This is a genomic window from Paenibacillus sp. FSL R7-0210 (genome assembly GCF_038009085.1).
Lineage (GTDB): Bacteria > Bacillota > Bacilli > Paenibacillales > Paenibacillaceae > Paenibacillus_AQ > Paenibacillus_AQ silagei.
Genome location: NZ_JBBPAR010000001.1, coordinates 7,206,232 through 7,321,574 on the forward strand (window position 1 = coordinate 7,206,232; position 115,343 = coordinate 7,321,574).

93 protein-coding genes, 1 tRNA gene, 3 rRNA genes, 2 riboswitches and 1 other annotated feature (2 of these 100 only partly in view) are annotated in these 115,343 nt (G+C 49.9%); of the genes, 77 read left to right on the top strand and 20 right to left on the bottom strand.

Annotation, left to right across the window (positions count from 1 at the left end; all coding sequences use genetic code 11):
* The 5 genes from ftsE to MKY64_RS30825 all read left to right on the top strand — a co-directional run.
* On the top strand, window positions 1-155 hold the 3' end of the coding sequence (ftsE, locus tag MKY64_RS30805) for a cell division ATP-binding protein FtsE (protein ID WP_036721184.1). 532 nt of this gene lie to the left of the window's left edge; the window shows 155 of its 687 coding nt (coding positions 533-687); its start codon lies off the left edge, out of view; its stop codon occupies window positions 153-155.
* Window positions 145-1,059, top strand: coding sequence for a permease-like cell division protein FtsX (gene ftsX / locus MKY64_RS30810; protein ID WP_036721183.1), 915 nt, complete (start codon window positions 145-147; stop codon window positions 1,057-1,059). The genes ftsE and ftsX overlap by 11 nt, the downstream gene beginning before the upstream one ends.
* A 43-nt stretch (window positions 1,060-1,102) precedes the next feature.
* Window positions 1,103-2,419: a murein hydrolase activator EnvC family protein gene (locus MKY64_RS30815; RefSeq protein ID WP_340957752.1), complete on the top strand. Its 1,317-nt coding sequence runs from the start codon at window positions 1,103-1,105 to the stop codon at window positions 2,417-2,419.
* 143 nt (window positions 2,420-2,562) lie between these two features.
* Window positions 2,563-4,029, top strand: coding sequence for a S41 family peptidase (locus MKY64_RS30820; RefSeq protein ID WP_036721180.1), 1,467 nt, complete (start codon window positions 2,563-2,565; stop codon window positions 4,027-4,029).
* Between the two features lie 159 nt (window positions 4,030-4,188).
* On the top strand, window positions 4,189-5,535 hold the full coding sequence (locus tag MKY64_RS30825; protein WP_340957755.1) for a PDZ domain-containing protein: 1,347 nt from the start codon (window positions 4,189-4,191) through the stop codon (window positions 5,533-5,535).
* Between the two features lie 510 nt (window positions 5,536-6,045).
* Here the strand turns inward: MKY64_RS30825 and MKY64_RS30830 are convergent.
* Complete coding sequence (locus tag MKY64_RS30830; protein WP_036721177.1) at window positions 6,046-6,708, bottom strand: response regulator transcription factor; 663 nt, start codon at window positions 6,706-6,708, stop codon at window positions 6,046-6,048.
* A 476-nt stretch (window positions 6,709-7,184) separates the two neighbouring features.
* Complete coding sequence (locus MKY64_RS30835) at window positions 7,185-8,348, bottom strand: sensor histidine kinase (protein WP_340957758.1); 1,164 nt, start codon at window positions 8,346-8,348, stop codon at window positions 7,185-7,187.
* Window positions 8,349-8,542: 194 nt separating this feature from the next.
* On the opposite strand from MKY64_RS30835, the gene MKY64_RS30840 reads away from it, so the two are divergent.
* From MKY64_RS30840 to MKY64_RS30860, 5 genes are all read left to right on the top strand, one after another.
* Window positions 8,543-9,478 (top strand): ABC transporter ATP-binding protein, encoded by a 936-nt coding sequence (locus MKY64_RS30840; RefSeq protein ID WP_076080085.1) that lies wholly within the window; start codon window positions 8,543-8,545, stop codon window positions 9,476-9,478.
* A 14-nt stretch (window positions 9,479-9,492) separates the two neighbouring features.
* On the top strand, window positions 9,493-9,957 hold the full coding sequence (locus tag MKY64_RS30845) for an ABC transporter permease (RefSeq protein ID WP_340957760.1): 465 nt from the start codon (window positions 9,493-9,495) through the stop codon (window positions 9,955-9,957).
* 70 nt (window positions 9,958-10,027) lie between these two features.
* Window positions 10,028-10,660, top strand: a complete 633-nt coding sequence (locus MKY64_RS30850) for an ABC transporter permease (RefSeq protein WP_340957761.1) — start codon at window positions 10,028-10,030, stop codon at window positions 10,658-10,660.
* On the top strand, window positions 10,653-11,813 hold the full coding sequence (locus MKY64_RS30855; RefSeq protein WP_340957763.1) for an ABC transporter permease: 1,161 nt from the start codon (window positions 10,653-10,655) through the stop codon (window positions 11,811-11,813). Before MKY64_RS30850 ends, MKY64_RS30855 begins: the two co-directional genes overlap by 8 nt.
* 108 nt (window positions 11,814-11,921) lie before the next feature.
* Complete coding sequence (locus tag MKY64_RS30860; RefSeq protein WP_340957765.1) at window positions 11,922-12,245, top strand: L-rhamnose mutarotase; 324 nt, start codon at window positions 11,922-11,924, stop codon at window positions 12,243-12,245.
* 101 nt (window positions 12,246-12,346) lie between these two features.
* Here the strand turns inward: MKY64_RS30860 and MKY64_RS30865 are convergent, their stop codons facing one another.
* Complete coding sequence (locus tag MKY64_RS30865) at window positions 12,347-12,622, bottom strand: hypothetical protein (protein WP_036721162.1); 276 nt, start codon at window positions 12,620-12,622, stop codon at window positions 12,347-12,349.
* A 34-nt stretch (window positions 12,623-12,656) separates the two neighbouring features.
* Between MKY64_RS30865 and MKY64_RS30870 the strand changes: the two genes are divergently transcribed.
* Window positions 12,657-13,211 carry a hypothetical protein gene (locus MKY64_RS30870; protein ID WP_340957768.1) on the top strand — a complete coding sequence of 185 codons (555 nt, stop codon included), beginning with the start codon at window positions 12,657-12,659 and terminating at the stop codon, window positions 13,209-13,211.
* 19 nt (window positions 13,212-13,230) lie between these two features.
* Here MKY64_RS30870 and MKY64_RS30875 read toward each other — a convergent pair whose 3' ends face one another.
* From MKY64_RS30875 to MKY64_RS30890, 4 genes are all read right to left on the bottom strand, one after another.
* Entirely contained in the window at window positions 13,231-14,028 is a 798-nt protein-coding gene (locus MKY64_RS30875; protein ID WP_209868346.1) for an ABC transporter permease, read from the bottom strand.
* A 19-nt stretch (window positions 14,029-14,047) separates the two neighbouring features.
* Window positions 14,048-14,857 carry an ABC transporter permease gene (locus tag MKY64_RS30880; RefSeq protein ID WP_340957772.1) on the bottom strand — a complete coding sequence of 270 codons (810 nt, stop codon included), beginning with the start codon at window positions 14,855-14,857 and terminating at the stop codon, window positions 14,048-14,050.
* Window positions 14,835-15,884, bottom strand: coding sequence for an ABC transporter ATP-binding protein (locus MKY64_RS30885; protein WP_340958208.1), 1,050 nt, complete (start codon window positions 15,882-15,884; stop codon window positions 14,835-14,837). Before MKY64_RS30885 ends, MKY64_RS30880 begins: the two co-directional genes overlap by 23 nt.
* A 176-nt stretch (window positions 15,885-16,060) precedes the next feature.
* Entirely contained in the window at window positions 16,061-16,411 is a 351-nt protein-coding gene (locus MKY64_RS30890) for a hypothetical protein (protein WP_339251725.1), read from the bottom strand.
* 210 nt (window positions 16,412-16,621) lie between these two features.
* Between MKY64_RS30890 and MKY64_RS30895 the strand changes: the two genes are divergently transcribed.
* Window positions 16,622-17,395: a helix-turn-helix domain-containing protein gene (locus MKY64_RS30895; RefSeq protein WP_036721154.1), complete on the top strand. Its 774-nt coding sequence runs from the start codon at window positions 16,622-16,624 to the stop codon at window positions 17,393-17,395.
* Between the two features lie 142 nt (window positions 17,396-17,537).
* On the opposite strand, the gene gcvPB is transcribed toward MKY64_RS30895, so the two are convergent.
* From gcvPB to gcvT, 3 genes are read right to left on the bottom strand one after another with little or no spacing between them, the layout of a single operon-like run.
* Window positions 17,538-18,998 (bottom strand): aminomethyl-transferring glycine dehydrogenase subunit GcvPB, encoded by a 1,461-nt coding sequence (gene gcvPB, locus MKY64_RS30900; RefSeq protein ID WP_036721152.1) that lies wholly within the window; start codon window positions 18,996-18,998, stop codon window positions 17,538-17,540.
* A complete protein-coding gene (gcvPA, locus tag MKY64_RS30905; RefSeq protein WP_340957775.1) occupies window positions 18,995-20,347 on the bottom strand; it encodes an aminomethyl-transferring glycine dehydrogenase subunit GcvPA in 1,353 nt (450 codons plus the stop codon). Before gcvPA ends, gcvPB begins: the two co-directional genes overlap by 4 nt.
* Window positions 20,344-21,468, bottom strand: a complete 1,125-nt coding sequence (gene gcvT, locus MKY64_RS30910) for a glycine cleavage system aminomethyltransferase GcvT (RefSeq protein ID WP_036721150.1) — start codon at window positions 21,466-21,468, stop codon at window positions 20,344-20,346. Before gcvT ends, gcvPA begins: the two co-directional genes overlap by 4 nt.
* A gap of 81 nt (window positions 21,469-21,549) precedes the next feature.
* Window positions 21,550-21,650, bottom strand: a riboswitch (glycine riboswitch).
* A 3-nt stretch (window positions 21,651-21,653) separates the two neighbouring features.
* Window positions 21,654-21,751, bottom strand: a riboswitch (glycine riboswitch).
* A 184-nt stretch (window positions 21,752-21,935) separates the two neighbouring features.
* On the opposite strand from gcvT, the gene gcvH reads away from it, so the two are divergent.
* A complete protein-coding gene (gene gcvH, locus MKY64_RS30915; protein ID WP_036721148.1) occupies window positions 21,936-22,328 on the top strand; it encodes a glycine cleavage system protein GcvH in 393 nt (130 codons plus the stop codon).
* A gap of 100 nt (window positions 22,329-22,428) precedes the next feature.
* Here the strand turns inward: gcvH and MKY64_RS30920 are convergent, their stop codons facing one another.
* Window positions 22,429-23,325, bottom strand: a complete 897-nt coding sequence (locus MKY64_RS30920) for a flagellar motor protein MotB (protein ID WP_340957777.1) — start codon at window positions 23,323-23,325, stop codon at window positions 22,429-22,431.
* A complete protein-coding gene (locus MKY64_RS30925) occupies window positions 23,322-24,113 on the bottom strand; it encodes a flagellar motor protein (RefSeq protein ID WP_036721143.1) in 792 nt (263 codons plus the stop codon). Before MKY64_RS30925 ends, MKY64_RS30920 begins: the two co-directional genes overlap by 4 nt.
* A 181-nt stretch (window positions 24,114-24,294) precedes the next feature.
* On the opposite strand from MKY64_RS30925, the gene uvrB reads away from it, so the two are divergent.
* Together uvrB and uvrA are read left to right on the top strand one after the other, a co-directional pair.
* Window positions 24,295-26,286, top strand: coding sequence for an excinuclease ABC subunit UvrB (uvrB, locus tag MKY64_RS30930; protein WP_076080117.1), 1,992 nt, complete (start codon window positions 24,295-24,297; stop codon window positions 26,284-26,286).
* Between the two features lie 456 nt (window positions 26,287-26,742).
* Window positions 26,743-29,619, top strand: a complete 2,877-nt coding sequence (uvrA, locus tag MKY64_RS30935) for an excinuclease ABC subunit UvrA (protein ID WP_340957780.1) — start codon at window positions 26,743-26,745, stop codon at window positions 29,617-29,619.
* Between the two features lie 446 nt (window positions 29,620-30,065).
* On the opposite strand, the gene MKY64_RS30940 is transcribed toward uvrA, so the two are convergent.
* On the bottom strand, window positions 30,066-30,305 hold the full coding sequence (locus MKY64_RS30940; RefSeq protein WP_339251707.1) for a DUF3977 family protein: 240 nt from the start codon (window positions 30,303-30,305) through the stop codon (window positions 30,066-30,068).
* A gap of 152 nt (window positions 30,306-30,457) precedes the next feature.
* Between MKY64_RS30940 and gmd the strand changes: the two genes are divergently transcribed.
* The 4 genes from gmd (at window position 30,458) to MKY64_RS30960 (ending at window position 35,347) form a co-directional block, all read left to right on the top strand.
* A complete protein-coding gene (gene gmd / locus MKY64_RS30945) occupies window positions 30,458-31,447 on the top strand; it encodes a GDP-mannose 4,6-dehydratase (protein ID WP_340957784.1) in 990 nt (329 codons plus the stop codon).
* Between the two features lie 343 nt (window positions 31,448-31,790).
* Window positions 31,791-32,000 (top strand): hypothetical protein, encoded by a 210-nt coding sequence (locus MKY64_RS30950; protein WP_036721132.1) that lies wholly within the window; start codon window positions 31,791-31,793, stop codon window positions 31,998-32,000.
* A gap of 220 nt (window positions 32,001-32,220) precedes the next feature.
* A complete protein-coding gene (locus MKY64_RS30955) occupies window positions 32,221-33,402 on the top strand; it encodes a S1C family serine protease (RefSeq protein WP_340957786.1) in 1,182 nt (393 codons plus the stop codon).
* Window positions 33,383-35,347, top strand: a complete 1,965-nt coding sequence (locus MKY64_RS30960; protein WP_340957789.1) for a stalk domain-containing protein — start codon at window positions 33,383-33,385, stop codon at window positions 35,345-35,347. The genes MKY64_RS30955 and MKY64_RS30960 overlap by 20 nt, the downstream gene beginning before the upstream one ends.
* A 105-nt stretch (window positions 35,348-35,452) precedes the next feature.
* Here the strand turns inward: MKY64_RS30960 and rfbC are convergent, their stop codons facing one another.
* Window positions 35,453-36,007, bottom strand: coding sequence for a dTDP-4-dehydrorhamnose 3,5-epimerase (gene rfbC / locus MKY64_RS30965; RefSeq protein WP_340957791.1), 555 nt, complete (start codon window positions 36,005-36,007; stop codon window positions 35,453-35,455).
* A gap of 21 nt (window positions 36,008-36,028) precedes the next feature.
* A complete protein-coding gene (gene rfbA / locus MKY64_RS30970; RefSeq protein WP_339220632.1) occupies window positions 36,029-36,907 on the bottom strand; it encodes a glucose-1-phosphate thymidylyltransferase RfbA in 879 nt (292 codons plus the stop codon).
* 267 nt (window positions 36,908-37,174) lie between these two features.
* On the opposite strand from rfbA, the gene MKY64_RS30975 reads away from it, so the two are divergent.
* Window positions 37,175-39,727: a DUF3656 domain-containing U32 family peptidase gene (locus MKY64_RS30975; RefSeq protein WP_340957792.1), complete on the top strand. Its 2,553-nt coding sequence runs from the start codon at window positions 37,175-37,177 to the stop codon at window positions 39,725-39,727.
* 180 nt (window positions 39,728-39,907) lie between these two features.
* On the opposite strand, the gene MKY64_RS30980 is transcribed toward MKY64_RS30975, so the two are convergent.
* Window positions 39,908-40,741, bottom strand: coding sequence for a hypothetical protein (locus MKY64_RS30980; RefSeq protein WP_340957794.1), 834 nt, complete (start codon window positions 40,739-40,741; stop codon window positions 39,908-39,910).
* Between the two features lie 187 nt (window positions 40,742-40,928).
* Between MKY64_RS30980 and galU the strand changes: the two genes are divergently transcribed.
* Window positions 40,929-41,816, top strand: a complete 888-nt coding sequence (gene galU, locus MKY64_RS30985; protein ID WP_339311798.1) for a UTP--glucose-1-phosphate uridylyltransferase GalU — start codon at window positions 40,929-40,931, stop codon at window positions 41,814-41,816.
* 241 nt (window positions 41,817-42,057) lie between these two features.
* On the opposite strand, the gene MKY64_RS30990 is transcribed toward galU, so the two are convergent.
* Window positions 42,058-44,517 (bottom strand): O-antigen ligase family protein, encoded by a 2,460-nt coding sequence (locus tag MKY64_RS30990; RefSeq protein WP_340957797.1) that lies wholly within the window; start codon window positions 44,515-44,517, stop codon window positions 42,058-42,060.
* A gap of 197 nt (window positions 44,518-44,714) precedes the next feature.
* On the opposite strand from MKY64_RS30990, the gene MKY64_RS30995 reads away from it, so the two are divergent.
* The 25 genes from MKY64_RS30995 (at window position 44,715) to MKY64_RS31120 (ending at window position 79,838) form a co-directional block, all read left to right on the top strand.
* Window positions 44,715-46,103, top strand: a complete 1,389-nt coding sequence (locus MKY64_RS30995; RefSeq protein ID WP_340957799.1) for an ABC transporter permease — start codon at window positions 44,715-44,717, stop codon at window positions 46,101-46,103.
* Between the two features lie 16 nt (window positions 46,104-46,119).
* On the top strand, window positions 46,120-47,349 hold the full coding sequence (locus MKY64_RS31000) for an ABC transporter ATP-binding protein (protein WP_340957801.1): 1,230 nt from the start codon (window positions 46,120-46,122) through the stop codon (window positions 47,347-47,349).
* Window positions 47,350-47,381: 32 nt separating this feature from the next.
* Window positions 47,382-50,465: a glycosyltransferase gene (locus tag MKY64_RS31005; RefSeq protein ID WP_340957802.1), complete on the top strand. Its 3,084-nt coding sequence runs from the start codon at window positions 47,382-47,384 to the stop codon at window positions 50,463-50,465.
* Window positions 50,466-50,470: 5 nt separating this feature from the next.
* Window positions 50,471-51,724, top strand: coding sequence for a rhamnosyltransferase WsaF family glycosyltransferase (locus MKY64_RS31010; RefSeq protein ID WP_340957804.1), 1,254 nt, complete (start codon window positions 50,471-50,473; stop codon window positions 51,722-51,724).
* A gap of 30 nt (window positions 51,725-51,754) precedes the next feature.
* Entirely contained in the window at window positions 51,755-52,573 is an 819-nt protein-coding gene (locus MKY64_RS31015) for a glycosyltransferase family 2 protein (protein WP_340957806.1), read from the top strand.
* Between the two features lie 189 nt (window positions 52,574-52,762).
* Window positions 52,763-54,784 (top strand): hypothetical protein, encoded by a 2,022-nt coding sequence (locus MKY64_RS31020; protein ID WP_340957807.1) that lies wholly within the window; start codon window positions 52,763-52,765, stop codon window positions 54,782-54,784.
* Window positions 54,785-54,826: 42 nt separating this feature from the next.
* Window positions 54,827-55,570, top strand: a complete 744-nt coding sequence (locus tag MKY64_RS31025) for a hypothetical protein (RefSeq protein ID WP_340957809.1) — start codon at window positions 54,827-54,829, stop codon at window positions 55,568-55,570.
* Window positions 55,570-57,561: a lysylphosphatidylglycerol synthase transmembrane domain-containing protein gene (locus MKY64_RS31030; RefSeq protein ID WP_340957812.1), complete on the top strand. Its 1,992-nt coding sequence runs from the start codon at window positions 55,570-55,572 to the stop codon at window positions 57,559-57,561. Before MKY64_RS31025 ends, MKY64_RS31030 begins: the two co-directional genes overlap by 1 nt.
* A 41-nt stretch (window positions 57,562-57,602) precedes the next feature.
* Window positions 57,603-58,163, top strand: coding sequence for an HAD family hydrolase (locus MKY64_RS31035; protein WP_340957814.1), 561 nt, complete (start codon window positions 57,603-57,605; stop codon window positions 58,161-58,163).
* A gap of 405 nt (window positions 58,164-58,568) precedes the next feature.
* The gene (locus MKY64_RS31045) at window positions 58,569-58,868 is read left to right on the top strand and encodes an EamA family transporter (RefSeq protein ID WP_340958212.1); all 300 of its coding nucleotides are present in this window, start codon (window positions 58,569-58,571) and stop codon (window positions 58,866-58,868) included.
* 180 nt (window positions 58,869-59,048) lie between these two features.
* Window positions 59,049-60,071 (top strand): dTDP-glucose 4,6-dehydratase, encoded by a 1,023-nt coding sequence (gene rfbB / locus MKY64_RS31050; RefSeq protein ID WP_340957815.1) that lies wholly within the window; start codon window positions 59,049-59,051, stop codon window positions 60,069-60,071.
* A gap of 8 nt (window positions 60,072-60,079) precedes the next feature.
* Window positions 60,080-60,940, top strand: a complete 861-nt coding sequence (gene rfbD / locus MKY64_RS31055; RefSeq protein ID WP_340958214.1) for a dTDP-4-dehydrorhamnose reductase — start codon at window positions 60,080-60,082, stop codon at window positions 60,938-60,940.
* Window positions 60,941-61,593: 653 nt separating this feature from the next.
* Window positions 61,594-63,015 (top strand): MBOAT family O-acyltransferase, encoded by a 1,422-nt coding sequence (locus MKY64_RS31060; RefSeq protein ID WP_340957816.1) that lies wholly within the window; start codon window positions 61,594-61,596, stop codon window positions 63,013-63,015.
* Between the two features lie 17 nt (window positions 63,016-63,032).
* Window positions 63,033-64,661 carry an alginate O-acetyltransferase AlgX-related protein gene (locus MKY64_RS31065; RefSeq protein ID WP_340957817.1) on the top strand — a complete coding sequence of 543 codons (1,629 nt, stop codon included), beginning with the start codon at window positions 63,033-63,035 and terminating at the stop codon, window positions 64,659-64,661.
* Window positions 64,662-64,945: 284 nt separating this feature from the next.
* On the top strand, window positions 64,946-65,992 hold the full coding sequence (locus MKY64_RS31070; RefSeq protein ID WP_340957819.1) for a glycosyltransferase family 2 protein: 1,047 nt from the start codon (window positions 64,946-64,948) through the stop codon (window positions 65,990-65,992).
* A gap of 106 nt (window positions 65,993-66,098) precedes the next feature.
* Window positions 66,099-67,052 carry a glycosyltransferase family 2 protein gene (locus MKY64_RS31075; RefSeq protein ID WP_340957821.1) on the top strand — a complete coding sequence of 318 codons (954 nt, stop codon included), beginning with the start codon at window positions 66,099-66,101 and terminating at the stop codon, window positions 67,050-67,052.
* Complete coding sequence (locus MKY64_RS31080; protein ID WP_340957823.1) at window positions 67,049-68,449, top strand: undecaprenyl-phosphate glucose phosphotransferase; 1,401 nt, start codon at window positions 67,049-67,051, stop codon at window positions 68,447-68,449. The genes MKY64_RS31075 and MKY64_RS31080 overlap by 4 nt, the downstream gene beginning before the upstream one ends.
* Before the next feature lie 120 nt (window positions 68,450-68,569).
* Window positions 68,570-69,436, top strand: coding sequence for a phosphatidylinositol-specific phospholipase C/glycerophosphodiester phosphodiesterase family protein (locus MKY64_RS31085; protein WP_209868286.1), 867 nt, complete (start codon window positions 68,570-68,572; stop codon window positions 69,434-69,436).
* A 166-nt stretch (window positions 69,437-69,602) separates the two neighbouring features.
* Window positions 69,603-70,310 carry a heptaprenylglyceryl phosphate synthase gene (locus tag MKY64_RS31090; protein ID WP_340958216.1) on the top strand — a complete coding sequence of 236 codons (708 nt, stop codon included), beginning with the start codon at window positions 69,603-69,605 and terminating at the stop codon, window positions 70,308-70,310.
* A gap of 106 nt (window positions 70,311-70,416) precedes the next feature.
* Complete coding sequence (gene pcrA, locus MKY64_RS31095; RefSeq protein ID WP_340957825.1) at window positions 70,417-72,786, top strand: DNA helicase PcrA; 2,370 nt, start codon at window positions 70,417-70,419, stop codon at window positions 72,784-72,786.
* A 77-nt stretch (window positions 72,787-72,863) separates the two neighbouring features.
* Window positions 72,864-74,876 carry an NAD-dependent DNA ligase LigA gene (gene ligA, locus MKY64_RS31100; protein WP_076083548.1) on the top strand — a complete coding sequence of 671 codons (2,013 nt, stop codon included), beginning with the start codon at window positions 72,864-72,866 and terminating at the stop codon, window positions 74,874-74,876.
* A gap of 303 nt (window positions 74,877-75,179) precedes the next feature.
* On the top strand, window positions 75,180-76,901 hold the full coding sequence (locus tag MKY64_RS31105) for an alkaline phosphatase (RefSeq protein WP_445671738.1): 1,722 nt from the start codon (window positions 75,180-75,182) through the stop codon (window positions 76,899-76,901).
* A gap of 12 nt (window positions 76,902-76,913) precedes the next feature.
* Window positions 76,914-77,639: an ABC transporter ATP-binding protein gene (locus MKY64_RS31110; protein ID WP_340957827.1), complete on the top strand. Its 726-nt coding sequence runs from the start codon at window positions 76,914-76,916 to the stop codon at window positions 77,637-77,639.
* Entirely contained in the window at window positions 77,636-78,910 is a 1,275-nt protein-coding gene (locus MKY64_RS31115; RefSeq protein WP_340957829.1) for an ABC transporter permease, read from the top strand. Before MKY64_RS31110 ends, MKY64_RS31115 begins: the two co-directional genes overlap by 4 nt.
* 13 nt (window positions 78,911-78,923) lie before the next feature.
* On the top strand, window positions 78,924-79,838 hold the full coding sequence (locus tag MKY64_RS31120) for a hypothetical protein (protein WP_340957830.1): 915 nt from the start codon (window positions 78,924-78,926) through the stop codon (window positions 79,836-79,838).
* 80 nt (window positions 79,839-79,918) lie between these two features.
* Here MKY64_RS31120 and MKY64_RS31125 read toward each other — a convergent pair whose 3' ends face one another.
* A complete protein-coding gene (locus tag MKY64_RS31125) occupies window positions 79,919-81,193 on the bottom strand; it encodes a molybdopterin-dependent oxidoreductase (protein ID WP_340957831.1) in 1,275 nt (424 codons plus the stop codon).
* Window positions 81,194-81,307: 114 nt separating this feature from the next.
* Entirely contained in the window at window positions 81,308-82,558 is a 1,251-nt protein-coding gene (locus tag MKY64_RS31130; protein WP_036721068.1) for an MFS transporter, read from the bottom strand.
* Between the two features lie 426 nt (window positions 82,559-82,984).
* On the opposite strand from MKY64_RS31130, the gene MKY64_RS31135 reads away from it, so the two are divergent.
* The 12 genes from MKY64_RS31135 (at window position 82,985) to pssA (ending at window position 98,384) form a co-directional block, all read left to right on the top strand.
* A 16S ribosomal RNA gene (locus MKY64_RS31135) occupies window positions 82,985-84,545 on the top strand.
* Between the two features lie 127 nt (window positions 84,546-84,672).
* A tRNA-Ala gene (locus tag MKY64_RS31140) sits at window positions 84,673-84,748 on the top strand.
* Between the two features lie 261 nt (window positions 84,749-85,009).
* A 23S ribosomal RNA gene (locus tag MKY64_RS31145) occupies window positions 85,010-88,058 on the top strand.
* A 146-nt stretch (window positions 88,059-88,204) separates the two neighbouring features.
* Window positions 88,205-88,321: ribosomal RNA gene (rrf, locus tag MKY64_RS31150) — 5S ribosomal RNA — on the top strand.
* Together the 16S, 23S and 5S rRNA genes with 1 tRNA gene alongside form the textbook arrangement of a ribosomal RNA operon.
* 434 nt (window positions 88,322-88,755) lie before the next feature.
* Window positions 88,756-89,928 carry a GNAT family N-acetyltransferase gene (locus MKY64_RS31155; RefSeq protein WP_340957832.1) on the top strand — a complete coding sequence of 391 codons (1,173 nt, stop codon included), beginning with the start codon at window positions 88,756-88,758 and terminating at the stop codon, window positions 89,926-89,928.
* Between the two features lie 362 nt (window positions 89,929-90,290).
* Complete coding sequence (locus MKY64_RS31160) at window positions 90,291-90,752, top strand: CtsR family transcriptional regulator (protein ID WP_036721901.1); 462 nt, start codon at window positions 90,291-90,293, stop codon at window positions 90,750-90,752.
* Window positions 90,753-90,782: 30 nt separating this feature from the next.
* Window positions 90,783-91,307, top strand: coding sequence for a UvrB/UvrC motif-containing protein (locus MKY64_RS31165; protein WP_340957833.1), 525 nt, complete (start codon window positions 90,783-90,785; stop codon window positions 91,305-91,307).
* 29 nt (window positions 91,308-91,336) lie between these two features.
* Window positions 91,337-92,401, top strand: coding sequence for a protein arginine kinase (locus MKY64_RS31170; RefSeq protein ID WP_036721897.1), 1,065 nt, complete (start codon window positions 91,337-91,339; stop codon window positions 92,399-92,401).
* 37 nt (window positions 92,402-92,438) lie between these two features.
* Window positions 92,439-94,907 carry an ATP-dependent protease ATP-binding subunit ClpC gene (clpC, locus tag MKY64_RS31175; protein ID WP_076081724.1) on the top strand — a complete coding sequence of 823 codons (2,469 nt, stop codon included), beginning with the start codon at window positions 92,439-92,441 and terminating at the stop codon, window positions 94,905-94,907.
* 217 nt (window positions 94,908-95,124) lie between these two features.
* The gene (gene radA, locus MKY64_RS31180; RefSeq protein ID WP_036692317.1) at window positions 95,125-96,492 is read left to right on the top strand and encodes a DNA repair protein RadA; all 1,368 of its coding nucleotides are present in this window, start codon (window positions 95,125-95,127) and stop codon (window positions 96,490-96,492) included.
* A gap of 13 nt (window positions 96,493-96,505) precedes the next feature.
* Window positions 96,506-97,582: a DNA integrity scanning diadenylate cyclase DisA gene (gene disA / locus MKY64_RS31185; protein ID WP_036721893.1), complete on the top strand. Its 1,077-nt coding sequence runs from the start codon at window positions 96,506-96,508 to the stop codon at window positions 97,580-97,582.
* A 64-nt stretch (window positions 97,583-97,646) separates the two neighbouring features.
* Window positions 97,647-98,384, top strand: coding sequence for a CDP-diacylglycerol--serine O-phosphatidyltransferase (gene pssA / locus MKY64_RS31190; RefSeq protein ID WP_036721891.1), 738 nt, complete (start codon window positions 97,647-97,649; stop codon window positions 98,382-98,384).
* Window positions 98,385-98,561: 177 nt separating this feature from the next.
* Here pssA and MKY64_RS31195 read toward each other — a convergent pair whose 3' ends face one another.
* Window positions 98,562-98,957: a hypothetical protein gene (locus MKY64_RS31195; RefSeq protein ID WP_036692322.1), complete on the bottom strand. Its 396-nt coding sequence runs from the start codon at window positions 98,955-98,957 to the stop codon at window positions 98,562-98,564.
* Between the two features lie 209 nt (window positions 98,958-99,166).
* On the opposite strand from MKY64_RS31195, the gene MKY64_RS31200 reads away from it, so the two are divergent.
* The 19 genes from MKY64_RS31200 to rpoB form a co-directional block, all read left to right on the top strand.
* Window positions 99,167-100,255, top strand: coding sequence for a PIN/TRAM domain-containing protein (locus tag MKY64_RS31200; protein ID WP_339251625.1), 1,089 nt, complete (start codon window positions 99,167-99,169; stop codon window positions 100,253-100,255).
* Window positions 100,256-100,355: 100 nt separating this feature from the next.
* Complete coding sequence (gene ispD / locus MKY64_RS31205) at window positions 100,356-101,054, top strand: 2-C-methyl-D-erythritol 4-phosphate cytidylyltransferase (RefSeq protein WP_036721883.1); 699 nt, start codon at window positions 100,356-100,358, stop codon at window positions 101,052-101,054.
* Window positions 101,051-101,539, top strand: a complete 489-nt coding sequence (gene ispF, locus MKY64_RS31210; RefSeq protein WP_076081728.1) for a 2-C-methyl-D-erythritol 2,4-cyclodiphosphate synthase — start codon at window positions 101,051-101,053, stop codon at window positions 101,537-101,539. The genes ispD and ispF overlap by 4 nt, the downstream gene beginning before the upstream one ends.
* Window positions 101,540-101,597: 58 nt before the next feature.
* Entirely contained in the window at window positions 101,598-103,061 is a 1,464-nt protein-coding gene (gltX, locus tag MKY64_RS31215; RefSeq protein ID WP_036721880.1) for a glutamate--tRNA ligase, read from the top strand.
* A gap of 436 nt (window positions 103,062-103,497) precedes the next feature.
* Window positions 103,498-104,190, top strand: a complete 693-nt coding sequence (cysE, locus tag MKY64_RS31220; RefSeq protein ID WP_036721878.1) for a serine O-acetyltransferase — start codon at window positions 103,498-103,500, stop codon at window positions 104,188-104,190.
* Between the two features lie 51 nt (window positions 104,191-104,241).
* The gene (gene cysS / locus MKY64_RS31225; RefSeq protein WP_340957834.1) at window positions 104,242-105,648 is read left to right on the top strand and encodes a cysteine--tRNA ligase; all 1,407 of its coding nucleotides are present in this window, start codon (window positions 104,242-104,244) and stop codon (window positions 105,646-105,648) included.
* Window positions 105,645-106,082: a Mini-ribonuclease 3 gene (locus MKY64_RS31230; protein ID WP_036721873.1), complete on the top strand. Its 438-nt coding sequence runs from the start codon at window positions 105,645-105,647 to the stop codon at window positions 106,080-106,082. Before cysS ends, MKY64_RS31230 begins: the two co-directional genes overlap by 4 nt.
* Before the next feature lie 24 nt (window positions 106,083-106,106).
* Window positions 106,107-106,868, top strand: coding sequence for a 23S rRNA (guanosine(2251)-2'-O)-methyltransferase RlmB (gene rlmB / locus MKY64_RS31235; RefSeq protein ID WP_036721871.1), 762 nt, complete (start codon window positions 106,107-106,109; stop codon window positions 106,866-106,868).
* A gap of 2 nt (window positions 106,869-106,870) precedes the next feature.
* On the top strand, window positions 106,871-107,392 hold the full coding sequence (locus MKY64_RS31240; protein ID WP_036692346.1) for an NYN domain-containing protein: 522 nt from the start codon (window positions 106,871-106,873) through the stop codon (window positions 107,390-107,392).
* A gap of 161 nt (window positions 107,393-107,553) precedes the next feature.
* The gene (sigH, locus tag MKY64_RS31245) at window positions 107,554-108,198 is read left to right on the top strand and encodes an RNA polymerase sporulation sigma factor SigH (protein WP_036721868.1); all 645 of its coding nucleotides are present in this window, start codon (window positions 107,554-107,556) and stop codon (window positions 108,196-108,198) included.
* Between the two features lie 362 nt (window positions 108,199-108,560).
* The gene (gene rpmG, locus MKY64_RS31250) at window positions 108,561-108,710 is read left to right on the top strand and encodes a 50S ribosomal protein L33 (RefSeq protein WP_074086515.1); all 150 of its coding nucleotides are present in this window, start codon (window positions 108,561-108,563) and stop codon (window positions 108,708-108,710) included.
* Window positions 108,711-108,731: 21 nt separating this feature from the next.
* Complete coding sequence (gene secE, locus MKY64_RS31255) at window positions 108,732-108,923, top strand: preprotein translocase subunit SecE (RefSeq protein WP_036692354.1); 192 nt, start codon at window positions 108,732-108,734, stop codon at window positions 108,921-108,923.
* A gap of 21 nt (window positions 108,924-108,944) precedes the next feature.
* Window positions 108,945-109,478 (top strand): transcription termination/antitermination protein NusG, encoded by a 534-nt coding sequence (nusG, locus tag MKY64_RS31260; protein WP_020427084.1) that lies wholly within the window; start codon window positions 108,945-108,947, stop codon window positions 109,476-109,478.
* Between the two features lie 75 nt (window positions 109,479-109,553).
* On the top strand, window positions 109,554-109,979 hold the full coding sequence (gene rplK / locus MKY64_RS31265; RefSeq protein WP_019908208.1) for a 50S ribosomal protein L11: 426 nt from the start codon (window positions 109,554-109,556) through the stop codon (window positions 109,977-109,979).
* Between the two features lie 80 nt (window positions 109,980-110,059).
* Entirely contained in the window at window positions 110,060-110,752 is a 693-nt protein-coding gene (gene rplA / locus MKY64_RS31270) for a 50S ribosomal protein L1 (RefSeq protein WP_036692357.1), read from the top strand.
* 68 nt (window positions 110,753-110,820) lie between these two features.
* Window positions 110,821-110,974 (top strand) — a sequence feature (ribosomal protein L10 leader region).
* A 64-nt stretch (window positions 110,975-111,038) separates the two neighbouring features.
* On the top strand, window positions 111,039-111,542 hold the full coding sequence (gene rplJ / locus MKY64_RS31275) for a 50S ribosomal protein L10 (RefSeq protein WP_036721864.1): 504 nt from the start codon (window positions 111,039-111,041) through the stop codon (window positions 111,540-111,542).
* Between the two features lie 63 nt (window positions 111,543-111,605).
* Window positions 111,606-111,965, top strand: coding sequence for a 50S ribosomal protein L7/L12 (gene rplL, locus MKY64_RS31280; RefSeq protein ID WP_036721862.1), 360 nt, complete (start codon window positions 111,606-111,608; stop codon window positions 111,963-111,965).
* A 136-nt stretch (window positions 111,966-112,101) separates the two neighbouring features.
* Entirely contained in the window at window positions 112,102-112,698 is a 597-nt protein-coding gene (locus MKY64_RS31285) for a class I SAM-dependent methyltransferase (RefSeq protein WP_339311760.1), read from the top strand.
* Window positions 112,699-113,123: 425 nt separating this feature from the next.
* On the top strand, window positions 113,124-115,343 hold the 5' portion of the coding sequence (gene rpoB, locus MKY64_RS31290; protein WP_036721858.1) for a DNA-directed RNA polymerase subunit beta. The gene runs 1,326 nt beyond the window's last position; only the first 2,220 of its 3,546 coding nucleotides appear in the window; it begins with the start codon at window positions 113,124-113,126; its stop codon lies off the right edge, out of view.

The following is a 115,343-nucleotide window of genomic DNA, read 5'->3' on the forward strand; positions in this document are numbered from 1 at the left end:
AGCTGCTGGATGAGATTAATTTTCGCGGTACCACGATCGTTATGGCGACCCACAACCGGGATATTGTGAACAAAATGCGCAAACGGGTGCTAGCGATTGAGAATGGAACGATCGTCAGAGACCAATTGAGAGGGGAATACGGTTATGAGTTTTAAAACCTTCTTGCGGCATTTGCGGGAAGGCTTCAAAAACGTATTCCGCAACGGCTGGATGTCGGTGGCGTCCATCACTTCCATCGTTGTCTCTCTCTTCGTACTCGGAGTGTTCATCCTGCTGGTGCTCAACGTCAATCAAATTGCGGACAAAGCAGACAGCCAGGTGCAGATCAATGTGCATCTGACGCTGAATACGGACCAGAAGATGCGGGAGAAGCTGGAAAACGAAATCGGCAATATGCCGGAAGTCAGCAAGGTGGAGTTCGTCTCCAAAGAACAGGGCTTGAAGGAATTTCGTGAAGATATGGGGCCGGATGCCGCCGAGCTCCTGGAAGGCTTCGATGAAGACAATAATCCGCTGCCGGACAAGCTGCTCGTTGAAGTGATTGAGCCGACCACGGTTCCGTTTGTAGCGGAGAAGATAGAAGCACTGAACAAGACGCATGAAGAGCAGCCGATCTACAAGGTGAACTACGGTAAAGGCTCTGTGGAGACTTTATTCAAGGTGACCAAGGCGGTGCGGAATATCGGGTTTATTTTTGTAGCAGGACTGGCGCTGATGTCGATGTTCCTGATCTCGAATACTATCCGGGTAACGATCCTCGCCCGCCGCAAGGAAATCGGCATTATGAAGCTCGTGGGAGCAACGAATTATTTCATCCGCTGGCCCTTCTTTATCGAAGGTGCTCTGATCGGATTGATTGGTTCAGTGGTAACCTCGGGCGCGCTCTACGCCGGTTACAGCAGTCTGGTGGCTTCCGTGAAGGGAGATCCGATGCTGGGACTGCAGCTGATTCCATTCGAGGATATCTGGTTGCTGCTATGCGGGCTGCTGGTGGGCCTCGGGGTGCTGATTGGCGTATGGGGCAGCACGGTGTCGATCCGCAAGTTCTTGAAGGTATAGCCTGTATTATTCACATTATTGAACAAAGGACGGAGAGTGCAAGTTGAAAAGAATTGCTGCCGGAATGGCCGTAATATTGCTGGCTGTCACAATGTTCGGGCCCTCTGACGGGTATGCGAAGAAAACAAGCGTTGCCGAAATCGATAAGCAGCTGAAGCAGCTGCAGCAGGAGGTCCAGGCGGCCAAGGCGGCGCAGGAGAAGGCGGACTCCCGTAATCAGGAGGCTAAGCACTATAAGAATAAGACCACGCTGAATCTGGACTATGTGCTGGGGCAGATTGCCCAGGTGAAGGGTGAGATGACCACGATATCCGGCAAAATTGCCAGTACGGAGAAGTCGCTTACCGTGACAGCAACGGAGCTGGATGATGCTGAGGCGCGCGTGGCCTCCCGCGAAAAACTGCTGGAATCCCGTGTCCGTCTTATGTACACGGATGGCGCAGTCTCCTATCTGGATGTACTGCTGTCCTCGACCAGCTTCTCTGACTTCCTGGACCGGGCCGATTCCCTGAAGATGATCGTGGATCAGGATCAGGATCTGCTGGTGCAGCATAAGCTGGACAAGCAGACGGTGATTGCCAAGAAGCAGGAGCTGGAAGGGCAATATGCAACAGCGAAGCAGCTGTATACCGATCTGGAAGCCCAGCGCAGTATGCTGAAGGAGAAGGAAGCGGAGAAGCAGGAGCTCATCGCTTATTATGATGAGGAGATTGAGAATTCGGAGGTCATCTCTGCTGAGCAGGATGCCAAGCTGGTAGAGCTGGCCAGCAGCCGCTCTGCGCTGGAAGCGCAGAAGGACAAGATTAAGGCGGAGGAAGCAGCGCGCAGAGCGGCAGCCGCGAAGGCTGAGGCGCAGCGCCGGGCGGCAGTAGCCGCAGCCAAGGCGGCGGAGAAGGCGAAGGCCTCCAAGTCTTCCGGCGGCGACAGCTCCTCCGTTGCGAGCGCAGAAGATTATTCGGGCGGAGACGGTCCTTACCTGCGGCCGGTGGGCTACGCGCGGATCTCTTCTCCTTTTGGCTACCGGACCCATCCGGTGACGCATGAAGTCGGCAAGCTGCATACCGGTATAGACTTTGCCGTGCCGCAGGGTACGAGTATCCATGCGGCGGATTCCGGTACGGTTGTGTTAGCGGAGTGGTATAGCGGTTATGGTTATTGTGTCATTATTGATCATGGCGGCGGGGTATGGACGCTGTACGGACACATCCGCGAGGGCGGCATCAAGGTGAGCCAGGGACAACGGGTGGAGCGCGGACAGACGATCGCCGAATCCGGCTCAACCGGACGTTCCACCGGCCCGCATCTGCATTTTGAAGTGCGGATCAACGGGAAACCGGTGAATCCTATGCCTTATCTGTAAGTGGACTAAGCGGATAAATTATAAGTTTGGCTGAACTGATAAATATATTTTCATGCTGCGGCATATACTGGAAGAGATGCCGTTTCTCATGGAACGGGCCCATGCTGGTGTTAAGATGGACAAGAAGGGACGGTGGGAACATCATGTTAAAGAAAAGCACTGCGGCCTTTATGATTGTCGCGGCACTGCTGTGCGGCAGTCTGCTGACCCTTGGCGTGACCGGTTATGTACAGGTATTCGGACAAGCCGCAGGTGAAGGGCTGGCAACGGTCCTGCAGACTGCCGGACTACAGGAGAAGGAATCGAAGAAGCTGGGTACCGCTCTTAGCCTGATCGAGAGCAATTATTATGAGAAGGTCGACCGGGAGAAGCTGATTGACGGTGCGGTCAACGGAATGATGGAAGCGCTGGGCGACCCGTATTCGAACTACATGGGCAAGGAGACGGCACAGCGGTTCGAGGAGAGCATCGAAGGCTCCTTCTCGGGGATTGGCGCTGAAGTCTCCTCCGACAACGGTAAGGTCGTTGTAGTCTCCCCTATCAAGGGCTCACCGGCAGAGAAGGCTGGTATTCAAGCCAAGGATGTGATCCTCTCCGTTAATGGTGAATCGCTGGAAGGGCTGGAGCTGAATGCGGCTGTAGCCAAAATCCGCGGTCCCAAGGGCAGCAAGGCGACCCTGAAGGTCCAGCGGACCGGAACAGCAGAGCCGCTGCAATTCGTCATCACCCGTGATGATGTCAGACTGGAGACGGTCTATGCGAAGATGGAGAAGGAGCATGTCGGTGTGATCGAGGTTACGCAGTTCTCACAGAACACCTCGGAGCGGTTCAAGGAAGAGCTGACGAAGCTGGAGAAGCAGGGCATGAAGGGACTCGTTATTGATGTCCGCAATGACCCGGGCGGTGTGCTTCCGGTCGTCATTGAGATGGTTGAGCAGTTCGTTCCTTCCGGCAAAGCCATCGTACAGGTGGAGGATAAGAACAAGCGGCGCGAGATCAGTACCTCGAAGGGATCAAGCAAAAAGTATCCGGTAGTCGTGCTGATGAACAAGGGCAGCGCGAGCGCTTCGGAGATCATGGCCGGAGCCCTGCAGCAATCTGCCGGAGCCAAGCTGATCGGGGAGAATTCGTTCGGCAAAGGCACCGTGCAGACCAGCTTCGAGGAGCAGCTCGGTGACGGAAGCTTGCTAAAGATTACGATTGCCAAGTGGCTGACGCCAGACGGCACCTGGATTCACGGCAAGGGCATTAAGCCGGATATCGCCGTAGCCCAGCCGGATTACTTCTCGGTGGCGCCGATTAACAAGAGCGTTACGCTGCAATATAATATGAACAATGCAGATGTCAAAAGTGCGCAGACCATGCTGGATGGGCTAGGCTACAAACCGGGCCGCAAGGACGGCTATTTCGATGCCGGGACCAAAGAAGCGGTCAAGAAATTCCAGAGCGCAGCCAAGCTGAAATCGACAGGCTCGATTGATGCCAAGACCGCGGAAGCGCTGGAGCTGGCGCTGATTAAGGTCATCCAAGATCCGGTGAATGACAATCAGCGGAATAAGGGGATCGAAGAAATTCAGAAGGAAATCAAGGCTGCGGCGTCGAACAAGTAAGAGGGCTGATTTCAGCCTTCTTTTTTTCTTTGAATGGGATATTATCATTTAATTCTGTTTTTAATTGTGGCCCGAATGTATGTGAAAAACAGCATATATTGTGCTGGCGCGCAGATAATCCCTATTTGCTATAGGCTATGAAAAGGAGTGTGCGAACCGTTGAATGTACTCCCGGAGCTGCTGACCAGCTGGGGCACAGCAGTCCTTCATCTGCTGATTCAGCCCTATTACTATATCGCTATTCTATTTATTGCCCTATATTACCGCAGACAGGTGGCCCTGGAGCGGAAGCTTATTCATGTGAAGCTGCATAGCTGGGGACCAGAAACCTGGCGGACCGTGTGGACTGGCGGACTCATGGGACTGGTGGTCTCCCTTGCCGCTGTTGCACTGGGAGTATCAGTGACTTATATGGCTGTTGCCTGTATCTGGGTAGTCAGCCTTATCTTAATGCTGTTTCGGGTGCGTTATTTATGCTTTGCGTATGCCATAGGCGCGCTTGGAATCGTGCAGTTTGTGCTGTCGTTCTTCCCTGGGACGCTGCAGAGCGGAGCCGCCGGAACGGTTGCCGGTGCCGTGCGGGAGATGGACATCCCGGCGCTGCTGGCGCTCGCCGCGCTGCTCCACGTGGCCGAGGCGTTGCTGGCGCGCTGGCAGGGGCCCCGGCTGGCGACGCCGTTGTTCCTTGCCGGCAAGCGCGGCAAGGTGGTGGGAGGCTACCAGCTGCAGGCCTTCTGGCCGCTGCCGCTGTTCGTGCTGATTCCCGCAGGCACGGGAATCGGTGAGCTGCCGTGGCATCCGCTGCTGGGCGGGGGCCTCGGCCTGGTCTCGCTGCCGGTCATCATCGGCTTCAGCGAGATGACCCAGGGCATGCTGCCCGGACGCAAGGCGGCCCGGACGTTCGGACGGCTGCTGATTTACAGCGCCGTCCTGCTCGGCCTCAGCCTGCTTGCGGACCTATGGAGCCCGCTGACGGTTGTCGCGGCGCTCGCGGCCATTCTGATGCACGAAGGGTTAAGCTGGTACAGCGCTCTGGAGGAGCGCAGCCTTAGCCCCATCTTCGTGCATCCCCCGGCCGGCCGCAAGGTGCTGGCCGTGCTGCAGGGCAGCCCCGCGCAGGAGCTGGGCATCCTGCCCGGCGAGATCTTGCTGAAGGTCAACGGGGTCCTGTTGACCAGCGCGGCGCAGCTGCATGAAGCGCTGCGCATGAACCCCGCGTTCTGCAAGCTGGAGGTGCAGAACCGCGAAGGCGAGAGCAAGTATCTGCAGCGCGCGATCTATGCCGGGGACCATCATCAGCTCGGCATCATTCTGGTGCCGGACCCGGACGGGGGCATCACCGCAGAGACCAAGCCGTCCAGTATCTTCAGCATCATCGGGATGCGGACAGGCATCCGGCAGCGGGGAGTGCAGGGCGACCGGCTGGGCCGGGCGAAGAAGACGCCGCCTGCGGAGGTCAAACAGACGCCGCCGGCAGAGGCCAAGCAGGAATCTGCCGGCGTCTGACGGATGATTATCAACGTAATTGGTTCCCCCAGCGGCTGCTGGCGCGGAAGGTTAAAGAGGCCCGTTCTTTCTGAACTAAGTTCAGGGGAATGGGCCTTTTATATTTGATAAGGAAGTGATGTGAGGCACCTGGAATGTATGCGACAAACCGAATACAATGCGCAACCATGGGGGCTTGTGGACCTCATATATGCGAAAAACCGAACGCAATCGGTGCTGCTGCGAAGAGGGGGGCCTATGCTCCGCAACCCGCAACATTGTAGAGAAATCCTGCAAGAAGTGCAGGAATAATGACCAATAGAAGCGGCCGAGGCTGAAATCTTGCATGAAATGCAACAAATCCAACGCTAAGTCGCACTAAGCACCAGAATTCCTGCAAATGATGCAACAATGTACCCGTAGTCCGTAACATTTTTAGAAGAATCCTGCAAAATGTGCAACAATGCGATTCATACAAGCGATCCGTGAGAGGGAACTTTTAGAATTGGCGAGAGATAGCATTTCTGTGGCTCAATGGTTCCCCTGCGTACTCTTCAGATACAGAATCGCAATCTGTGTCCGGTCGCGTACGCCGAGCTTGCTGAGGATGTCGGTAATATAGTTTTTGACGGTGCCTTCGCTCAGGAACAGCTTGGCGGCGATTTCTTTGTTGGTGAGTCCCTCTGCAATGGAGGTGATGACTGCCTGCTCGGACTTGGTCAGGCCATAGGAAGCAAGCGGCTGAGCCTCGGGAGCTTCCTGACGCGCGGATGGCTGGAGGAAGCCCGCCAGCTTGCGGGCAATCTCGGGATGAATGAGCATATTGCCCTCATGTACGGTCTTGATGCCTTGAATGATCCGGTCCGGCGGGATGTTCTTGAGCAGATATCCGCTCGCCCCGGCGCGCAGAGCCTCAATAATATACTCGTCATCATCGAAGGTGGTCAGCATCAGGACGGCTACGGCCGGATAGGCTTCTTTGATCAGCCGTGTGCCTTCCACCCCGTCACATCCCTGCATCCGGATATCCATGAGTACAACATCCGCTCCGCCGGGCAGCTCCCCCAGCAAGGAGAAGGCCTCCCGGCCATTCCCTGCGGTTCCGGCCACCTCGATACCGGCATCCAGCCCGATCAATACCTTCAGGCTCTCGCGGATAAAAGAATCATCGTCAACAATCAATACTCTAATCATGAATCAGCACCTCTTATCTGTGAATATACTCCCGCTGCCCGTCCCCGGCTAAGTTGATGAGTGTGTGGTGTATGATCTCCCGGTTGGCTCCATCTCTTAGTTGGATTTTGAGCACTTGCTGATCAACGAGTGGCCTCTCTGGGGACAACAGTTGGACAAACAACACTTAATTGTTCCCAATCTGCCCCGCAGCAGTAAAATCATCGACAGTAGATGCTGTTTTTCCAACTAATACCCTGGAAACATCAGAAACAGTTAAATTAAGATACGTTTTTCCACTTGCTTCTGCCAGAGAGGGAGCAGTTCCCCCCAGATCCACAAGTTGTTAGCATATAACACCTGTATCTCGATCCGCCTTCCCATCAGTTCCCCGTCAGTTATATGTACGCTATGGCTATAGCCAGCTTCCCACAGCCTCACTCTCACCCTTGCCCCACACTCTCACCCCTGCCCCCACTCACCCCTGCCGCACCTATTCAGCGCAGCACTCCCTCCGGCTGCCGATACACGGGCAGCCGGGTGATGACCGTGAACTGCGGCTGCAGCCGCAGCTCCAGCGTTCCGCCAATCAGGGCGCTGCGTTCGTGCATGCCCTTCAGGCCCATTCCGCCAGTATGGTGCAGCTTGTACAGAGCCTCCTCCTCGGGCAGCTTCCCGTTATTGCCGGTCTCCATCCGCACCTCATGCTCCGTATAGGTGACCTCCACCCATACGGAGCTGGCCTGCCCGTGCCGCAGCGCATTGGTGATGGCCTCCCGGGCATTGGTGTACAGCACAACCTGAAGGCTCGGATAGAGCGGATAAGGAATCCCTTGCACCGTATAGGAGGTGGAAACACCTGTATCGCGGCCCACTTCTTCCAGCAGCCGGTCCAGCGCATAGGCTCCTTCAAGCTGCGGAGCAGGGTTAATCCGCTTCAGCGCCGCACGCATATCGTCCATACTGCCCGAGAGCTGATCCCGGATCTGGTTCATCATCTGGAGTCCCGTTTCCGGTGCGGCAGGGAGGGTGTGGATGGCCGCTTCGGTCATCATCTTGACCCGGATCAGCCGGTGGCCGATGTCATCATGCAGCTGGCGGGCGATCCGCACACGTTCTTCTGCCTGCGCAGCCACCTCTATTTGCGAGGTGAACTGGAGGAGCCTTGCGCGGGCCTCTTCCAGCTCGAAATGCTTTTTGCGCAGCTCATCATAGAGGAATAAGGTATCGGCACGCCCGCGTCCTGTGCGGAGCAGCAGCAGATTCAAGCCGGCACACAGCAGGAAGGTAAGGTTCGTGAACACAAGCACTGCCGGAGCACCATGAAGCAGGGCGGCATTCAGCAGGGCCAGATGAATACAGAAGAAGGGAAGGGCCGTATTCTTGGGCTGCCGCCGGGTATAGGAGATCACCGCAGACAAGGCCGGAAAAACCATCAGAGGCCCGTATTCGTAACAAAGCCAGGCGGTGAGGATCAGCTCCATGCCTCCGGTCAGTGTGGAGAGAGGCCCGGATTGCCTTGCACCCAGTGTGACCAGCAGCATCAGCAGCATGAAATGCAAAGTGAACCAGTCATAGTCCGCGAATTCATAGACTTGAATCGAGAGGATCGCCGGGATTATAAGCAGGCTGTAGCGCAGCAGAATAAGTTCTCTGGTCAAGTAAGCTCATCCTTTTAGATAAAATATCCCTAATCGGTCAACATTCTTCTCAGGTATAACCATCTTAGCATAAGAGTGCTGCCCTTCAGGAGATGACTTTCGTCACCTCTGGATCATGACCTTTAGTACCTTCGGCTGTGTCCGCCCTACTGTACAATAAGAATACGAGAATGAAGGAACAGGGGGCATCGGCAATGGCACTAGCAGTACTGAGCGATGTTGTGAAGAGATATGACGGTAAGCTAATTGTGGATCACGTGAATTTCAATATACAGGAGGGTGAAATCTTCGGCCTGCTGGGCCCGAACGGTGCCGGGAAAAGCACGACCATCAGCATGATCTGCGGGCTGCTTCAAGCCGACAGCGGCGATATTATTATCGACGGGCTGTCTGTACGGGAGCGGCCGCTTGAGGTGAAGAAGCGCATCGGGCTTGTGCCCCAGGAGCTGGCATTATACGAGAATATGACGGCAAGCGATAATGTAAGCTTTTTCGGCAGACTCTATGGGCTGCGCGGACAACTGCTGAAGGAGCGGACCCAAGAAGCGCTGGAGTTCACCGGCCTAAGCGACCGGGCGAGGGATAAACCGTCAACCTTCTCGGGAGGGATGAAAAGACGGCTGAATATCGCCTGTGCCATCATGCACCGGCCGCGCCTGATTATTATGGATGAACCCACGGTCGGCATTGATCCGCAGTCACGCAATCATATTCTGGAATCCGTGAAGGCTTTGAATAAGATGGGGTCGTCGGTGATCTACACCAGCCATTATATGGAGGAGGTCGCTGCGATCTGTGACCGGGTGGCCATTATGGACCAGGGGCATATTATTGCCTGCGGTACGGAGAACGAGCTGCGCGAACGGGTGGCCCACGAGGAGAAAATTGTTGTGAAGGCAGCGGGCATCACCCCTGCCTTAGTGAACGAGCTGGGGCAGCATCCCCGGATCAACCGGGTAGAAGCGGTGCAGGATGCGATAGAGCTGTATCTTCCCTCCTCGCAAAGTGCGCTCCAGGATATTCTGTTTATTTTCTCCAAGCACGAAGGGGTCATTGCCTCCCTGAATATTGAAGAGCCGGATCTGGAGACCTTGTTCCTTAGTCTGACCGGCCGCACCTTGCGGGATTAGAGAGGGGGAGAAACGTGAATACCTGGATTATTATGAAATTTGAGCTGCGCAGACAGCTCCGTTCACGCACGTTGCTGCTCAATATGTTTCTGCTGCCGCTGGTGCTGATCTTCCTCTTGGGCGCTTCGCTCTCCGGGGTGGTCGGGGTACAGGGGGCAGATGAAATCAAGCCTGTACGTGTAGCTATTGTGAATAGCGGAGGCGGAGGGGCAGAGGCATCTGCGATCCTTACGGCTTTTCTGGAGTCGGCTGAGGTGAAGGGGCTCATTATTCCTGTCAAGACAGAGAGCCGTGAAGCTGCGGAGAGCGGGCTGCGTACCAGTAAATATGCCTATGGGGTGATTGTTCCCCCGGGCTTCGACCAGGAGGTGCAGAGCGGTAAGAAAGCGAGCCTGGAGTTCATTCTGGGCAGGAGCCATGACGATAACCGGGTCGCCGGAACAGCCTTCGACAATCTGCTGATGGAGCTGAATTTATAAGCAGGCGGCAGCCGTAACCCTTGGACCACAGGCTCTTACAGCGACTGCGGCACCTGCCGGGAAGCCGGGGGTGGTGCTGGGGGATCTGAACAATGGCGGGAAGACCTATTCGGCGGCCCAGTTCTATGCAGCGTCCATGCTGCTGATGTTCCTGATGTATAGCGGACTTACTGTGACAGCCTCACTTTTTAACGATAAAGAGAACCATACGCTGTTCAGAATCCATTCCATGCCGGTAAAAGACAGTCATCTATTCATCGGCAAAATGCTCGGCGTAGGCCTGGTCAGCATCCTGCAGTGCCTTACGATTATTCTGCTGTCTGACTGGCTGTTCGGCGTCTACTGGGGGAACCGCCCGGGACTGCTGCTGCTGTTCTGTCTGCTGATGATTGCCGCCTCGATGACGCTGGGCGTACTGATCTGCCTCTTCAGCCGGACCTCGGCGACGGCTACGAACATCATTAGTGTCCTGACTATAGTGATGACCTTCGTCAGCGGCGGAATGGCGCCGCTTCCCGATTCCTGGGTGAACAGTGCAGGTGCATTCACGCTTAACCATTGGGTGCAGCAGGCAGTCATCCGGATGATGCTGCATTCCGGTCTGGAACAGCTTTTGCCGAATCTGTGGGTGATGTGCTTCATCAGCGCGGCCTTGTTCGCGGCAGTGATTGTCTCATACCGGAAGGTGGGTTACCGTGGATAAAATATTAATCATTGCCTGGAATATGATCAGACGAAGCATTGGCACCTTCAGGGGACTTATGGTATTCATTCTGCTTCCCGGTATAGTGGTGGCAGCGATTATCTCCCTTACCGGAGGGATGGCGGAGGGACCGGCAACCGTTCTATATGCCAACTCGGATACGGGAGCAGCCGGCAGACATTTGATTGCGGAGCTGGAGCAGGCCGGAGAATATAAGTTCGAGCCGCGCAGGGATGAGGCCGCTTTGAAGGAAGCGACAATTAAGCAGGAGGGAACGGTGGGGGTGTTCATTCCTGCCGGGTACACTGCCGCCTTGCTGGCGGGGGACCCGCTGCAGATCAGCATCTATGAGCTTCGGGCAAGCGAAAGCTCAATCATGATGAAGATGAAGATCACCGCCACTGCCGCTCAAATTGCCGAAGCAGCACATACCGTTGCTGCCGCCAGCGGAGGAACAGGCGATATGCAGGCGCAGCTCGCTGCTGTACTGAAGCAGTCGGAGCAGCACAACGTGGGCAGCACCCGTACCGATTATGATCTCTATCCGCGGCAGACCCTGGGCGTAGTTACAGGGATGACGCTTATGTTCCTGATGGCGCTGGTGACCAGCTCCGTCTCCCAGATCACGGATGACCGCAGAGGGCGTACCATGATGCGCATGTTCAGCGCTCCAGTCCGTTCCTATGAAATTGCGCTTGGCAACTTCCTGGGCAGCTTTCTTGTAGGAATGATTCAGATCCTTGTCGTGCTGGTGCTGGGCAAATGGGTGCTCCGCTACGATTATGAGATGCCGCTCTTTCTCTACTTCCTGGTTCTGGCGGCCTTCATGCTGGTCTCCATGGGGATTGCCAGCACCGTTGCTGGGCTGATCCGCAATCCGCGCAATGCCGGGATGCTGAATTCGCTGATTCTTACCCCTACCTGCATGCTGGGAGGCTGCTTCTGGCCCGTCTCCATCATGCCGGAATATATGCAGAAGCTGGCCAACTTTACACCGCAGAAATGGGCGATACAAGCGGTAGACATTGCCGCGACCGGTGGCGGCTGGAACGAGCTGTGGATGCCGTTTGCGATCCTGGGCCTGATGGCTGCCGTTCTGCTGGCGATTGGCTCTGCCATTCTTCGTCCGAATGAAGCCGGAATCAGTACCTGAGGTCGAAGCGTATCTTTGCTGCCCTCCATGTCTAAATCGGACATATTCAAATTATATAATTATGTGATATGATCGAATCAAAGGAAGATATGACAGGGGGATACGAGGATGGGCAGCAATAAGCTGGCTTGGACCTGGAAGGTGAAAGAGAAATACTTAGAGAAATACGTACAGATGCATCTGGAGCCGTGGCCGGAGATTCTGGAGGAGCACAGCAAGGCGGGCATCCGTAACTACTCTATTTTTCAGAACGGCAACCAGTTCTTCTATTGCTTTGAATGTGACAATACAGAAGCCGCATTCGCCTACATCGCCGGGAGTGAGGCCTGCAACCGCTGGAATGCGATCACCTCGAAGATGGTCGAGGGTTCCTTCGATTTCAACGATGCGGTTCCGATGGTGCCGCTGCGGGAGGTCTTTTATCTGAAGTAGTCCGGTATATAGGAATGTGACTATTTTTTAAAGAAAATAAGACAATCTCTAAATTTGTGGACCGTGATAATCTTATATAATGGGTTGTACTCAAAAAACGATTAGAGGGGAATGAGTCCAATCCGGTCTACAGCTACAACACTGGCAGCAGGCACGGTCCTGTCGCTTAGCCTGCTGCTGGGGTGCAGCAGCCAAAATACATCCGTCACCGGTACGCCGGGGGCAGAATCGGCTCCGTCTGCCTTGGCATCTGCTTCTGCGTCTCCATCGGCAACTCCTACTGCCCCTGCACAGACTGTTTCATCTGCACCAAGTGCTTCACCAGCAGATGCAGAAACTGCATCCTCAGCGACTCCGATAACTACAGCTGGCCTCACCAGCCAGTTCCCCTTGGAGGGTATCGCCGGCTCTGTGGTTGTCGATTCTATTAATGCCAGTGGAACCATCCGCGCGAGAAGCGCAGCAGGGCAAGGCGAGCTGCTGATGATCGCAAGCAGCTCCGAAGAGCGGGGACATCTGGAGGCATCCAGCAATGACGGTCTCGAAGGGGAGCAGACGTATCAGGCTGATTACTCCATCGTGTACCGGTCGGGGAAGCAGGACCAGGTATTGCTTAAGCTGCCTGCCTTCTTGTTCGTACGCCCATCAGACCAGGTCCTGGAGTTCGATAAATTCAGCTTCAAGAATGCAGAAGTGTATCTGCTTGCTCCCCAATACAAGTCCGGGCATGGACTGGTTGCTTACGCCTTTGCGGTCAATAAGATAAGCGGAGAAGTATTTCCCTTATCCTTCAAGCAGGGAGAAATCGTACACGATACGCTGGTCTACTCCGAGCTGCCGCCGTTCCCGGCCAACCAGAACGAACAGTTAGTGGTGCACTCGCCTGAGGGTGCTGGCGGTGACCCGGAGCTGAAGCCACGGGTATACGATTTAGATCTGGAGAAGCGGCTGTTTATCGCGCGTTAGAGGTGATTTACACTAACATTCAGTTCCCCGTACTCTCATACCGGGACAGCCCGTACCGGAAGACTCCGTAAGCCGCTGCCGCGCTTCCGATAGCCGCGACAGGGGCGAGGAGCCACCAGCCGGACCAGCCGCTTTTGCCGAAAATATAGGTTGCCGGGTAGAAGCTGATGAACGCATAGGGCAGCACCGTAGAAATGAAGATGCGGATCGCCTGCGGAAACAGGGTAATCGGATATTTGGCCAGATCAGACAGATTATGTACCATCAGCGGGAACGCATTCCCGGCATTGCGAATCCAGAAGGCCGCCGAGTTACCCATGAGGTTAATGGATACCCGGATAATGACCGCTGTGACGAATAACAGGATAAGAATAGCGGCCTTGCCCGCTGTCCAGTGGATAGGGCTGTGCACAAGCGACTGCCAGATGATCACCCCGCCGATGAGCAGATTGCCGAGTCCGTTAATCCCAATCCCCGTGCAGAACACCTGAAGAACCACCGGCACCGGCCGCAGTAGATAACGGTCCAGCTCCCCTGTGTTGACCAGCCTGCCCAGCCGCCAGCTGCCCTCGAAGAACAGCGAACCCGCCCCCTCCGTCAGGAAGATCATAGCGTACATGAAGGTAACCTCCCAGAACTGCCAGCCCTGAATATCCGGAATCCGGTCATAGATCACCCACAGGAAGACGAACCCGAGTACCTGCGTCAAGGCTGCCGAACACATCAGGATGTAAAAGTCTTTGTTATACTCCAGAATCGCCTTAAGCTGCTGCACATACAGCCTTCTATAGAGATAGAGCATTTGCGATATTTTCATTCTGCGTCCTCCTTCCGCCTTAGCCTCCATGAATGGTCACCTGGCGGACTGCCCAGTTCCACATGGCTTTGCCCGCCATCCAGAGCCCTGCCCCCCAAAAGAGCTGAATCCCGATCAGCCGCAGGCTTTCCCACGTATCTGCCTGCTGCAGGAAGATCATCGTCGGCGTATGAATGATGGCCTGGAAGGGCAGCAGCAGCGCCAGCTTTTCCAGCCAGTCCGGGAAGAAGGCCAATGGCACCAGCGCGCCCGACAGCAGGTTAGTGAGCGCAATCCGCGTCCAGACAATCCCCAGTGAACCCGTCGACCAGAAGCATAACAGAGCCGCCAGATAGACCACGCCGAATTTGACCACAACCGCGCAGAGCAGACTGACCGCAAACAGCAGATAGACGATCGGCGAGTGGGGGAAGGTCACTCCGGTAAGGAAGGTGGCGAACACGATCAGCAGAACCGTACTCATCGCCCCCTCCAGCAGACTGGCACCCAAGGTCTCGGCGAATCGGGTCGTCTGGAAATCAATCGGCTTCAGCAGGTCCATGGCGACGCTGCCGTCCAGGATTTTGCCGGAGATAGCGGTCTCGGAATACCAGGATAAGACGGAATTGGCCAGGAAGGTCACCAGCAGATAGGTCTTCATCTGATCCCAGGAGTAGCCGCCCACCGCCTCGCGCCCGCCATAGATTCCCTGCCAGAGGAAGAAGATCGCGACCAGATTAATTGAGTTTGCGAGTAAATTAATGATATAGGAGTTCCGGTAGGCCATCACATTTTGCAGAGAGCGATTGGCAATGCTTCTGTATTTGTTAAGCCGGGCTGCTGTCGTCATGGTGTGCCTGCCCCCTTGCTCCCCGGTGCTCGTTCAGGTCCAGATGTCCGTCATAGACCGCCTTAATGACCTGCTCAATATGGGTGTCCTCCATGCGGAAATCGAGTACCTCCCCATGCTTCATCACCCGGCTAACCACTTCACTGGCGGTATATTCATACCGGTCAAAAGTGACCGAGAACTCCTGGCTGCTCTGCTGTTCCAGCTTCAGCCCCGGGCTCTGCTCCAGCAGCTCGTACAATTCGGGCATGGGGGAGCGTACCTGGAAGAAGATGATACGGTTTTTGGCAAAGCGGGCCTTGACCTCGCTCAGCGTCCCGTCATAAATAATCGCGCCGTGATCAATAATGACCAGCCGCTTGCACAGGTCCTCAATGTCGCCCAGATCATGGGTTGTCAGCATCACAGTAGTCTGGTGGTCCTGGTTGATCTGCTTAATGAACCCGCGGATCTTCTCCTTCACGGATACGTCAAGGCCAATCGTCGGCTCATCGAGATACAGAATCGGCGGATTATGCAGCAGGGCTGCGGCCAGATCGGCACGCATGCGCTGACCCAGCGAGAGCTTCCGCGCGGACAGGTGGATGAATTCGCTCATCCCGAGCATTTCGGTGAACAAGTCCATGTTCTTCCTATAGAGGGCATCCGGAATCTGGTAGATATCCTTCAGCAGCGAGAAGGACTCGGCAATCGGAATATCCCACCATAGCTGGGTGCGCTGCCCGAAGACTGCGCCGATCTGGGCGGCGTTTTCCATTCTTTTGCGGTACGGATTGATCCCGTTCACCGAGATACTCCCGGAGGAAGGCATCAGAATGCCGGTCAGCATCTTGATGGTGGTCGATTTACCGGCACCATTCGGTCCCACGTAGGCCACCGTCTCCCCCGCTTCAATCCTCAGATCCACTGGCTTGACGGCCACCTTCTCGATATGCCGGGGCAGGAACAGATGCTTCACCGCTCCCTTAAGGCCCGGCTCCTTCACCGCCTGCATAAAGGACTTACTCAGCCCTTTGGCTTCAATCATACTCAAGCTTAACCCTCCTGTTCATTACGTTGAAAGCGTTACCGCAGATGGCTGCGGAGAAAAATACTGAATCCTCAGCGCTCTGAATGACGTAAGAGTAAATATATCACTGAGCCGATGTCGAAAACTATCAGATTAGGTCGATTTTGCAAAAAAAAGCGGCAGCCCCGTATAGCCTACACCAGTCGGGATTTGCCGCTACGCTTAAGGATAGTCTGGACGGCGAACCCTACCAGCAGGGGAAGCGCCAGCTGAACTTCAAGTCTCCAGTCTACAGCATACAGGTCTACGAGGTTAATCTGCTTCAACAATACATAGGTCACGTTGTATAAGAGGAATGAACAGCTGAAGGTAAGCAGAGGGATCAGATATAATGTTCTTTTGTTCTGCAGCAGCCGATATCCCGCAAGGGTTAAGAGTGAATAGCTGGCCATGATGAGCAGGGCATAATTACTTCCGAAGCGCAGGAATGACACCATGGCGGTAGCCAGATTAAGGGCAGCCGATAGATAGCCGATGCGAAGCATGTCGAACCTCCTGGAATGATGTAGAAATATAAGAGTGAACAGATTTCTACATTTTACAGCGCTAACGCGGGGATTTACAGATCCAATACTGAATGTTCATTATTCCGTAATTGTATGTTATAATGCTTTCTTTTAAAATTGATTATATAGTAATTGGTAAAAATGGAGGGATCGTTTGTGAGAGTCTTTAATCAATCAAGAGCATGGAGTATGCCTGGGGATTTAGAAGCAAGCGAACTTGAAGCCTTCCGGCCGCTGGATGCACCCCAAGTTGATGTCCAGAGCGGAATGTCCGTAGCGGGTACTTCCGAAGAATCCAGGGAGCATATCTACCATAGAGCTATGATTTCTTCGATCCGCAGTGAAATGAACAAATTAAGCCAGCTGCTCTCGATTCCATATGTGGTGTTCCTGACGGACAAGGCGGGGACTATTCTGGAGCTGGTCTATTCTTCTTCGGAGACGCAGGCCGAGATGGAGCAGGCGGAGCTGCGTCCGGGGGTCAGCTTAAGCAGGCAGCAGGCGGGGATGAATGCCGTATCGCTGGCGATGGAGATGAACTGCATCGGGGTGGTGCGGGGAACGGAGCATACGGATCAGACCTTCCGCGACTGGAACTGTGTATGCGCTCCGCTGCAGGATGATGATAGCGTTTACGGGTATGTTGATATTTCTTTTAATAGAGGAGAGCCGATTGAATTCGCCATTCCATTCGTGCAGCAGATTGCTGAGAATATTATGGAGAAGTGGATGGAAAAGAACCCGGAGATGCAGCAGTACCGGCTTGAATCCACATTACTGGAGTATAAGCTGACCGCGCGGGAGCAGGAGGTAGCAAGGCTATGGCTGATGGAGAAGAGTGCGCTGCATATCGGAAGCGACCTGGGGATCAGTGAAGGCACCGTGCGCAATATGCTGAAGAGTATCTATAGTAAAATGCGGGTGAATGACCGCTTCCAGTTCGTGAAGCGCCTTACGCCGTAGCCGGAGGAATCTGCATCAGATACATACATCAAATAGCCGGTCAGCGATACTAATGTATCCCTGACCCGGCTATTTGAAAATATAGAATTTATATGTTTTACGCTATCCATTATCCTTCTATTTCTTACTGAAAGGCAGAAGGTTAACCGCAGGAGCAATTCAGTACCGGCTTACGCGCGGCCTGCGTCTCATCCAGGCGGCTGATTTCAGTCGTATGCGGTGCGTTAATGACAATCTCCGGGGTTTCCTCCGCTTCCTTAACGATTCGGATCATCGTCTCAATGAAACCGTCGAGCGTCTCCTTGCTCTCGGTCTCGGTCGGCTCAATCATCATACATTCCTCTACCGTCAGCGGGAAGTAGACGGTTGGCGGATGATAGCCGAAGTCGAGCAGCCGTTTGGCTACATCGAGGGTACGTACACCGTATTGCTTAAGGTTCTTACCGGACATGACGAATTCATGCTTGCAGACGCCCGGGAAGGGAATCTCGAAGTAAGGAGCCAGCCGGTGCATCATATAGTTGGCGTTCAGCACGGCGTTCTCGGACACCTCGCGGAGGCCGTCGGGACCGTAGGTACGGATATACGCATAAGCACGGACGAGAATCCCGAAGTTTCCGTAAAAGGCTTTGACGCGGCCGATCGATTCCGGCCCGCCACAGTCCAGCGAGAAGCTGCCGTCTTCGCTGCGGACCACAGTAGGCTGCGGCAGGAACGGGATCAGCTTCGCCTTCACGCCGACCGGTCCGGCTCCCGGTCCGCCGCCGCCATGCGGTGTGCTCATCGTTTTGTGCAGGTTGAGATGCACGACATCGAAGCCCATATCGCCCGGGCGGGTAATGCCCATAATCGCGTTGGAGTTCGCTCCATCATAATAGAGCAGGCCGCCCGCTTCATGGACAATTGCGGCGATCTCGACGATCTGCGTCTCGAAGAGTCCAAGAGTACTCGGGTTCGTGAGCATCAGCGCGGCGGTGTCGCTGCCGACAGCTGCCTTCAGCGCTTCGAGATCGACCATTCCCTTGTCGTTGGAGGGGATGGTCACGGTGTCGAGTCCCGCTGCGGCGGCACTTGCTGGATTGGTGCCGTGCGAGGAATCGGGCACGATGACCTTGGAGCGGACCTCTCCGCGGCTCTCATGGTAGGCGCGGATCATCATCAGGCCGGTCCACTCGCCATGGGCTCCGGCAGCAGGCTGCAGGGATACGGCATCCATGCCGGTCAGGGCGGCGAGATCCTTTTGCAGCGTGTACATCAGTTCAAGCGCACCCTGGATGCTCTCCTCCGGCTGGTACGGATGGATCCTGGAGAGTCCCGGGAAGCGGGCGACATCCTCGTTGATCTTCGGGTTGTATTTCATAGTGCAGGAGCCGAGCGGATAGAAGCCGTTATCGACTCCGAAGTTGCGGCGGGACAGGGCGGTATAGTGGCGGATGACATCCACCTCGGATACCTCCGGCAGTACGACCGGCTCACTGCGCAGCAGCCCTTCGGGAAGGAGGGAGTCAATGCCTTCGTCCTGCGGCACATCACATTGAGGCAGGGAGTAGGCCGAGCGGCCGGGACGGCTTAATTCAAAAATCAGACTTTGTTCCGGTTTCATACACAGCCCTCCAGTGCGCTTGCGAATTCGTCAATTTCGGTCTTGCTTCGTTTCTCCGTTACGGCAACCAGCATATGTCCGGACAGCTCGGGATAATCCCGGCCTAAGTCATAACCGCCCAGATAGCCTTCCTTCAGCAGCTTGGAGTTCACTGCACTCACACTGCTGCCCTCCGGGAGCTTCAAGACAAATTCATTGAAGAACGGGGCCGTGAAGACGCGCTCAGCGCTGGTGATTTCAGCCAGCCGCCCAGCGGCATAGTGACTCTTGCGGATGTTCAGCTCACCCACCTCGCGCATGCCCTCCTTGCCCATCACGGACAGGTAGACGGAAGCGCACAGCGCCAAGAGCGCCTGGTTGGAGCAGATATTTGAGGTCGCCTTCTCCCGGCGGATATGCTGTTCGCGGGCTTGGAGCGTCAGCACGAAGCCGCGCTTGCCATTCCGGTCAACGGTCTGGCCGACGATCCGGCCCGGCATCCGGCGCATGAGCGGTTCGGCCACTGCGAAGAATCCGCAGGTGGGTCCACCCAGTGATGCGGCGATACCCAGCGGCTGCGCGTCGCCGACTACGATGTCTGCGCCAAGCCGTCCGGGGGACTCCAATACGCCAAGTGCAATGGGGTTCGCGCTGACCACGAGCAGTCCCTTGACCGCATGGATCAGCGGCTCGATCTGGCGCAGATCTTCAATACCGCCGAAGAAGTTGGGCGACTGAACCAGAACGGCAGCCGTATCGCTGTCGATGGCTTCAGCCAGCTTGGCGAGATCAGTTACCCCGTCAGCATAATCAATCTCTACAATTTGCAGGCCCCAGGCGTTGGCGGAGGTACGCAGCACCTGACGCGCTTCCGGGTGAACCGTACGGGAGACAATCAGCTTCTTGCGTTTGGTGGCACCTGCGGCCAGCACAGCCGCTTCGGACAGGGCCGTTGCACCGTCATACATACTGGCATTGGCGACCTTCATCCCGGTCAGTTCACAGATATAGGACTGGAATTCGAAGATCGCCTGTAGCTCACCCTGACTGATCTCCGGCTGATAAGGGGTATAGGCGGTATAGAATTCCGAACGGGAAATCACATGGTTGATGACGACCGGAACGTGGTGATCGTATAATCCGGCACCGAGGAAGCTGGCGTGGGTGTCGAAATCGGCATTCTTGTCGGCGAGCCCCTTCATATGGCGAAGCAGTGCGTACTCATCCAGGGCGCCGGACATCGGCAGGGTTCCCTGGTAACGGACAGACTGCGGAATATCGGCGAACAGCTCATCGATGGACTGTATGCCTACGGTCTCCATCATTTCTGCGCGGTCTTGCCCGGTCATAGGCAGATAGCGGTGCTTCATTGCGGCTTCACTCCTTGGCTTCTTTTGTAGAATGGGGCTTTGATGACGGCAGCCTTGAGCTGCTTGCCGCGGATCTCTACGTACACCTCTGTACCGATCTCCGTATAGGCAGTATCCAGCAGGGCGAGTCCGAGATTCCGCTTCAGGGTCGGGGACTGGGTGCCTGTCGTTACTTCACCGATCTTCACTCCATCCGCGTATACGGGATAGTGGGAGCGGGGAATGCCACGGTCGATCATCTCCAGGCCCACAAGACGACGGGGCAGACCGGCTTCCTTCTGCTTCAGCAGGGCGTCACGGCCGATGAAGTCGCCTGCATCCAACTTCACGAAGAACTGGACACCGGCTTCGAGTGGAGTGATATCCGCCGACAGCTCCTGGCCGTACAGCGGCAGTTTGGCCTCGAAGCGCAGCGTGTCGCGTGCGCCGAGTCCGGCAGGAGTCAGGCCATGCGGAGCGCCTGCTTCCAGCAGGCCCTTCCAGAGGGTAGCCGCCGTATCAGCAGGAGCGTACAGCTCGAAGCCATCCTCACCGGTATATCCGGAGCGGGAGAGCAGGACGCTGACGCCGCAGACCTCGGCGTGTTCGATGAAGTGAAAAGGCTTGAGTTCCGTTAGAGGAGCGTCCGTCACTTTGGCAAGGATGGTCTCAGCCAGCGGTCCCTGCAAGGCAAGCAGCAGGGTCTCATCCGAGACATTGTTCAGAGTGACCCCGCTGAACTCAGCGGTGAGATGCTCCTGCAGCCACTGGAAGTCCTTGTCGATATTCGACGCATTGACGACAAGCATGTAACGCTCCTCGCCCAGACGGTATACGAGCAGATCGTCCACCACTCCGCCGCTTGGATAGAGCATCAGCGTATACTGCGCCGCGCCGTCTTCCAAGCGGCTGACATCATTCGTGGTCATTCTCTGGAGGAAGGCTTCTGCGCCCTCTCCGGTAACCATGAATTCTCCCATGTGGGAGACATCGAACAGTCCGGCCTGATTGCGGACGGCTTCATGCTCCTTCACGATCCCTGTGAACTGAACCGGCAGCTCCCAGCCGCCAAAATCAATACATCTGGACTCCGCATACGCGGCATAGAGATCATAAAAAGGCGTTCTTCTCAAAGACTCCATCTCGTCACTCCCTTGGCTTTGATTACATACGAAAAAGGACAGGCGAAAGCCATTATGCACGTATGCATAAATGGACTTTCGCTCTGTCCTTGGTACCTGAGAGTTACCCTGCATTGCAGCGCAGGTTTCCCCGTTGGTGATCCGTGAAGCCTGCGGCGCAGGCATCCGGATGCTCTCCAGAGATGCGTCCGGCAAAGGTCCTTTTGCCTGAGAGATTCACCCATCCCGGGCTTACTCCTTCGGCGCTGTCTTCCTGTGAGACAGTCTCTCCCTATGCCATCATTCGCAAACCATATGTTTTTCTACTGACTCCATTAAACCGGGTAACCCTCCGCCCTGTCAATCAAAAAACGTCAAAAAGTTGACAAATTTAATTTTACTGTCAGTTATATTGACATTAGGCAAGCCGATAACTTAGGCTATAACTAAATTTAGAACTCCAATTACGGAAAAGAGGCGGCTTGGACATGAGTGAAGTGCTTGACAACCTGCTATACAGCGAAGAGCATGAGTGGGCGCAGCAGGGCGAGGGACGCGTAGTACGTGTAGGGATTACGGATCATGCGCAGCATCTGCTCGGCGATATCGTGTTTGTAGAATTCCCGGAAGTCGGCGCGGCAATCTCCGCTGGTGACAGCGTGGGCAGTATTGAGTCCGTGAAGACGGTATCGGAGCTATATTCACCCGTATCCGGTAAGGTGACCAAGATCAACGATGCGCTGGAGGCCAGCCCGGAGCTGATCAACGATCAGCCCTACGGAGACGGTTGGATTTTTGAGCTGGAGCTTGATGCTGAGTTCGCAGAGGCAGTAACCGGCCTGCTGGATGCGGCTGCGTACAAGGAACTGGTTGGGGAATAAAAGTTAGCTTATTTGCGGAAGCGGATGTTAATACGGCAGACCTCTCTTTATTACATTAGATGTTACTAATGTGAGAGGTCTGTCTTTTTGCGTCTGTATATTATTCCGTCTCCTGCAGCTGGCGCAGAACAATGAGTTCGACCCGGCGGTTCTTCTGTCTGCCTTCGGTGGTCGCATTATCATATGCAGGCCGGGTATCGGCATAACCCGCGTACTGGAAGGTATCGGGGCTCAGCCCCTCTTTGTCCAGAAAAAAGCGCAGGACCGACAGCGCCCGGGCGCCCGATAGCTCCCAGTTGTCTTTGTACACTGAGCCTGGCGTCACGGGAACATTGTCGGTGTGGCCTTCGATGCTGATGGTGGCGCCGATGCCGCGGAACAGGCCGGAGAGCTGGCGCAGTGCAGGGAGTGCAGGCGATTTCAGCTCAGCCTTACCCGCATCGAACAGGAAGCGGTCACTGAGCGTGATCGCAATGCCCTGCGGCTTATCGGCAACAAAAATCTGCTCACCCAGGTTATTCTCCTCCACGTATTGGGTGATAACGCCCATAAGCGCAGCCAGCTTCGCCTCCTGTTCACGAAAAGCAAGCTCGCGCGCAGACGGCTGGTGTCCAGCCCCATCTCCTTCTTGTCCGGCTGCAGGTGTATCTGCCCCGTGTCCATTGAGTCCGTTCGCATCCCCAGAGTCTGTGGCCGAAGGCGTGTCAGCGGTGCTGCCGTCTTCATTATGACCCTTCGAAACGTCAGTCCCTGTAATGCCCTGATTGCCCTCCAGAACGCCGCTTCCGCCTTCCAGTACTGTACTTCCGCTCTTGAAGGTATCCGATAAGGAGCCGCTGACAATGGCATATTTCTGCGAATCGAGACTGCTCATGGCATACAGAATCACGAAGAAAATAAGCAGAAGCGTGATCAGATCCGCATAGGTAATCATCCAGCGGTCCCGGCTCTCTTTCCCTGCGGCGGCGCGGTGCTGCCGGCGGTTTCTTTGTCTCATAACGGGTCTCCCGGACTGGTGCTGGTGCTGGCGCTGCGTTTAGGGGCGTCTGCCAGGAAAGGGGCCAGCTTTTGACGGACCAGATGCGGGTGGTCCCCGTTCTGCAGGGACAGAATGCCGACGAGCAGCATCTCCATGGTGCCTAGCTCACTTTGGCTGCGGGATTTGATTTTGGAGGCAATGGGTAAAAAGATTAGATTGGCGCTGGCTACGCCATAGAGCGTTGCTGTAAAAGCTACGGCAATGGACGCGCCCAGATTCGAAGGGTCCGTTAAGTTGCTCAGAACCCGGATCAGGCCCATAACGGTACCGATAATGCCCATGGTCGGTGCATAGCCGCCGGCGGCTTCGAATATTTTGGCATAGCCTTCATATTTCAGTTCCTTGGCATCCATCCCAAGCTCCAGAATCTGCCGGACCTGATCCGGGTCATTGCCGTCGACAATCAGAAACAGGCCTTCACGGGTGAAGGGGTCGGGATGTTCCTCCGCTCGTTTCTCCAGGGCGAGAACACCGCCGCGCCGCGTTAGTGCAGCCATAGCAATCAATTCTTCGGCTTGTTCCCGGCTGGTATCCCGTTGTCTGCCAAAAGCCAGGCGGAGCGCCGCCGGAATGCTGCGGAGCTTGGACGCCGGGAAGCTGATGAGTACAGCCGCAAGGGTGCCGCCGAATACGATCAGGGCAGCATTGGGCTGCAGCAGGCCGGACAGGCTGCCGCCCTCCCACAGAAAACCGCCGATCATAGCGGCAATTCCGGCCAGCAGGCCGAGTATTGTAATGAAATCCATAAATTCAGGCTCCTTAAATTTCTATATATTATGGTTTGCAACAGTCTGGGCAACGCTGTATAATAAACGGGAACGTGCATTCCTATCTTCCATATTTTTCAGCTTGGTATGGATGAAGGATGATTAGGGTTAAAATTATAATATATTCATATATTCTAGACGATAGAGGGGAGACGGGCAAATGAGTGATATTGTCGTCAGTACGAAGACTTTTGAACTGGAGTCCGAGTATACACCCCAGGGCGATCAGCCTCATGCCATAGAAGAGTTATTGGACGGCATCCGGCAGGGCAAAAAGCACCAGACGCTGCTGGGAGCGACCGGTACAGGCAAGACCTTTACCATCGCACAAGTGATTTCCAAGTTGAACCGCCCCACGCTGGTTATTGCGCACAACAAGACGCTTGCTGCGCAGCTGGCGAGTGAGTTCAAAGAATTTTTTCCGAGCAATTCCGTGGATTACTTCGTCAGTTACTACGATTACTACCAGCCAGAGGCGTACATTCCTTCCTCCGATACCTACATTGAGAAAGACTCCAGCATAAATGAAGAAATCGACAAGCTCCGCCACTCGGCAACAAGCTCGCTGTTCGAACGCCGTGATGTCATTATTGTGGCGAGTGTGTCCTGTATTTATGGTCTCGGTTCGCCGCAGGAATACGGAAGCCTGCTGCTCTCGCTGCGTGTAGGAATGGAGAAGCCGCGTAATCAGATTCTGAGCCGGCTCGTAGATATCCAGTATCAGCGCAATGATATTAATTTCGTGCGCGGTACGTTCCGTGTGCGCGGGGATGTCGTTGAGATCTTCCCGGCATCCCAGGGCGAGCATGCGATCCGGGTAGAGCTGTTCGGAGACGAGATCGAACGGATTACGGAAATTGATGTTCTGACAGGCGAGCTGATCGGCGAACGCGATCATATCGCGATTTTCCCGGCGTCTCACTTCGTTACCCAGGAAGAGACCATGCGTGTAGCGCTGGTCAATATTGAGCGTGAGCTGGAGGAGCGGCTGGCTGTGCTCCGTGAAGCAGGCAAGCTGCTGGAGGCCCAGCGGCTGGAGCAGCGGACCCGTTATGATATCGAGATGATGAAGGAAGTCGGCTTCTGTTCAGGGATCGAGAACTATTCCGGTCCGCTTACCTTCCGGGAGCCGGGAGCGACTCCTTATACATTGATGGACTATTTCCCGGATGACATGCTGATTGTGATTGACGAGTCTCATGTGACGCTGCCGCAGATCCGGGCGATGTATAACGGTGACCGTGCGCGTAAGACAGTCCTTGTAGAACACGGGTTCCGCCTGCCGTCTGCACTGGATAACCGTCCGCTGCAATTCGAGGAATTCGAAGACAAGGTGAGCCAGATTGTATACGTGTCCGCAACACCTGGACCTTATGAGATGGAGCATTGCGATACGATGGTCCAGCAGATTATCCGTCCTACCGGTCTGCTTGATCCGATCATTGAAGTGCGCCCTACCGAAGGGCAGATCGATGATCTGATCAATGAAATCCGTGACCGGGTAGAACGCGATGAGCGTGTTCTCGTCACCACCCTTACGAAGAAGATGTCTGAGGACCTGACGGACTACTTCAAGGAGATTGGCATCAAGGTACGTTATATGCACTCCGATATCAAGACACTGGAGCGGATGGCGATTCTGCGTGATCTCCGTCTAGGCACCTTCCATGTGTTGGTCGGTATTAACCTGCTCAGAGAAGGTCTTGACCTGCCGGAGGTGTCGCTAGTCGCGATTCTGGATGCTGACAAGGAAGGCTTCCTCCGTTCCGAGCGTTCGCTGATCCAGACGATCGGCCGTGCCGCCCGTAACTCGGAGGGCCGGGTCATTATGTACGGGGACCGCATTACGGACTCCATGGAGAAGGCCATGAGCGAGACCCAGCGCCGCCGTGAGATTCAGATCGCCCATAATGAGAAGCACGGGATTACCCCGACGACCATCAACAAGAAGGTGCGCGATATCATCGAGGCGACCAAGGTGGCCGAGTCTAAGGCTGATTACCTCACTGGTGTTGGCGGCAAGCTCAACAAGAAAGACAAGCAGAGCCTGATGCAGCGTCTGGAGGCCGAGATGAAGGATGCCGCCAAGAACCTGCAATTTGAGCGCGCCGCCGAGCTGCGTGATGCCTTGCTTGAGCTACGGGCAGAGTAACCCGGCCGAGAAGTTAACGATCCAGGGAACGGCGCTATTCAGGCCGTTCCTTTTGAAGATAGTATGGTTAAAGTTCTTTGCGCATTCCGCAGGAACAGCCCGCAGTTAAGCCCTTAGCGCGAATCCCGAAGGGACAGCGTGCACTCAAGCCCTAAGCACGTATCCCGCAGGGAGAGTGTGCAGTTAAGCCATAGCGCGTATCCCGAAGGGACAGCGTCTGCGGCAAGCGGAAGCGAGCCGTACCCTGCTCTGTAAGTATAGCGGCCCCGTAGGGGTTAGCGGGCCTAATGCCACAGTAGTCGTCCATCCACCCGCCTAATTCCTTCCGCCAAGTTTGCGGGTGTCCAGAGGGTGCAACCCTTGGGGCCCTCCCTTGGAAGGGAGGGTTTGGGAGGGATCGAAAATATTTCCCAAAATGTTTTTCCATTTTAAATTCCCCTTAAAGGAGAGGTACCGTTGGCACATGAAAGTATAGTAATCAAGGGCGCGAGGGCCCATAACCTCAAGAACATCGACGTAACGATTCCGCGTGACCGCTTCGTCGTGCTGACGGGACTGAGCGGCTCGGGCAAATCCTCCCTGGCCTTCGATACCATCTACGCCGAGGGTCAACGCCGGTATGTCGAGTCGTTGTCTGCCTATGCGCGCCAGTTCCTGGGCCAGATGGAGAAGCCAGATGTAGATTCCATCGACGGACTCTCCCCGGCCATATCAATTGACCAGAAGACGACTAGCCGTAACCCGCGTTCCACGGTAGGGACGGTTACCGAAATCTATGACTATCTGCGGCTGCTCTTTGCCCGGATCGGCCATCCGCATTGTCCGGATCATGGCATAGAGATCACTTCGCAGACCGTTGAACAGATGGTGGACCGGATCATGCAATACCCGGAGAAGACCCGTCTGCAGATTCTGGCCCCGGTCATTTCCGGCCGTAAGGGTGAGCATAAGGGTCTGTTCACAGATATCTCGAAGCAAGGCTTCGTCCGTGTACGTGTGGATGGTGAGCTGCGCGAAGTGACGGAAGATATTGTACTGGAGAAGAATAAAAAGCATACGATTGAGGTTGTTGTTGACCGGATTGTAATTAAGGATGATATTGAGACCCGGCTTACCGATTCCCTGGAGACTGCGCTGAAGCTGTCCGGTGGTCAGATTCTCGTTGATGTGATGGGCCAGGAAGAGCTGCTGTTCAGTGCAAGCTTTGCTTGTCCGGTCTGCGGATTCAGCATAGAAGAGCTGGCGCCGCGTATGTTCTCCTTCAACAGTCCATTTGGAGCCTGTCCTGAATGTGATGGGCTGGGGATGAATATGGTTGTCGATCCCGATCTGCTGATCCCGGATACAGAGAAATCCATCGAAGAAGGAGCTTTCCTGGCCTGGACAGGCAGTACCTCGAACTACTATCCGCAGTTCCTGAAATCGGTGTGCGAGCATTTCAAGATTCCGCAGAATGTACCGGTAAGCAGCCTGTCGCCGGAGCATATGAACAAGCTGCTGCACGGAACAGGCAGCGAGAAGATCCGTTTCCGGTATGAGAATGACTTCGGCCAGCGCAAAGACGCCCTGGTTGCTTTTGAGGGCATTATTCCGAATCTGGAGCGCCGGTACCGCGATACAGCCTCCGAAGGAATCCGTGAGTTCATTGAAGGCTTCATGAGCGCTAAGCCTTGCCATTCCTGTAAGGGCAAGCGGCTCAAAAAAGAGATTCTGGCGGTGACCATCAATGAGCAGAATGTTGCGGATGTGACGGATCTTTCGATTGGAGATTGTCTGGACTTCTTCGCAGATCTCAAGCTTAGTGAGAAAGAAACAGCGATTGCCAATCTGATCCTCAAGGAAATCAGCAGCCGGCTCGGCTTCCTGGTGAATGTGGGGCTGAACTATCTGACCCTTAGCCGGGCAGCAGGCTCATTATCCGGCGGGGAAGCCCAGCGCATCAGGCTGGCTACCCAGATCGGCTCCAGTCTGATGGGTGTCCTCTATATTCTGGATGAGCCAAGTATCGGCCTGCATCAGCGGGACAATGACCGGCTGATTGCCACGCTTGCCCATATGCGCGACCTCGGTAATACGCTCATCGTCGTTGAGCATGATGAGGATACCATGATGGCGGCTGACTATATTATCGACATTGGACCGGGTGCCGGGAAACACGGCGGACAGGTCATTGCTCAGGGGACCCCGGAGGAGATTATGAAGGACCCGGGTTCCCTGACCGGTGAATACTTGAGCGGACGTAAGTTCATCCCGGTGACTTCCAAGCGGCGGCCAACCGATAATGAACGCTGGATCGAGATCCGTGGAGCGAAGGAGAATAACCTGAAGAATGTGAATGTAAAAATTCCGCTCGGTGTCTTCACAGCGGTAACCGGCGTATCCGGCTCCGGCAAGTCTTCGCTCATTAATGAGATTCTCTACAAAAGTCTGGCCCGCCAGTTGAACAAGGCGGTCAAGGTCCGTCCCGGCTTGCACAAAGAAATCCGCGGCCTGGAGAATCTGGACAAGGTCATCGAAATTGACCAGTCCCCGATCGGGCGTACACCGCGCTCTAATCCGGCTACGTATACAGGTGTGTTCGATGATATCCGTGATCTGTTCTCCAAGACGAACGAGGCCAAGGTGCGTGGCTTCCAGAAGGGGCGCTTCAGCTTCAATGTGAAGGGCGGCCGCTGTGAGGCGTGCCGTGGAGACGGCATTATCAAGATTGAGATGCACTTCCTGCCGGATGTATACGTTCCTTGTGAGGTCTGCAAAGGCAAACGGTATAACCGCGAGACGCTGGAAGTGAAATATAAAGGCAAGAATATCTCGGATGTGCTGGAGATGACGGTGGAGGATGCAACGGAGTTCTTCAAGAATATTCCGAAAATTCACCGCAAAATGCAGACCTTGCTGGATGTAGGCCTGGGCTATATCAACATCGGCCAACCGGGAACCACCCTGTCCGGCGGTGAGGCCCAGCGTGTGAAGCTGGCTTCCGAGCTGTACCGCCGCAGCACCGGTAAGACGCTGTATATCCTGGATGAGCCGACAACCGGTCTGCATGTGGACGACATCGGGCGTCTGCTTGAGGTACTGCACCGCCTGGTCGATTCCGGCGAATCGGTTCTGGTCATCGAGCATAATCTCGATGTCATCAAGACAGCCGACTACATCATTGATATGGGACCGGAAGGCGGCAGCGGCGGCGGCACGGTCCTTGCGACCGGGACGCCCGAGAAGCTGATCAGTGTGGAGGAATCCTATACGGGCCGCTACCTGAAGCCTGTCCTGATCCGTGATACGGAACGTACGCAGGCTATGGAGTTGCAGCCTTCGGAGACGGTGTAACTGTAGGAAGAGCGGTATAAAACCTAATAACCTCATTAACCCGAATACCCCATGCCCCCTTCTTACAAAGGGGGCACGGGGTATTTTAATATTGCGGCAGGTTTCACAAGTGCTGATAAGTTTTGGGGAGTCAGAATGCCCTCTATTGAGTCTCTAAGCTATAGAGCGGACGTAGTTGGAAATATGGCACTTAATACTGCCGAAGCGGAGTGTTGGACTAACGTAGTTGGAAAAAGTACACTTCTCTCCATAGAACTCTGTATATTCACCAAAAATCGGGTTCAACAAGTGTTGTTTTTCCAACTATTTGATATAAATGCAACGGTTGCGCCAAACTAGATGTACTAATTCCACTAAATATCCCTCGCCCTCACACTACGGCGGTAAGCAAAAACACACGCAACAGCAATGCTGCCCGATCAGTAATTTATAGTGTCTGCTCCCCGCTACAACTCACTGCGGATGCCCAAGATAATCTTAAAACGGCGGGTAGCTTTAGATCCCCGTTTGAACCCTTCCCGTGAGTCTACAATCCAGACGGTTCTTCCGATCCAGACGCGGATGTAGAAGGAACGGAAGATAACTGGCCGGACGATCCCCTGTACTTCGACCTCTGTCCCATCCGGCTGTTCAATCTCTGTTCGCACCAGCCATGTGTTTCCGATTCCAAATTCGATGTATTTCAAGAAGGGGTCACCGTTCTTTCCAGATATGATTAACAATTGGGCTGCTTTCACTTTTATAATTGTACTGGACAAGAAAGCGCTTAGACATATTCTGCAGGCTTTGTTAATAGGTATCAGTAAGCCTTACTACCTATGAAAATGAGGGGATTTAAATGACAAAGCGTGCATTAATTACAGGGATTACAGGACAAGATGGATCTTATTTGGCAGAGCTTCTGTTGTCAAAAGGATATAAAGTATTTGGTTTGCGCCGCAGAACAAGTATACCAATTATGGATAACATCGGACATCTAAAGAATGAAATCGAATTTATTGAAGGAGATTTGCTGGATCAGGGGTCACTGATGAGAGCGGTGAGCATCTCAGATCCGGATGAAGTCTATAACCTGGCCGCGCAGTCTTTCGTAGCAACCTCCTGGGTTCAACCTGTTGCAACTGCTCAAGCTACTGGAATGGGTGTTACCAATTTGCTCGAGGCGGTGCGTTTGACTAAACCGGCAGCGAGATTTTATCAAGCCTCAAGCAGTGAAATGTTCGGTAAAGTATTAGCAACACCGCAGAAAGAAACGACCCCATTTTATCCACGAAGTCCATATGGTGTGGCTAAAGTTTATGGTCACTGGATTACTGTTAATTATAGAGAAAGCTATAACATGTTTGCTTGCTCTGGGATCTTATTCAACCATGAATCGCCACGTCGTGGCATTGAATTTGTAACCCGCAAAGTATCTGATGCTGTGGCGAGAATAAAACTGGGTCTGCAAACGGAACTCCGGATGGGAAATCTGGATGCAAAAAGAGATTGGGGCTTTGCAGGGGATTATGTTAAAGCGATGTGGCTGATGCTTCAGCAGGATAAAGCGGATGATTTTGTAATCTCGACTGCGGAGACGCATACGATTGAAGAACTTGTAGATATCGCATTTACGCATGTAGGACTGGATTGGAAAGATTATGTTGTGGTTGATCAGAGGTTTGTTAGACCTGCTGAAGTGGATCTACTGCTTGGTGATTGCTCCAAGGCTAAAGAAAAGCTAGGCTGGGAACGGGAGGTTACATTTGAGCAATTGATCAAGATGATGGTGGATAGCGATTTAGCGCTCATCAATGAAGATTTAATTAAAGGTGATAAAGTATTGTAATCGTAGTATTGAGGTCCAGCCAGTCCACTCAGTCCACCAAGTCCAAACAGGCATATCTACAGCATGTCCGCCGTAAGATTCAATGAGAAGCTTTTACGTTGAATGATAGCAGCAGCTGTAGGCTGGATTGAGGTGGATTGGCTCCTTGAAAATTAAAAAAATAACAGCGGTCAATGATGAATATCGCCAATCCGAGGCGTGATTTAGCCATAAGGAATATTTTTTGTGACAAATACGCCGTTTTTAAAATATTTCTATTGCGTGACGGAAATGGTAACGATAACATAGAAGGTGATATGGATTAGAGAAACTTGCTTGACAACACTCTCAGGGAGGGATTGCCATGCTGCTTGCAGAAGCTGCCGCGCAAGAACCGTCTAAATTTCATACCTTCGATGCGTTTATGATTGTATTCACGATCCTGATACTTATCGGTGTGGTCCGGCTGCTTAGAGCTCCGCAGAAGAACAAATTTGCCATTGGTTTTGCAGTGGTAAGCCTGCTGGTTTTTGTGGTATCCGATTATGCAATGATTATGAACTGGTTCAGCTAGAGTAAGACACACATAACCTCAGATGCAAGCTCATCTTAAAGACACCTTTACCGCCAGCGGCGATCCTAAAGGCGTCTTTTTTTGAAGAAAAGAATCTATATGCTTCGCGCTATAATTATCATTATCTTTCTCGCTGAAACGGTAACGTCCTTTCAAAAGAAAGGCAATGCCGTTTCCATTTGGAACATATTGTGCAGGGAAGAAGGGGAGAGCCATGGGAATGGGGAGGAACTGGACTGCCCGGAGTAGGGTAGTACTGCTGGGCACTATACTGTTGGTGTTGTCGGGATTCGTAAGTCCAGCCGGTGTTGTTCATGGGGCGGTCTACAGCGGGATAGGAACATTAGAGGCTGAGAGAGGCGCGGCTGTCAACGTGATGAAGGCCGGACAAGCAGGTACGGTGCACAAGGAGAGCAAGGGGCAATGGAGCCAGCCCGCAACAGCAGACCCGGTTCCGCAAATCATAAGCAGAGTCTCGCCGTCTGTAGTCGGCATTATCGGCAAAGCGGGAGGAGAAACCGGCGGACCGGATGACCGTTACAATCTGACCCACGGCTCGGGGATTATCGTCAGAGCAGACGGATGGATCATTACCAATGCCCATGTGATGGCTGGGCTGGAGAAGGCGGTAGTGGTCACCTCAGACGGGACGAGCTATAACATCACAGATACATACTCGGATGAATTCAGTGATCTTGCACTGGTCAAAATCAAAGCCAAAGCCCTAAAGCCCGCAACCTTCGCAGGCAGTGCCGCCAATCTTCAGGTAGGCGAAAAGGTTATAGCGATCGGGACACCGATCTCTTTTTCCCTGAGAAATTCGGCTACTGTAGGCGTGATCAGCGGTCTTAACCGTTCGGTAGATGCGGCGTACCGGCTGATCCAGAGCGATACGGCCATCAATCCCGGCAACAGCGGAGGACCGCTGGTCAATATGAAGGGGGAGGTACTCGGGGTTAACAGTATGAAGTTTGCAGCTGTGGGTGTGGAAAATATGGGCTTCTCGATTCCCGCAGATACGGTGAAGTACATCATGAATCAGCTGCTCCAATATGGAGAGGTCCGGCGTCCGAGCCTCGGAATTGAGCTTGAGGAGAGCTGGCCCGTAATTGTCGGACTGCCGGGGCAGGAGCCCTTGACGGTGACGAAGGTGCTTACGGCAGAAGCGCGCAAGGCAGGAATCACTACGGGAGATGCACTGTATGCCATAGACGGACATCGGGTAACTTCACTTGTCGATGTTAATGAGTTATTCAGACAGTACAAGCCGGGGGCAGTGGTCAAGCTGCTGATGCAGAGTGAAGGCGATATCGTAGCCAGAAGCCTTGTTCTTGGACAAGGCGACCCTCTGGTGAGTGCCGCTAAGACGGAGGGGGAGACCGATGATCAGACGACAGAGTGAGGAGGCGGCAGGTACAGCCGGGCGGGGGAGGAGGTTGGCACATCTACGGCGCGGAGTGTCTGTTATTGTAGTGCTATTATTACTGCTCAGTCTCTTTCCTGCGGGAAGGGCCCAGGCGGCGGAGGGGGCTCTGCTACAGCTTAGTCTTCAAGCGGGCAGTGCTTCTGCAACGGTTAACGGGAAGCCGGTCACGATTCCGAAGCCTTTTGCTGAGAATGGAACGCTGCTGGTCCCGCTGGGTATTTTCAAAAAAGCTTTCGGCAGCACCGTCTCCCTGCAAGGCGATGATGTGGTGAAGGTTATGTACGGGCCGCATACCGGTGCGATGACGATAGGCAGCATGACTGCCTGGAAGGATGGTGTCAAAATCAAGCTCGCCGCGCCGCCGCGCATGGTATCCGGTGTGCTGATGGTGCCGCTGAGATTCGTAGCTGGAGTGCTGGGTGCGCGGATGACTCCGGCGGAGGGCGGAGGGATACTAGTTACGATATCTCCCCCAGTGGCAGCAGTAGGCATAGAAGCGCAAAGCGGGATTGACAGTGACGCTGGCAAAACCCGGATCGGCAACAGTTATCTGGAGTGGAGCATGAACTATCCGCCAGGGCTGGTCGTGGGCGACAGTGGAGGGAATGAGAGCGTAGCGACTTTTACGAGTGCAGAGAACGGGTACTATCTGGAGGTGCATGCTTCGCCGCTCGCCGTTCCTCTTGATCCCGAAGGGCTGCTGGAGAATCTGGTCCGCTCCTCGGAGGAGGGCGGGGAGATTGTGCTGGACCGGGAGGCTGTGTCTAAGGCCAAGGTTCCTTACGCCCGGACCGTGAGCAAGGATTCGAGCGGCGCGCTCTGGGAGGGCAGGCAATATTATGCCGGAGGCAGGCTGTATGAGATCTATCTGACAGATGACAATGCAGCCAATTATAAGGATCTGGGCAAATATGCGGCGTTGCTGAATTCTTTTCAGCCCTCTTTTGACGCATCCGACCGGAGCATCCGCGATCTCTCCACGGTCCGCAACGGGCTGCGCGAAGGCTACAACGATGACTACGGGATTGCGCTTAAGGTCCCTGCCGACTGGAGTGCGGATGACCAGCAGCTCTACTATGCGGGCAAACAGGGGAGTTATCTGCGTGTAAAAGTAAGCTCCGCCCCTGCGGGCTCCACGCTGGCAAGCTGGAACCAGGAACTGCTGTCTCAGCTCCGTGACACCTATGTGGCTGAGGCCTATACCTTGAAGGACAGCGTAGCGGGCAAGGTCTCCGGTGAACCGGTGCTGATTAACGAGATCGGGCTTAACCCAGGCAGCGGGTGGAGTACCGAATATCAGATTTTGCTGCTGAAGAACGGGTACCGTTATTATTTTGAATATGTTGCGGCTTCCGGGCCCGGGCAGAGTGGTGATCAGGCGCGCTTTACAGAGGTACTGAACTCGATCGATATTGATTTTGCCCAGACGAAGAGTAACTTCGGACGCCTGGCGTCAGAGGATTATACCCAGCTCAGCCAGAAGTCGGTCACCAAGATCTCCAAGACCTACGGCTACAAGCTCGAGATTCCGCGGCTGTGGAGCCCGGTTCAGGATCTTTTCGAGAGCCAGAGCGTGGAATACCGCTTCACCGGCGGCCGATTCCAGCTCTACGCCAGCCCTGAGGTCACGCCGGAATATGCCGTCAGCCAGCTGCAGAGCTATTACCAGAACACCAAGCAAGATCCCAAGGGCCCGCAGGTAAAAAGCGTCACAGAAACCACCTTTGCCGGTATGCCAGCCACCATACTCACAGTAGAGCAGACTAAGAACAGCATCCCGGCGAGCACGAAGATTATTGTGTTCAGCCGCAATGAGGTGGTCTATACGCTCACCATCACACTGAACACCGCCAACGCTACGGCGAGCCAGCAGGCGGTGCTGGAGCGGGTGCAGGGGTCGTTTGGGTGGGTGGGGGAGTAGAAGGGTAATTAGTTTCTTGAGTAAGTGGAAAAACAGCGAAAAACGTCCCAGGCTACTAAGAGCCGGGACGTTTTTTGCTGAATTAAACTAAAATTTTTTATTTGGTTAATACACAAAATTATGCGTAACATCCTTTAGCAGCGGCGCTTGTTCATCCTTAGCAGACAGTACAGGAATTACATCGATCGGCCATTCAATGCCAATGTCCGGGTCATTCCACAGAATACCGCCGTCACATTCAGGCGCATATAGCTCATCGCATTTGTATTGAACTTCAACATCCTCGGTCAGTGTCATGAAACCATGAGCAAACCCTTTTGGGATGAGAAGCTGCTTCTTGTTCTCAGCAGTTAGCTCAACGCCGAACCATTTGCCGTAAGAAGGACTGCCTTGACGGATATCAACAGCCACATCAAAGATCGATCCGCGTGTACAGCGTACAAGCTTGGTCTGTGCCTTCGGATTTAGCTGGAAGTGAAGTCCGCGCAGAGTGCCTTTTACAGCGGAATAGGATTGATTATCCTGAACGAACTGATATCGGAGCTCTTGTTCATGGAATTTAGCTTCGCTGTAGGTCTCCATGAACCAGCCGCGGTGGTCTCCGAAGACTGCCGGTTCAACGACGAGAACATCTTCCAGAAGGGTTTTGATAAACTTCATCGTATCCACTCTTTCTATGGTTTAAAATTGGATTTTACCTGTAGCGACCTTAATTAAATATTGGCCATATCCGGTCTTGCTCAGCTTATGTCCGCATTCCAGGAGATGTTCCTTGGTGATCCAGCCATTGACATAAGCGATTTCTTCGGGTGCAGAGATTTTAATCCCTTGATGGTCTTCAATGGTTCTGACGAAGTTGGTGGCATCCACCAGACTCTGGTGGGTTCCGGTATCGAGCCAGGTAAACCCGCGCCCCAGCAGGGCAACATCCAGCTCATCCAGTTTTAAATAGGCTTCATTGATTGAAGTGATTTCCAGCTCGCCGCGGTGTGACGGCTTGACTTCCTTAGCAATAGAAATCACCCGGTTATCATAAAAGTAAAGGCCGGTAACCGCATAATTAGATTTTGGATGCTCCGGTTTCTCTTCGATGCTGAGGACCTTGCCGTCTCCGTCAAATTCCACCACGCCAAAACGTTCGGGATCGGGCACATGGTAGCCAAATACGGTCGCCCCGCTTGTTTTGTCGGCAGCTTGCTTCAACATCTTGGTCATGCCGTTTCCGTAATATATATTATCTCCGAGAATCATTGCTACAGAGTCTTCTCCGATAAACGATTCGCCCAGAATAAAAGCCTGTGCCAACCCATCCGGGCTCGGCTGGACGATGTACTGCAGTGAAATTCCAAATTGGGAGCCATCACCGAGCAAATGCTCGAACCGTGGTGTATCCTCAGCAGTAGAGATGATCAGAATTTCTCGGATGCCTGCCAGCATTAATGTGGACAAGGGATAATAAATCATGGGTTTATCATAGACCGGCAGTAATTGTTTGCTGGTTACCATTGTGAGAGGGTATAACCGGGTGCCGCTTCCTCCCGCAAGAATTATGCCTTTCATAACTGTTTCAACTCTCCTTTTGCTGCATATAAATTTTGGGAACCGTGAGATCTTTTGCGTATTTATTCTTTTCTATTCATATTTTACGCTGGTTCTTCTTCATTTGTCTATTAAAGCAGGAGCTCCAGCTTATCTTAAGATAGATCCGTATGGAAAGCAAAATCCAAGTGTTTCTATTTTACTGGCAGACAGCTGTGATATTTGATACAATTAATAAGTTAAAAAGCTGTAAATGACCCGCCGAACAGGCGGTTTGGGAGGATATAAATGAAAGAGCAAGGAATACGCAGAGAAGACGTAGAGCTGCTGGCTCCGGCGGGAGATTGGGACTGCATGCGTGCAGCGGTGGCGAACGGGGCGGATGCTGTCTTTTTTGGCGTAGAGAAATTTAATGCACGGGCCAGAGCGAACAACTTCCGGATGGACGAGCTGCCGGAGATTATGGCGTTTCTGCACAGCTATGGCGTGAAGGGGTTCCTGACCTTTAATATACTGGTGTTCGAGAATGAGCTGCCGGATGCCAAGGGACTGATTGATGCCTGTGTGGACGCTGGTGTAGATGCTGTAATCGTGCAAGACTTGGGGCTGGTGAAGATGATCCGTGAGATCTCTCCGGACTTCCCGATTCACGGTTCTACACAGATGACGATTACCTCGCCGGAAGCGGTGGAATTCACGAAGCCGTGGGGGCTGGAACGCGTCGTACTCGGCCGTGAAAATAATCTGAAGCAGATCCGCACGATTGGCGAGCAAGCCCGCCTGCCGATGGAGGTCTTCGTGCATGGTGCACTTTGTGTATCCTACTCGGGCCAGTGTCTAACCTCTGAAATGTGGGGCGGACGCTCGGCGAACCGCGGGGAATGCGCTCAGGCCTGCCGTCTGCCGTATGATCTGATGATTGACGGTGAAGTGAAGCCGATGGGCGATGTGACTTATCTTCTGTCGCCGAAGGATCTTGCCGCCATTGACCTGATGCCGGAGCTGATTGAAGCCGGAGTGACTTCGTTCAAAATCGAAGGCCGGCTCAAAACCCCGGAGTATGTCGCTAATGTGGTCAGTAAGTACCGTAAGGCGATCGATAAGTATTTTGACGGTAACTGGACGCCTACCTCGAAGGAGGATATGCGTGAGCTGCAACAGAGCTTCTCACGCGGGTTCACCAACGGTTTCCTTGAAGGCACCAATAATAAGAAATTAGTCGACGGCACCTTCCCCAAGAGCCGGGGAGTGTACCTGGGCACCGTGGAGCAGATTCTGCGCGATGGCGTGGTCTGCCGCATTCATGCTCCGCTTAAACGTGGAGACGGCATTGTGTTCGACGCCGGAGATCCGACGAAGAAGGAAGAAGGTGGCCGCGTTTACGACCTGCGCCGCAAAGGCGTCAAGCTGGAAGGTGAAGCCGGGGAAGGCTGGATCATCGACATCGTTCCGGGCCGTAATGACGTAGATCTGCGCCGACTGCATGTAGGAGACCGTATCTGGAAGACGAACGACCCTGCGCTCGATAAGGCGCTGCGCCAGTCCTACGAGACTGAAAAGCCGTACCGGGTATTCCCGGTCCATGTGAGAGTACAAGGCTGCGTGGGCGAGAAGCTGACGACCTGGTGGACAGACGTTCAGAAGAACGTCACTGTCCGTGTGGATTCGGAGCTCGCGCTGGAGACAGCGCAGAAGCGTCCGATGGATACCGCGCTGCTGGAAGAACAATTCGGCCGCCTGGGCGGGACCCTGTTCCAGCTTGAAGCGCTGGAGTCGCATCTGCAAGGCGATGTGATCGTGCCTATGCGTGAGCTGAACAGCATCCGCCGCCAGGCGGTGGAGCTGCTTGCTGGCGAGCGCCCGAAGCCTCCCGTGTATGTGAAACGGGAGGTTGAGGTTTACGGCGGCGCTTCCCGCAGGGGCGCCGCAGCGGGCGCCATCGCCGCAGGAGATTGCGCGGGGGCGGGCAGCGGTGAAGCTGAGCTCACCGCGCTGTGCCGCAGCCTGCCGCAGGTACAGGCTGCGCTCGAAGCCGGCGTAACGAATATTTACGCCGATTTCGAGTTCATCAAGCAGTTCCCGGCGGCAGTAGACGCTGTGCGGGCTGCTGGGGCCAGCATTGCGCTGGCCACCCCGCGCATCCATATGCCGAACGAGAACGGCTACCATGCCAACATCCTGCGGCTGCAGCCGGATGCTGTGCTGGTGCGCAACACCGGTGCGCTGTATTATTACCTGCGCCACCGGATGGAGCACCCGGATGCTGTGCATCCCCGGCTGATTGGCGATTTCTCGCTGAATATCGCCAATCACAGAGCCGTGGATCTGTTCCTGGACGCCGGTTGTGACAGGGTGACACCGTCGTATGACCTGAACATTCAGCAGATGGTCGATCTGCTCGGGCACAGTGACACCTCCCGCATGGAGGTTGTTATCCACCAGCATCTGCCGATGTTCCATACAGAACACTGCGTCTATTGTACCTTCATGAGTGAAGGCACGGACTACACCAACTGTGGCCGTCCTTGTGAGGAGCAGCGTGCGTCCTTACAGGACCGCATCGGCATGTCCCATCCCGTCCGTGTGGATGAAGGCTGCCGCAACACCGTCTATAACGCGGTAGAGCAGTCGGGCGCTGAATACCTCAATCACTTCCGTGAGCTAGGCGTAGCTTCTTTCCGTGTTGAGTTCCTGGAGGAGACCCCAGAGCAGGTGGCAGAGGTTATCAGCCTCTACAGCCGCGCACTACGTGGCGAAATCTCCGGCACCCAGGTTTGGAAGAGCCTGAAGGCTACCAACCAGCTTGGCGTTACGCGCGGGCAACTGGTGAATGCGAAGTAAATGAATCATACCCAATCGCAAGAGGGCTGGTTTCGTGTGTTTCACGCATATAACTGGCTAAGGCCATAATAAAAGGCCCGGCAGAAATCGGGGCCATCCAATCAGATGGCTCCCGATTCTGCCGGGTCTGTTTTTGTATCCCTAACTATCCCGCCAAGTCTTTTATCCACCCGTGCTCCCTTACAACGGCAACAGCTCCGGCCAGATGTCCAGAGCTTCACCACAGGCCGGGCAGTTCACCTTTCCGGTGAGATAAGGCAATTGCTCCATCAGCTGACCGTTCTTGATGGTATGAGCTGCTTGCCATAGGCGTGCTAACGGGCTGTCTTCCGGCCGGACACTGCCAATCTCGGAAGGCGTAACAGCTTGACCATTCTCCTTGCCGCTGAATACCGGGTCGTCAGAATAGGCGGTCATCCCGGGGCTGTTCTCATCCGGCCAGATATACATTTCCTCATAACAGCTCGGGCATCCGACCATGTATTCATCGCCTTCCGAATAGGTCAACAATATACCCGCTACTGCCCGATCTCCCCGGTAAGCAGCATCCGCAGCGAGGATGTATCGCTTCTCCTGGTCATCCTTTTGTGCCGATTCCGCATAGCGGAAGATCTCTTCCGACAGGTTGCCCAGGTATTCAATAGCAGTGAGGTAGGCCGTATAAATCTCTTGGACAAGCTCCTCAGCAAGCGGCGGGTTCTGGTGAGCAAACTCAGAAGGAAGATTTCCGCTCTGCACTGTTAGTTGATTCGTCACGAAGATCCCGCAGGTCACGTAGATATCCAATCGAACTTCAGGATCATCCGACTGCGTGGCAATCTGCGACAAATAAGGCAATGCGGCAAAAGTGATGCTGTAAATCGTGTCCTGATGGAACAGATGCTCCCAGTACAGCTCGTCCTTAATTTCTTTGGTATAATCGTCCTGCAACTGCTGCAATAACCCGGGTACCGCTTCAGCCGTACCAAAAGGGCCGTGCAGCTGTTGCCATACCGGACTGGATAAGTCTAACATGGATACCCTCCTCTTCGAATGGAAGTGCTGTATAGTGCTGTTATATCAACATCCATTGGGAACGTCAACGCCGGGCGTTCACCCAGAGATCATTGTCCCTATTTGTCCCTGCCTCAGTATACTGCCCAAAATCAGCAGGAACTGTTATAATTGAGATTATGAGTATATCTGTTAAAGGAGATATGAGATGAAGATCCGTAAAGCGATTATTCCCGCTGCCGGTCTGGGAACACGCTTCCTGCCTGCGACCAAAGCGATGCCCAAAGAAATGCTGCCCATCGTAGACAAACCAACGATTCAATATATTGTGGAAGAAGCAGTTGCTTCTGGGATTGAAGATATCATTATTGTGACGGGTAAAGGCAAGCGCGCAATCGAAGACCATTTCGATAATTCATTCGAATTGGAATTCAATTTGGCAGAGAAGCAGAAGTGGGAACTTCTGGAGTCGGTACGCAAATCCTCAGAGATGGCCGACATTCACTATATCCGCCAAAAAGAACCGCGCGGCCTGGGACATGCTATCTGGTGTGCACGGAAGTTCATCGGTAACGAGCCCTTTGCCGTCCTGCTGGGGGATGATATCGTGGAGTCGAACAAGCCCTGCCTGAAGCAGATGATCGAAGTGTACGAGCAGTACAGATCCTCCATCGTCGGCGTTCAACCCGTACCTTGGGAGGATGTTTCCCGTTACGGGGTGGTAGACGGATCTGAATTAGCAGAACGTGTCTATAAAGCCAACCGGCTTGTAGAAAAGCCTAAGCGTGAGGACGCTCCATCCAACCTGGCGATCCTGGGACGTTATATACTGACTCCGCGTATCTTCGATATGCTGGGTGAGCAGCAGGTAGGTGTAGGTGGGGAAATTCAGCTTACTGATGCTATCTCACGCTTAAGCGAAGTGGAGCGGATAATAGCTTACGACTTTGAAGGCAGACGGCATGATGTCGGCGAGAAGATGGGTTTTATCCAGACAAGCATTCATTACGCGCTTCAGCATGAGGAGCTTAAGGAAGGGCTGCTAGAGTATCTGAAGGAAGTTATTGAGAACGAGGAGAGACTGATTAGCAGGTAAAAAACTATGTTTTGGGATTGGTCGTGACTAGAGAGATTTTTTGTGTTAGGAATTCCGGTCGCTACCGCTCCTTCAGTTCCCAAATTTTCCTCCGCCACTTTTCACTTAACATGAATTTTCAAGTTCAATCTATTTACACTTATGTTCATACTTATTGCTTTCCCCCCTTTAATCATAAAAAAGCGGCCCACTGTACTCAGACAGTAAGCCGCTTTTTTGTATATCTGTTCTGTTATTCCGATCAGTACTGCGTATTCACAACAGCCTCAATGGCTGCGGCCTCAGCCGGATCTGCGGCAACCAGCTTGTCATAGACTGGCTGATCGACTGCTGCTCCTGCTTTCTTCAGTGCTGCCAAATACCAGCGGGCTACTTCGCGGTTAGCGGTATCACTGTAATCGTCACTTAAACCAAGCTTCAACGTAGCAGCAGCCACATCATTTTGTCCTGAGATGACCTGTAGCTTACCCACATTTAGTGCAATGGCAGGGGTAACTGAGAAAGGACGGCCCTGCAGCTGCTCAGGAGGCAAGGTTTTTAAATGCTCTACGCCATCCACAACATGCTTATACGCATCCAGTCCAGCGGTGAGGTATTCCTGTTTCTTGGCCTCATCCTTCTGCTCACTAGCTGCTGTAGCAAGTGTCTGGGCACGATTTATCAATGACTCATACCAAGTGATATCCCAGTTGAACTTGTAGGCATTGTCACTGTATACTGCCAATGCCATGTCAGGTTGGCCCTTCAGATCGTAATAGCTGGCCAATTGAGCCAACAGATTTTTGTTGTAAGGCTCATCTTTCAGAGCGCGCGTCAACACATTGGATGCTTCAGACAGATACTGCTCATCTTGAATTTGCTTGAATACCTGCATGTCAAGAGTGGACAAGTATAATGCTGCTTCCGGATGGTATGGACGGGCATCTAATGCTTTGACCAAAGGAGTTTTGATCTCCTCATAGGAAGTACTAACCGAAACTAAATTTTTACCCTTGAGAGCAGCATCGCTGGACCCGATGTAGTTGATCGACAGGAACAGCAGGAATATCGTCCCGATGGTCAGTACAGCCATGTATCCCATCCGAATTCCGGCTTTATTCCAGCTCTGGCGGAGCGGTTTGTTATCTATTACAGCGCCCATTCCAGCTAAACCGATGAACACCAGAATACCCATAAATGCATAACTCATATTAAAGTCCAGCAGACTGTGTACAAGGATAGATAGCGCAATAATGTAGAAGAAGAACCCGTTATTGAACTCATCCTTGTCACGCTTCAGGTAGGCACGGATGTATTTGAAGAAAATATATCCGATAAAGCCCATAAACACAATGAACCCGACAATCCCGACTTCGATTAAATACTGCAGGAAGAAATTATGGACCTGACGGCTTATATAAGGGTTGTTCTGGTACTCTTCGTATAAGGCAGACCAGCCACCCCCGCCTGATCCGAGAACCGGATAATCTTTCACTACCTTCATAGCATCCTTATAAAAAGTAAAACGTTCTAATACACTATGCTGTTTGAAGTTAATGTTCTCCAGGCGAGTCTCGATATTATCCGGTAAAATACTTTTCAAGCCTGTCCCGATCAGCAAGAAACCAATGATAGCCACAGCTACAACTGAGCCAAGTGGAATCCAAAGACCCGTGAATTTACGGGTTTCCGAGCTACTCAGCTTGTCCTGCAGCCAAGGAGCCATATAACGTTGAATCACCCAGCCCAGAGCTGCCACCACCGCTGAGGCTCCAAGCAGGTAAGCCCACGCCTTAAGCGCAGCCGAGGAGTTAAAAGCCGAGTTTAGTTCTGTTCCAAGTGTTGTCAGCGGGTTGGTAACCAGCAGAGCCGCAAGGCCAGATAGCGCAAGATGAATAATCCAGAGAATCTGCTGCGCAGGCTTTAGGAACAACAGGAGCAGGATGAACACTACAGGCAGCATGACAAGTCCCCCACGGGACAAGGTCAGCAGAAGAGATACGATAATCGGTACCAGCATGAAGCTGTGCGTCAGCGTACCATACCACTTTTTGGAGCGTACCAGGGCATACACTGCCACGAACAGGAAGGCCATGAGGAAGGCTGCATAAGTATTGGCATACTGGAAAATGGAGGTCAGACGCAGCCCGTTAGAGTCCGTCATGACTGCATCTAAATATTTACCATCACGCACCGTATTGGAGAACCAGCCTATCAGCCCCCCGGCAAATTTCCAGCTGCCAAGCCAGTTCAGCAGACCGAAACTGACGATGAAATAAGCGATCGCCAGAATGGCATTTTGAATGACAACATTTAGTTGCTTTTGCTGGAGCAAATATAACGCTATAATGAATATTGCGACATACATGCTCTGTACAAACAGCAGGTTCATCGCCATATAATGCGAAGCAGCGCCAATAAGCGACAACGCATAGGTAGCAGGCAACAGCAGCGAGGCCACAGCCAGCGCATCACGCTGTCCCTCCAGTCTGAACTTGGTGAAGTATAGGCCTATCCACACCAGCAGCAACAGGCTGCTTAGGAGTGAAGACAGATAGATCGGCTTCTCAAAGTCAATCTGCTGCCCATTAAATAATCCTACTTGAAACGGGGCCCAGACCAAAAAAACAATAAATCCTATAGCTAACGCCCATATGTAACTGGATATCTTTTCAACATTTCTCGACTGAACCGCATTTTTACCGTATACTGGTTTCGACACGTTTATAATCTCCTTTTTCGAAAATACAAAAGCTAAGAGCTATTTTAGCATATTTTTATTAATATAGTCTTCCCAATACTGTTAGCAATGCACTTTAATAATGAAAATAAGATTACTTGGCCTATGCCTATGTTCACTTATTGAACATAGTGTATGGGCTCATTTTCTGAAGTAAGTCTCTTGGTGAGTAAAAGTAAATGGATGAAGGGAACGTTACATTGATGAATCGCAAAAAAATAATCTTTGTTTTATTATTTATAGTTTTTTCATTTATTGTGTTTGGTTTTGTGAGAAATTATCAATCTGATAATGCGAAAATTAATATAAGCTTTCAAGTTAAATCAGATATCGCAGATGATTACCAGTTGTTTTATTTAACTAATCCTAAAGAGAAGTGGTCTGAAGAGAAGTCCTTCCATATTCCATATGTAAAAACTTTTGAGTGGGTAAATATGGAGGTGGAATTACCTAAAAACGCAACCAACGTACGACTCGATTTTGGTACTAAGGTTACAACGTTGAATATGAAAAATTTGATTGTTAGTGGAAATATAGATGTGAAGATGGATTTGCAAAACTTAGCATATGATGAAAATCAATTAGTAACTTCGTCTAAAAATGAAACATCTTTATCGCTGATAACCCAAGGGGGGGACCCATATATCGCTTTCTCGATTAAATCTGTAATTGATGAAAGTTTACAGGGAACATCTTTGATTAAAAATATAATTAATATTTTTGTGAGTTGTTTAGTGGGGCTATTAATAAGCTTTGTCTGTTTAACTATTAAAGACGTATTACACTTCATAAAAATGAATTATTTAGGTAGAAGTATGGTGATGAATTTAGCGAGAAATGATTTCAAAACTAAGTATGCCTCATCATATCTTGGAGTAACGTGGGGATTTATTCAACCATTGATGACAATTGCGACATATTGGTTCGTATTTCAGGTAGGGTTGAGAAGTGGGAATGTTTCAGAAATGCCATTTATTCTTTGGTTCTTGGTTGCAATAGTACCTTGGTTTTTCTTTTCAGAGGCATTTTCTAGTGCAACGAATGTATTCTCTGAATATAGTTATCTTGTCAAAAAGGTCGTATTTAAAATTGAATTGTTACCTATGGTTAAAATTGCATCTGCCTTTTTTGTTCATGTTTTCTTTTTGCTCTTTATTTTCATAATTTATAGCGTTTACGGATATTTCCCTTCAATATTTAATCTTCAAATCATCTATTACGTATTTTGTTCTGTTGTATTAGTTATTTCAATCAGTATCTTTAGTTCTGCGTTAGTTCTGTTTTTTAAAGATTTAAATCAAATAATAATGATTGTACTACAAATGGGCTTTTGGTTTACACCTATAGGATGGTCTTATACTATGTTACCCTCCTCATGGTTATTTATTTTTAAACTTAATCCGATGTTTTACATTGTAGAGGGTTTTAGAGATAGCTTTATTTCACATATAGCATTCTATAATCATCCTTATCAGACCTTTTATTTCTGGTTATTCTGTTTTGCAGCTCTTGGTGTAGGTATTAAAACCTTTGGGAAATTAAAACCCCATTTTGCGGATGTCATATAAGAAGAGGGGTTAGAAAATGGAGATCATGATTGAAGTTAAGGATGTTGTAAAAACATATAAGCTTTATAAAAAACCTACAGATCGTCTTAAAGAGTCCGTATTTCCTAATAGAAAGCAGTATCATGAAAATTTCAATGCTTTAAATGGGATTTCTTTTGAAATCAATAAAGGAGATGCTCTCGGTATTTTGGGTAGAAACGGTTCGGGAAAATCGACTTTGTTAAAGCTGATAACTGGAGTATTATCTGCAACTAGTGGCACCATCCAAGTTAATGGAAGAATGTCTGCAATTCTTGAATTAGGAGCGGGCTTTAACCCAGAATATACAGGTAGAGAGAACATATATCTAAATGGTCTGATGATTGGTCTAAGCAGAAACGAAATTGATAAAAAAATGGATGCAATCATAGACTTTGCTGACATTGGATCATTTATTGATCAACCAGTAAAAATATATTCTAGCGGTATGTTTGCGAGATTAGCGTTTGCTGTGGCTATCAATGTTGATCCGGATATTCTAATAGTTGATGAGGCATTGGCAGTTGGAGATGTGCGTTTTCAAATGAAGTGTATTGAAAAAATGAAAGAGCTTAAGGCAGGTGGAACGACTATCCTTTTTGTATCTCATGCTACGGAACAAGTGAAAAGATTCTGTAACAGAGCTGTCTGGTTGAAAGATGGAGAGGTTAAAGCGATAGGAGAGTCCAGTGAAATTGTAGATATGTACGAGGACTATATGAAATATAATAGCGAAAGCGAAGATTCTGAGAGTAGTAACACGAATATAAATGATACTGAATTTGAAGGGAATATTGATGAGGAGATGATTTTCCCTAGCAATCCTGATATTGTAGCTTCAGTTTCTAAAGTCAATATTAACGGAAATAAATTTAAAACTTTTGATCAGGTGGAAGTCCGGGTAGAATATGAAATATATGACAAGGTTATCCAAGGTTTATTGCTTGGCGTTGCGTTGTATACTCCAGACAGAGAATATATTTTTGGACCTAATACTTATCTGGAAAAAGTAGAAGTGCCAAATACTTTGGGACGGCACAGGGTGAAGTATATAATCCCTAAGTTACCATTACTTGGGGGGACTTATAATATTGATGTGGGTCTATTTAATAATGAAGGTATAGTATGTTTAGATTATAAACAGGAAGTAGTAAGTTTTACAGTTGTAAATAAATACTTTTCAGAAGGTCTTGTTTATATTGAACATAGTTGGGAAATTTCAAAATAAATTCACAGTACTTAGAATTGGAGTTGTTATTGATGATAGTACCATTCGACCAATACCAGCGATATATGCATACTTCTGATTTAATAAATACTGTTCGCGAAGTTGGACAAGTTTTTTCGATTTTGGAGGTAGGGGCTAACGAACATAAAAATCTTGAAAAATTTCTTCAAGATGATGTTCTTACTTATTTAGATATTGTTGTTCCAGAACATTTGAAGCAGGATCCTTCGTACATTGAAGGCGATGCGACTAATATGCCCCTTGAGGATAACGAATTTGATTTTATTGTAGCGCTAGATGTGTTTGAACATATTAGTGATCCACTTAGAGACGCTTTCGTTTCAGAGTTGATGAGAGTCTCTAAATACGGCTTTATTCTAGCAGCGCCGTTTAATACCCCGGGTGTTGAAGAAGCTGAAATTAGAGCCAATAAATTTTTTGAAACCATGTATGGATTTAGTTATCAATGGCTTGAAGAACACCGTGAAAATGGACTTCCTGAGATTGAGAAATTGACGAATTACTTAAATAATAATCATTTGCCGTACTTGAACTTTTCACATGGAAGTTTAAATGTGTGGGAAAAAATGATTAAAATTCATTTTTTGGCAGCAGGAAGATCATCCCTATATGATTATAGGGCAACCATTGATGATTACTACAATAACTATATATATAACGCGGATTACGGAGAACCGAGCTATCGAAATTTTTTTCTTGTATCCCAAAATCAGGAACTATTGAATAAGGCAACAGCCTTTGTAAACGGGCGGAGTAAACGAGGACTCGACCCAACTTTGTTTGAGAAACTAACTCAACTCGAAATTGATTTGGTTAATTTGAGTAGTTATGATTTAACTCATAAAGAGTATGTAGCTAAGACAGAGGAAATTATTCAAAAGGACCAACAGATAAACAACCTGAATAATCAATTAAGAACTCAGGAACGGAAGAGTGAAGAATTAAGTGCAGAAGTTGGACGGTTAAGTAATGAACTAGCAAATTCAATTTACGAACAAAAAGAACTGGTATGCCAAAATGAGTCTTTAAAAGTTGAGAAAAATAATATTACAAAACAGTTTACTCTAGATATAAATGTTGTTCAGAAAGATGTATTGGGATTAAAAGAGAAGCTTATTAGTTTGGAACAAGAACTGGAACGGTCACAACAAGAGTTAAGCAGCCTGCAACAAGAAATAGAATGCTCACAGGAAACTTTAGTACTTAGAGATGAATATATTAGCCAACTCGAGTATGTTTCCCAACAGCTTCGTATAAAAAATAGAATAAAAAAACTGGTGCCTAAAGCTATTCGTAATAAGGCCAGATTAAGCATGAGCATAATTAAAAAGTTGAAAAATAATCCTGAACTGGCAAAAAAAGGTATACAAGAGATCCGTCATAATGGCTTACATTCGCTCAATAATAAAATTCAATCTGTAATGACTGTTGGAGAACTAACTTCAAATTATGTAACTCGCGATATCAGCTTTGATGATTCTGAGCTTATGAAATCTGAAATTGATCTGTTTTTCAAGAAACCGCTAATTTCGCTAGTCATTCCTGTATACAATGTGGCTCCTAAATGGTTAGATATAGCCATCAAATCTGTTAAAGATCAAATTTATCCTCATTGGGAAATCTGTATAGTAGATGATTGCTCTACCAATGAAGAAACTCTTCAGTATTTGGAGAGCATTAAGGATTCGCGTATTAATATAATGAGATTAGATGAAAATTCAGGAATATCAGATGCTTCTAACAAGGCCGTTTCCATTGGGAAAGGGGAATATATAGCGCTCTTGGACAACGATGATGAAATTGCTGCAAATGCTTTATTTGAAGTAGTTAAAGCGATTAACGAGTTCGATGCAGATATTATGTACTCTGACGAAGATAAAGTGGACATTCATGGAATTAAGAAAAACCCACTGCACAAACCTGATTGGTCTCCAGATTTATTGAGATCTCAAATGTACATTGGACATTTCCTTGTATTTAAAAGAGAGTTGTTTAACAAGGTTGGAGGTTTTAGAACAGCGTTTAATGGAAGTCAAGATTATGATCTGGTTTTAAGAATGAGCGAATGTGCTCAGAAGATTCACCATATTCCAAAAGTACTATATTCTTGGAGGGAACTCGAAACGTCTACAGCAGCCAATCCCTACTCCAAACCTTATGCACATACTGCTGGTTTAGCGGCATTAAATGAACATTTAGCAAGAGTATTTGGTGAAGAGAATGCTTACGCTACTGAGGATGATTATCTATTTGTATATGACAGCAGATTTAAAACCGATCTTGTAAAAGTAAGCATTATTATTCCTACCAAGGACAAAGTGGAACTGTTAGAGCCGTGCATCTCAAGTATCCTGGAAAAGACAACGTACCCTAATTATGAAATTCTCATTATTAATAATAACTCTGTAGAACCAGAAACATTTGAGTGGTTCCAGCAGCAACAGTCAAGATCTGTCGTGCGAATCATTGATGCGAATTATGAGTTTAATTGGTCTAAACTCAATAACCATGGTATAAGAGAATCAAATGGAGAAGTATATATCTTTTTGAATAATGATACTTTAGTTATAAGTGAGGATTGGATACAACGTTTAATGGAGAAGGCTCAGCGTGAGGATGTTGGGACAGTAGGAGGTCTGCTACTTTATGAAGATAATACAATTCAGCATGCAGGTGTTGTAATAGGATTAGGAGGTTGGGCAGATCATATTTTTAAAGGGATGAAACCTAATCATTTCGGATCACCATATGTATCACCAATGGTTACAAGAAACGTGACGGCGTCTACAGGAGCTTGCCTTGCAATTTCCAAAAGGACATTAGATAAAATAGGATTATTTAATGAGGAGTTCATTATTTGTGGGAGTGATGTTGAGATTTCATTGCGCTCATTGGAACACGGATTGGTGAATATCTACGATCCGCATGTTAGATTGTTTCATTTAGAGTCCAAATCAAGATCATCATATATTCCTCCAATTGACTTTGAATTATCCAAGTTCTTTTATGGACCTTATCTAGAAAAAGGCGACCCATATTATAATAAGAACTTGAGTTTAAGCAGCGTTGCACCAAAGTTAGCTCAAGGAGAATGATAAATATGTCAAGATTTATTGAGTATATTGCCAGAAAAGCGAAAAATAACAAGACAATAAAAAAAGCATACCAATCTACGGTAAGTTCATATTTGAATACGCACATTGGAGAAATTACTCCTTTTAATGCAAGAACTTCTGAGCATAATGAGAGAAGAATCAATCTTCTCGTTCCTTCTATAAATCAAGAGCATCTATTTGGTGGTATTTCCACTGCCCTTCATTTTTTTGATCAATTATGGGCATTTGAAGAGAAGTCCGCTAGACGAATTATTGCCACTGATGCTTCTCCAGGAAGCGAAGATATGGGGAGGTTTAAAGACTATACCTTGGCTACATCTTTAGAAGATACTGAAGTCAGATCGCAAATTGTTCCCTTTAATGATAGATATAATAAAACAATTCCAGTTGGAAGACAGGATGTATTTATCGCAACTTCTTGGTGGACAGCCTATTTTGCACAAAGAATTGTTCAATGGCAAGCTGAAGTATATAATCAAAAAGCCTCGAAAATCATTTATTTTATTCAGGATTTTGAGCCGGGCTTCTATTCTTGGTCAAGTCAATATTCTTTAGCTCTAAGCACTTACTCCTATAAGGGTGATCAGATAGCTATCTTTAATTCCAGTTTATTAAAAGAGTTTTTTAATAACCATGGATTCAAATTTTCTGAGGAATACTGCTTTGAGCCTAAACTTAATGTTTCTTTAAAGAACTATTTAGTGCCTCATAAAGAAATGATTAAAAAAAAGAAAATATTGATTTATGGTAGACCCTCTGTCGCTAGAAATGCCTTTACTTTAATAGTAGAAGCGTTAAGGAGTTGGGTTTGGCTTCAGCCCAATGTATCTGAATGGGAGATTACGTCGGCTGGAGAACAGCATAACGATATAGAACTGGGCAACAGTATAACTATTAGATCTCGAGGAAAGATGTCTCTTGAAGATTATGCTAATGAATTAAAAGAAAGCGCTGTTGGTATCTCTTTAATGATTTCTCCACACCCCAGCTACCCTCCATTGGAAATGGCTCACTTTGGTATGTTGGTATTAACTAATAGTTATGAGAATAAAGATCTTTCAGCGCTCCATAATAACATTCGATCTGTTGGAAATCTTAGTCCAGATTCAATAGCAAAAGAGCTCAAAAATTTATGTGATGAATTTGAAGGGAACAATTCAGTAGGGGAGTCTAAAGGAATACAAAGTTACCTTGATGACACTGAACAATTTGATTTTGTAAAGCGAATTTCGTACTGATCGTTGTTAGGAAAGGGAAGGAAGTCGAGTATGGAAAAGATTTTACTTTTTATTCCGGGATATAATTGTGAAAAACAAATTGTAAGGGTACTTCGACAGTTGGACAATGAAGTAATGAAGTATATATCTAAAGTAATAGTGGTTAATAATCGAAGTACAGACCGTACAGAAGAAGTAGTTTTGAGTTATATTGAAAAAATAAAAATACCTCTGACCCTATTAAGAAACGATGACAACTTTGGGTTGGGGGGATCTCATAAGGTCGCTTTTGACTATGCGCAAGATAATGACTTTGACTACGTTATCGTTCTACATGGTGATGATCAAGGCGATATTCATGATATTATGCCGTTGCTTAAATCGAGGGAGTATAGAGCTTTTGATTGTTGCTTAGGAGCTCGGTTTATGAAGAGTTCTAAACTTAAAGGTTATTCGCAATTTAGAACATTCGGTAATCGAATATACAATATTATTTTTTCGATATCCACAGGTAAGCGGATTTACGATCTTGGCTCAGGGTTGAATATGTATAAAACAGGCATGCTCAAGAGTAGGTTTTATGAAAAGTTTTCAGATAGTTTGATGTTTAATTGTTATATGCTTTTGGCAAATTCATCCTATAAATTTGACGTTAAGTTCTTTCCGATTTCTTGGAGAGAGGATGACCAAGTATCAAATGTTAAAATGTTTAGTCAGGCATTACGGACGCTAAAGATCGCGGCGGGATACTTCTTCTCGTTAAATAAAAAAGGTTTTATTAATCGTGATTCAAGGGAAAAAAAAGTTTCTGCATATACTGCTAAACAAATCGATAATCGCAACGAGGGCACATACAGGCATAAGAAATAAACTTTTATTTAAAAAGCTATTAGAGATACAATAGTTTACTCGGAGTTTTCAGCTGTGAAAAAATCAATGTATTTTATATCGATGAGTTGTCATCTGGGTATTAACTACATAAAAGAGGTTGGAGTGTTGTTAGGAGTAGATCATCATTTTAATTAATTATGACTTTTAATTGAAAGTAGTTGTTGTTCAATGAGGAAAAAAAGAATAGTACTTTATATTATTCTGTCCGTAGTAATTCCTATAATTTTAACGGTTTTCAGTTTTTTGAAATCTGTGGATATCTTGGATTTCACACAGTACTCAACGAAAGATGCATCAAAAACTACTGGCGAAATCGTTGCAGGAACAGTAATTCATCAAGAATTCCAACGATTATATAAAGAGATGGATGGTATAAGGCTGCAATTCGCAAACTATTCAAACAGACCTAATAATGGACATATCAATATTAAGGTCAGCGATGATAAAGCTGAAATAGCTATGGTTCATTTGGATGTTTCTACGATAAGAGATGGTGAATTTGTTGAGATTCCTTTTAAGAAAAAAAAAGGGGATATTGGAAGTACGCTTTCATTAGATATAACAAATTACGATAGTAAAGCAGGAAGTTCTGTTACACTTTGGATGTCAGAGAATAAAGTAATAGGCAATTTAGGCTCGCGATTAGAAATAAATAATGTTGTAGTCCCCAAAAGCTTACACATGCAGGTTGAGTATTTCAGTCCTAAAATGAATAGTGGAATTTGGATTATTGTATTCTTTTTGTTATGGCTGCTGATTCCTACGGGAATTTTGGGTAAGTTTTTGGACAAGTACCAGTCGGATAGAGTTTTTAATAAGAAAATTAATAGAATTCTCTGCAGTATGTGTCTTGTAGTAGTTGGTTTTGTACTGCTCTCCCTACGTGATCTAAGCTTTATTACATCTCCCGCACTTTTTGCTGAGGACGCTGTTTATCTGAGCAACATTTTCGAACATGGCTTTTTAAATACTGTCTTTATGACGAGAGGTGGAGGGACAGCAGATTTTCAAAATAGTGGTTCGTACATCTTGTTGTATTTAGCTTTAAAAACAAACAATCTTTTTTACGGATACAATCTATCAAATTTACCGTTTTTCATAGGTGTGTTTGCGAATTTATTTTGGAGTCTAGTAGCTTTTACTGCATATAAAACTTTTAGTATTAAGAGTAAAACTTTAGGGATTGCCACATTTTTTGTTGTTGTTTTGATTACAATGGGCAACTCTGGAGGAGAAGTTTTTGGCAGAGTATTAAATACTGTATTTATATGGCCGCTTCTTACAGGTTTTTTGTTATTGATGAAGTATGATAATCGTTATCCCTCAGGCGTATGGTCGATAACAATAGGTCTTATATGTATCCTTGCTGGATTGTCCTTTCCTGTAAGTTACGGAATTGTAGGAATATATTTATTCTTTAGCTTCGTAAGAGCGTATAAGGAGAAGATTTATAAGTCTTGGTTTTCTTCGGAGTGGTCACTGCTACTTTGTTTGGTAATAGGAGTGCGGTTGCTTCCCATGATAATGGGATCAAAAGGAATAACAGGGACGATGACAACTAATCCTGATTCTGTCTTTGAATTTGTAATAGGAAGACATATCCTATATCCATTTATTCAACTTTTTTATACTCATCTTAATGATAAAATGACATCAGTTTTATTTTTGATTTATGCTTTTATCATTGTATTCGCGGGTTTTTTGAATTTTAAGAAAAGAGGTCTTTTTAATAACTATACGTTTTTTGTATCTTGTGCTATAGGAGTAGTATTTAGTTCTGCCTTAATGCGAATTAAAATGACACAGTTTTTTAATGAATATGAGACAACATATCCTGACCGTTATTTTTATGCTTGCAATACGTTTTGTGTAATTGTCCTATTATATGCACTATATATCATTCTTACCCATATAAAGGTTAGTCAGAATTTTTTGGCGGGAGTTCTTAGTTTGGTTCTCTTCGGAGCAGTGTTCAACACTTCTCTGTTTGAATTATCCTCTCCGTATCTGAGTATTTATGGTACAGGAGATAAAGGGACTTTTAAAGATGGCATTATTGCAGCTGTTGAACAGAACAGACTGAATAAAGATAAAACTGGCTATGTAACTGTCACTGTATACCCAATTATTTCTGAAGGAGAATGGAAAATATATGTTCCCGAACAATATGCCTACGCTACTTTAGATTGATTCGCATTACAGTAGATAGTAAATTGATTGAGGAGGAACGATATGAGTACTGGTATTCATTTAGTTATGCCAATGGCAGGAAGTGGATCACGATTCTATAATCAAGGGTACAATATTCCAAAGCCGCTGATTGAAATAAAAGAAAAACCTTTTTTTTACTGGGCAACAGAATCTATTAGAAAATTTACTGCATTGAAGAGTCTAACATTTGTAGTCATCCGAGAGCATGTTGATTTATTCGAAATCGACAAGCGGATTCTAAAATACTACCCAGATGCAAAAATTAGAGTTTTAAATGAAGTTCTTAATGGTGCGTTACTTACGTCTTTAGAAGGGGTAAAAGGGATCGATGACAGCGCTCCTATCGTATTTAATGATTGTGATCATATGTTTAAATGTGATTCTTTTTACAACTACAGCAATGCTGGAGACTACGAAGCATTAGATGGCGCATTGTTGACTTTTGAATCTAATGATCCTAAATTTAGTTTTCTACTCTATAATCAAGCCGGGAATGTTATTAAAACAGTAGAAAAACAAGCAATTAGCAATGATGCTATCTGTGGCGCGTATTACTTTAAAAATAGGGAGGTTTTAGAACACGCAGCGACAGAGTATCTAAAAGTGTGTGATTACAAAGAATTCTTTATGAGCGGTGTTTATAATATTATGGCTGATGAGGGTAAAATCATTAAAGGATTTAGAGTAAACAGCCATCTAGCCTTTGGTACTCCAGAGGAATATGAGATTGCCAAAGATTCGGATGATTTTGAGGGGATTATTTAATGGGCATGGTTTTATTTCTTTTAGCGATCTTTTTACTTATGGTTGGCCATTACTTTAAAATGCTTCGCTGGAAACAATTTGTTGAAATTTATGAAGCTCCAAGCGAAGGGGTATTGCTGCGCTCCCTATCAATAGGGTACCTGGTTAACTTTTGTCTTCCTTTTCGTCTTGGTGATTTGATAAGAGTATTTTTTTCTGGACGAAAAATGAAAAATGGTATCGCCTTTGCATTATCCACAGTTATCGTAGATAGATATTTGGATGTTATTGTTGTTAGCATTCTTTTTTCTTCTTTCATCTTGCTTGGTTTCAATAGTCCACTGATAGTCGACTCTGCTATTTTTTATGCGATTTTAGCAGGCATTTTAGTACTTCTTTCTGCTATAGCAATGAAATATAGCAGAGTGCTCAAAATAATTATAAAAAAGGTTTGTTCGATTTTCAACTTGCGAATTGAGCTGAAGATGTTATTTGTTTGCTGGTCAATAATTACTTCCTTCAAGGATATCTTTCATAAAATTGATAAGCTAAGATTATCCTTATATACCATATTTATCTGGGGATCCTATTTGGCCTCCTACTACGCATTAGGAATGTTTCTCTCGGACGAAATGAATTTCTCTGGCTTTTCAGATATCTTTACTACGTTGTTCTCGCATGGAAGTTTAGATTCTGGAACTGTTGACTTGACGTACAGTATTCAGGAAATGTCATTGAAACCTCAAACTTTGCTTGCTGTTTACCTTATTGTACCGCTGCTGGCGTTATGGCTACTTTCCTTTTTACCATATAAGTTCAAGAAAGCAGTCCTTCAGTACACTACCAGCGCTAATAATCCTGGTAAGGCACTGAATTTATTGCCGCAGGTGAATGAAGATGACCGGTTAAATTTCTTAGAGGCGTATTTTTCAGGTAACGGGAAGGCATATTTGGAGAAATATATTGAAATTAATCAGAATATCAGTATTATCCAAGATTACTCTGCCGGCTCAAATGCAACTGTGATGCTATGTATGGACGAAAGCAGAAGCTTCTATAGAAAGTATGCCTTTGGAGAAGATGGCGACAAACTATATGAACAAGTTCAGTGGTTGCGGCAATATGAAAATTCATTGCCTTTGCCGCTCATTTTGAATGAACAGCATGGAGACGGCTATTGCAGCTTTGACATGGAGTATAGTACGACCGCGGTTGGATTATTTAACTATATTCATTCTAGACCGATTGCAAAGAGTCAGAATATTGTTCGTAAAGCTTTGGAGAGCCTTGCCGATAACCTCTATGCAGGTGATTTACGTCCAGCAGAGCCAATTTTAATTTCAAAATATATCACTAGCAAGGTAAGCGGTAATATCGAAAAGATTAGAAATGCAAAGGAATTAAAAGCTTTGTATGAATACCCAACACTCATTATTAACGGACAGGAGTATATGAATCTCTCTGTACTTGGAGAATACTTGGAAGAAGATTTTTTATTTAGTGTCTTCAAAGATGATATGTATACAGAAATTCATGGAGACTTAACAATTGAGAATATCATTTGTGTAGATGATACTGAATCTAGCAGGGATTTTTATCTGATCGATCCTAACACTGGGAACGTTCATGATTCGCCTTATTTGGATTATGCCAAATTACTGCAATCATTACATGGTGGTTATGAATTTTTAATGAAAACGCAGAATGTTTCTGTTACTAAAAATCAGATAGATTTCTTGTTTACGCGCTCCCAATCCTATAATGAAATGTTTTCATTCTATACAAACTATCTAAATGAGAAATTTACAAAAAAACAAGTTAGAAGTATTTTCTTCCATGAGATTGTGCATTGGTTAAGACTTTTACCATACAAAATAGAGAAGAATGGAAAACGGGCTATTCTTTTTTATGCGGGGATGGTTATTGTTTTAAATGATGTTATTAACTGGTTTGAGGACACTTCGGTAGATTCGAGGGAACAATATGTTGCCGCTACTGTTGAAGATTCTTGAAAGACAACCCGGACACTTATTGCGAGAGGAATGAATTAATCATGAAAAATAAATTAGCAATATTTGATCTGGATGGAACTTTGTTTAACACTGAGGAAGTGAACTATCTATCCTATAAGGGTGCACTAGAACAGAAAGGGTACTCGCTAGAATATGATTTTTATACTCAGGAGTGTAATGGTAAGTTCTATAAAGATTACCTACCTCTGATCATACCTGACCCTAGTGTTGAATTGATGGAAGAAATTCATGATCTGAAAAAGAAACTATATCCAGTTCACCTTGGCGCTGCTACCGTGAATGAGCATCTCTTCAACTTGATTGAATTAATCAAAATCAATTATTATGTTGCGGTTGTAACTACAGCTTCAAGTCAGAACTGTACTGATATCTTGATGTATTTTGGAAAAGAAACGTTGTTTGAATTAATATTAACTCATAATGACGTAGAGAAAGTTAAACCTGATCCGGAGGGTTTTTTGAAGGCGATGGAGCATTTTAACATTACTCCAAATCAAACTATTATCTTTGAGGATTCTGTTGCTGGAATAGAGGCTGCCAAAAGAAGTGGAGCAGAGGTACTTGCTGTAGCACAATTCTAGAGCGGGTTTTTAATTGGAGGGATATGATTAATCAGATGTTTCGATCCATTAACAAAAATAAAAAAGGGATAGTACTTATTCTTTTTTCAGCGCTCTGCACTTCTTTTGGACAAGCGCTCTGGAAGTTATACGATTCTGATCAATATCTTTATCTTATCTCAGGCTTTTTGTTATATGTTGTAGGTGCATTCCTAATGATCATCGCTTTTCGTTATGGTTCATTATCTGTTTTGCATCCGCTACTTAGTATTGGGTATTTATTCGGACTGTTTATCGGGTGCTTTTTACTCCAGGAGATGATTACCTATAAAGAGTTGATAGGGACTTTTATTATTCTGTGTGGGGTTTTCTTAATCGGGGGTGGAGATAGTTAACGCAGCTCTAATTGTACTGCTTTTTTCATTGATGACACTTTTCGGGGCATTTGGAGGTTACTGTTTTAAAAAGTTATCCTCCTACAAGATTGGAATTAATAAAGGGTTCCTCACCTTTTTTATTTTAGGTGGAGGTTTATATTTTACAGGAGCTGTTCTAAATATCGTTCTACTAAGATTCCTCCCTTACACCCAATTGTATCCTCTATCATCATTTACATATGTGTGGACGATACTAATTTCTTACTTCCTCTTATCAGAAAAGATTTCCTTGAAGAAACTCTCAGGGATAGTGCTTATTATATCTGGAGCGATTTTTCTAATGAAGTGAATTTCATGGCTGGTCTACATACAAAGGCTAATATTTATTGCCGAACGGGTATACTACGCATAATATGAGATGATTAAGGAACAGTAAGATATTTCTGATGGCTATCGTTGGCACTATAAGATAAAATGTTGTTTGGGTGGACTTATCGGAATAATAAATTATAAAAAGGTGGTCACTAACATGAAACTGCTTGTTACCGGCGGAGCCGGCTTCATTGGCAGCAACTTTGTAATATACATGCTGCAGCAGCACCCAGAGTATAAGATTGTCAATGTAGATGCTTTGACGTACGCGGGCAATCTGGAGAATTTGAAGTTTATCGAGAATCATCCGAATTATACGTTCACAAAAGCAGATATTACTGATGTGGCGGCTATGGATACCCTATTCGATCAGGGAGTTGATGTAGTTGTAAACTTTGCAGCGGAGTCTCATGTAGACCGCAGTATCCTGGAGCCGGATGTTTTTGTTAAGACGAATGTACTCGGGACTCAGGTCCTTTTGAATGCGGCGAAGAAATACAGCGTGACTAAATTCGTGCAAGTATCGACAGATGAGGTATACGGTACGCTGGGCGCCACAGGCCTCTTCACTGAAGAGACTCCACTGACTCCAAATAGCCCTTATTCTGCAAGTAAAGCGGGCGGGGATTTACTGGTCCGTGCTTACCATGAGACCTTTGGATTGCCGGTTAATATTACACGCTGCTCCAATAACTACGGTCCTTATCAGTTTCCGGAAAAGTTGATTCCGCTGATGATCTCGCGTGCGCTGGCTGATCAGGCACTGCCAGTATATGGAGATGGTATGAATATCCGTGACTGGCTGTATGTTGAAGATCACTGTAGTGCGATTGATCTGGTTATTCATGAAGGTGTGAATGGCGAAGTGTACAATATCGGCGGTAACAATGAGCGAACAAATGTGCACATCGTGAATACCGTACTTCAAGAGCTGGGCAAACCAGATTCGTTAATTTCGTATGTTCAGGACCGTCCAGGGCATGACCGCCGTTATGGTATAGATCCAACCAAAATTATGGGCGAGTTGGGCTGGAAGCCTAAGCACACGTTCGAAACGGGTATCAAGGAAACGATTCAATGGTACCTGGATAACAGGGAATGGTGGACACGTATTCAATCCGGAGAATACCAGAAGTATGCAGCGCTTCAGTACGGTAGCCGTCTGGGGGATGCACTGTAATGTCTACAATGAAAGTGCTTGTTACAGGTTCAGGGGGACAACTCGGACAGGATCTTGTGCTTTTGCTGCATGCTCAAGGTTATGAAGTACTTGGTTGCGATCGTCAGGAGATGGACATTACCGATTTGGATCAGTGCATAGAGATCATTTCCGGCTTCCAGCCGGATGCGATCATTCATTGTGCTGCTCATACTGCGGTTGATGCAGCAGAGAAGGATATTGATACAGCGTACCTGATTAATGCCACCGGAAGCCGGAATGTTGCACTTGCTGCTGAGAAGGCCGGAGCTAAGTTGGTATATATCAGCACGGATTATGTTTTTGACGGGATGGGCACCAAGCCATATCACGAGTATGACAATACCGACCCACAGAGTATTTACGGCAAATCCAAACGGGCGGGAGAATTACTGGTGCAATCCTTATCCTCCAAGTTCTTTATTGTCCGTACCTCCTGGGTGTATGGCAAATACGGCAATAACTTTGTGAAAACAATGCTGAAGCTGGGGCAGGAGAAACCGCTGCTGCAGGTAGTAGATGACCAGAAGGGCTCGCCTACTTATACAGTGGACTTGGCACGATTCTTGCTTGAGCTTATTCAGACTGAAAAGTATGGAGTGTATCATGCTTCAAACAGCGAGTCCTGTTCATGGTACGAATTTACCCAGGCAATTTTTGCGGAGGCAGAGGATATCTTAGGACTGAAGTTTACAGCGAAGCTTGAGCCGTGTGCTACCGAGCAGTTTCTACGTCCTGCGCCGCGACCACGTAATTCAGTGTTGGAACATTTGGCGATTCGTACCAACGGGTTCCGTGATATTCGTTCATGGCGGGAAGGTCTGCGAGACTTTTTGTTCGAACTGGAATAACTGCCCTATAGGATGGTAGCAAAAGAACTGATAGGGGAAAGATTGTTGGAAATGATTTTGAAATTGCAAAAGCTGTAGTGGCTTTAAGGCTTGCCGCGATATTGTGAAATTGATGTATTTATTGAAAAATTCTGAAGTGTTTCTTGGTTATTATTACGATGTTTGAAGACCCTGGCTATGTGTCCCTGTTTACATTATGCTGGCCCAACTGTGCTATAGACTCGGGTCCACGGTAAGCCCAATTTTCCTACTAGCTTATCCTACGTTCTTGTGCCCGTGTGGTTTCGTAGTCAAGGACCCGGTTGACAGGCTAGTCTTGTCTGTCTGTTCACAAAAGCTCAATTAATGTTTGTATAACCTTTTTCCTATTGGTCTGTCCCGATTTATTTGATTTGAAATTATTATGTGGTGATAGAGGGATAATCTTTTGTTAAATAATCCGACTACTCCTTTAGGAGCCTGAAATGTAATCACAATCAAAGTAGATGGAGGCGCAGGTGCTTGATGCGGGATCAAAGATGCATTGAAATTAATAAGATCATGAGATAAACCAAAATACCGTCTTGTGTCCTTTTCTAAGTTAGTGGTATCTAGTAGAGGTGTCGATAGTTATCGATCACAAATATATATTAAAATTGAAGGGCGCGACATAAATGGTTTTTAGTTCTCCGCTTTTTTTATTTCTGTTTTTACCAATAGTTCTTGTACTTCATTTTTTCATTAAGGTGGAGTATCGTAATTTTTTACTTCTTGTGGTAAGTCTTCTCTTTTATTCTTGGGGAGAACCTCAATTCGTTGTTTTAATGATTATATCTGTTATAATGAATTATTTTTATGGATTGTTAGTAGCAAAGTATAGGGATACCACCGGAAAGTTAGTTATGTTTTTTGCTATCGTAACAAATATTGGGTTACTTGTATTCTTCAAATATATTAATTTTATTGTTGATAATTTCAATATAATATTTAATAGTGAAGTTTATTTGGATCCAATTGCGCTACCACTTGGGATTTCATTTTATACTTTTCACTCCTTATCCTATGTAATAGATATTTATAGACGTAAATCGGAACCACAGAGGAATTTATTTGATCTGGCTCTATACATATCTTTTTTTCCTCAATTAGTCGCGGGTCCAATTGTTCGATATCACGATATTGCTAAACAATTGAAAACAAGACTAATATCTTTAAAAAATGTAAATCAGGGTTTCCAGCGATTTATCTACGGATTGGGAAAAAAAGTATTGATCGCGAACCCATTAGGATCAGTAGCGGATCAAATTTTTTCTCAAAACACTCAAGATTTGACTTCAGGTGCAGCATGGTTAGGCATTATCTGCTATACATTACAGATTTATTTTGATTTCTCTGGCTATTCAGATATGGCAATTGGTTTAGCAAAGATGTTTGGATTTAGTTTTTTAGAGAACTTTAATTATCCTTATATCGCAAAAAACATACGCGGTTTTTGGAGAAGATGGCATATGTCATTGTCAAATTGGTTTAGAGATTATCTTTACATCCCATTGGGAGGAAGTCGGGTCAGTAATTTTCGAGTATATCTTAATTTATTAATAGTATTTTTTTGTACTGGTCTCTGGCATGGAGCAAGCTGGAATTTTATTTTTTGGGGGTTATTCCATGGTTTTTTCATGCTTCTTGAGCGCTCACCATTAGGTAAATTAATGGATAGAATGTGGGCACCATTTCAACATGCATACACATTGCTCGTTGTTATGGTTGGTTGGATATTCTTTAGAGCAAATGATTTTCAATATGCAATTGCTTATTTAAAAACTATGATTGGCTTTAATGGGGATGTTGGTATTTACAACATTGGATATTATTTGGATAATGAGCTGATTTTTGTTGTTATTCTTGCGTTTATAGGAGCAACCCCTCTTTTGAAGATATTGTTAAACCATTATCAATCTATTTTAGACATGGGAAATAGTAAATATCAAATTACTAAACTACTCTTCATAGTAATCACGGAGATAGTTGTTTTGCTCCTTGTATCTGCTGCGTTGGCAAGTCAAACATATAACCCGTTCATTTATTTTAGATTCTAGTAGGAGAAGATACCTCCGTGAGAAAATACTTTACGTTTGTAAATGCATTGTTACTGGTAGTGTTATTTCTAATTGTTGTCTTGATCAGCAAAGGTTATATAAACCGAGAGAAGTCAAATAATGAAGTGTCTGTTGCACTGCAATCAAATCATACAAATGAGTATATTCTATACTACGATACTGGTGAAGGTTTTTCTGAACAAAAAACGGTTAGTATAATGCTTGAAGGTTCAGAAGAAAAAAGCATTCTCAAATTTGCCCTACCAGAAGCGGCCAAGAATATTCAAAACTTAAGATTTGATTTGGGTGAGAGCCCAGAGGTTGATATCGTTATTTACTCAATAAAATATAAAAACAAATCTTTGCTAAGCAATTTAAAATCAAGTAATATGGTCGAGATTGAACCTAGTAAATCATCATTAAGAATAAAGACAACAGGGATAGACCCCTATGTTCATTTAGGTGATATTTCCGAGTTTTTGAATCAAGATGATTTTACAGTAGAAATAATGATATATGTGTTTTCGTTCCTTATTTCTCTTGTAATAGTATGGCTACTTATCGATTTGGACTTAGTAGGGAGTCATAAGAGATTTCGTTTTAACATAAACGTTTTACAAAGCGTGTCATTACTACTTATATTTTTGCCATTGCTAACAAAGGTGTTTTTTTCTGCAAATATTGCTTCGTCTGAAAATAGAAATTTGGCTTCAAAGCCAACGACTTCAATCACGAACTACAAACAATTTACAAAAGAATACGAGTCTTATTTTAATGATAATTTTGGTTTGCGTAGTGAACTAGTCAAATTGAACAGTAATATTAAATATCATATATTGAGCAAATCGACACATCCTAACGTCGTGATAGGGAAAAAAAGTTGGCTATTCTACTCAGCTGAAAAGTCTGTAGAAGATTATCAAGGAATGGTTAGATTTACGGATGCTGAGCTTGAAAGGATAGCTTCGAATCTTCAAGAAGCGAATAACGCTTCTGAAGCTTCAGGTGCTCAATTTATTTTTATAGTAGGCCCAAATAAACAAACAATTTATCCTGAATACATGCCGAGTAAGTATGTACGTTTTCAAAATGAAACTCGTTATGATCAGCTTTTAGAATATTTACGAGCTCACTCAAAAATAAATATTGTTGATGTTAGAGATACTCTGATTAGGGGTAAAGATGATTTCCAAACATATTATGCTACAGATACACATTGGAATGATTTTGGAGGATATTTGGCTTATGATAAATTAATGAATGCGTTACCTGCTTATCATCCTCATAGTCGAGAAGACTTTAGTATTTCCACTGTATCTTATAAGATGCAACTGGATTTAGCCCTTATGCTCTCTATGAAACTAGATGATACTATAGTTAGCTTAGTGCCTCAATTCAATAGAACATCCAATGTTATTCAATCGGATAATTACTTAACTTCATATTTAAACGAGTCACAGGGTGGGAAATTACTTATGTATCGTGATTCTTTTGGTGCAGCGATGATGCCTTATTTGGCGGATCACTTTAAATCGAGTATATTTTTAACCGACTTTAAAGTTGAAAAATCTAAAATAGCAGAAGAAAAACCAAGTATCATTGTTCTTGAGATTGTGGAGAGGAACCTTCCTTTGTTATTGTATTAAATGCGAAGATTTAAAAACCTCTCCCGCCGGCTATGTTGATCTTGTAGTTCCTATTGACTTTTTTATTCAGGGACTGCCTCATAATGTGCGTACTCACCGCCTATATTATATTTCAAAGCTACTATAAAAATAAAAATGCGGATTTAGGTATCTTTTAAGGTAGTCGAGAAAGTCTCGACTGCCTTCTTCTATATGCCCATCTTAGCGCTGTTTTCAGTGGTGAAATTCCAAATGTTAAAGGAGGTGACGTTCGGTTAATGAATATATGGAATTCGAGGTACCCCATGAAACTTAAAACGGTCAGTGTGCATATTGTTACTTATAACAGCGCAGATGATATAGCGGAATGTTTGTCGGCTGTGCTCAGCCAGGATTACCCGGTCAAAAAGATTGTAGTGGTGGATAATGCGTCCACGGATGGTTCGGCGGAGAAGGTGCGGGCGTTCTACCATGAGCGTAATAAGGATGCAGCGCTGCACACCGCAAAGCCAGCACATTCTGTGGATGCAGCAACAATTACAGCAGCAACCAGCTCAGGGGATGCTATCAACTGTATCCCGAGCCCAACCCTAGTCCTCCTAGAAAATGAACTTAACACCGGCTTCGCCCCTGCGCACAACCAGGCGATTGCCGGCACTACGACCGATTATGTGCTGGTGTTGAACCCGGATCTTACGCTGGCCCCGGACTATATATCCAAGCTGATCGCCAGAATGGAAGCCGATTCCCGGATCGGGAGTGCCACAGGCAAGCTGCTGCTGAAGGCGGATCATTCGCTGGTGGATAGTACCGGACTGCGGATGAATAGGGCGCGGAGGGCGTTTGACCGTGGAGCGGGAGAGCCTGCTGACCAGTGGAATGAGTCTGGTGAAGTATTGGGTGTCTCCGGTGCAGCGGCGATGTACTCGCGGCGGATGATTGAGGATATCAGCGTGGAGGGGGAGTTTTTCGACGCGGATTTTTTTGCGTATAAGGAAGATGTGGATGTGGCTTGGCGTGCGGAATTGTTCGGCTGGAAGGCCTACTATGATGCGGAAGCGCTAGGCTACCATGAGCGGGGGTGGAAGACGTCCGGCCGGAGTGGTAAAGCGATGTTCATCAAGCGGATCTCCTATATTAATCGGTATAAAATGATATACAAGAACGAGCCCTCCCGCACACTGCTGCTCACGCTGCTAAATTCTCTTCCTTACGAGATCGCCGCACATGGCTACTCGCTATTGAAAGAGCCTAAGCTGTTGGGAGCTTGGAAATCCTTTTTTGCACAGAGAGCAGCCCTGAAGCGCAAGCGCCGGTATATTCAGGAGAGAGTCAAGCCTGCCGGGGAATGACTGATAGCCTTGTAAAAACCTCCCTGAACAGGCGCTGCCTATCAGCGGGGTTTTTGTGTTATAATAATTGTCGATAGATTACTATATTTGTCAGGAGAGTATAGCAGTGAATGTAGATGTTAGTATATTGATTCTAAATTACAACACATGCCGCCTGACGATGGATTGTCTGAGGTCGGTGTATGATTCGGAGACAAGGTATTCCTATGAAATTATTCTAGTAGATAATAACTCCCAGGATAACTCGGTGGAGATGATAAGCAAGGAGTTCCCGGAGGTGCTGTTAATTGCTAATTCGGAGAATGTTGGCTTTGCCAAGGGGAATAACCAGGGGATGGAGGTTGCCTCCGGGCGTTATGTGCTGCTGCTCAATTCAGATACCGTGATCCGCAAGGATACACTGGAGACGATGCTTGCGTTCATGGACAGCCGCCTTGATCTTGGCGCGTCCGGGTGTAAGGTGATTCTGCCGGACGGGTCGCTCGATAAGGCCTGCCGGAGAGGGTTCCCGACCCCTTCTGCGTCGTTCTATTATGCCTTTGGCTTCAGTAAGCTGTTCCCGGACCGTCCGAAGTTCAACGGCTATCAGCTCGGCTATCTGGACCCGGATGACGAATATCCGGTAGATTGTCTGGTTGGAGCGTTCATGCTGCTGCGCCGGGAGACGATTGAGCAGGTGGGCGGGCTGGATGAAACCTTTTTCATGTATGGAGAGGATCTGGATTGGTGTTACCGGATCAAGGAAGCGGGCTGGGGGATTTATTATTATCCGCAGACGTCCATCGTACATCTGAAGGGTGGCAGCGCGCGCCGCAGACCATTCAAGATTGTGTATGAGTTTCACCGGGCCATGATTTTATTTCATAAGAAGCATTATAGCAGCCGCTACAACAGTATGATAAATGGAGCGGTCTATGCGGGCGTCGGCGTTAAGTTCACTCTGTCGCTGCTGCGCAACGCATTGATTGCCCCGCGTAAGGTACCTACACCCGCACAGAGTCTGAATGTTCCCGGGGAAGCTGGTATCCGCAATGAATCGAAGGCTGAGGTGAGATTATGATTCGCCGGAATCAAAAGTTTTTGACCCAACTATATATGGTAGCCGACTTTATCGTGATCCAGTTGTCCTTCCTTGCGGCCTGGTGGCTGAAGTTCAAGAGCGGCTTGCTGGAATCCTACCGGACGCTGCCTATAGAATCCTATGGGTACTGGAGTATTATCTATGGGGCCATAGCCATACTGATCGGTATTGTAGTGTCTCTATACTTGCCTAAGCGGAAGAAGCGGTTCATTGATGAATTCATCAAAATTTTTCAGGTACATGTTATGGGTATTTTTATTCTGCTTGGTCTAATGTTCTTCTTGAGAGAAATTGATATCTCCCGGCAATACCTGGCGATCTACATGGGCTTCAATATTCTATCCATTATGCTGTACCGTTATGTGCTGAAGAAGATGCTGAAGTCGCTGCGTGAAAAAGGCTTCAACCGCCAGTTCGTCCTGATTCTTGGAGCAGGCACATTGGGTAAAAGATTCTATAACAACCTGGAGCAGTATCCGGAGCTGGGCTATGAGGCCATCGGGTTCCTGGATGACTTCCATCAATGGGATGGCATTGAGGAGCAGCGGTATAAGCCGATTCTGGGCACTGTGGATCAGCTGGAGGCTATGCTGGAGATGCTCCCTGTCGATGAGGTGATTCTGGCGCTGCCGCTGGATGCCCACTCGAAATACCCGGCTATTATTGCAACTTGTGAGAAAGCCGGGATGCGGACGCTGATTATCCCCGACTTCTTCGATTACCTGCCGGCCCGTCCGTATTTCGATAACTTTGCCGGGATGCCGATGATTAATGTGCGCGATATTCCGCTGGATATGGCCGGGAACAAAATGGCAAAGCGTGCGTTTGATATTGTGTTCGCCTTGTTCGCCATTCTCATGCTGTCTCCGGTGATGCTGATTGTTGCGCTCGGAGTGCGTCTGACCTCACCCGGCCCGGTGATTTTCAAGCAGGAGCGGGTGGGGCTGAACCGCCGTAATTTCATGATGTACAAGTTCCGTTCCATGAAAATGCAGACGGACGGTGAGGTGGACACAGGCTGGAGCACGAAGGAAGATCCGCGCCGGACCCGCTTTGGTACGTTTATCCGCCGAACGAGTCTGGATGAGCTGCCGCAATTCTTCAACGTGCTGTTCGGGCAGATGAGTGTGGTTGGTCCGCGGCCGGAGCGCCCTTATTTTGTAGAGCAATTCCGCGGCGAGATTCCGAAGTATATGGTTAAGCATCATGTGCGGCCGGGGATTACCGGCTGGGCTCAGAGTAACGGTCTGCGCGGGGATACCTCGATTGAGGACCGGATCAAGCATGATATTTTCTATATCGAGAATTGGTCTCTGCTGTTCGATATCCGGATTATTGCCAAGACTATTCGTAATGGGTTTAAGAACGCTTATTAATACACGGTCTTATCTATATTCTATTCTCCGCTAAAAAACGGTTGCTGCCCCTTGAGGATGACACAGCCGTTTTTGCTTTTTTCAGCCGACTCTCTACTACTTGCAAAGGAGACTGCCATCATGAAGAGAACAAAGCTTATTGCTTCTATTACTATGATCGGGGCTGTTACACTTTTGCTTGTATTGATGCTTGGAGGAAAAGAAAAACAGCCAGCTACAGGCTTCGCGGCCCACAGAGTCATTGCCCATGCCATGGGCGGAATCAATGACAAGGCGTATACCAATACCAAGGACGCTTTTATTGCGAACTATGAGCAGGGGACCCGGATCTTTGAGGCGGACCTGCTGCTGACCAGTGATGAACAGCTCGTGGCCCGTCATGAATGGACTACAGGTATGAGTAAGAAACTGGGTCAACAGGAGGTTCTTCCTCCTGACAAGCAGGGAGAGGTGCTGACTCACGATGAAGTGATGAACAGCCCGGTGCTGGAGCTCTACTCTCCGCTGGATATTGAGAAAATCGTCAATCTGATGGAGATCTACCCGGATACCTATATTGTTACGGACACGAAGGAGCTGGAACCGGAACAGGTAACGAAGCAATTTCAGCTCATTGTAGAAGCCGCCCGGAAGAAGGACCCAGCGCTGCTGGAGCGGATTGTTCCGCAGATTTACAGCCGGGAGATGCTGGAGGTTGTGAAGCAGGTGTACGCTTTTCCGGAAATCATCTATACCCTATACCAGACTGAGGACAGCGACGAGGTGGTCATTGAATTCGTCAAGCAGACCGGCGTGGACATCACGATGCCGACAACCAGGGCTACCAAGAGCTTTGTGCGTAACTTGAAAAAAGCGGGCGCCAGAGTCTACGTGCATACCGTGAACGATGAGCAGGAGATTGTGGAGCTGTCCCGGCTGGGCGTCAACGGATTCTATACTGATTTTGTCCCGGAAAATGATTTGAACCGGATTAAGGGTCTCCGCTGATCGAGGAGAAGGCTAAGGCAAATATGCGAAAAAATGTTCGCATTTTGTTCTCTTTTAAATTGACACTCCCCTTCGTACTGACTTAGACTAGAGATACGGATTGTGCGTGCGCAGGAGTGTGTATATTCACTTAGATGAACAATGAGGATGGACAAAGATGAACGAGATGCGGCAAATGATCAGGCCATGGCGGCATGTATTCAAGCTGGACCCGGACCGTGTGCTTGGTGATAAGGAGCTGGCCGCTGTGTGCCAGTCGGGAACCGATGCGATTATCGTAGGCGGCTCTACTGGCGTGACTTATGAGAATACAGTGAGTTTGCTTGCGAGAATCCGGCAGTATGACCTGCCTTGCGCACTGGAGATCTCGGATCTGGAGGCCGCTGTGCCCGGTTTTGACCTGTATATGATTCCCATGGTGCTCAACACTGACGATACTTCATGGATTCTCGGCCATCACCGCCGGGCCATTGAACGCTTCGGCAGTCTGATCCCATGGGAATTGCTGCTGACAGAGGGCTATATTGTGCTGAACAGCGATTCCTCGGTAGCGCGCCTGACCGGTGCCGACTGCTCGCTCGATGCGGCTGGTGCGGGAGCCTATGCGCAGATTGCAGACAAGCTGATGAACCTCCCGGTGGTCTACCTTGAATATAGCGGACGTTACGGAGATCTGGAGATTGTGCGCGAGGTCAGGGAAGTGGTTGAGCACAGCCAGCTTTTCTACGGAGGCGGAATTACAGGTCCAGAGGAAGCCATGCATGTAGCCGCACTATGTGATACAGTAGTGGTCGGCAATATTATTTATAGCAATGTGGAACAAGCGCTGTTGACGGTCCAGGCTGTGCGGGATACCCCGCCGATGGACTGGTAGAGTTTATAGATCATGTCCGAATGTTCACCGCAGCGACGACCAAGCTTCGAGTTCAAACCTTAAGTGCGTCTTATATAACTTATATTCAGAAAGGAGCATGTAACACATGCAACTTGTTAACATACAGGACGCCGTAAGCCGTCTGAATCCCCCGCAGCGTCAGGCTGTAGAAGCAACTGAAGGACCCCTGCTAATCATGGCTGGCGCGGGCAGCGGCAAGACCCGGGTGCTGACCCACAGGATAGCCTGGCTGATTGCGAACCGCAAGGCACCGCCTTGGGCGATTCTGGCGATTACGTTTACCAATAAGGCCGCCCGGGAGATGCAGGATCGTGTCTCCAAGCTGGTAGGGCCGGAGGGCCGGGATATTTGGGTATCCACTTTTCACTCCATGTGTGTGCGGATTCTGCGGAAGGATATCGATCAGATCGGTTTCACCTCGAATTTCTCCATTCTGGATTCGACAGACCAGCTGTCCGTCATCCGCAATTGTATGAAGGATCTCGACATCGACACCAAGAAGTTCGAGCCGAAGGCCATCCAGGCCGTCATCAGCACGAACAAGAATGAGCTGATTACACCGGCGCAGTATGAGCAGAAGGTTGGCGATTATTTTGAAGGCCTGGTGGCTAAGGTGTATTCCAAATACCAGCACCGGCTGAGAAGCAATAACTCTCTGGATTTCGATGATCTGATTATGAAGACGATCGAGCTGTTCAAGGAGAAGCCGGATGTACTGGATTTCTATCAGAAGAAGTTCAAGTATATTCATGTTGATGAGTACCAGGATACGAACCGTGCGCAGTACATGCTCTGCAGGATGCTGGCTGAAGGCCATCACCGGATCTGCGTGGTCGGGGACAGTGACCAGTCGATCTACCGCTGGCGCGGGGCGGATATCTCGAACATTCTGAACTTCGAAGAGGATTACCCCGAAGCCCAGACGATTCTGCTGGAGCAGAATTATCGTTCCACCTCGAACATTCTGAATGCCGCCAACGGCGTAATTGCCCTCAATACGGGCCGCAAGCCGAAGAAGCTGTGGACCGACTCCGATGAAGGCGCGAAGATTAAGGTGTTCCGAGGTGACACTGAGCATGACGAAGGATATTTCGTCACCGGGGAGATCAGCAAGAATGTGAAGCAGGGACAGGCTTACCAGAACCATGCGATTCTGTACCGTACGAACGCCCAGTCCCGTGTAATAGAAGAAATTCTGATCAAATCAGATATTCCCTACCAGATCGTCGGGGGGATCAAGTTCTACGACCGTAAAGAAATCAAGGATCTGCTGGCGTATCTCCGCCTGCTGTCCAATCCTGATGATGATATCAGCCTGACGCGGATTATCAATGTTCCGAAGCGCGGGCTGGGGGATACAACTGTTGGGAAGCTTGCGGCAGCGGCTGCTGGCCAGGGCGTCTCGATTTTCCGGGCGCTGCAGACGGTGGATGATCTCGGGTTCGCCGGACGCACCCGCAACACGCTGGTGGAATTCTACGATATGATCGAAGCCCTGCACCGGATGGTGGAATTCCTCTCGGTGACAGAGCTGACTGAGAAGATTCTCGAGCTGTCGCAGTACCGCCTTGAATTGCAGAATGAGAATACGCTGGAGTCCCGTTCACGCCTGGAGAACATTGACGAGTTCCTGTCCGTTACGATGGAATTCGAGAAGAACAATGAAGACAAGTCGCTGGTCTCCTTCCTGACCGATCTGGCGCTGGTTGCGGATATCGACAGCGTGAATGATGAAGAAGAACGCAGTGATGCGGTGGTGCTGATGACGATGCACAGCGCGAAGGGGCTGGAGTTCCCGACCGTCTTCATCATCGGGATGGAGGAAGGGGTGTTCCCGCACAGCCGTGCCTTCCAGGACAATGATGAACTGGAAGAAGAACGCCGGCTGGCGTATGTGGGCATTACCCGTGCGGAGAAGCAGCTGTTCCTCAGCTGCGCACGGATGCGCACGTTGTTCGGGCGGACGAACGCGAATGCGCCGTCCCGCTTCCTGGAGGAGATTCCGGAGGAGCTGAAGGAAGATACCGTCCGTGAATCGGACCGCTTCCGGCGCGGAGGCGCGGAGGCAGGCGGTGCCTATGGCGGCCGGGGCTTCGGCGGAAGCGGAGGCAGCCGGGGGAACTTCGGCAGCCGCACCGCTGCTGCCGGGAACGCGCCGGGAGGCGGCGGGTCCGCCAGCTTCGGCAGCGGCAGCTCGGCAAGCGCGGTGCCAGGCGCGGGCCGTGTGGTGGTGACGACCGGAGGCGCGCAGCGCACGACGGGCGGGGCCGGGGCGGCTGCGGAGGCCGGAGGCTTCAAGGCGGGCGACAAGGTCGCCCACGGCAAATGGGGCACCGGCACCATTGTATCCGTGAAGGGCAGCGGCAACGATACGGAGCTGCAGATTGCCTTCCCGGCGCCGGTAGGCGTTAAGCGGCTGCTGGCCGGCTTTGCGCCGATCACCAAAGTTGAATAAATCAAGCTTGCGATTAACGGCAGTGCTTTTGGATCACGCTAACCGTAGGAAACCTATTTGACGGAGGGATATGCCGGATGGATATGATGTTCACGATGGAAGAGCTTGTAGCCGAGCTGAATCAATACAATTATCACTACTATACGCTGGATGCTCCACAGATCAGTGACAAGGAATACGATGTGCTCTACGACAAACTGGTGGCGCTGGAAGCGGAGAGCGGAATTGTATTGCCGCATTCCCCGACCCAGCGGGTAGGCGGGGAGCTCCTGAAGGGCTTCACACCGCATCGCCATCTGGCACCGCTGTGGAGTCTGGACAAGGCGCAGAATATTGAACAGCTCCGTACCTGGAACACCCGTGTGCTGAAGCTGGTGAATGATTATAATACCAAGAACCCGGAGAATCCGCTGCCGGAGCCGTGTTATGCTGTAGAGCTGAAGTTCGACGGCCTGACGCTGAACCTGACCTATCGTGATGGGGCGCTTGTACAAGCAGCTACCCGTGGCAACGGGGTGACAGGTGAGGGGATTCTGGCTCAGGTGAAGACGATCAAGTCCGTTCCGCTGAATATTCCGTTCAAGGAAGGCGTTATTGAAGTGCAGGGCGAGGGGATTATGAACCTGTCGGTACTGGCGGATTATAATACCCGCGCAGCAGAGCCGCTAAAGAATGCACGCAACGGTGCGGCGGGCGCGCTGCGCAACCTGAATCCGAAGATGACTGCCGACCGCAGGCTGAATGCTTTCTTTTATAATGTGGGGTATGCAGAAGGCGTACAGTTCGCCGATCATCAGGAGATGATGGATTTCCTGCGCAGCAACCGGTTCAAGGTTAACCCTTACCTCAACTACTTCAGCAATTTCGATGATGTAACCGAGCAACTGGCAGAGATTGAAGAGAGCCGTTCCGGTCTGGATTATCTGATTGACGGAGCGGTCATTAAGGTTACTGATTTCCGTATTCGTGAAGCGCTGGGTTATACGGATAAGTTCCCGCGATGGGCCGTTGCTTATAAATTCGAGGCGGAAGAGACCACAACCATTCTGGAATCTGTAAGCTGGAATGTCGGACGCACCGGCAAAGTAACTCCACTCGCGCGGGTGGAGGCTGTAGAACTAGCCGGGGTTACGGTGCAGAACTGCACCCTTAACAACGTGGGCGATATTGAGCGCAAGAATCTGAAGTTTGCCCTCGGCACACGGGTGTTCATCCGCCGCTCCAATGATGTCATCCCCGAGATTCTGGGCAAGGTGACAGAAGAGAGTGACGGCGGGGAGATTATCTTCCCCGAAGAGTGTCCGGCCTGCGGGTTCCCGCTGGAGATGCGCGGCGCTCATCTGTTCTGCAACAACAAGCTTGACTGCAAGCCGCAGATTGTCAGCCGGATTACCCATTTTGCCTCCAGAGATGCCATGGATATCGAGACGTTCAGTGAGAAGACAGCGGCTCAGCTGCATGAGGAGCTTAGTGTACGGGAGCCTGCGGATCTGTATGAGCTAACCTTCGACCAGCTGGTGAAGCTGGAGCGGTTCGGAGAGAAGAAGGCGGCGAATCTGCTGAAGGCACTCGAAGACAGCAAAGGCAGAGATCTGGCATCCTTCCTCTATGCACTCGGTATTCCTAATACCGGCAAAGCCACGACAAGAATGCTGGCCGACCATTACCGCAGTCTGGAAGCTGTCATGTCTGCTACCGCGGAGGAGTTGGCCGGACTGCCGGATATCGGGGGAATTGTGGCGGAGAGCATCGTGAATTATTTTGCCGATCCGTTCGTAGTGGTTAGTATCGACCGTATGCGGGCGCTGGGGGTAGAGGCCAAGGCTCCTGAAGCTCCGCGTGTAGTTAATACCAATACCTATTTCAGCGGCAAAACAGTCGTCCTCACCGGTTCCCTGCAAAAAATGACCCGCGAGGAAGCCGCCGAACGTCTGGAGGCTCTGGGGGCGAAGGTATCCGGCAGCGTCTCCAAGAAGACGGATCTGGTCATCGCCGGGGAGAAGGCAGGCAGCAAGCTGGCCAAAGCCCAGCAGCTCGGCATTCAAGTCATTGAGGATGAAGACGAGCTGATCCGGCTGCTAGAGATGTAAGAGAATATATAGGTCCTGTGTTTCCTTTGCTTATGGGCGGAGGGGCGCAGGGCTTTTTTTGATGTATAGGAAATCGAAAAACCGACCTCATTGCGCCAAGCAATGGCGAACGGGCCGGATGTACAGGGGAAGTCACCAGCATTTGTTACCCGGTAGGCTGATTTTGTTTTGCAGACGGCTACCCTTCCGCTTTCATGTGAACATTTGATAATTTAATACAACTCCATACTTATTTTGACAATTAGTTAATCTTTCCAAGGTAAGCTTGGGATTAGAACCGTCACAATGAGGAAGGGGTATATGATGAACAAGTTAATGAGGGGCATGATTTTTGGAGGATTGGCGGCAGCCGTAGTATCAGGAGCAACCCTTGCAGGTGCGGCCAAGAGCCCGGCTAATTCCGGGGGCGCTGCCAAGGCCCAGTCTAAGAATCTTATCGTTCTGATCGGCGACGGCATGGGCCCGGCCCAAGTGTCTGCGGCAAGATATTTTCAGCAATATACCAAGGGTGTCAAGCACCTGAACCTCGATCCATACTACGTGGGACAAGCTACTACATATGCAGACCGGGGAGAGGACAGCGGTAAAATCGTATCCGGGATCGTCACAGACTCCGCCTCAGCCGGTACTGCATTTGCTACGGGCCATAAAACCTACAATGCGGGCATCAGCGTCTCTAATGAGGATGTCTCAAGACCCTTTGCTTCTATAATCGAAGCTGCGGAGAGCGCAGGCAAGGCCACCGGCCTTGTGACCACTGCCCGTATCACCCATGCCACACCTGCCGTGTACGCTTCCCATGTCCGTAACCGTGACAATGAATCGGCGATTGCCTCACAGTACCTGGAGAGCGGCGTGGATGTGCTGATGGGCGGCGGGAAGCAGTTCTTCCTGACTAAGGATGAGAAGGGCAAACGTACGGATAAGAACCTGCTGCCTGACTTCAAAGCCAAAGGCTATACGGTCGTTGAGAATACCACAGCCTTAAATACACTCACTTCCAAGAATACCAAGGTGTTAGGCTTGTTCGGCAACTCCCATGTGGCTTATACGCCAGACCGCACTCCGGAAATTCCAAGCCTCTCGGCGATGACCTCCAAAGCACTGAATATTCTGTCCGCCGATAAAGACGGCTTCGTCATGATGATTGAAGGCGGGCGTATCGACCATGCCGGTCATGCCAACGATCTGCCGACCCTGGTGCAGGAAGCGCTCGACTTTGACGCAGCCTTCAAGACAGCGGTTGATTTTGCGAAGAAAAACGGCAACACCTCCGTGGTGGTTACTGCTGACCATGAGACAGGCGGCCTCTCACTCTCGCGTGACAATATCTATGAGATCAACATCGATCTGTGGAACAAGCAAAAGCACTCCTCTGAGAGTCTGGCAGCCGATCTTGAAGCAGCGCAGACACCGGAAGAGATCCGCAAAATCGTAACGGCAAACACCTGGATTACAGATCTGACGGATGAGGAAGTTACCCAGATTATGAACGGTGACGGTTCTTCGTACAAACGGGAAGGCGCTTATAATGCAGTGATTTCCAAGCGCCTGCTGGTCGGCTGGTCGGGTCACGGCCACTCTGCGGTGGATGTTGGGGTGTGGGCGTATGGCCCGATTGCTGACAAAGTGAAGGGACAGATCGACAATACGCAGATCGCAACTATGGGAGCGGGAATACTGGGACTGGATCTGAACAAGCGTTCAGCAGAGCTGCAGTCGAAATATGTTTATCCGAAATTCAAAATCAGCCGCGACAATGAAGTGCTCTATCCGGCTCAGGCTCTGGTAAAGGCGCTTGGAGGAACCTATACAGGGAGCACTTCTGCTGCCAAGCTTACTATTGGAAAGAATACCATCGAGGTCGATCTGACCGGGAAAACAGCGAAGCTGAACAGCAAAGCGGCCGCATACACGGTGGATGTGGATAACAACGTACTCTACCTTCCGCTTAGTGCGTTCAACCAGTTGAAGGGCACGACCTTAACCTGGGATGCGCTGTCCGAACGCATTGTGCTCAGATAGGAGTGGCTCCTATTGCTTCAGATTCAGAATTTGACCAAACAATTCAAAGTGGACGGCAGAGCTGTGCCGATCCTCGATATCCCCCGGTGGAATGTTGAAAAAGGAGAGCGTGTAGCCATTACCGGACCCAGCGGGTCCGGTAAAAGCACGCTTTTGCATCTGATCAGCGGCATTATGAGTGCAGACAGCGGCAGAATTACCGTAGATGGGCAGCCGCTTCACGAGTTAACTGAGGCGAAGCGCGATGCCTTTCGTGCTTCTGCTATAGGCTATGTGCTTCAAGACTTCCATCTGATTCCTTCGCTGACCGCGCGGCAGAATGTCGAGATTGCCATGACGGCCCGGCTTCCGCAAAAGGAGAGACGGCGCATAGTGGACGGCTGGCTGGAGCAGGTGGGCCTGGGGGGCCGCGGAAGGCATCTGCCTTCCCAGCTCTCACGCGGGCAGCAGCAGCGCGTTGCTATTGTAAGGGCCATGATCAATCACCCGCCGCTTCTGCTGGCAGATGAACCGACAGGCAGCTTGGACTGGGAGACGGCCGATGAGATATCCTCTCTGCTCCTGGAGCTTAGCAAGGCCCATGGACACACCTTAATCGTGGTAACCCATGACCTCAATATGGCTGAACGGTTTCCGCGCCGCTTGAACATTCACGATATCAATGAAGTACGCCGGGAGGTATTAGCCCGGCAGCGGTCTTCGTTCAGCGGGATAGACAGGGAGGGGATTTCACTATGAGCCTGTTCCGGCTCACCCTCCGCAATGTGCTGCACCGGCGGTTCCTGTCTCTGCTTACCGTGTGTGCTGTGGCGATTACAGTTGCCTTTATTGTGTTACTTGTCCTGTCCCGGCAGAGTGTAGAGCAGGGAGCCAAGAAAGGCTATGGCCCCTTTGATCTTGTCATAGGCGCAGCGGGCAGTGAGACACAGCTGGTACTCAATACCTTTTATCATATCGGCGCGCCAACCGGGAATATCCCGCTTGCTGTATTGGATGAGGCACGGCGGGACCCGTCTGTGGAAGCTGCCTTTGCGATGACTACGGGCGACAACTACAAGGGCTATCCGATTGTCGGGATAGATTCCGGGTATTTCTTCACCCGTTACGGTGGCAGCAGACTGCAGGAAGGCAAGATGTATGCCGATACTGGTGATACGATTGTAGGCTCATACGTGGCCCGGTCGCTTGGACTGAAGGTAGGCGATACCTTTGCGGGGGCGCATGGACTTGTACAGGGAGAAGACCACGAATCCGCAGCGGCTGAGCATGAAGGGGATCATGAGGCCGAAGAAGCAGGAGGACATGCGGCAGCCGAAGATGAGGGGACGGGAGAGCAAGCCGGGCATGCTCATGAGGATTTTCGATACAGAGTAGCGGGTATTCTTCCAGAACTCCATACTCCAGATGACCGGGCGGTCTTTACGACAGTTGACTATGCCTGGGCTGTACACGGGCTGTCTCCTGAGGAACGGGAGATTACGGCGGTGCTGGTTAAGCCGGCCAGTCTGCTGGGGGCCCATGATTTGAAGCAGGCGTTCGATGGCAGCAATGGTGTCCAGGCGGCGTATACCAGCAAGGCCGTGTCCGAGGTGTTGAATGCAGTGGATCAGGGCTCCCGGCTGCTGGGGATGCTGACGGCCATATGTGTGCTGCTCGCAGGTATTGCGATTCTATTATCTCTCGTTGCAGCAGCCTCAGAGCGTACCAAGGATGTCGGAATACTGCGTCTTCTCGGAAAATCACGGGCCTACGTATGGCTCTCCCTAACCACAGAAGGCCTGCTGGTAACAGCAACCGGACTCATCGCGGGGCTTGTGACCGGTCATCTCGGAGCCTATCTGCTCAAGGACATGCTGTTCTCGCAGGCGGGCATTCAAATCGAGCCTTACCATTGGACACCGGAGCATTGGTTTATTGTGCTTGGGGCGTTGGCTATAGGTCTGCTGTCCTCGCTTGGACCGGCCTTCCGGATGTACCGGATGCATCCGCTCGCCTTGTTCAAATCATAGGAGGTACGTTCAATTGATACGACTACAAGGAAGAATGCTTCTGCTGTCGGGAGCTGTGACAGGTATGCTGCTGCTTCAGGCATGTGGCCAGAATACTGCTGCTAATGGGAACGGGGAGTCCTTTGCGGCGGTGGTGGAAGCTCCGCAGAGCACTGAGGAAGTCACGGCGGAGGCTGAGTCGTCCGCATCCCCTTCCCCGCAGGCCCCTGCTCCAGTTGCCGAGGGCGGAGTTGCTGCATCCGCTGCTCCATCCAAAGGTACGGATACCGGGACCAAGGTGACGGTTACGTTCAAGCCGTCTCCATCGCCTACTGCTGCACCTGTTGGAACGGCTACCCGGAAGCCCTCCGGAAAGAATGTAACCATTACGCCGAGTCCGGCCGCCTCTTCTTCTGTACAAAGCCCCCGCCCAGCGGCAGCGTCTAAGGGTACCGGGGGGAGCAGCGCTGAAGCAGAACCCGTCAAGGCTGGATCTGCTCCGGCATTGAGCGTATCCCCATCACCGTCACCGTCACCGTCTGCGGCAGCGGCAGCGGCAGCGGCTACCGTGAGTGCTGCCTCCACAGGGAATAAGGCCATAGACTGGAACGGTTTTTTTGACGGAGACGATCAGACCCGGCCCTCAGAGCACTTCTGGGATCTTAGCGGACAGCAGGTTACCATTAAGGGCTTCATGGGTGAGGTCCTTTCTTTTGAGAAAAACTGGTTTCTGCTTATTCCCGAACCGGGTGCAGAGTGTCCGTTCGATAATGGGGATGAGACCTACTGGAACAAGATTATGATCGTGTTTGTTCCTGAAGGCAGTAAGCTCCGCTACACCTCTGGTCCGCTGGAAATATCGGGGCGTCTGGATGTCGGAATCAAGATTGACGAGTCCGGCTACAAAACCATGTTCCGCCTGTACGACGCTTCCTTCAAAAGCCTGTGATCCATTAAGCAAGAACAAAAAACCTCCAAATCCCGGATTGGGAAAGGAGGTTTTTTCTGAAATAGAGGACAGAAGCTACATTACACCCGCTTCGCACCCGGCAGCCAGGCATCTTTATCGTATCCCCGCTGTTCCCAGTACCCGATATAATCTTCATTGATTAACTCAATCCGGTTCAGCCATTTGACTGATTTGTAGGCATACATTTGCGGAGTAACGAGGCGAACCGGCCCGCCGAGCTGATTGGGGATAGGTTTGCCATCGTGCATCACGGCCACCATGATATCGTCCATCCTCGCCTGATCCAGAGTGAGTGAGTCCGTATAGACACCGTCTCCCGAGTAGAACTTGACCATGACGGCCCCAGGCTGCACACCGGCCATATCGAGCAGCTTCGAGAGGGGGAGGCCCTCCCATGTATTTTTGTACACAGACCAGCCTGTTACGCAGTGAAAATCACTGACCTGCACCTCGCGCTGCAGCTTGACGAACTCTTCCCAGTTCCAGCTCAGCTTCTTATCCACCAGGCCATCAATGGTAAAAGACCAGTTGGAGTTGTCGAACGCGGGAATGGCCGTGACCGTATATACGCGAAAGCTGCCCTCGGCTCCCCCGCCGATAGGAGGTGCCGATTCCGCCAGCGGAATAGGATCGGGAACCAATGCATTGGCATTGCTTGCCGCATAGTCAGCTGTGCCGGGAAACTGCAGGGATTTACCGATCCAGCGGACAAAAGTGGGACCGAGCGTGACAGCAAGCCCTGCGCCTACCGCAACCTTAATGAACCCGCGGCGTGAATACATAGGCTGGGCTTCAGAAGGAGCCGTGCGCCGAGCCCGTCCTGCGGGAGAAGAGGCCTCTTCAACAGGTACAGCTTCTGCCACAATCGTGCGCTTCTTGGGCTCCTTCAGCCACTTCACCCGTGTAATGGAGTGATAGATGATGACTGGCAGGCCGACCCAGGTCAGCAGATCATGAATGAATAACGCAGTATTCGCTGCTCTCGGCCCGGCAAGCCTGAACTGCCAGAGCACAACCCCTGAGATCAGCCAGCCGATCAAAAGCGTCAGCACGAAGAGGACGTTGGCTTTTTGCGCAGGTTTACCCTTGAGCCGCTTCCAGTGCTTCGCCGCCAGGAGCAGATAATAGACCACAGGGATCAACAGCGCCAGACCGAACACGATATGGCCCCATTTCAGCCACACTCTGCCCTCACCCAGCAGCTCTCTCCAGAAGCCGCCTACCAGCATTAGACCACTAACGGCAAGGATTAAGACCAGCCAGGCATTCCACAAGTGAATCGAGACGAGCTTCTTTCCGTATCCTTTGCGAAGGGGTGTAAGTAAGTTTTTCAAGCGCTTAGCCTCCTCTGGTGCCTCCACCTTAGAGTGATTAATTCAAGTTTCAACTAATTGTACCGCAAAAAGTGTCCCTTGAATAATTCTCTGCCGTTATCCAGATTCAGCGGATTATTCCGCTGCCCATTCCTCCAGCTTCTTGTCGCCGGGCAGCAGCAGGGCCAGCAGACCGAGCAGCGGCAGGAAGCCGCAGGCCACGAACACCGTGGCTATTCCGATCGTGTCGATCAGATGCCCAATTACGACAGAGCCAATTCCGCCAAGCCCGAAGGCAAGGCCGGTAATCAGACCCGAGACCGTACCGATATTGCCTGGATACAGCATCTGCGCGTAGATCACAGTGACGGAGAAGCTGGATAATAGAATGAACCCGGAGATGATCAGCAGCACGGCCGCCCAGAACTGGTTCACAAAAGGCAGGGCCAGCGCAAAAGGCACCGTCCCGATCATCGACACCAGAATAAGATTACGGCGGCCGAAGCGGTCTGCCAGCGGGCCCCCGAAGAAGGTGCCGACAGCGCCGGCAGCGAGATAGATGAAGATATAGATCTGAGCCTTATCCAGCGTCATCCCGTATTTGTCCATTAGATAGAAGGCATAATACCCGCCGATGGAGGCGCCGTACCAGGATCGCACGAATACGATGAAGACCAGAATAACCGTTGTAATCAGAATACGTTTGCTGCGGGCAGGGTCGATAGAGCGTGACGCTGACTTTTTGCGGAAGGTGTATCCGGCATCCAGCATCTCTCGGTACCAGCGGGCCACATAGGCCTGGATGGCGACTCCGGCAGCGGCGATAACGGTGAAGCCGAGAGCGCCCATCTGACCGAAGGGAATGAATACCCACTTCATTAATAGAGGACCCAAGGCCTGGCCGGCGTTGCCGCCCACCTGAAATATGGATTGCGACAGCCCCTTGCGCTGACCGGCAGCCATATGAGCCACACGCATCCCTTCCGGATGGAACGCAGCTGATCCGAAGCCCACAAGCATTACGGATACAATCACTAATACATAATTACCTGCAAAAGCGAGCAGGAACACCCCGGCAAAGGTACAGCACATCCCCAGCGGGAGCAGGATCGGACGCGGCTTCCGGTCAGCGGCGAAGCCGATAATAGGCTGAATCACCGAAGAGGTGAGATTCAGCGCGAACGCAATCCAGCCGATCTGGGCATAAGAGAGCACCAGGTTATCCTTTAATACAGGGAACATCGCCGGAATCAGTGCCTGAATGGAATCATTGAATAAATGAACAAAGCTGACAGCAAGCAAAATACGGTAGATGGTAGCCTGCTGCAGATTTCGTGATTCCCCCAGAGGGCCGGGTGGAGCTTGAGGCAGGGTCTTGTTGGACATTTGAACTCCTTTCAGGAACAGTTAATAAATAAGTTATCTATAGGATACGAAGATAAATTCTATTGTAGCGACAAATGAAGTATTATGGGAATCAATTTGTGCAGAGCTGCGGTGAACTATTCACTATTAACTCAAAAAAAGCAGTGCTTAATCCTATTATAAAAAAAGACTTGCAAACGCTTGGAGCGCGTGATATATTATCTCTTGTGCTTATGAGACATCGACGCTGAATTGAGCGGCGGAAGAAAAATAAGTTGACAACAAACGTAATAAAATGATATGATCTAATTCCTGTGCAAGAGACATAACGTTGAAATGCCGGGAGCAAGTTCTTTGAAAACTGAACAAATGGAACGCTTTAATTTTTACAAGATTCATTCAATGAATCGTCAGTTTCAAAATGAGCAATCGCTCTTTCTAAATACCAATTTGGAGAGTTTGATCCTGGCTCAGGACGAACGCTGGCGGCATGCCTAATACATGCAAGTCGAGCGGAGTTTGAGAGGAAGCTTGCTTCCTTTCAGACTTAGCGGCGGACGGGTGAGTAACACGTAGGCAACCTGCCCTCAAGCCTGGGATAACTACCGGAAACGGTAGCTAATACCGGATAATTTCTTTTTTCTCCTGAGGAGAGAATGAAAGGCGGAGCAATCTGCTGCTTGGGGATGGGCCTGCGGCGCATTAGCTAGTTGGTGGGGTAACGGCCCACCAAGGCGACGATGCGTAGCCGACCTGAGAGGGTGAACGGCCACACTGGGACTGAGACACGGCCCAGACTCCTACGGGAGGCAGCAGTAGGGAATCTTCCGCAATGGGCGCAAGCCTGACGGAGCAATGCCGCGTGAGTGATGAAGGTTTTCGGATCGTAAAGCTCTGTTGCCAGGGAAGAACGTCCGGTAGAGTAACTGCTACCGGAGTGACGGTACCTGAGAAGAAAGCCCCGGCTAACTACGTGCCAGCAGCCGCGGTAATACGTAGGGGGCAAGCGTTGTCCGGAATTATTGGGCGTAAAGCGCGCGCAGGCGGTTATTTAAGTCTGGTGTTTAAACCTTGGGCTCAACCTGAGGTCGCACTGGAAACTGGGTGACTTGAGTACAGAAGAGGAAAGTGGAATTCCACGTGTAGCGGTGAAATGCGTAGATATGTGGAGGAACACCAGTGGCGAAGGCGACTTTCTGGGCTGTAACTGACGCTGAGGCGCGAAAGCGTGGGGAGCAAACAGGATTAGATACCCTGGTAGTCCACGCCGTAAACGATGAGTGCTAGGTGTTAGGGGTTTCGATACCCTTGGTGCCGAAGTTAACACAGTAAGCACTCCGCCTGGGGAGTACGGTCGCAAGACTGAAACTCAAAGGAATTGACGGGGACCCGCACAAGCAGTGGAGTATGTGGTTTAATTCGAAGCAACGCGAAGAACCTTACCAGGTCTTGACATCCAACTAACGAAGCAGAGATGCATCAGGTGCCCTTCGGGGAAAGTTGAGACAGGTGGTGCATGGTTGTCGTCAGCTCGTGTCGTGAGATGTTGGGTTAAGTCCCGCAACGAGCGCAACCCTTGACTTTAGTTGCCAGCAGGTGAAGCTGGGCACTCTAGAGTGACTGCCGGTGACAAACCGGAGGAAGGTGGGGATGACGTCAAATCATCATGCCCCTTATGACCTGGGCTACACACGTACTACAATGGCCGGTACAACGGGAAGCGAAGCCGCGAGGTGGAGCCAATCCCAGCAAAGCCGGTCTCAGTTCGGATTGCAGGCTGCAACTCGCCTGCATGAAGTCGGAATTGCTAGTAATCGCGGATCAGCATGCCGCGGTGAATACGTTCCCGGGTCTTGTACACACCGCCCGTCACACCACGAGAGTTTACAACACCCGAAGTCGGTGGGGTAACCCGCAAGGGAGCCAGCCGCCGAAGGTGGGGTAGATGATTGGGGTGAAGTCGTAACAAGGTAGCCGTATCGGAAGGTGCGGCTGGATCACCTCCTTTCTATGGAGAATCGTCTTCTGCAATGAAGACATTCAAATAAAAGTCTTCAGGAAGCTTGCTTCCTGAAGTAGGCTTTACTTCGTAAAGCCTTGAGCGTTTCCATTTGTTCGGTTTTGATGGAATTTGCGGGGCCATAGCTCAGCTGGGAGAGCGCCTGCCTTGCAAGCAGGAGGTCAGCGGTTCGATCCCGCTTGGCTCCACCAACAAACTTCATCTATTTGTTATGTCTGAAATACTAAATACATTGTCTGTTATTCCGAACATCACAGTCGTGATTGTCCCGTAATAACAGCAACTTGATCCTTGAAAACTGGATACCGAAACGAATTTGCGTTTTAGAACATTCCTTTAAGCTGAACTTGTGTAAACAAGTTTCATATTAATGGCGATGCTACGATGATCTTGATGGAAATACAGGCGTTGAAGAAATTCATTGTCCGATATTTTCCTGACGGAAAAATCGAGGTTAAGCTACTAAGAGCACACGGAGGATGCCTAGGCGCCAGGAGCCGACGAAGGACGTGGCGAACAACGAAACTGCCTCGGGGAGCTGTAAGCAAGCTTTGATCCGGGGGTGTCCGAATGGGGAAACCCAGCTGTGGTAATTCGCAGTTACTCGTATCTGAATACATAGGATACGCAGAGGCAGACCAGGGGAACTGAAACATCTAAGTACCCTGAGGAAGAGAAAACAATAGTGATTCCGTCAGTAGCGGCGAGCGAACGCGGAACAGCCTAAACCAAGGGGCTTGCCTCTTGGGGTTGTGGGACGTCTCACATGGAGTTACAAAGGAATTCAGTAGGTGAAGAGGTCTGGAAAGGCCCGCGATAGAGGTAAAAGCCCTGTAGCCTAAACTGTGTTCCCTCCGAGACGGATCCCGAGTAGTGCGGGGCACGTGAAACCCCGTATGAATCCAGCAGGACCATCTGCTAAGGCTAAATACTACCTGGCGACCGATAGTGAAACAGTACCGTGAGGGAAAGGTGAAAAGCACCCCGGAAGGGGAGTGAAATAGAACCTGAAACCGTGTGCTTACAAAAAGTCAGAGCCCTTTCTATGGGTGATGGCGTGCCTTTTGTAGAATGAACCGGCGAGTTACGTTTAACATGCAAGGTTAAGGTGAGAAGCCGGAGCCGCAGCGAAAGCGAGTCTGAATAGGGCGACTGAGTATGTGGACGTAGACCCGAAACCGTGTGATCTACCCCTGTCCAGGGTGAAGGTGCGGTAACACGCACTGGAGGCCCGAACCCACGCATGTTGAAAAATGCGGGGATGAGGTGGGGGTAGCGGAGAAATTCCAATCGAACTCGGAGATAGCTGGTTCTCCCCGAAATAGCTTTAGGGCTAGCCTCGGTGAATGGAGTGGTGGAGGTAGAGCACTGATTGGGTGCGGGGCCCGCAAGGGTTACCAAGCTCAGTCAAACTCCGAATGCCATTTACTTCTTGCCGGGAGTCAGACAGTGAGTGCTAAGATCCATTGTCAAAAGGGAAACAGCCCAGACCATCAGCTAAGGTCCCCAAGTGTGTGTTAAGTGGGAAAGGATGTGGAGTTGCACAGACAACCAGGATGTTGGCTTAGAAGCAGCCACCATTGAAAGAGTGCGTAATAGCTCACTGGTCGAGTGACTCTGCGCCGAAAATGTAACGGGGCTAAACACACCACCGAAGCTATGGCTAGGATCGACTTCACTGCGCCTTTGAGGCGTGTTTATCCAGATTGACATTGATGCCGTGAACCATCCGAAGGGATGAATGGCTAAATGCTTTCAGGGGATAAACATGAACTTCGAAGCTGGAGTGAAGTCGATCCTGGGGTAGGGGAGCGTTGTATGTGGGTTGAAGGTGTACCGTAAGGAGCGCTGGACAGCATACAAGTGAGAATGCCGGTATGAGTAACGAAAAGATCAGTGAGAATCTGATCCGCCGAAAGCCCAAGGTTTCCTGAGGAAGGCTCGTCCGCTCAGGGTAAGTCGGGACCTAAGGCGAGGCCGACAGGCGTAGTCGAAGGACAACAGTTTGAAATTACTGTACCACCGTAATCCGCTATGAGCGATGGGGTGACGCAGGAGGGTAGTGACGCGGACTGATGGATGTCCGTCTAAGCAGTGAGGCTGGTGTGCAGGCAAATCCGCACATCGTTAAGGCTGGGCTGTGATGGGGAGCGAAAATTATAGTAGCGAAGGTCATGATCTCACACTGCCAAGAAAAGCCTCTAGCCAGGAGAAGGTGCCCGTACCGCAAACCGACACAGGTAGGCGAGAAGAGAATTCTAAGGCGCGCGGAAGAACTCTCGTTAAGGAACTCGGCAAAATGACCCCGTAACTTCGGGAGAAGGGGTGCCTCGGTAGGGTGAATAGCCCGAGGGGGCCGCAGTGAAAAGGCCCAAGCGACTGTTTAGCAAAAACACAGGTCTGTGCGAAGCCGCAAGGCGAAGTATACGGGCTGACGCCTGCCCGGTGCTGGAAGGTTAAGGGGAGCGGTTAGGGGTTAAACCCGAAGCTGTGAACCGAAGCCCCAGTAAACGGCGGCCGTAACTATAACGGTCCTAAGGTAGCGAAATTCCTTGTCAGGTAAATTCTGACCCGCACGAATGGCGTAACGACTTGGGCGCTGTCTCAACGAGAGATCCGGTGAAATTTTAATACCTGTGAAGATGCAGGTTACCCGCGACAAGACGGAAAGACCCCATGGAGCTTTACTGCAGCTTGATATTGAATTTGGGTACGATCTGTACAGGATAGGTGGGAGCCGTGGAGGCAGGAGCGCAAGCTTCTGCGGAGGCGCCGTTGGGATACCACCCTGATCGTATCTAGGTTCTAACCTAGTGCCCTCATCGGGTACGGGGACCGTGTCAGGCGGGCAGTTTGACTGGGGCGGTCGCCTCCTAAAGAGTAACGGAGGCGTTCAAAGGTTCCCTCAGAATGGTTGGAAATCATTCGCAGAGTGCAAAGGCATAAGGGAGCTTGACTGCGAGACCTACAAGTCGAGCAGGGACGAAAGTCGGACTTAGTGATCCGGTGGTACCGCATGGAAGGGCCATCGCTCAACGGATAAAAGCTACCCTGGGGATAACAGGCTTATCTCCCCCAAGAGTCCACATCGACGGGGAGGTTTGGCACCTCGATGTCGGCTCATCGCATCCTGGGGCTGAAGTAGGTCCCAAGGGTTGGGCTGTTCGCCCATTAAAGCGGTACGCGAGCTGGGTTCAGAACGTCGTGAGACAGTTCGGTCCCTATCTGTCGTGGGCGCAGGAAATTTGAGAGGAGCTGTCCTTAGTACGAGAGGACCGGGATGGACGTACCGCTGGTGCATCAGTTGTTCCGCCAGGAGCATGGCTGAGTAGCTACGTACGGACGGGATAAGCGCTGAAAGCATCTAAGCGTGAAGCCCCCCTCAAGATGAGATTTCCCAGTATGTAAGACCCCTTGAAGACGACGAGGTAGATAGGTTGGAGGTGGAAGTGCAGCAATGCATGGAGCTGACCAATACTAATCGGTCGAGGGCTTATCCAAAAGTTACCCCAAAAAGTGAAGATGAAGCTGACGAAGCGGATTCCGAATACTTTCCGGGGGCCCCGTAACAAGGGCAAACGCAAATTTCGTTTCGGATTCAGTTTTCAGGAATCAATTTCCTGAAGCATTTACGCTGTAAATGCCCGTTTGGTGGCGATAGCGGAGGGGTTCCACACGTACCCATCCCGAACACGACCGTTAAGCCCTCCAGCGCCGATGGTACTTGGACCGAAGGGTCCTGGGAGAGTAGGACGTTGCCAAGCACATGAGCCATTGTTGAGCAATCGACAGTGGTTTTTTTGCGTGCGGGCAGGGCTGTGGAAAAGCTGTGGATAGATTTCAGTAAGTACAGAAAAGTTGCGCACATGTGGATACCTTTACAGGAACAGAATGATCCCCGGATCATGGGGGAATCACGCACAATATTGTGGATGAGTCAAGCGAAAACATAAGTAATACACCGATTTTGTGGATAAAAAGTGAATATTGTGGATAGATAAAATGTAATCGGGGATAACTCTTTTGAGCCGGAAAGAAACTCTTTCCGGTTTTTTGCTTTGCTGTGCAAAAGCTGTGGATAACTATTCTTTTTGCAACTGATGGTCTGCCTTTATTAGCATCCGGCGGCTTGGCTTGTTATACTCTCTATTAAGCAAATATCTGGAGCTAATTTATGGAATGTAACGGGGGGAACAGCATGGAAATCAGGCAGTTACGTGCCGGAGAATTTGAGGACAGCTTAAGCTTGTCCGAATATGCTTTTAAGTATAAGGTTTCTGCAGAAGACAGAGTACGCGCCAAGGAGAGCTTCAAACCGGAACAAACCTGGGCGATTTTTGAAGGGGACAGTATCGGTGCGAAGCTGACGCTTCTTCCGTTACAGGTATATATACAAGGCAAGCCCATTTCTATGGGGGGCATCGCCGGTGTAGCCACTTGGCCGGAGAACCGCCGGCAGGGTTATGTAGCCCATCTGCTGACCCATGCGCTCGAGACGATGAATGAAGCCGGTCAGACATTGTCCTTTTTGCATCCGTTCCTGATTCCCTTTTACCGTAAATTCGGCTGGGAGATCTACTGTGAATATAAGAAGTATACTCTTCCGGTAGGGAAGTTCCCGCACAAGACGGAGATTAAGGGCAGCGTGAAACGCGATATCCCGGATCTTGCAGTATTTCAGCAGCTGTACGACCAATTCGCTATGAGGTATAACGGGACTCTCCAGCGCACTGAGACCTGGTGGAAGGAAAGTGTGCTTGATGACGATACGCATTCCTGTGTGTTTTATTCAGAGCAGGGTGAACCGGAGGGCTATGTGCTGTATAAAATAGTGCAGCAGGAGCTGGTCATAGATGAGTTTATCTATGGGAACGAGCTTGCCCGCCAGGGCTTGTGGACCTTCCTGGCCAATCATGACTCCATGATTACGGCTGCACAGCTGAAGCTGGTGCCTGCTGACGATATTCTTCCCTTCCTCCTTCCCGATCCGCGGATTGCGCAGGAGAATTATCCATACTTCATGGCGCGTATCGTCAATGCTAAGGCTTTTGTGGAGAAGATGACCTTCAATGTGCCGGAGGGTGACCGGGAGCGGGTGCTTTATATTGAAGATAAGCATGCGTCATGGAACAACGGGTTATGGCGGTGGACTGTGTCGGAGCAAGGGGGAGCGGCGTTCACCCGGATTCAGGGCGAGCGGTCAGAGGCTGACCTGGAATGCAGTATCGGCACGCTTACTGTGCTGCTAATGGGATACAAACGTCCGCTTCAGGCGGCAAAGTACGGACAATTATCCGGAACTGCTGAGGCGACAGCTTGGCTTGAATCGCTGATTCCGCAGGCCGAGACGGCATTATTCGATTTTTTCTGACAGAGAACGGCTCTTCCTCTTCCCCTAGGAGGGAGGAGCTGTCCTATACATAACGCCTCCATTTCAGTGAACGAAGCAGGCAACCGGAATACAATACAGCCAAAACGTAAAAAATAAGAGTAACCCCTTGGCATTCAGCGAGAATATGTTATAATATGAAAAAGTCAAAGAAAGTCAAAGTCAACGCAGGCCGGATATCATCGTTCTCAGGAATGTAACATTTAGAGAAAAAGCGCAGGGCAGAGGCTATTGCAGCCGATTCTTATTACATTGCCCGGGTTAAGTTCTTAAGAGCATGTCTCTGACGGCAGGCGTTGGCGCAGCACAGATTTAACCAATGCTTATACACTGGAGGATGAGTGATGCGTAATATCTCCGATATTATTGAACAATATCTGAAGAATATTTTGCATGAAAGTCCCGAAGGTACGGTGGAAATTCAGCGCAATGATCTGGCGGACCAGTTCTCCTGTGTCCCGTCACAGATCAATTATGTCATCAGCACACGGTTCACATTGGAAAAGGGATATGTGGTGGAGAGTAAACGCGGCGGCGGCGGATATATCCGGATTCAGCGCTATGAGCTGCCTCAGAATGTGGCCTTATACGCACATCTGAACTCCACGATAGGGAATGATATTGATCAGAATTCTGCCGAAGGGCTGATTTATCAGCTGGAGGAGGCCCGTTTCCTCTCCAAACGTGAAGCGTGTCTGATGCGTTCTGCGGTTTCCCGGGAATGCCTGACGGTTAATCTGCCGTACCGGGATGAGATTCGTGCCAAGCTTATGAAGGCTATGCTAATCTCTTTATTGGGCAAATAATTTGTCAAATGGTAAGGAGGGACACCGCTCATGCTATGCCAGGAATGCGGCGTCAAACCGGCTACACTCCACTTCACGAAGATTGTGAACGGGGAGAAGACGGAATTTCATATCTGCGAAAGCTGTGCGCGGGAGAAGGGTGAACTGATTCCCGGAACTGCGGGAGGCTTCTCTATCCACAGCTTGCTTTCCGGTCTCCTGGATCTGGAAGGTTCGGGCAAGGGAAAGTCAGCAGCCGCACAAAGTGTGCAGGGGCTGCATTGTGAGAACTGCGGCATGACCTATTCACAGTTCAGCAAGCTGGGACGGTTCGGCTGCAGCTCCTGTTATAAGTATTTCGACAGTACGCTTGACCCGCTCTTCAGGCGGGTGCATGGCAGTACAGCGCATGTCGGCAAGCTGCCCAAGCGGGCGGGCGCACAGATTATGTGCAAGCGCCAGATTGATGAGCTGAAGCATGAATTGCAGCAGAGTATTGTGCAGGAGGAGTTCGAGACCGCAGCTGAGCTGAGGGACAGAATCCGCAAGCTTGAAAAAGAAATGCCACAAGAGTAAAGTCTTTGATATATAGGAGGGATCCGGGCATGTCAAGTCTCCGGTTTACCGAACAAGCACTGAGTGACTGGATGCGCTGCGGCGGCAGCCATTCCGAGATTGTCATCAGCAGCCGTATGCGGATCGCCCGTAATCTGGAGCATCTTCCGTTCCCGCTGCTCGCTTCAAGAGAGCAGTCGGAGGAGGTGCTGGAGCAGCTTGCCCCCGTATTTCAGGGTGAAGCTTCGGCCGACTTCGGCAGCTTCGAGCTGCTGAGACTGGATGAGCTGGGTGAGCTGGACAAAAAGGTACTGGTGGAAAAGCACCTCATCAGTCCTAACCTGGCGGATGATTCCAAAGGCGGGGCAGTCATTCTTAATGAGGACGAGTCGGTCAGCATTATGATCAATGAGGAGGATCATCTCCGCATTCAATGCCTGTTCCCGGGGCTGCAGGTCAGAGAAGCCTGGGTAAGGGCAACCGCCATCGATGATATTTTCGAGGCTGCTGTCAATTACGCCTTCGATGACCGCAGAGGCTACTTAACAAGCTGTCCCACCAATGTGGGAACAGGGCTGAGAGCCTCGGTTATGGTGCATCTGCCGGCCTTGGTGATGACGCATCAGATCAACCGCATTTTGTCCGCAGTTAATCAGGTGGGGCTTACCGTTAGAGGAATTTATGGTGAAGGCAGCGAAGCAGTAGGGAATATCTTTCAGATCTCCAACCAGATTACGCTCGGACAGACCGAAAATGAGATTATTGAGAATCTTCACAGCGTAGTCACCCAGATTATAGAGCATGAACGCAACGCCCGCGAACGCCTGCTGGTCGATTCCGCTCTGCGGATTACGGACCGTATCAAGCGCTCCTACGGAATTCTGGCCTATGCTGCTGTGATGGAACTGAAAGAATCGGCACAGCGGCTCTCCGATCTGCGGCTTGGTGTAGATCTGGGGATTCTGGAAGGGCCTTCGATTTCAGTGCTCAATGAGCTGAATGTCAAGACTCAGCCGGGCTTTCTGCAAAAGCTGTTCGGTGACGAGCTGTCGCCTACTGAACGCGATATGTACCGGGCGAAGCTGCTCCGGGAGACACTGGGATCACAACATTAAATTATAGATATTTATTATCCGTGGAGGTGCAGGAGATATGATGTTTGGAAGATTTACGGAACGCGCACAAAAGGTGCTGGCGCTGGCGCAGGAAGAAGCCGTACGTTTGGGACACAACAACATTGGGACAGAGCATATTTTACTCGGACTGATTCGTGAAGGAGACGGCATTGCCGCTAAGGCATTGATCGGACTTGGTCTGGGTCTGGAGAAGATACAGGATGAAGTGGAAACACTGATTGGCAGAGGTCAGGAACAACCGACCAACATCGCTTATACTCCTCGTGCCAAGAAGGTGATCGAGCTGTCCATGGACGAGGCCCGCAAGCTGGGTCACACGTATGTGGGAACAGAGCATATCCTGCTCGGTCTGATCCGCGAGGGAGAAGGCGTAGCAGCCCGTGTGTTGAACAATCTCGGCATTAGCCTGAACAAGGCCCGCCAGCAGGTATTACAGCTCCTGGGCAGCAGTGAAGCCACCTCCAGCCACAGCGGAGCTCCGGCTAACGTCAGTACGCCAACACTGGACGGCCTGGCCCGCGATCTGACGGCCTATGCCAAGGATGGTAACCTCGACCCTGTGATCGGCCGCAGCAAGGAAATTGAGCGTGTCATTCAGGTGCTGAGCCGCCGGACCAAGAATAATCCGGTGCTGATCGGTGAACCTGGGGTTGGTAAAACGGCGATTGCCGAAGGTCTGGCCCAAAAGATCATCAACAATGAAATTCCGGAGACGCTGCGCGACAAACGTGTCATGACCCTCGATATGGGTTCTGTAGTGGCTGGTACGAAATACCGCGGTGAATTCGAAGACCGCCTCAAAAAAATCATGGATGAGATTCGCCAGGCGGGCAACATCGTGCTGTTCATTGATGAGCTTCATACGCTGATCGGAGCGGGTGGTGCAGAAGGCGCGATTGATGCCTCCAACATCCTGAAGCCTGCCCTCGCCCGTGGTGAGCTGCAATGCATCGGTGCCACAACGCTTGATGAATACCGCAAATATATTGAGAAGGACGCCGCGCTGGAGCGCCGCTTCCAACCGATCACAGTGGATCAGCCTTCCCCTGAGGAAGCTGTACAGATTCTGTTCGGTCTTCGTGACCGGTACGAAGCCCATCACCGGGTGAAGATTACAGATGAAGCCATTGTGGAAGCAGTCAAGCTGTCTGACCGCTACATTCCTGACCGGTTCCTGCCAGACAAGGCCATTGACCTGATTGATGAAGCAGGCTCTAAGGTAAGACTGAATTCTTACACCATCCCGCCGAATCTGAAGGAACTGGAAATGCGTCTGGATGATATCCGCAAGGAGAAGGATTCCGCAGTACAAAGCCAGGAGTTCGAGAAGGCTGCTGCACTTCGCGATACCGAGCAGAAGATTCGTGAAGAGCTGGACACTACGAAGAACCAGTGGAAAGAAAAGCAGGGCCGCACCGATTCCCAGGTTACACCTGAGGATATCGCACAGGTGGTGGCCAGCTGGACCGGCATTCCGGTCAGCAAGCTGAAGGAAGAAGAGACAGACCGCCTGCTGAATATGGAAGCCCTGCTGCATGAACGCGTAATTGGCCAAGACGAAGCCGTTAAGGCGGTCAGCCGGGCACTCCGCCGGGCGCGTGCGGGTCTGAAGGACCCGAAACGTCCGATGGGCTCCTTCATCTTCCTCGGACCAACCGGGGTTGGTAAGACCGAGCTGGCGCGGGCGCTTGCCGAAGCGATGTTCGGTGACGAGAATGCGGTAATCCGCATCGATATGTCGGAGTACATGGAGAAGCATTCCACCTCCCGGCTGGTCGGAGCGCCTCCAGGGTATGTAGGGTATGAAGAAGGCGGACAATTAACAGAGAAGGTGCGCCGCAAGCCTTACTCGGTTGTACTGCTGGATGAGATTGAGAAGGCCCACCCTGAAGTGTTCAACATTCTGCTGCAGGTACTGGAAGATGGCCGTCTGACCGATTCCAAGGGCCGCGTGGTCGATTTCCGCAATACCCTGATCATCCTGACCTCGAACGTAGGGGCACAGGCGATCAAGAAGAATTCGACGCTTGGATTCACCGCAGTACAGGATGCGGGCGCGGATTACAGCAACATGAAGGGCAAGGTTATGGAAGAGCTGAAGAAGAGCTTCCGGCCTGAGTTCCTGAACCGGATCGACGAGATCATTGTCTTCCACTCGCTGGATGAGAAGCATATCGCAGAGATCGTGACTCTGATGTCCGAGGAGCTGCGCAAGCGTCTGCGTGAGTACGATGTAGATTTCCTGCTCACTGACGGCGCCAAAGCATTCCTTGCCAAAGAGGGCTATGATCCGGCCTTCGGTGCCCGTCCGCTCCGCCGGGCGATTCAAAAGCATATCGAAGACCGCCTCTCCGAAGAGCTGCTCAAGGGCAACATCAAGAAGGGGGATTCCCTGAACATTGATGAGGTGAACGGCGAACTGGTCGTAACCACCGTTGAAGCACCGGCCGAGGTCTCCCTGGAGAAAACAGTCGAAACTGAATAATTGTTCCGGAAAATGAAACAAAGCTCCCGCTCCTCCGTATAGAGGGGCGGGAGCTTTACTTGTTTTCGTCCCTCAGACATACTCAAACACGCCTAAAAGAAGACGCAAATAAAAACTAGATCTTAAGTGTCCTTCCGTTCAGTGTGCAGAAATGGTAAACTTTGAATAAGAGTAAAATATCCGCAATTTTAGCAAGTTCGGACGGTAAGGAGTGCACATGGCTAAACCTAAAACAAAATTTTTCTGTACCGAGTGCGGCTACGAATCACCGAAGTGGTTCGGAAAGTGCCCGGGCTGCCAGGAATGGAACTCGATGGTAGAGGAAACGGAAAGCGTAGTCAAAACACAAGGCATGAATGCACCTATTTTTCAGAGTAAAGAAAAGGCGCAATCGATCATAAATATAGAAAGTGACAAGGAGCCCCGTATTCTGACGGGCATCGGTGAGCTTAACCGCGTGCTTGGCGGCGGGATCGTTCCCGGCTCGCTGGTGCTGGTCGGAGGCGACCCCGGAATCGGGAAATCGACACTGCTGCTGCAGACCTCGCATGCCCTGACTACACAAGGGCTGCGCGTGCTGTATATTTCGGGGGAAGAATCTGTGCGGCAGACCAAGCTGCGGGCCGACCGCCTCGGAGCGCTGTCTGCGGAACTGTACGTTCTATGTGAGACGAACATGGAGAGCATTGAGGAAGCGATTGAGCAGATTCAGCCTCAATTTCTGGTCATTGACTCGATCCAGACTGTATTTATGCCGGAGGTAACCAGTGCGCCGGGCAGTGTAGCACAGGTGCGGGAATGTACGACAAGATTCATGCGGATCGCCAAGATCCGGGGGATCGCCACAGTGCTTGTTGGTCATGTAACGAAGGAAGGCGCTATTGCCGGCCCGCGTATGCTGGAGCATATGGTGGATTGTGTCCTTTATTTTGAAGGGGAGCGCCATCATACGTACCGTCTGCTGCGGGCAGTGAAGAACCGCTTCGGCTCCACCAATGAGATCGGGATCTTTGAAATGGGGGAAATCGGGCTGACCGAGGTGGAGAACCCGTCGGAGCTGTTCCTGTCTGAGCGCCCGCTCGGAGTGGCCGGGTCAGCGGTGGTAGCCAGCATGGAGGGCACAAGACCCGTTCTTGTTGAATTGCAGGCGCTGGTGGCTTCGACACATTTCCCTTCGCCCCGCAGAATGTGCACAGGTATGGATCATCAACGGATGGCGCTGATCATTGCTGTGCTGGAGAAGCGGATGGGCATGTTCCTGCAGAATCAGGACGCTTACCTCAACGTTGCGGGAGGGGTGAAGCTGGATGAGCCGGCAGTGGATTTGGCTGTCGCTATCAGCATTGCCTCCAGCTTCCGTGATTTTCCGACCAAGCCGTATGATGTGTTTTTCGGGGAGGTAGGGCTTACCGGTGAGGTGAGAGGGGTATCACGCGCAGAGATGCGGGTGAAAGAGGCGGCCAAGCTTGGCTTCCGGCGGGTTATTATGCCCGAGAAGAGTCTGAAGGGCTGGAAGCATCCGCAGGATATCCAGATTATAGGCGTCAGCACAGTAGCACAGGCACTAGCGGTCGCGTTAGATTAGGGGGCACAGGGACATGAAAGAATATAATCCATCAGATAATATGAATGATCTGCTTAGAATGGCTGCACCCGGAACACCCTTCCGGGAAGGGCTGGAGAATGTGCTTCGCGCGAAGACCGGGGCACTGATTGTTGTCGGATATAGTCCGGAGGTCATGGAGGTTGTCGATGGCGGCTTCTCCATTAACTGCGATTTTTCACCAAACTATTTATACGAGCTGGCCAAAATGGACGGAGCGATTATTCTGAGCGAGGATCTGAAGCGGATTCTGTACGCCAATACGCAGCTGATCCCCGATTCCTCCATCTCTTCGATCGAGACAGGAATCCGGCACCGGACGGCAGAACGGGTAGCGAAGCAGACCGGCAAGCTGGTCGTTTCCATTTCCCAGCGCCGTAATATTATTACGCTGTATCAGGGCTCCATCCGTTACGCACTCAAGGAAATTGGTTCGATTCTGGCCAAAGCCAACCAGGCGATTCAGACCCTGGAGAAGTACAGAGCCGTTCTGACACAAGGGCTGACCAACCTGTCCGCTTCTGAATATGAGGGGATTGTGACGGTGGCCGAGGTCGTCGGTGTGATCCAGCGCGTGGAGATGGTGCTGAGAATCAAAATGGAAATTAAGCGTTACATCAACGAGCTTGGCAATGAAGGACGGCTGATCAGTATGCAGATGGAAGAATTGGTTGGAAATACAGAGGAAGAAGCATGGCTGCTGTACAGAGACTATGCCAGAGAAGAGCAGGAGGAGAAGATCCGTGAGATCATTGCCGGGCTGAAGCGCAGCAGCGATGATGAACTGATGGATGACAACCATATTGCCCGCCTGCTGGGCTATTCCTCAACAGCCATTTCCTCCGAAGAAGCTGTAACTCCCCGTGGTTACCGCCTGCTGAACAAGATTCCACGGCTGCCGAATGTGATCATCCACAATTTGGTGGAACGCTTCGAAATGCTGCCTAACCTGATGAAGGCAAGCATAGCTGAGCTTGATGAAGTGGACGGCATTGGCGAGGTCCGCGCACGTAATATTCAGGACGGGCTGAAGCGGCTCCAGAAACAAGTTCTTATTGACAGACAAATGTAAATACCATACAATCACGTAATGTTGCAGTCCCATGCAGTACAAGTAGGAAAATTGAGGTGAAGAAATGATACAAAAATCAATTCCAAGTCTTTTTACGATTGGTAATCTGATGCTTGGAATGTTTGGTATCATGATGGCGTTTGACGGCAAGCTGAGCATGGCCGCTATCATGGTGATTATCGCGATGCTGCTCGATGGGCTGGATGGCCGGATGGCCCGTGCGCTGAAATGTGAGAGTGAATTCGGCAAGGAGCTGGATTCTCTATCCGATGTAGTTTCGTTTGGAGTCGCCCCGGCGCTGATTATGTATTTAACAAGTCTGCAGGAGCTGAATCCTGCACTGGGATGGACCGTCACGGCGATCTTCCCTGTATTCGGAGCCTTACGTCTGGCCCGGTTCAATGTCCGCCCGGGGATTCCGGGATATTTCGTAGGATTGCCGATTCCTGCTGCGGGCGGGGTTCTGGCCACGCTTGCACTTTTCCATAAGGATGTATCTGCACCATTCATGATTATGGCTACCCTGCTGCTGTCGTATCTGATGGTCAGCACAGTGAAGTATCCCAACTTCAAGAAGATTGGTTTTCCCAAAAAAGCGGTTATAGGCGCACCTGTAGTTATCGTGATCGCTGTAGCTGTTGCGGTGGTCTTCCCTGAACAGATTGCCAAGCTGATCTTTGGACTTCTGGCGCTGTACGCCTTATATGGCTTCAGACAGAGCTTAGGGCTGTTTAAGGTCCGCCGGCAACGCCGCCGCAGAAGACGCTCGGAGGATAAGGTATATCATTCCAAGAACGGTTAGCCCTTCTTCAGAACTTATTTCATTCATAGACCGCTATACGCTATATACAAAAGGCATTGCCTTTCCTGAATATCAGGAGAGTGCAATGCCTTTTTGCTGCCTGCGGGAAGGGAAGTATACGGAATAAGGTTCCCCCGGAGCTGGCGGAATGGATGAAGGAGAGCGCGGACGGTCTGCTCAGGACAAGTTGAACAACCCGAGTGTTGCGCATTTCTGCGATTCCTTGGCGACAACCTCGTCCATATTGATAGCAAGCAAATTGCAGAGTGCAGACATGTAGAACAGCTCGCGGCCCAGCTCGGAGCCAATGACCTCGCGGCAGTTCTCACACAGCTCCCCTGCCAGATGGGTTCCGGCAAGCTCCTTGGCTTGCTCAAGGCCTAGAGTGGGCTCGAAGACCTGCTTGGTGGCATGCAGCTGAATGCAGCCGCATTCGGTAATGGCTTTGACGACAGCCCGGTTGACGGAAGCACTGCTCTGTCCGTTCTTGGACATGACATCCAGAAGACTACGGTGACGGAGCAGCAGTTCGGAGACTTGATCCTGGAAGGCCTGTAAACTTGGTGCGCTCATTTTCCATTCACCCCTGGGTTCGAATTGAATTCATTATATGCCAGGGTCTCCCTCATTTTCAACCAGGAATAGCAGTTTACGGCAACAGAACCGGACGAAATTCGGGGCTTGCAGAAAAAATAACGCGCTCCCGGATTATCGTCCTAAAAATTGGAACATACTGGTGAGGTATAGAGGATTGATGGATGAATAAAAGGAGGTGCGAGGTTATGTGGAAAAAGTCTGTTTTGATACTTGCCGGGTGTTGTGGAGCCTGGTCCGGTTATTCGCTATATCACGCGGCAGAAAGAGGGTTCCCGGTAGGCCTTGGGAAACTGGAGGATAGCTTGCCTATGGAAGGAAGCATTTTGTTTGCGGTGCTGGGTGCCATTATTTTTCTGATTGCGGGGACTTTATGCGCGGAATGGGCAAGTTCAAAGCTGCGGGAGATGGTTGCGTATTGCTCGGGTATCCCGATGAATGAGCTTGCTGCAGGCGCAGCAGGGCTTACGGGAGGTCTGCTGCTGTCTCTGCTGCTGTATCCCGCTATGTCCTGGCTGGGTAAAGCAGGTGAGCTGCTGCAGGTAGCTGCTACGCTTGCTCTGGGCTATATGGGCCTGCGGATCGGGCTGGAAAAGAAGGAGGAGCTGGCTTCGCTCTGGAACACCGGACGCTGGGCACGCTCTGCTGAACCGGAGGAACGTGGAACTCAGGAGCATAAAATCCTCGATACTAGCGTGATTATTGACGGGAGGATTGCTGACATCTGTAAAACGGGCTTCATCGAAGGCACGATTGTTATTCCTGAGTTCGTGCTGGAGGAGCTGCAGCATATTGCGGATTCATCGGATCTGCTGAAGCGTAACCGCGGACGCAGAGGGCTTGATATTCTGAATAAGATTCAGAAAGAGCTGGACGTTAAGGTGCTGATCTATGAAGGGGATTTCGAGGAGATCTCAGAAGTGGACAGCAAGCTGGTCAAGCTGGCGAAAGTACTGCACGGCAAGGTCGTCACCAACGACTTTAACCTTAACAAGGTATGCGAGCTGCAGGGAGTGTCGGTGCTGAATATTAATGACTTGGCGAATGCAGTGAAGCCGGTGGTTCTGCCGGGCGAAGAGATCATTGTTCAGGTGATCAAGGATGGTAAAGAACATGGACAAGGCGTAGCCTATCTGGACGATGGCACGATGATTGTGGTGGAGGGCGGCCGGGATTATATCGGCACTACGATGGAGGTTCTGGTGACGAGCGTGCTGCAGACATCGGCAGGACGGATGATTTTTGCCAAACCGAAGCTTCTGGAAAAAGCACAATAAGTTCAGCTGTGGTCTCCGGCAGCACCCTTTCGGGCTTGGAAATGCCAGCCAAACACGTTATGATGGGAGTATACGTGAAAGAAAGACAGGAGCCGAAAGCATGTCAAACAGTGTTGGCGTCGTTATCGTAGCGGCAGGCAGAGGAACCCGGATGGGAACGGCAGAGAGCAAGCAATATTTGCTGCTGCAGGGCAAGCCGATACTCGTGCATACCCTGGAGGTATTCCAGCGGCATAAGCTGATCTCCGAGATTGTGCTTGTCACCGGGGAAGAGGATGTGCAGCGCTGTAAGCAATGGGTACAAGCCTTCAAGCTGGATAAAGTAGCTGCGGTCATTCCTGGGGGAACGGAGCGCCAGCACTCGGTACGCCGCGGACTGGATGAACTTAAGACCCATTGGGTCATGGTTCATGACGGGGTAAGGCCGTTCGTACAGGACAGCGAGATAGAAGCTTGCTACGAGCGGGCGCAGTCCGCCGGAGCGTCGGTGCTTGCAGTACCGGTTAAGGATACGATCAAGCAGGTCGACAGTGAAGGCAAGGTGCTGTCAACGCCGGACCGGCGAAGTCTGTGGGCGATTCAGACCCCGCAGACTTTTCGTTTGTCCGATCTGCTGTCCGCCTATGAGGAGGCAGAGCGGGACGGTTTTCTCGGGACAGATGATTCCAGTCTGGCGGAACGCAGCGGCATTACCGTGTCAGTTGTAGAAGGAAGCTACATGAATATTAAGATCACGACGCCGGAGGACTTGGATTTCGCTGAATTCACAGTAAGAAGCAGGGGAGAGGGACACAGATGATTGCTGTAGGACAAGGATTTGACGTACACCAGCTGGTTGAGGGAAGGCCGTGTATTATCGGCGGAGTGACGATTCCTTATGAGAAGGGGCTGCTGGGGCATTCCGATGCGGATGTGCTGCTGCATGCGGTAAGCGACGCTATACTGGGAGCGCTGGGCCTTGGGGATATCGGCAGACATTTTCCCGATACCGATCCGGCCTTCAAGGATGCAGACAGCCTGAAGCTGCTGGAGCAGGTATGGGCACTTGCGCGTGAGCGCGGATACCGGCTGGGGAATATCGATTCAACCATCATAGCGCAACAACCGAAGATGGCGCCTTATATTCCGCAGATGACGGAGATTATTGCCCGCACGCTGAACGCTGACGTATCGAAGGTGAATGTAAAAGCAACAACGACCGAGCAGCTTGGCTTCGCAGGGCGCGGAGAGGGAATTGCCGCCCAATCTATTGTTTGTCTGCTGCAAGATGTGATATCATCGTGAGATGGCTTTAGCGTAAGTAAAGGCCTGATTTCAACCAATATGAAGCGGAGGGAAACCCATGGCGGATCAAGTTCGGGTGCGTTACGCACCGAGCCCTACGGGACATTTACATATCGGAAATGCCAGAACAGCCTTGTTTAACTATCTGTTCGCCCGCAATCTGGGCGGCAAATTCATTATCCGGATCGAAGATACGGATCTTAAGCGCAACATTGCAGAAGGTGAAGAGAGCCAGCTGAAGTATTTGAAGTGGCTGGGAATCGATTGGGATGAAAGCGTGGATGTAGGCGGCGAATACGGGCCTTACCGCCAGACTGAACGTCTGGATCTGTACCGTGTCTACTGGCAGGATCTGCTGGACCGCGGCCTGGCTTACCGCTGCTATTGCACAGAGGAAGAGCTGGAGGCTGAACGCGAGGAGCAGACGGCACGCGGCGAAACCCCGCGTTATTCCGGCAAACACCGTAATCTGACCGAGGAGCAGCGCCTGGCCTTTGAGGCAGAGGGACGCGTGGCCAGCATCCGTTTCCTTGTTCCGGAAGACCGCACTTATACCTTCAATGATATCGTAAAAGGCAGCATTTCGTTCAACAGCAAAGAAATGGGTGACTTCGTCATCGTGAAGAAGGACGGTATTCCGACCTATAACTTCGCTGTAGCGGTGGACGACCATCTGATGGCTATCTCCCATGTGCTGCGCGGAGAAGATCATATCTCCAATACCCCGCGCCAGCTCATGATTTATGAGGCACTGGGCTGGGAAGCTCCGCTCTTCGGACATATGACGCTGATTGTCGGCGATGACCATAAGAAGCTGAGCAAACGGAATGAATCGATCATTCAGTTTATTGAACAGTACGATCAGCTCGGCTACCTGCCGGAAGCTCTATTCAACTTCATCACCCTGCTGGGCTGGTCGCCTGAGGGTGAAGAGGAGATCTTCACCAAGGAAGAGCTGATCTCGATCTTTACGGCGGACCGTCTGTCGAAGAGCCCGGCAGTGTTCGATACGAACAAGCTGGCGCATCTGAACAATCACTATATCAAGCATGCCGATCCTAAGCGGATAGCGGCACTTGCCATTCCTCATTTGCAGAAGGCGGGCCGTCTGCCTGAGGTACTCAGTGAGGAGCAGCAGAGCTGGGCGGAGAGCCTGGTTGCGCTGTACCAGGAGCAAATGACAGCTGCGTCGGATATTGTCGCCCTCTCCGAGCTGTTCTTCCGCAGCCACCTGGAGCTGGAGACCGAAGCGGCAGGGGTGCTTGCCGAAGCTCAGGTTCCTGAAGTGCTGTCCGCATTTCTGGCCAAAGTGGAGGCTGCCGAAGATTTCAGCGCCCCGCATATGGCTGTTCTGATCAAGGAAGTGCAGAAGGAGACCGGTCACAAAGGCAAAGCGCTGTTTATGCCGATTCGTGTCGCTCTTACCGGACAGATGCATGGCCGCGACTTGAATGCAACGATTGCGCTGCTTGGCCGCAGCCGGGTGATCGAACGCCTGAAATCACAAATCAAAGGCGCTTAGGGCAGGGACATGCAAGGGGAGAAGACCCTTGTCAGTTCTGCGGCTTTTCGCTAAGATAGAAGGATATAAGAATAGCTGGGATCAGGAAAAGTAGGCGTGTACAGACAATTACCAGAGAGAATAACCGCTTAAGGGCGAATGCCCTTGCAGGCTGGGAGTTATTCATTTGTCTGCCGCTGAAAATGCACCTGTGAGCTGCATGGTTGAATGTCCCTGGGCGGGGCTGTAGACTGTGCCGGGCTGTCGCCGTTACAGACACCAAGAGGAACACCGGATACAGCGGCTGCGAAGTGTAACAGCTCTGGCATATACGAATGTTCAAGCAGAGTGGGACCGCGGTTAAACGTCTCTGCAGCTATCATGCTGCAGGGGCGTTTTTTGTTGAAATATAAGAATGTAACTTGAAATATAGCATCCAAAGAAGAGGGGAACCGCGATGTTTAAGCATATCAAGTCGGACATTCGGGCAGTATTCGACAATGATCCCGCTGCCCGCAGCAGGTTCGAGGTCGTCTTCACCTACGCCGGGCTTCATGCGATCTGGGCACACCGGATGGCCCACTCTTTTTATAAACGCCGCTGGTTTACCCTGGCACGCATGGTCTCGCAGATCAGCCGGTTCATGACGGGAGTGGAGATTCATCCGGGCGCGGTCATCGGCAGCCGGTTGTTTATTGACCACGGAATGGGTATTGTCATTGGTGAGACCTGTGAGATTGGCGATGATGTTATTATCTATCAGGGAGTTACACTCGGGGGGACCGGCAAAGAGAAGGGCAAGCGGCACCCTACCGTCGGCAACAATGTAGTCATCGGCTCTGGTGCCAAAGTACTGGGTTCCTTCCGGATCGGCGATAATTCTAATATCGGCTCTAACGCAGTCGTGCTGCGTGAAGTGCCTAACAACAGCACGGTAGTCGGCAATCCCGGGCGTGTAGTCAAGCGTAACGGCGAACGTGTATCCGACCGGCTGGATCATACCAAGATGCCTGACCCGCTAATCGATTCCCTCAAGTTCCTGCAGAAGGAGATTGAGGAGCTAAGAGAAAAGATGGGTGCTGAAGATAAGCAGAAGCAGGAACAGCGGCGGCTCGAAAGCCAGCAATATATCGGCGATTACGAAATTTAAGAGCACCGGCATTTCAGAAATCCGGGGACAATAGAAAGGGTTGGGACAAGAATGGCTTTGCACATTTACAACACAATGACGCGCACGAAGGAAGAATTTGTACCGCAGGAGCCGGATAAGGTGAAGATGTACGTCTGCGGACCCACGGTCTACGGCTATATGCATATCGGGAATGCAAGACCGGTCATTGTTTTTGACATGGTGCGCAACTACCTGGAGACGCTTGGTAATGAAGTCCGCTATCTGACAAATTTCACCGATGTAGATGATAAAATGATCCGCAAGGCGGAGGAGCTGAACATCACCGTAGCCGAGGTTGCCGAAATGTTCATTGCCGCCTACCAGGAGGATCTGGCCGGGCTGGGCGTGAAGCCTGCGACGATGAATCCGCGCGTTACGGAGAGCATGGACACGATTATCGAGTTCATTAAGGAGCTTGAAGACAAAGGCTACGCGTATGAGAACGGCGGAGATGTGTATTACCGTACCGGGAAATTTGCCAATTACGGCAAGCTGTCCCGCCAGAATCTGGAGGAGCTGCGCTTCGGTATCCGTGTCGAGGTGGATTCGCGCAAGGAGAACCAGGAGGATTTCGTACTCTGGAAGGCAGCCAAGCCGGGCGAAGTGCACTGGTCCAGTCCATGGGGAGAGGGCCGTCCAGGCTGGCATATTGAATGCTCGGCGATGGTGCGTGAATATTTGGGTACAACGATCGACATTCACGGCGGCGGAGAGGATTTGAAATTCCCGCATCATGAATGCGAATGTGCCCAGACCGAAGCGCTGACGGGTGAACCGCTGTCGAATTACTGGATGCATAATGCTTTTCTGAATATCGGTGACGAGAAAATGTCAAAGTCGCTGGGGAATGGCCTCCTCGTGAAGGATATCCGCGCGCGCTTCAAGCAGGGTGCTATCCGTTACTTCATGCTATCCAGCCATTACCGCAATCCGCTGAACTTCACCGAGGAAGCACTGCTGTCTGCTGAGAAAAGCGTAGAGCGGATCGCTCTGGCAGAAGGCAATGTGAAGCACCGCCTTGAGCTGTTGGCGGAGGGGGCAGAGGGTGAGGCAAGTCTGCAGGTTACGGAGCGGCTGGCCGCTATCCTTAGCAACTTCCATGCGCGGATGCAGGATGATTTCAATACACCGGACGCTATTACGGCGGTGTTCGACTGGGTGAGCCTGGCGAACCTTACGCTTGCTGATCCTGAGGCGAATCCGGCTGACTTCGCCGCGCTGCTGAAGGCTTTTGCCGAGATGAATGCGGTGCTTCGCCTCACGGTAGAGACTGAGGAAGAAGTGGCAAGCGAAGAGGTGGAACGCCTGATTGCAGAGCGTGTGGAAGCGCGCAAGAACAAGAACTGGAGCCGGTCGGATGAAATCCGCGATGAGCTGAATGCGCTGGGAATTCTGCTGGAAGATACTCCACAGGGAATGCGGTGGCGGCGCAAATGAACGGGCTGTTTGATCTGAACCGCGCCTGGTTCCCGTATGAACCCTCTAAGCCTGCCCATCTGCTGCCTCCAATCGTCCTTGCTTATGCAGGTGACGCTATCTACGAAGTTGCAGTCCGGCAGTATCTGATCTCGCTGCCTAATTTGCGCCCCCAGCATCTGCACCGGTCGGCGACCGGACTGGTCTCCGCCAGAGCTCAGAGCAACATTCTTGCTTATCTGGACCCGGTGCTCACCGAGGATGAGAAGGATGTGGTCAGACGGGGGCGCAATGCCAAATCCGGCAGCATTCCCAAAAATGCGGATGTGCTGGAATACCGCCACGCCACTGCTTTTGAATGCATGATCGGCTATTTATATTACACAGGACAGCAAGCGAGAATCCAGGAGCTTGTTCACAGCAGTATCGAATATATGATGCACCGCCCCAAGTGAGTATACAGAACAGGAGATAAAACAATGGAAGAATTGAGAACTGAAGAGGAAATACTGGCAGGCAAGCATTCGGTGCTTGAAGCCCTTAGAGCGGGACGTACACTCAACAAAATATGGATCGCCGAAACTGCACAAAAGCACCTGACCGCACCTATCGTTGCGGAAGCGCGCAAGGCGGGCATTGTCATTCAGCATGTAGACAAGCGCAAGCTGGATCAGCTTGCACCTGGCGTTCAGCACCAGGGAGTGGTGGCGCAAGCGGCGCCTTTTGCCTACACGGAGGTTGCTGATATTCTGGCAATTGCTGAAGCCAAGGGAGAACCGCCGTTTCTGCTCCTGCTGGACGAAATTGAAGATCCGCATAACCTCGGGTCTATCCTGCGTACGGCTGACTGCACAGGTGTGCACGGAGTCATTGTGCCGAAGCGCCGCTCTGCGCAGATTACAGCTACCGTATCCAAGACCTCGGCTGGTGCAGTCGAATATGTGCCTGTGGCCCGCGTAACGAATCTGGGACAGACCATTGACCGGCTGAAGGAGCAGGGAGTCTGGGTAGTCGGCACGGATGTGGATACCGATCAGAATCTGTTCGGATCGGATATTGTCACCGGGCCGGTAGCAGTGGTGATCGGCAATGAGAACAAGGGGATGGGCCGCCTGATCCGTGAGAAATGCGATGTGCTGCTTAAGCTGCCGATGGCCGGAAGAATCAACTCTCTGAATGCTTCAGTAGCAGCGGGCGTAATCATGTACGAGGTACTCCGCCGCCGCCAAGAACAGGGATAACTATGGCAGACTGGCGCGATATCCTGCTCGTGGACGGATACAATATGATCGGCGGCTGGCCGGAGCTTGCGGCATTGTCGCAGACCGGTATGCAGGGGGCACGCGACCGGCTGCTCGATATGCTGGCCGATTATCAGGCATTCTCCGGGCTGCGCGTCATTGCCGTATTCGATGCCTACCGTGTGCCGGGACTGGGCAGGTCGTTTGAACAAGGGAAGATCCAGGTCTTCTTCACCAAGGAGAAGGAAACGGCAGATGAATGCATCGAACGGCTGGTTGGGGAATTCACGCACCGCCGCAGACAGATCTCGGTAGCCACCAGCGATTTTGTGGAGCAGCATGTCGTTTTTGCCCAGGGCGCACTCCGGATTTCAGCCAGGGAACTGAGGCTTGAGATTGAGGAGAACCAGAAGCAGGTGAAGAAGGCGATCGAGCCGGGAAGCGTGAGCGGGACCCGTCACTCGCTTGAAGACAAGCTGCCGCCGGAGACACGTAAACGGCTGGAGGACTGGCGCAGGCAGTAGGACAGGAATAGCAGTTGCCCCTCACGAGAAAATGACATAATATGTTATTGAAGATTGTTTTTGGACAAATCCGGTTGACGGTGTAAGGTAACATAATATATACTGTTCCTATATTTCGAGAAGTAACGATGTGTCTTGCGTTGCAGCCGGGGGGATTCTTGGTGAGTGTCGACCTCAAGGAAATAATGCTGTCCGAGTATGATTTCATAAGTGATGAAGAAATTGTCGAGATCTTCCGTGGTGGCGACAGTGGCGCATTGGAGCATTTAATTAACAAGTACCGTAATTTTGTGCGTGCCAAGGCCCGTTCCTATTTTTTGATCGGGGCAGATCGTGAAGATATTGTGCAGGAAGGCATGATTGGCTTATACAAGGCCATCCGTGACTTCAAGGGTGACAAGCTGTCATCGTTCAAGGCCTTTGCCGAGCTGTGCATTACCCGTCAGATTATAACCGCCATTAAGACCGCTACCCGCCAGAAGCATATTCCGCTTAATTCATATGTCTCGTTAGACAAGCCCATCTATGATGAGGACTCCGACCGGACATTGATGGATGTGATATGCGGAAGTCAGGTGCTGGACCCGGAAGAGCTGATTATCAACCAGGAGGAGTTCATCGGACTGGAAGATAAGATGGCCGAGATTCTGAGTGATCTGGAACGCAAGGTTCTGATGCTCTATCTGGATGGACGTTCCTATCAGGAGATTGCCGAGGATTTGAAGCGGCATGTGAAGTCCATTGACAATGCTTTGCAGCGTGTGAAACGTAAATTGGAAAGATATCTGGAAGTGCGTGACAATTAATGATATAATGACTAGGAAGGCTCGGGACTCGAGTCTTTTTTTAGTGTCCGCTAGATTTGGATACGACGAATTTACAATTGCTGAAACGTTGGATGATGGCAGGTTTATACACAAGCGGATTGCAGCATAATGATTATGGAAGACAGCTAGCGGTAAAAGAAGAAACAGGATCAAAGATGACTTATGGCATAAGGCTACAGCACCCGGAATTACCCAGTGCGATGGGGGAAACTTTCGTTGACACAGACATTGATATTATGCTAAAGTGTTTTAGGTAGGCCTAAATTCGCGGCTTTTTTTTGAATCAATATCTACGTCTTCTAATTTGATGATTAGAAGTACGTCTTCGGGAGGTGCACATCATGCGGGTAATTATCACTTTGGCTTGTACAAGTTGCAAACAAAGAAACTATGCAACAACCAAAAACAAGCGAAATCACCCCGACCGCTTGGAGATGAAGAAATTTTGCAAGTTCTGTAACGAGCAAACTCCTCATCGCGAAACCAGATAGTCTTTTGGAGGTGTAGTCGGCGTGAAACGTAGTTTCAAGTCTTTGTTTTCCTTTTTCACTGAGAGCTGGAGTGAACTCAAAAAGGTTCGCTGGCCTAGCCGTAAAGAACTGAAGAACTATACATTGATCGTTCTCGGTACAATTGTAGTTATTTCTCTTTACTTCTGGGTTCTGGACATCGGTATTTCCGCTGTGATTGAAGCGATTATTTAGAGAGGTCCCAGGTGGCTTGATATGGAAAAAAGATGGTATGTTGTTCATACCTATTCCGGGTATGAGAATAAGGTCAAGGCCAATTTGGAAAAACGCGTTGAGTCCATGGGCATGGAAGACAAAATATTCCGCGTTCTTGTTCCTATGGAAGAAGAGCTGGTAAACAAGGATGGCAAGAAAAAAACTGTCATGCGCAAAGTTTACCCTGGTTACGTTTTGGTCGAAATGGTTCAGACTGATGATTCCTGGTATGTTGTCCGCAATACGCCGGGCGTTACCGGATTTGTCGGTTCAACTGGTTCGGGCTCTAAGCCTACCGCTCTGCTACCCGAAGAGGTTGAACAGATTCTGAAGCATATGGGCATGGTTGAACCTAAAGCGAAGATTGATTTCGAAATTAAGGAATCCGTACGTATTATGGTCGGTCCATTTGCGAATTTTGTGGGCTCCGTGGAAGAAATTTTGGCAGACAAAAGCAAGATCAAGGTACATGTCAACATGTTTGGACGGGAAACCCCGCTGGAGTTGGATTTCACTCAAGTGGAGAAGATATAACAAGCACAAGGGTTTCTTGTGGGAGAATGCTGTTTAGCATTCGAATACCACTATTTACGCAAGGAGGTGTCACTCATGGCTAAAAAAGTTATTAAAATGGTGAAACTGCAGATTCCTGCAGGGAAAGCGAATCCAGCGCCTCCAGTAGGTCCGGCGTTAGGTCAAGCGGGTGTCAACATCATGGCATTCTGTAAGGAATTCAACGCTCGTACTGCCGACCAGGCTGGTCTGATCATCCCGGTTGAAATTACTGTATTTGAAGACCGTTCGTTTACCTTCATCACCAAAACTCCTCCGGCTGCTGTTCTGCTTCGCATCGCTGCAAAAGTAGAAAAAGGCTCCGGTGAACCAAACAAGAAAAAAGTAGCGAAGCTGGGCCGCGCAGCGGTTCGTGAAATCGCTGAAACCAAAATGCCCGATCTGAACGCTGCATCTGTTGAAGCTGCAATGCGTATGGTTGAAGGTACTGCCCGCAGTATGGGAATCACAATCGAAGACTAATATGTATTCGATGAACCGGTCATTCATGACCGCAATATGTGGGAGGAATTTCCGCTAATACCACAAAGGAGGAACATTTCATGGCTAAACATGGTAAGAAGTACCAAGAATCCGCGAAGCTGATCAACAGCGAAGCGACTTACGAGCCTTCAGAAGCTGTAGAGCTTGTGAAAAAGGCGGCAACTGCCAAATTCGACGAAACCGTTGAAGCAGCAGTTCGTCTGGGTGTAGACCCGCGTAAACAAGACCAGGCAGTTCGTGGTGTTGTTGTCCTGCCTCACGGCACAGGCAAAACACAACGCGTGCTTGTATTTGCAAAAGGTGAAAAAGCGAAGGAAGCGGAAGCTGCTGGCGCTGATTTTGTTGGTGATGCTGATATGATCAACAAGATTCAACAGGGCTGGTTCGAATTCGACGTCTGCGTAGCTACACCTGATATGATGAGTGAAGTCGGTAAACTGGGTCGTCTGCTCGGTGGTAAAGGTCTCATGCCTAACCCTAAAGCAGGTACAGTTACTTTCGACGTTACCAAGGCTGTTCAAGAAATCAAAGCCGGTAAGATCGAATACCGTCTTGACAAAGCGGGCCAAATTCACGCGCCAATCGGCAAAGTGTCTTTCAACGCTGAACAACTGAACGAGAACCTTAAAGCTCTTATGGACGCTCTGAACCGTGCGAAACCGGCTGCTGCCAAAGGTGTATACCTTAAAGGCATCGCTATTTCGTCCACAATGGGACCTAGCGCTCGTGTGAACGCGGCTGCTTTCAGATAATTAAAGGTTGACTCCTCGAGTTATCTTTGATAATCTATAACAGTTGTAAACATTAAGGTGATCAATCTTAAATGTGAATATGCTTACCGTAGACAGTAGGTGCCGTAGGGCTTAATTTCCTACCGAGGTGTTGTGATAGAAACAAAAAGTGCCAGGCTCGCCTGATTAACTTTCCGTTTTATCAAGCCTTCGTGAATCTGCGGAGGCTTTTCTAATGCCTGCGTAGGAACGGCGGAGTTTCTCCGGAATAACCGCCGTGACATAAATTTTCAGGAGGTGTATATAATTGGCAAATGCAAAAGTAATCCAAGCTAAACAGGATGCGGTTGATGTTGTGACTGGCAAACTGCAGAACAGTGTCTCCACTGTTGTTGCAGACTACCGCGGATTGAACGTATCGCAAGTGACTGAACTGCGTAAGCAGCTTCGTGAAGCTGGCGTTGAGTTTCAAGTCCTGAAGAACACATTGCTTCGCCGTGCAACTGCGGCAGCTGAGCTGACTGATCTGGACGCTGTCCTGACGGGTCCTACAGCGATCGCATTCAGCGAGACTGATGCGGTAGTAGCAGCTAAGATTCTAAATGACTTCGCTAAGAAGAACGACGCTTTGAAACTGAAAGGCGGCGTTGTAGAAGGTAAAGTTATCGATGCGGACCAACTGAAAGCACTGGCTGAACTGCCATCCCGCGATGGTTTGCTCTCCATGCTGCTTAGCGTGCTTCAAGCTCCAATGCGCAACTTCGCGCTTGCAGTTAAAGCTGTTGCTGAGAAAGAAGAACAAAGCGCGTAAGCCTTTGCTTCCAGCTTCATAATCAAGACCACATACCAATTCAAATATAATGGAGGTTCAATCATGAGCAAAGAAACAATCTTAGAAGAAATTAAAGGCATGAGCGTACTGGAACTGAACGACCTGGTAAAAGCAATCGAAGAAGAATTCGGCGTAACTGCAGCAGCTCCAGTAGCAGCTGGCGGCGCTGTAGCAGCTGTTGAAGCTGAACAGTCCGAATTCGACGTAATTTTGACAAGCGCTGGCGCTTCCAAAATCAACGTTATCAAAATCGTTCGCGAAATCACAGGTCTTGGCTTGAAAGAAGCTAAAGAAGTTGTAGATAACGCTCCAAAAGCAATCAAAGAAAAAGTAAGCAAAGAAGAAGCCGAAGCTACCAAAGCAAAATTGGAAGAAGCAGGCGCAGCTGTAGAAGTAAAATAAGTTGATTCAATAGGTACTGCCCCGGGGCAGAAGTCATTCTCTCCGGTTTCCGCAACCCCCTTGAACTTGTTCAAGGGGGTTGCTCTATAAGGGAGCCTTGCAGGTATGTGTAGTTCAACGTGAAAGGGAGGATAGTATGTCGCAGCATTATTACTCGCAGCAGCCGGAAGCGCGTCATGACAGACGCAGCATCGATACGGAGCTGAGAGGCAAACGCCTACGCTTTACCAGCGACGCCGGTGTTTTTTCAAAAGGAGATATTGATCATGGCAGCCGTGTTCTGATTGAGGCGATGGAGATTCCGGAGGATGCGAAGGTGCTGGATGTGGGTTGTGGTTACGGGCCTATAGGGATTAGTGCGGCGCATCTCGCTTCCAAGGGACATGTAACGATGATTGATATCAACAGCCGTGCGGTAGAGCTTGCCCGCGAGAATGCGCAGCATAATGGAATCCGCAATGTTACGGTGATGGAAAGTGATGTGCTATCGGCAGTAGAGGGGCAGTCCTTCGATGTGATTCTAACCAACCCGCCGATTCGCGCCGGCAAGGCCGTAGTTCATGCGATTTTTGAACAGGCGTATGATCATTTGAATGAGGGCGGTTGTCTGTGGGTTGTCATTCAGAAGAAGCAGGGTGCGCCGTCGGCGGTTGCCAAGCTGGAGAGTATGTTTGCAGTGGTAGAAGAAGTAGGGAAAGACAAGGGCTATAGAATCTTAAAAGCTCAAAAATAAATAATAATACTCATTGACATGCGATGTCCGTAGTGGTATTATTATAAAATGTCAGTATTAAGCTAGGCTCCATGTCTTTAGTTTGCTGAAATGTCAAGTGATATATTGTCGCCCGGTAAGCGCATGCCGCACGGCAGGTTTTTGCGAATTCCGTTCTCTATGTTCCTGTCACGGCGAAGGTCGCCGGGGCAATAGATAATAGCGCATGAACTGTAGCCTGGTGACGTATAATACGCACGTTTTGGGCAAATCTACTGGATAAGGAGTATTTTGGCCGTGGATAGATGTGCTCTTTTTTCGAAAGATTTCGATAAGGGGCTTTTCTGTATTTATGGCTGAATCCTTGTGTTATGGTTCCATTATACGGGTCCAAACAAGGGTTCGCAATCAATTTTTAAGTGAGTAGACATGAGGGGTGAGTAAAGTTGGCAGGACATCTTGTTCAGTATGGTCGACGCACTCGGCGGAGCTATGCGAGAATTAACGAGGTACTCGAGGTCCCGAACCTGATCGAGATCCAACAAAAATCTTATGATTGGTTTTTGGAGGAAGGATTGCGGGAAATGTTCCAGGACATCTCGCCGATCCAGGATTTCACAGGGAATTTGGTACTAGAGTTCATTGATTACAGCCTGGGTGAACCGAAGTACACGGTTGACGACGCTAAAGAGCGGGACGTAACATATGCAGCACCTCTGCGTGTGAAGGTGCGTCTCATCAATAAGGAGACCGGTGAGGTTAAAGAGCAGGAAGTGTTCATGGGAGATTTCCCTCTGATGACGGAAACCGGCACTTTTATTATCAATGGTGCGGAACGGGTTATTGTCAGCCAGTTGGTTCGCTCTCCAAGCGTCTATTTCAGCACAAAAGTGGATAAGAATGGCAAAAAAACTTACACCGCCACAGTAATTCCAAATCGCGGAGCCTGGCTGGAGCTTGAGACCGACGCTAAGGACATCATGTATGTCCGTATCGACCGGACTCGTAAGATCCCGGTAACAGTCCTCTTGCGTGCTCTGGGCTTCGGCAGTGATGCTGAAATTCTGGAACTGCTTGGCAATGATGAATATATTCGCAACACGCTGGATAAAGACAACACGGATTCCACGGAGAAGGCGCTTATTGAAATCTACGAGCGTCTGCGTCCGGGCGAACCACCTACACTTGATAATGCCAAGAGCTTGCTCGTCGCACGTTTCTTTGATCCGAAACGTTATGATTTGGCCAATGTAGGCCGTTACAAAATCAACAAAAAGCTGCATATTAAGAATCGTCTGTTCAATCAGCGTCTGGCACAGCCTTTGGTTGATGAATCTACCGGAGAAATCCTGGCAGAATCCGGCCAAATGGTGGACCGCCGCCTGCTTGATGAGCTGATTCCTTATTTCGAGAAGAGTATGGCTGCCAAAAACTACCGTGTAACCGGCGGTGTAATGGACAGCGAAGATATTCCGCTTCAGACCATTGACGTATTCTCGCCAATCGAAGAAGGCCGTATCATCAAACTGATCGCCAATGGCAACATTGATAAATCGGTTAAGCATATTACTCAGGCTGATATTATATCCTCAATCAGCTACTTTATTAATTTGCTGCATGGTATCGGCAACACGGATGATATTGACCATCTGGGTAACCGCCGTCTGCGTTCTGTAGGTGAGCTTCTGCAGAATCAGTTCCGGATCGGTCTATCCCGTATGGAGCGCGTAGTCCGCGAGAGAATGTCGATTCAGGATGCCAATGCGATTACACCGCAGGCGCTGATCAACATCCGTCCGGTTATCGCATCGATCAAAGAGTTCTTCGGCAGTTCGCAGCTGTCCCAGTTCATGGATCAGACGAACCCGCTTGCCGAGCTTACGCATAAGCGCCGTCTGTCTGCACTCGGACCCGGCGGTCTGACTCGTGAACGCGCAGGTTTTGAAGTCCGCGACGTCCATCACAGTCACTATGGCCGTATGTGTCCTATCGAGACTCCGGAAGGTCCGAATATCGGTCTGATCAACTCCTTGTCCACCTTCGCCCGCATCAATGAATACGGCTTTATCGAAGCTCCGTATCGTTGGGTAGATCCGAAGACTGGTAAGGTAACTGAGCAAATCGATTATCTGACTGCCGATGAAGAAGATAACTATGTAGTTGCACAGGCGAATGTACTGATCGATGAGGATGGCTCCTTTAAGGAAGACCAGGTTATCGTTCGTTACAACAAGGATTCAGACAACATCACTACTATGCCTAGCAACCGTGTAGACTACATGGACGTTTCGCCAAAACAGGTCGTATCGGTCGCAACGGCGCTCATTCCGTTCCTTGAGAACGATGACTCCAACCGCGCACTGATGGGATCGAACATGCAGCGTCAGGCTGTTCCGCTTCTTATTCCTAAGGCTCCGCTTGTAGGGACAGGGATGGAGCATAAGTCTGCTAAAGACTCCGGCGTATGTATTGTCTCCAAATATGACGGTATTATCGAACGCTCCTCTGCCAATGAAATCTGGCTGCGCCGTGTTGAGGCAGTTGAAGGCAAGGAAGTCAAAGGCGATATCGTTAAATATAAATTACACAAATTCATGCGTTCGAACCAGGGTACCTGTATTAACCAGCGTCCGCTGGCTAAACGTGGGGATATCGTCAAAAAAGGT

Bases quoted from the DNA above. Each gene is read 5' to 3' on its own strand.
- ftsX (WP_036721183.1), top strand. From the start codon at position 145: ATGAGTTTTAAAACCTTCTTGCGGCATTTGCGGGAAGGCTTCAAAAAC.
- MKY64_RS30820 (WP_036721180.1), top strand. From the start codon at position 2,563: ATGTTAAAGAAAAGCACTGCGGCCTTTATGATTGTCGCGGCACTGCTG.
- MKY64_RS30830 (WP_036721177.1), bottom strand. From the start codon at position 6,708: ATGATTAGAGTATTGATTGTTGACGATGATTCTTTTATCCGCGAGAGC.
- MKY64_RS30840 (WP_076080085.1), top strand. From the start codon at position 8,543: ATGGCACTAGCAGTACTGAGCGATGTTGTGAAGAGATATGACGGTAAG.
- MKY64_RS30860 (WP_340957765.1), top strand. From the start codon at position 11,922: ATGGGCAGCAATAAGCTGGCTTGGACCTGGAAGGTGAAAGAGAAATAC.
- MKY64_RS30875 (WP_209868346.1), bottom strand. From the start codon at position 14,028: ATGAAAATATCGCAAATGCTCTATCTCTATAGAAGGCTGTATGTGCAG.
- MKY64_RS30880 (WP_340957772.1), bottom strand. From the start codon at position 14,857: ATGACGACAGCAGCCCGGCTTAACAAATACAGAAGCATTGCCAATCGC.
- MKY64_RS30885 (WP_340958208.1), bottom strand. From the start codon at position 15,884: ATGATTGAAGCCAAAGGGCTGAGTAAGTCCTTTATGCAGGCGGTGAAG.
- MKY64_RS30890 (WP_339251725.1), bottom strand. From the start codon at position 16,411: ATGCTTCGCATCGGCTATCTATCGGCTGCCCTTAATCTGGCTACCGCC.
- MKY64_RS30895 (WP_036721154.1), top strand. From the start codon at position 16,622: ATGCCTGGGGATTTAGAAGCAAGCGAACTTGAAGCCTTCCGGCCGCTG.
- gcvPB (WP_036721152.1), bottom strand. From the start codon at position 18,998: ATGAAACCGGAACAAAGTCTGATTTTTGAATTAAGCCGTCCCGGCCGC.
- gcvPA (WP_340957775.1), bottom strand. From the start codon at position 20,347: ATGAAGCACCGCTATCTGCCTATGACCGGGCAAGACCGCGCAGAAATG.
- gcvT (WP_036721150.1), bottom strand. From the start codon at position 21,468: ATGGAGTCTTTGAGAAGAACGCCTTTTTATGATCTCTATGCCGCGTAT.
- gcvH (WP_036721148.1), top strand. From the start codon at position 21,936: ATGAGTGAAGTGCTTGACAACCTGCTATACAGCGAAGAGCATGAGTGG.
- MKY64_RS30920 (WP_340957777.1), bottom strand. From the start codon at position 23,325: ATGAGACAAAGAAACCGCCGGCAGCACCGCGCCGCCGCAGGGAAAGAG.
- MKY64_RS30925 (WP_036721143.1), bottom strand. From the start codon at position 24,113: ATGGATTTCATTACAATACTCGGCCTGCTGGCCGGAATTGCCGCTATG.
- uvrB (WP_076080117.1), top strand. From the start codon at position 24,295: ATGAGTGATATTGTCGTCAGTACGAAGACTTTTGAACTGGAGTCCGAG.
- gmd (WP_340957784.1), top strand. From the start codon at position 30,458: ATGACAAAGCGTGCATTAATTACAGGGATTACAGGACAAGATGGATCT.
- MKY64_RS30950 (WP_036721132.1), top strand. From the start codon at position 31,791: ATGCTGCTTGCAGAAGCTGCCGCGCAAGAACCGTCTAAATTTCATACC.
- MKY64_RS30955 (WP_340957786.1), top strand. From the start codon at position 32,221: ATGGGGAGGAACTGGACTGCCCGGAGTAGGGTAGTACTGCTGGGCACT.
- MKY64_RS30960 (WP_340957789.1), top strand. From the start codon at position 33,383: ATGATCAGACGACAGAGTGAGGAGGCGGCAGGTACAGCCGGGCGGGGG.
- rfbC (WP_340957791.1), bottom strand. From the start codon at position 36,007: ATGAAGTTTATCAAAACCCTTCTGGAAGATGTTCTCGTCGTTGAACCG.
- rfbA (WP_339220632.1), bottom strand. From the start codon at position 36,907: ATGAAAGGCATAATTCTTGCGGGAGGAAGCGGCACCCGGTTATACCCT.
- MKY64_RS30975 (WP_340957792.1), top strand. From the start codon at position 37,175: ATGAAAGAGCAAGGAATACGCAGAGAAGACGTAGAGCTGCTGGCTCCG.
- MKY64_RS30980 (WP_340957794.1), bottom strand. From the start codon at position 40,741: ATGTTAGACTTATCCAGTCCGGTATGGCAACAGCTGCACGGCCCTTTT.
- galU (WP_339311798.1), top strand. From the start codon at position 40,929: ATGAAGATCCGTAAAGCGATTATTCCCGCTGCCGGTCTGGGAACACGC.
- MKY64_RS30995 (WP_340957799.1), top strand. From the start codon at position 44,715: ATGGATGAAGGGAACGTTACATTGATGAATCGCAAAAAAATAATCTTT.
- MKY64_RS31000 (WP_340957801.1), top strand. From the start codon at position 46,120: ATGGAGATCATGATTGAAGTTAAGGATGTTGTAAAAACATATAAGCTT.
- MKY64_RS31005 (WP_340957802.1), top strand. From the start codon at position 47,382: ATGATAGTACCATTCGACCAATACCAGCGATATATGCATACTTCTGAT.
- MKY64_RS31010 (WP_340957804.1), top strand. From the start codon at position 50,471: ATGTCAAGATTTATTGAGTATATTGCCAGAAAAGCGAAAAATAACAAG.
- MKY64_RS31015 (WP_340957806.1), top strand. From the start codon at position 51,755: ATGGAAAAGATTTTACTTTTTATTCCGGGATATAATTGTGAAAAACAA.
- MKY64_RS31020 (WP_340957807.1), top strand. From the start codon at position 52,763: ATGAGGAAAAAAAGAATAGTACTTTATATTATTCTGTCCGTAGTAATT.
- MKY64_RS31025 (WP_340957809.1), top strand. From the start codon at position 54,827: ATGAGTACTGGTATTCATTTAGTTATGCCAATGGCAGGAAGTGGATCA.
- MKY64_RS31030 (WP_340957812.1), top strand. From the start codon at position 55,570: ATGGGCATGGTTTTATTTCTTTTAGCGATCTTTTTACTTATGGTTGGC.
- MKY64_RS31035 (WP_340957814.1), top strand. From the start codon at position 57,603: ATGAAAAATAAATTAGCAATATTTGATCTGGATGGAACTTTGTTTAAC.
- MKY64_RS31045 (WP_340958212.1), top strand. From the start codon at position 58,569: ATGACACTTTTCGGGGCATTTGGAGGTTACTGTTTTAAAAAGTTATCC.
- rfbB (WP_340957815.1), top strand. From the start codon at position 59,049: ATGAAACTGCTTGTTACCGGCGGAGCCGGCTTCATTGGCAGCAACTTT.
- rfbD (WP_340958214.1), top strand. From the start codon at position 60,080: ATGAAAGTGCTTGTTACAGGTTCAGGGGGACAACTCGGACAGGATCTT.
- MKY64_RS31060 (WP_340957816.1), top strand. From the start codon at position 61,594: ATGGTTTTTAGTTCTCCGCTTTTTTTATTTCTGTTTTTACCAATAGTT.
- MKY64_RS31070 (WP_340957819.1), top strand. From the start codon at position 64,946: ATGAAACTTAAAACGGTCAGTGTGCATATTGTTACTTATAACAGCGCA.
- MKY64_RS31080 (WP_340957823.1), top strand. From the start codon at position 67,049: ATGATTCGCCGGAATCAAAAGTTTTTGACCCAACTATATATGGTAGCC.
- MKY64_RS31085 (WP_209868286.1), top strand. From the start codon at position 68,570: ATGAAGAGAACAAAGCTTATTGCTTCTATTACTATGATCGGGGCTGTT.
- MKY64_RS31090 (WP_340958216.1), top strand. From the start codon at position 69,603: ATGCGGCAAATGATCAGGCCATGGCGGCATGTATTCAAGCTGGACCCG.
- pcrA (WP_340957825.1), top strand. From the start codon at position 70,417: ATGCAACTTGTTAACATACAGGACGCCGTAAGCCGTCTGAATCCCCCG.
- ligA (WP_076083548.1), top strand. From the start codon at position 72,864: ATGGATATGATGTTCACGATGGAAGAGCTTGTAGCCGAGCTGAATCAA.
- MKY64_RS31105 (WP_445671738.1), top strand. From the start codon at position 75,180: ATGAACAAGTTAATGAGGGGCATGATTTTTGGAGGATTGGCGGCAGCC.
- MKY64_RS31115 (WP_340957829.1), top strand. From the start codon at position 77,636: ATGAGCCTGTTCCGGCTCACCCTCCGCAATGTGCTGCACCGGCGGTTC.
- MKY64_RS31130 (WP_036721068.1), bottom strand. From the start codon at position 82,558: ATGTCCAACAAGACCCTGCCTCAAGCTCCACCCGGCCCTCTGGGGGAA.
- MKY64_RS31155 (WP_340957832.1), top strand. From the start codon at position 88,756: ATGGAAATCAGGCAGTTACGTGCCGGAGAATTTGAGGACAGCTTAAGC.
- MKY64_RS31160 (WP_036721901.1), top strand. From the start codon at position 90,291: ATGCGTAATATCTCCGATATTATTGAACAATATCTGAAGAATATTTTG.
- MKY64_RS31165 (WP_340957833.1), top strand. From the start codon at position 90,783: ATGCTATGCCAGGAATGCGGCGTCAAACCGGCTACACTCCACTTCACG.
- MKY64_RS31170 (WP_036721897.1), top strand. From the start codon at position 91,337: ATGTCAAGTCTCCGGTTTACCGAACAAGCACTGAGTGACTGGATGCGC.
- clpC (WP_076081724.1), top strand. From the start codon at position 92,439: ATGATGTTTGGAAGATTTACGGAACGCGCACAAAAGGTGCTGGCGCTG.
- radA (WP_036692317.1), top strand. From the start codon at position 95,125: ATGGCTAAACCTAAAACAAAATTTTTCTGTACCGAGTGCGGCTACGAA.
- disA (WP_036721893.1), top strand. From the start codon at position 96,506: ATGAAAGAATATAATCCATCAGATAATATGAATGATCTGCTTAGAATG.
- pssA (WP_036721891.1), top strand. From the start codon at position 97,647: ATGATACAAAAATCAATTCCAAGTCTTTTTACGATTGGTAATCTGATG.
- MKY64_RS31195 (WP_036692322.1), bottom strand. From the start codon at position 98,957: ATGAGCGCACCAAGTTTACAGGCCTTCCAGGATCAAGTCTCCGAACTG.
- MKY64_RS31200 (WP_339251625.1), top strand. From the start codon at position 99,167: ATGTGGAAAAAGTCTGTTTTGATACTTGCCGGGTGTTGTGGAGCCTGG.
- ispD (WP_036721883.1), top strand. From the start codon at position 100,356: ATGTCAAACAGTGTTGGCGTCGTTATCGTAGCGGCAGGCAGAGGAACC.
- ispF (WP_076081728.1), top strand. From the start codon at position 101,051: ATGATTGCTGTAGGACAAGGATTTGACGTACACCAGCTGGTTGAGGGA.
- gltX (WP_036721880.1), top strand. From the start codon at position 101,598: ATGGCGGATCAAGTTCGGGTGCGTTACGCACCGAGCCCTACGGGACAT.
- cysE (WP_036721878.1), top strand. From the start codon at position 103,498: ATGTTTAAGCATATCAAGTCGGACATTCGGGCAGTATTCGACAATGAT.
- cysS (WP_340957834.1), top strand. From the start codon at position 104,242: ATGGCTTTGCACATTTACAACACAATGACGCGCACGAAGGAAGAATTT.
- MKY64_RS31230 (WP_036721873.1), top strand. From the start codon at position 105,645: ATGAACGGGCTGTTTGATCTGAACCGCGCCTGGTTCCCGTATGAACCC.
- rlmB (WP_036721871.1), top strand. From the start codon at position 106,107: ATGGAAGAATTGAGAACTGAAGAGGAAATACTGGCAGGCAAGCATTCG.
- MKY64_RS31240 (WP_036692346.1), top strand. From the start codon at position 106,871: ATGGCAGACTGGCGCGATATCCTGCTCGTGGACGGATACAATATGATC.
- rpmG (WP_074086515.1), top strand. From the start codon at position 108,561: ATGCGGGTAATTATCACTTTGGCTTGTACAAGTTGCAAACAAAGAAAC.
- nusG (WP_020427084.1), top strand. From the start codon at position 108,945: ATGGAAAAAAGATGGTATGTTGTTCATACCTATTCCGGGTATGAGAAT.
- rplK (WP_019908208.1), top strand. From the start codon at position 109,554: ATGGCTAAAAAAGTTATTAAAATGGTGAAACTGCAGATTCCTGCAGGG.
- rplA (WP_036692357.1), top strand. From the start codon at position 110,060: ATGGCTAAACATGGTAAGAAGTACCAAGAATCCGCGAAGCTGATCAAC.
- rplL (WP_036721862.1), top strand. From the start codon at position 111,606: ATGAGCAAAGAAACAATCTTAGAAGAAATTAAAGGCATGAGCGTACTG.
- MKY64_RS31285 (WP_339311760.1), top strand. From the start codon at position 112,102: ATGTCGCAGCATTATTACTCGCAGCAGCCGGAAGCGCGTCATGACAGA.